Source organism: Zoogloea dura (genome assembly GCF_012927165.1).
In the GTDB taxonomy this organism is placed as follows: domain Bacteria; phylum Pseudomonadota; class Gammaproteobacteria; order Burkholderiales; family Rhodocyclaceae; genus Zoogloea; species Zoogloea dura.
On the sequence record NZ_JABBGA010000021.1, the window covers coordinates 1 to 103,343 of the forward strand.

The window sequence follows — 103,343 nt, forward strand, 5'->3', positions numbered from 1 at the left end:
GCGGGGGTCAGGTCGATCATCAGCACGCCCAGTTCATTGAGCTTGCGGCTGTTCTCGGCGTGCACGTAGGCGCTGGTGGCGTCGAAGGCGATCTGCACGCCGTCGGCCAGCACATGGGGCAAGAGCCCGTCCACGCCCTCGGCGGTGGTCTTGAGGCCCATCTCGCGGGCCCGCTTGAGGCCGTCCGATTCCGGGTCGATGCCCACCATCCACACCGGCTCCAGCACCGGGCTGCGCTGCAGTTTGGCCAGCAGGTCGGTGCCGATGTTGCCCGGGCCGATCAGGGCGCATTTGATCTTTTTCGTCATGGCTCTCTCTGGGTTGTGGGATGCAGGACGCGCGACGAAGCGGGGAGGGAGGGGACCAGGAGAGGATCCCCCGACTTCGTCGCGCGACTGCAATCTTTGTTGGTGTTTTGAGTTGAATTTAGTCTAAAAGTAAATTGACTTTAAATCAAACGAGAAGGAAACTTCAATCGCCAAACGAGCTTTGACTCGGGGCGAGGTCGGCGGAAATGTCCATCTGCAACAGGCTGGACGTGCCGCCTTCCCGGCCGGACAGACCCCTTCCCGGTGAGGCCCAGGGCCGCACCCAACCCGTAACAGGAGAGTGATTGCAGATGGACAATCTGGTCAGCATCAGCGCGTCGGAAGCAGCCCGGCGCATTGCCAAGGGAGCGCTCAGCTCGGTCCGCTATACCGAGGCCCTGCTTGCCCGCATCGCCGAACGCGAAGCCGCCGTCGGTGCCTGGATCCATCTGGATCCGTCGGCCGCCCTGGCCCAGGCGCGCGCCGCGGATGCGCGGCCGCCGGTCGGCCCCCTGCACGGCGTGGCAGTCGGCTTGAAGGACATCATCGACACCGCCGACATGCCCACCGCCTATGGCTCGCCGATCTACGCCGGGCACCGGCCGGGCAAGGACGCACCTTCCGTGGCCCAGCTGCGGGCTGCCGGGGCGGTGATCCTGGGCAAGACGGTGACCGCCGAATTTGCCACCTACCACCCGGGCAAGACCGCCAACCCCCACAACCTGGCCCATACGCCGGGCGGCTCTTCCAGCGGTTCGGCGGCTGCGGTGGCCGACTATCACGTGGCCCTGAGCCTCGGCACCCAGACGGCCGGCTCCATCATCCGGCCAGCCAGCTTCAACGGGATCATCGGCTACAAGCCGACCTTCGACGATTTCAACTATGGCGGCCTGCACGCCCTGGCGCCGTCCCTCGACACCCTGGGCGTGTTCGTGCGCCATTTCGAGGACTTGTCCCTGTCCCGCCAGGTGATGTCGCGCAGCCAGCCGGTCCGGGCACCCTCCGCGCCGATGGCCGCCGCTCCTCGCATCGGGGTGTGCCGCACGCCGATGTGGGACAAGGCCGACGCCGACATGCAGGAGGCCTTCCTGCGCACCGTGGACCGCCTCGGCAAGGCGGGCGCGGCCCTGGTGGAGATCGAGCTGCCCCCGTCCTTCACCGCCCTGATCGAAGCCCAGACCCTGATCTTCATGGCCGAGGGCGCCCGCCACCTGGAGCGGGAATGGCGTGAACAGCCGGCGCTGCTGAGCCCGGAGCTGCGTGCCCTGCTGGAAAAGGGCCGCGCCTGTTCCGACGCCGCGGTGGCCGAAGCCCAGGCCCTGGCCGTGCGTTGCCGCGCCGAGCTGGCCGACATCCTGCGCGAGGTGGATGCCCTGATCGCGCCGGCGGCCATCGGTGAGGCTCCCCAGGGGCTGGCCGCCACCGGCGACCCCTTGTTCAGCCGTATCTGGACCTTCCTGCACGTGCCCTGCATCAGCTATCCGGTGGGCCGCGGCGACCAGGGCTTGCCCCTCGGTGTGCAGGCCATCGGCGCCCACGCTGACGATGACCGGCTGATCGGCACCGCCTGGTGGATGGCCGAGCAGTCGGCCGAATGGACTCCGGTTTCCTGAGCACCTGACCTCGAAAGGATATGAACATGGCTACCCCCCACAAGGAATTCGACGCCCGGCAGAAGGCCTGGTACGAGGCCGCCTGTGCCCGCATCGACGCGGCCCGCCTGCAGCAGCTCAACATGCAGCTGGTGGACATCCACAGCCCTACCGGCGCAGAGCGCCCGGCCAGCGAATTCATGGCCGACTACATGAGCCGCATGGGGCTCAAGGCGACCTATCAGCCGGTCAATCCGATCACCGGCAATGCCTACGGCCGGCTGGCCGGCGACGGCAGCGGCCCGGCCCTGATGCTCTACGCGCCCATCGACACCCACATCGAGGCCATCCCCGAGCACGACATCCCCTGGGTCGGCCCCGAACTGCGCGACGACATGCTGCCCAAGGCCCAGGCCCGCGGCGAGACCGTGATCGGCCTCGGCGCCTCCAACCCGAAGGGGATGGTCGCCGCCCTCACCGAGGCCGTGCACGCGGTGCGCGACGCCGGCATTCCCCTCAAGGGTGACCTGGTGCTGGCCTTTGCCGGCGGCGGCATGCCGGTGGTGGTGCCCGAGCGCAGCCACTACGGGCTGTCCAGCGGCGTCAGCCACATGATGATGAACGGCGTCACCGCCGACTTCGGGATCATCCTCAAGCCGTGGAACGAGGTCTACTACGAGCACCCGGGCATGTGCTGGTTCAAGGTCACGGTGAAGGGTTCGCTGGGCTATTCCGGCATTCCACGCGGTACCCCGGGCTTCCGCAGCTCCATCGTGCCGGCCGCCCGCTTGATCCTCGAGCTGGAGGCCTGGCTGCCCGAATACACCCGTCGCCACACTTCCGACCAGATCGCTCCGGAAGGCTGGATCGCCGCCGTGCGTTCGGGCTGGCCGGAGCGTCCGGCCTTTCCGTCGGCGGCCACCGAGATCTACCTGGACATGCGCACCAACCCCCAGCAGAGCACCGCTTCGGTGGAGGCGGAGTTTGGTGCCGTGATGCGCGACATCATCAGCCGCTACCCGGAGATCGACGCCGAGTGGGAGATGACCGCCGCCGTGCCGGGCTCCCGCACCGATCCTTCCAACTGGATCATCCGCAGCGCGGAGCGGGCCTGGAGCGAGACCCACGGCGGCCAGCCCTACCCGGGCGCGCCCAAGCTCTCCGGCCAGACCGACGCCGCTGCCATCTGCAAGCTCGGCCTGCCCCTGGTGCGGGTCGGCTACCCGTGGATCGGCGACAAGGACATGCCGGAGGAGTTCACCGACGGCCTGGGCGGCATGGGCGTCAGCCACATCCCCGACCTGATCGAGCCGATCAAGGCCTTGATCTATTCCATCATCGACACCTGCACCCGCAGCCGGGAGGAGGTGGGCCTGGGCTGAGGCTCCGCGCCTAGCGCTCCGCCACCACCATCAGGTTGCGGGGCGTCAGGCTGCGTTCGCAGAAGGTGCCGAGGCGGGCCTGGAAGCCGGCTTCTTCCAGGCCCAGCGCCACGTCCAGGGCGAGCCAGATCTCCAGCGGGCGGCGGAAGGCGTGGCGGACCAGTTCCAGGCGGCGGACTTCGCCACGGCGCTGTTCGCCGGTGGCGAGCCAGTGGGCTCCGTCGATCCCGGCGCCCACTGCCAGCCCTTCGCGCTCGGCCAGGCGCAGGCAGTATTGCGTGAAATCGCCCGACAGCCAGCTGGCGGGCACCGGCTTGAAGGGGCGGATGGCCTCGCCCAGCATGGCGTTGCGCAGGGCCACGAAGCCGAGCTTCCAGGCCTGGTCGCGGGCCAGCCGTTCACGGATTCGGCGCACGGCGGTAACGGTTTCGGTGACGGCCAGGCGCAGGGTATTGCCGTCGAGTGACAGATCGGCGTCCCGGTTGAGGGGGCGGTAGCCGTCCTGGGCGCCACGGTAATAGCAGCAGGGGGCGAGGCGGTAGGCGTGGGCTTCGTCCTCGGCGGCGTTGCGCACCAGGGTCCGGTGCAGTTCGCCACAGGCGTGCAGGGCCAGCACGCTGCGGCCCCGCAGCAGCGGGCGGGAGGCGGGGGCCAGGGCGTCGGCGCACACCACGGCCTGCTCGATGCCGGCCCGCCGGGCCAGGTGGAGTGCATCCTCGCAGAGGGTCGCGTCGATTTCCAGAGAGCTCACCGCTTGCTGGTCGCTGAAGGCCAGGCGCCGGCCCAGGTGCCCCTTGCCGGCACACCATTCCAGCAGCGGCGCCGACGAGGCTGGGGCGTGCCTGGCGAAGGCCTCGATCTGCAGGCGTTTGCGCTGGGGGATGCCCCAGTCGAACTGCGCGCAGGTGGGGGCCAGTTCGCGGGCGGGCAGGGCCGGCAACTTGCACAGCGCGGCGAGCCGCGCGGCATCCGGGAAATGGCGGGCCAGCCAGTCATACAGGGCTTCCGGGCTGTCGGCGAGGCTGGCCAGCGTGGCGTCGTCCAGCTGCAGGGCTGCTTCGGCCAGGCCCGGCCACTGCTCGCACCAGGCCGGCCGGCGCAGGTAGAAGGGGGAGGCCTGCCAGAGGTCCTGGTGAGTCTGCAGGCAGTCCTGCAGGTCGAGAAAGTGTTCGCGCAGAGTCATGGCCGTCGCCCCAGGGCGGGGTCGTCAGGGTTGATGTCGGCGAGGCGGCGCAGGGTCGTCTCGGCCGCGGTGGTGTCGCCGGCCTGGCGCTGGTAGCCGGCGAGCGCCAGCAGCAGATCCCGTTCGCCGCGCTCGCGGGCGGCGTTCTCGAGGACCTGGATGGCTTCGTTCCGGCGTCCTGCATCGGCCAGCAGCGCGGCATGCAGATAGGCCGTGCGGCCGCTGGCCGACGGCAGGGGGGCGGCCCTGGTCAGCAGGGCCAGGGCGTCGGCCTTGCGTTGCTGGCGGATCAGGCCGAGGGCCAGAGCCTCGTGCAGGGCGGCCTCCTGGGGGAGGCGTTTGAGACCGTCGCGGAGCAAGGCTTCGGCGTCGCTCTCCCGCCCCTGGCGGCGCAGCAGATCGGCCAGGTTGATGATGCCGGCCAGGTAGGCCGGATCGAGCCGGAGGGCCTGGCGCAGGGCCTGTTCGGCGCCACCGATGTCGCCCGTGGCTTCCAGCAGGGGCGCCAGGCCCAGCCAGGATTGCGGGAAGTCGGCGTTCTCCCGGGCTGCAGCCTCGGCCTCCCGGCGGGCCGCCAGCCAGGCTTCGCGCCGGGCCGGGGCCAGCTGGGGAAGGGCCGGGGCGAGGGCGCGGGCGGCTTCGATGCGCACGGCGCGCAGCGGGTCGGCGAGCAGTGGCTGCACCTCGCGCAGCGCCTCCCGCGGGGCGAGGGCCGCCACCGCGTGGATCGCGGCGATGCGCAGCCTGCCATCCGGGTCGGCCAGGGCGGCAAGCGCCAGGCGGGCCGCAGCGGGGCCGGGGTAGGCGGCCAGTTCTTCCAGGGCTTCGGCCCTCACGATGGGCGGCTGGGCGGCGTCGCCGGCGATCCGCTGCAGCCCGGCCGCGGCGCCGGGGCGCATGCCGCGGGCGGCGGCGAAGGCCTGGCCGTAGTGGTATTCGGCGCGGCGGCCGTCGCCATACCAGCGCGCCACCGCCGCCGCGGCCCAGGCCGGGTCCTTGTCGGTGTGGCACAGGTTGCAGGCGTTGGGCGAGGCGGTCTCGGCCGACAGATCCGGGCGGGGGATGCGGAAGGCGTGGTCGAGCCGCGGGTCGACGCCCATGTAGCTGCGCTTGGGGGCGTGGCAGTCGACGCAGCTCACCGGCGTGTCGTGATGGTGGTGGGCCGGGCTGTCGTAGTCCTTGCGCTGCAGGCCGCGGGTGTCCACGTGGGGGCCGGCGGCGGGGCCGACCGGGTTGTGGCAGCCGGTGCACAGGGCGTTGCCGGCGGCCCGGGTCTTGCCCGAGTGGGCGTCGTGGCAGTCGGTACACACCAGCCCCCTGGCGTGCATGCGGCTCTGCTGCCAGGAGCCGAGGTTGAAGACTTCGTCGCGCTGCTGGCCATCATTGAAATAGCGCCCGGCGGGCAGCCCGACCGGCAGGGCGTGGTCGAGCAGGGGCTGGCCGACCGGGTAGGCGGAGGTCAGGGTGGCGCGCAGCACGTGGCAGTAGCCGCAGGCCTCGGTCTGGACCTGCCCGTTGCCGGCCCGCAGGTCGGCGGCGAAGCCCTTGTGGGGCGGGGCTTCGCCGCTGCGGCGGCCGCGGGCCCAGGCCAGGTGCCCGCCGGCGGGGCCGTGGCAGGCCTGGCAGGTCACGCCCTGGGCGGCGTAGGTGGTGGCGTAGCGGCCGCTGACCGGGTCGTAGTTCTTGCGCAGCCCGGTGCTGTGGCAGGCGGCGCACATGGCGTTCCAGTTCTGGGGCGGGCGGCTCCAGTGCAGCACGTCCCGGTAGTCGATGCGCTCGTCCGGGTGCAGGCTGTACCAGCGTTTGCCCTTGACGTCCCAGGCCGTGGTGAGGGCCTGCAGGCGTCCGCCGGGCAGGGCCACCAGGTATTGCTGCAGGGGTTCCAGGCCGAAGGTGTGGTGAACCTCGAAATCACGCCGGCGGCCGTCCGGTCCGTCGGTGTTAACAAAGAAGCGGCCGCCACGTCGGAAGAAGCGGGTGAGCTGGCCGTCCTGGCGGAAGCTGCCGCCATCGAACAAGCCCTTCACCGTGGCCGCCGTGGCGCTCTGCATGGCGCGGGCATGCTGGGAGCCGGCGTGGCTGCGCTGCTGGGCGGCGTGGCAGGCGGCGCAGCCGGCCTCATCCACCAGGCTGTGCTGCGCGGCGGGGGCCGGCACGGCGGACAGGATGTTCACGAACAGCGCGATGAGCAGGATGGCAAGAAAACGGCAGGCGGGCATGGCTTCGATCCGGGAGCGTGCCGCGCATCCTACATGCGGCCACGCGGCAAGGGCAGGGGGCTTGCCGCCCGGGGGCGATCGGCATGGGCGGATCGGCGTCGGTGGGGGCGGCAGGGTGTCCGGATGTCCTATTCGTAATGCGTAAAAGTCGGTGGCCGGGTGCCGTCGGGGATGTGCATTTGGGTTAAAATCGGTTAAATAAAATAACAGTCATGTCGTTATGGTTATTTCGCACTCTTGCAGGAAAGGCGGAGATCGCTGAAATGAGCAGGGTGTCCGCGAAATTGGCCGTTGTGCTGGGCGTTGCCGCCGCCGTGGTGCTCGCCTGCCTGTGGTGGCTGGCCGGGAGCGGCCCGGGCCGCCAGGGGCCCGGTGCGCCGGTCGAGCGCGCCGCGGCGCCTGTGCCGGTGGCCGAAGCGCGGCAGCTGCGGCTGGGGCTCAACATCGCGGCCGGGAGCGCCCTGCATGCCGCGGCGGAGCTCTTCGCCGAGCGCGTGGCCGAGCGCAGCAATGGCCGCCTGAAGATCACCGTGCACCCCGACCAGCAGCTCGGCAGTGACGACCAGATGCTGGAGATGGCGCGCAACGGCAGCCTCGACCTGGTGCTGACGCCGACGGCCAAGCTCAGTTCGGCCGTGCCGGCGATGCAGTACGCCGATCTGCCCTTCTACTTCTCCAGCCGTGAAGAGCTCTACGCCATGCTGGATGGCGAGCCCGGCGAGCTGCTGCTGTCCAAGCTCGGCCGTATCGACCTGGTGGGCCTGACCTTCTGGGAGAACGGCTTCAAGCAGTTCACCGCCAATATGCCGATCCGCCGCCCGGAGGACTTCGCCCGGCTGCGCATCCGCACCATGAAGAGCCCACTGATCGCCGACCAGTTCGCGTCCCTGGGGGCCACGCCCATCCCGATCGACTTCCACGCCACCTACCAGGCCCTCAAGGACGGTGCGGTGGATGGCCAGGAGAACCCGCTGGTGGCCATCGTGGGCATGCGCTTCCACGAGGTCCAGAAGCACCTCACCCTGTCCAACCACGCCTATCTGGCCTATGTCTTCTCGGTGAGCCGCAAGGTTTACGAGACCCTGTCGCCGGAAATGCGCGAGCTGATCCGCCAGACGGCGCGTGAACTGACCCTCTGGGAGCGGCAGGAGACCGCCCGGCGGGAGGCCGACTTCATTGCCCGGATCCGTGAGGCCGGTGTCGAGATCCACACCCTCTCGGTGGACGAGCGGCGGCGCTTTGCCCAGGTCATGGCGCCGGTCGCCGACAAGTTCGGCTTCGAGGTGGGCTACGACCTGCTCGCCAAGACCGAGGAGCTGCGCTTCGCCCTGGCGGCCCGCGGCGGCGAGGCGAAAGGCCGGCAGCCCTGGGTGCTGGCTCTCGACGCCGACCTGTCGGCGCGCGGTGCGCAGGCAGGCGGGGCGATCTACCGGGGCGCCCAGATGGCCATCGACGACATCAACCGCAAGGGCGGCCTGCTCGGCGCGCCGCTGCGCCTGCTGGCCCGCGACCATGCCGCCAACCCCATGGCGGGGCGGCACAACCTCGAGCTCTTTGCGGCCATTCCGTCCGTGCTGGCGGTGATGGGGGGCATGCACAGCACCGTGGTGACCGAGGAACTCGACGACATCCACCGCCTGAAGATGCCTTATCTCGTGCCGTGGGCGGCGGCCCAGGGCATCACGCTGCATGAGCTTCGGCCGAGCTACACCTTCCGGGTCTCCATCAACGATACGCAGGTGGCGCCCTTCCTGCTGGAGCGGGCGCTGCGCAAGCACTCGCGGCTAGCCGTGCTCATCGAACAGTCGCCGTGGGGGCGCAGCAACGAAGCCGCGCTGCGGCCGCTCATCGAACGCCTGCCGGCTGGCAGCGTGGAGCTGGTGTGGTTCCAGGACGGCGACACGGGGGTCGATGCCATCGTGGACGGGCTGGTCCGGGCCGGCCGCCAGGCCATCGTGTTCGTCGGCAACGGCATCGAGGCCGGCGTTGTCGTGCGGGCTCTGGCCCGCCAGGACAAGCCGATCCCGATGTTCGCCCACTGGGCCCTGGTCGGCGGCGATTTCTGGGGCGCCAACCAGGCCCGTCTCGAGAAGGTGGATCTGCGCTTCATCCAGTCGGTGGTGGAGGACGACGCGGCGCGGAACCGCGCCTTCGCCGCCTTCCTCGCCAGCTACCGGCAGCGCTACGGCCTGGGCGCCGGTGCGCCGGTGCCCTCGCTGATGGGCAGCGCCCATGCCTACGACGCGGTGCACCTGCTGGCCCAGGCGGTGCGGCGCGCCAACTCGCCAGACCGTGGGGCGATCCGCAGTGCGCTGGAGTCGGGACTCAGCCATGCCGGCGTGATGCGGGACTACCGCCCGGCCTTCACCCCGCAGCGCCATGACGCGCTGGATCGCAGCCAGCTGAGGCTGGCCCGTTTCGACGGGCGGGGCCGCATCGTGCCGGCGGACTGAAGCATGTTCCGGCTCGACTACTTCACCCACAGCCTGAAGCGCCGCATCACCTGGGTGTTCGGGGGCTTCGTGGCGATCGCCATGCTCACCGTGGCCAGCACGGTGGCGCTGCGCCTGCATGCCACCATCACCGACAACCTCACCGGCGAGCTCGAACAGCGCGGCCGCCAGGGGAGCGAGATGTTCCTGCAGCGCATCGAGTACCTCCTCGAGAGCGCCACGGTGCTGGTCAAGAACCCCCTGGTGATCAACGGCCTGAACGACGCCCAGGGGCGTCTCACCTACCTGCCCGAGCTGGTCAAGAACTTCAGCGAAGGGCGGGACGTGCGCGCCGTGGCCCTGCTGGGCTTCGACGGCAAGCCGGTCTATTCCAGCCTCGAGACCCTGCCCACCTACCTCGATTCGGCCGCCCTGCGCAGCACCCTGGCCAACGCGGTGGTGAGCTACATGATCGATCCGCAGCGCAGGCAATGGGTGGTCTTCGTGCCGGTGGTGTATTACCAGACCACCCAGGGCGCGCTGGTGGTGGTCTTCGACCTGAACGCCGTGACCCAGCGCGTGCTGCCCCGCGATGGACTGCTCGGTTACCGCCTGCGCAGTGGCGGCACCACCCTCTACGAGCAGGCGCCCGGCAGCGCCGGCGACACCCTGGTGGCGACCCGGCCGATCGCCCGCGACGGGGCCGGCTTCTTCTCCGACATCGGCCTCGAGCTGGACGTGATAGCGCCGCGGGAGCACTACCTGCAGCCGGCCAACAAGGCGGTCCGCGACGTGGCCCTGGTCGGCCTGCTGTTCACCCTGGCGGCGATCGCCATCGCCTACTGGATCAGCGCCAGCGTGTCGCGCCCCATCCTGCTGCTGCGCCAGCGGGTCAAGGAGGCGGACGGGAGCGCCGAGCGGCAGTGCGCGCCGCTGGGCACCAACGATGAGCTCGAAGAGCTGGCTCAGAACTTCGACCAGCGCACCCGCGCCCTGCGCGACATCCAGCTCCACCTGGAGGATCTGGTCAGCCAGCGCACCAGTGAGCTGGCGGTGGCCAAGGAGGTGGCCGAGGAGGCCAGCCGCTCCAAGAGCACCTTCCTGGCCAACATGAGCCACGAGATCCGCACCCCGATGAACGCCATCATCGGGCTGACCCACCTGCTGCGCCGCGACGTGGCCGACGTGCAGAGTGTGCAGCGCCTCGACAAGGTGGCCCAGGCGGCGCAGCACCTGCTGGGCATCATCAACGACATCCTCGACTTCTCGAAGATCGAGGCCGGCAAGCTCTCCATCGAGGTCGACGATTTCGACCTGGAGCGCGTCTTCCGCAGCCTCAATGACCTGATCGCCGCGCGGGCCGTGGAGAAGGGGCTGGAGCTCATCAACTGCATCGATCCGGCGTTGCCGCCCGTGCTGCGCGGGGACCGGATGCGGCTCTACCAGGTGCTGCTCAATTTCGCCAGCAATGCCCTCAAGTTCACCGACGAGGGGAGCGTGATCGTGCGTGCGCTGCTGCGGGATCGCGAGGGCGAGCGGTTGCGGGTGCGTTTCGAGGTGATCGACAGCGGCATCGGGCTTAGTGACGAGCAGCAGCAGCGGCTGTTCCAGGCCTTCGAGCAGGCCGACGTGTCCACCTCCCGGCGTTTCGGCGGCACCGGTCTGGGGCTCGCCATCAGCGAGCGGCTGGTGCACCTGATGGGCGGCGAGCTCGGCGTGTCCAGCCGTCTCGGCGAGGGCAGCACCTTCTGGTTCGAGCTGCCGCTGGAGTTGGGGCAGCGGGCCGATCCTGTGCTGCGGCCGATGCCCCTGCCTGCCGGTACGCGGATCCTCGTGGTGGATGACATCGCCGATGCGCGCGAGGCGCTGGGCGGCATGCTGGAAGCCTTCGTGTCAAGGGTGGGCGAGGCTGCCTCGGGGCAGGAGGCGGTCACCGAGGTCGCCCTCGCGGCAGCCCGCGGCGAACCCTACGACCTGGTCCTGATGGACTGGGCCATGCCGGAGATGGACGGCCTTGAGGCCAGCCGGCGGATCCAGATGCTGGGCTGCCGGCCGGCCCCGCGCATCGTGCTGGTGTCGGCCTTCGGCAGGGACTGGCCGGCCAGCCTGCTGCAGGAACACGCCATCAGCGGCCGCCTCTACAAGCCGGTGACACCGTCGACACTCCACGATGCATTGCTGGAGACCCTTTCTGCCGGCTGTCGTCCACCGCAGCAGAGCAAACCGCCTGAGGCGCCAGGCGTCGATCTGGCACTCCTGCGTGGCCGGCGCGTGCTGATCGCCGAGGACAACCCGATCAACCAGGAAGTGGCCCTGGATCTGCTCAGGGAGGCCGGCCTGCAGGTGGATGTGGCCAACGACGGCATCCAGGCCCTGACCAAGGCCACCACCCAGGATTACGACCTTATCCTGATGGATGTGCAGATGCCCAACATGGACGGCCTCGCCGCCACCCGGGCGATCCGCCGGCTGCCCGAGCGCAATGCCGTGCCCATTCTGGCGATGACCGCCAATGCCTTCGAGGAAGACCGGCAGGCCTGCCTGGCGGCGGGCATGAACGACCACGTGGCCAAGCCGGTCGACCCCGACCGGCTGTATGCCACGCTGCTCCGCTGGATCTCCGGCGCCGCGTCGCCGGGAGAGGCCGGGCCGCTGCAGGGGCCGGCCGAGGCCGCGCTGGAGTTGCCCGAGCGCTGATCTTTCGGATCTGTGTCTATCGGATATCCGACAGCCTGAATCTGTTTCCATATGTGCCCCGGTGTTCTACTCCATGCCAGGAGGAACACCGCGATGAACGCACCTGCACCCGTCAATAAAGTCCGCGAAGCCAAGCTCGAGCTCTACCGCAAGAAAGGCAAGATCCACGCCCGGGAGGTGCGTGGCCGCTTCAACACCCTGCGCTGGGCCGTGGTGTGGGTCACCCAACTGATCTTCTTCGGCAGCTGCTGGCTGCAATGGAACGGCCAACAGGCGGTGCATTTCGACATCGCCCACGAAAAGCTCCGCCTCTTCGGGCTGGTGCTGTGGCCGCAGGATGCGCTGCTGCTGGCGATCGCCCTGATCCTGGCGGCCACCGGGCTGTTTCTCGTCACCGCGGTGGCGGGGCGGCTGTTCTGCGGGTTTGCCTGTCCGCAGACGGTCTATACCTCGATCTTCATGTGGATCGAGACCCGCGTCGAGGGCGACCACCTGGCCCGCCTCAAGCTCGACCAGTCTCCCGCCTCGCCGCGCAAGCTGCTCCTGCGCGGCACCAAGCACCTGCTGTGGGGGCTCTTCGCGGTGTGGACGGCGATCACCTTCGTCGGCTACTTCACCCCGGTGCGCGAGCTGCTGCCCGCCGTCGCCGGCTTGGAGCTGGGCCCCTGGGAGATCTTCTGGCTGATCTTCTACGCCGTGTTCACCTATGTGCAGGCCGGCCTGGCCCGCGAGGCGGTGTGTCAGCACATGTGTCCGTATTCGCGCTTCCAGGGGGTGATGTTCGACAGCAACACCCGTACCGTGAGCTACGACGTGCAGCGCGGGGAACCCCGCAGCCGCCAGGCCAGGGCCGCCGCCACCGCCGCGAATGGCGCGAACGCGGTCAAGGGCGACTGCGTCGATTGCAGCATCTGCGTGCAGGTCTGTCCCACCGGCATCGACATCCGCGACGGCCTGCAATACCAGTGCATCAACTGCGGCCTGTGCGTGGATGCCTGTGACGACGTGATGACCCGCGTCGGCAAGCCGGTCGGCCTGATCCGCTTCGCCTCCGAGCAGGAGCTGGCCGGCAAGCCGGCCCGCGGCGGCAGGCCGCGCCTGGCCGTGTATGGCGGCCTGATCGCGGTCTTCGTCGCCCTGGGGGCCTGGACCGCCACCCAGCGCTCCCTGCTGCTGGTGGACATCCTGCGCGACCGGGGCAGCCTGGCCCGGGAAGCCGCCGATGGCCGCATCGAGAACGCCTACACCCTGAAGCTGATGAATCTGGTCGAGGAGGCCCGCGACTTCGAGGTGTCGGTGAACGGCCTGCCCGGCATCGAGCTGGTCGGGGCCAGCCGCTTCGCCGGCGTGCCCGGCGGCATCCGCGAAGTGCATGCGACGGTGGCGGTGCCCGCCGATGCCGGCCCCGCCGGGGCCCACCGCATCAACTTCGAGATCCGCGCCGTGCAGGACCCGGCCACCCGCATCAGCGAGAAGAGCACCTTCGTGCTGCCCTGATCGACCGCGACAGAACCCCTCGGAGAGAACCCCTATGTACCGCTACAACGAGACCGACCAGCGGCTGGTGGACGAACGCGTCCTGCAGTTCCGCGACCAGATGCGGCGCTTTCTCGACGGCAGCCTGGGAGAGGACGAGTTCCGCCCCCTGCGCCTGCAGAACGGCCTCTACATCCAGCGCCACGCTCCCATGCTGCGGGTCGCCATCCCCTACGGCACCCTGGCCAGCCACCAGCTGCGCAAGCTCGCTGACATCGCCCGCCGCTACGATCGGGGTTACGGCCATTTCACCACCCGCTGCAACATCCAGTACAACTGGGTGCGCCTGGAGGAGGCGCCGGACATCCTCGCCGAGCTGGCCGGCGTACAGATGCATGCCATCCAGACCTCCGGCAACTGCGTGCGCAACATCACCACTGACCCCTTCGCCGGCGTCGCCGCCGACGAGGTGCTGGACTCACGCCCCTACTGCGAGATCCTGCGCCAGTGGTCCACCCTGGCCCCGGAATTCCTCTACCTGCCGCGCAAGTTCAAGATCGCCCTGTCGGGGGGCGGCGAAGACCGGGCCGCCGTGCGCTTCCATGACATCGGCGCGGTGGCGCGGCATGGCGAGGATGGCCGCATCGGCTTCCAGGTGCTGGTGGGCGGCGGCCTCGGCCGCACCCCCATGGTCGGCAAGGTGTTGTGCGACTTCCTGCCCCGCGAGGAGCTCCTCAACTACTTCGACGCCATCCTGCGGGTCTATAACCGCCACGGCCGGCGCGACAACAAGTACAAGGCGCGCATCAAGATCCTGGTGAAGGACCTGGGCCTCGAGGCCTTCGCCCGCGAGGTGGATGACGAATGGGCGTGGAGCCGGGGTGGCCCGGGCTGCATTGCCGACTCGGCCTTCCGCGAGATGGAGGCCTTCTTCACCCGTGACAGCGCGGCGCTCCCCGATGATGGCGTGGCTGCCCTGGGTGCCCTGGTCGATAGCAACAAGCCCTTCGCCCGCTGGGTGGAACGCAACGTGGCGCCGCACCGGGTGCCCGGACGGGCCATCGTCACCGTCTCCCTGAAGAAGACCGGCGTGCCCCCCGGCGACGCCACCGCCGAGCAGATGGACGGCATCGCCGACCTGGCCGAGCGCTTCAGCGCCGGCGAGATCCGGGTCAGCCACGAGCAGAACCTGGTCCTGCCCCACGTGGCCCGCCGCGATCTCTTCGCCCTGTGGGAAGGACTGCGTGCCCTCGGCCTCGCCACCCCCAACATCGGCCTCATCAGCGACCTGGTGTGCTGCCCCGGCGGCGATTTCTGCTCCCTCGCCAATGCCCGATCCATCCCGGTGGCGGAGGCGATCCAGCGGCATTTCGACGATCTCGACTACCAGTTCGACCTGGGGCCACTGGAGCTCAACATGTCTGGCTGCGTCAACGCCTGCGGCCACCACCACATCGGCCACATCGGCATCCTCGGCGTGGATAAGAACAACGAGGAGTGGTACCAGGTCACCCTCGGCGGCCGCGAAGGCAACCGCGCCGCGCTGGGCCGGGTGATCGGCCCGTCCTTTGCCGCGCAGCAGATCCCCGGGGTCATCCAGCGCCTGCTGGAGGTGTACGTGGCGCTGCGCCATGAAGGCGAGATCTTCATCGACGCCGTCGAACGGCTCGGCCTCGAGCCCTTCAAGGCCCGTGTTTACGGAGGTGTGACGGCATGAGCGTACTGATCAGGGATGGACGGGTTGTCGACAACCTGTGGCCCCTGCTGCCGGAGGAGGAGGGTGCCGCGGCGCCCCTGCCGGCCGCAGGACGCATCCTGCTGCACCTCCCGCGCTGGCTCGAGGAAAGCCGAAATCCGCAGCGGGCCGCCTGCGGCGTGTGGCTGCAGCCCCATGAAGACCCGGAGCTGCTCGTGCCGGATCTGCCGACGCTGCCGGTGATCGCCTTGAGCTTTCCGGTGTTCACCGACGGCCGGGCCTATTCCCAGGCCCGCCTGCTGCGCCAGCGCCACGGCTTCCAGGGCGAGCTGCGGGCAGTGGGCGATGTGTTGCGCGACCAGCTATCCGCCATGGCGCGCTGCGGTTTCGACGCCTTCCTGCTGCGCGCTGATCAGTCGCCCGAGGCGGCCTTGGCCGCGTTGGGCGGAGGGCCCCGTCCGCCGTGGCCCCGCTGGCCTTGATCAGGATGGCTAGGAAGCCTGCAGGGTGGTGTCGCTGCTGACAACCCGGTTGCGGCCGCTGCTCTTGGCGGCATAGAGGCGCTCGTCGGCCCGCGAGATCACACCGTGGATGGTCGGGTCGCCCGGCAGGCATTGCTCCACCCCGAAGCTGGCCGTGATGTGCAGCTCGCCGCCTTCCGGCAGGGGGATGCGCATGGCCTCGATGTGGCGGCGCAGGCGGTCTGCCTGCAGCGCGCCGTCCTCGAGGGTGCAGTAGGGCATCAGCACCAGGAACTCCTCGCCGCCATAGCGGGCCACCACGTCGCCGCTGCGCGAGTGCTGGCAGCACAGGGCCGCCACCTCGACCAGAACGCTGTCGCCGACGGTGTGGCCGTGGGTGTCGTTGATCTGCTTGAAGTGGTCGAGGTCGAAGATGGCCAGCGTCACCGGGTGGCCGTGGCGATGCATGGTGGTCAGGTCGTGCTCGGCCAGCTCGAAGAAGCCGCGCCGGTTGGGCAGCCCGGTGAGGAAGTCGGTGTTCGACTGGTCGCGCAGCTGGTCGACGAGGCGCTGCCGCTCCTCCTCCAGCACCAGGCGCGCCTCGCTGTGCTGGCGCAGCACGGCAATGGCTTCGAGCACCTCTGCCAGCTCGTCGCGGTATTTGGGCCGGGGCACGTCGAGGTCCAGCCGGCCCTGGGCGATGGCGGAGATGAGCTGGGCGGTGCGGCCGAGGGGGCGTACCACGCGGCGGTGGATCATCCACAGGGTGAGGGCCAGCAGGGCGATGGTGGCCAGCCCGCCGCCGGCCATCCAGCGCGCCTTGGTGTGGATCTTGTCCAGGCCGGCCTGGGCGTCGACCAGGGCCTCGTTGATCAGCACGTCGCGCAGGCTGACGATGGCGTCCATGTCGGGCACGTAGCGGGCGGCGAAGCCGGCGGTGTCCACGTCGTAGTGGCCGCTGTGCAGGCCCGTGGCCGTCTGCGCCTCGACAAAGGGGATGGCGGAGGCGAAGTAGTGGTCCTGCATGCTGGCCATGGCGGCCTGCACCGCCGCCCGGTCGCTGTTGGTGGCGGTGCGCTCGAGCAGCTGTTTGCGCAGTAGCTCGACCCGTCCGCGCAGTCGCTCGATGGCCACCCTCTCGGCCGCGCCCAGGGGCTGGCGGGTCGTCAGCGCCACGGTGAATTGCGATCCGAGCTGGCCGGCGTATTCGCGCAGGTCGGCGGCCAGGCGGGCCGCGATCAGGGCGTTTGCGGCGCTCGGGTAGGTGGTCTGGGCTTCGTTGGTGAGGGTGATGATGGCCGGGCCCAGGGTGTCGATCACCCCGAACATCTGCGACACCGCGCCGCGAATCTCGTCGGCGCCGCGAGCGCTGCGTGGCCGGCTGGCGGTCAGGTCGATGGCGGCCCGCGCGCGGATCAGCTGGGCCAGGGCCTGGCTCACCGGGCGGCTGGCACCCGGCTGCGGCATCGAGGCGCGATCCAGCGCGCCCTGCAGGGTGGAAAAGGCCTTGTCGGTGCGGTCGCGCGCCGTCTTGAGGCGGGCCCGCTTGGCCGGATCGCCCGGCAGGTCGTCGCCCAGCACGCCATTGGCCGGCCCGCGTTCACGCGAGGCCATCTCGGCCGCCACCAGCAGCACCTGGAGATGCTCGATCGCCTCGAGGCTGCCCCGCGCCTTGCTGACGTCGTCCCAGGCACCCCGCACGCTGCCCGCCGTCATGGATATCACGGTAAGCGACAGCAGCAGGCTGATGAGGAAAAAAAGGTGTTGGAGTCGCACGTGCCCACGTATCCCGAGAGTGCAGCCGCACCGGGCATGCCCGGCGAGCGCCATCGAACCGGCGACTTCCCCTTTTGTCACCGCTCCCGCCGTGAAATCGCCCTGGGCCGAGTATACCGATGCGGGCCGTGCCCGCCATGCGGTCTACCACAGGAGCTGCAAACCTTATCGATCCGTGCGGGTGGTTCGGGGGGGCGTTGGGAGAGGCGGATGATGCGGGGGAGGGAAGGCCGGAGCCGGCCGGTGCGCCATCGGGTAACATCGCCCCATGCTGAAGCCTGAACACATCAAAGCCATCTCGCTTGACCTGGACGACACCCTGTGGCCCGTCTGGCCTACCATCGATCGCGCCGAGCGGCTCCTACACGACTGGTTTGCCACCCACGCCCCGCGCACCGCCGCCCTCTACCCGGGCCCGCAGGCCCTGCGCGGGATCCGCGATGCGGTGGAGCGGCAGCGGCCCGATCTGGCCCATGACATGAGCGCGCTGCGCCGCGAGTCGATCCGCCTGGCCTTGTCCCACGCCGGGGATGATCCGCAACTGGCCGGCCCGGCCTTCGACGTCTTCCTCGCCGAGCGCCACAACGTGAGCTTCTTTCCCGACGCCCTTCCGGCCCTCGAAGCCCTGGCCAGCCGCTACCCGCTGGTGAGCCTGAGCAACGGCAACGCCGAGATCTCCCGGGTCGGCCTCGCCCCCTACTTCGTCGGCAGCGTCGCGGCGCTCCAGGCCGGCTTCTCCAAGCCCGACCCCCGCATCTTCCAGCTCGCCGCCGACGCCGCCGGCGTACAGCCCCACGAAGTGCTGCACGTGGGTGACGACGCCCACCTCGACGCCCTCGCCGCCCTCCAGGCCGGTATGCAGGCGGCCTGGGTCAATCGCACCCAGGCCGCGTGGCCCCATGCCGAGCGGCCGCAGCTTGAAGTGGCGCATCTGGGGGAGCTGGTGGAAATCCTCTCTGCCTGATGCTCGCCATGAGCCGTGCGCAGAACAAGCCCTGAATAGTCGGCGTAAGCTGTTATTGAATGCTAGGCTGGCTGATCGGATGCGGGAGGCAGAAGATAGATTGACTTTGCGCGCCTGATGCCGGGAACGTGGAGGCGTGATGAAAAACCCATCCTTGAAATGGATCCTGCCAGCCCTGTTCACGCTCCTGCTGGCCGGACTTGCATTCATTCAAGGCACGTCATGGCGCAGCAGCAGCGATGTGCATGCACTCCTGGAGCTGTCGTCCTCGCTGGTCGCCGTCACTGCGGGCGTGATGGTCCTGGTCCACTTCTTCACGACAGGGCGCTGGTTTTATTTGCTGGTGTCGATCGGCTTCATCCAGGTCGGGGCCGAGGAGCTGATCCACTCGGTCTTTTCGTTCGACCGGATCTGGGACGTTGTGTCCCAGCAGAACCGCTGGGCCATTTCATCCACCTGGCTGGCTGGCAGGGCCACGCTGGTGACCTGTGTGCTGGTCGGAGTCTTGTTCCGCGACAGGGTCATCACGCCTGAACGCCGGATCAGCAAGGCATTCACGCTGAATGCCGCGGGCTTCCTGACCTCCGCCACCCTCGCCCTCGCGATCTTTTCATCCGACACGCTGCCGGGCTTCGTGCGAGTCGGCACGACCAGCAAGCAGCTGATCGAAATAGGCCTCGGATCACTCTACCTGCTGGCTGCCTGGCTGATCTTCAGGATCCACCGGAGGGCCGGTGGCGGGCCGCTCTTGCTGAGCCTGCTGCTCTGCTTCATCAGCGAGGCCTTTGTCCATTTCTATGTCTTCAATGCCGCGTATTTCTACGATGCACACTGGGATGCGGCACATCTCCTGAAGCTGATCGGCTACTTCTTCCCGATATTCGGCGTGTGGGGAGAGACCATAAAGATATACAGGAAATCCCGGCGGCAGCTTGTGACCGTTGAAAACGAGGTGGCGCAGCGGATAAGGATGGAGTCCGAGCTGAAGAGGCACAGGGAGATCCTGGAAGAGGCCATAACGAAGAGAACGCAACAGTTGGCGGACGCCCGTGATCAAGCCAATAGTGCCAACGCTGCAAAGGGTGAATTCCTGGCAAACATGAGCCACGAAATCAGAACACCCATGAATGCGATCATCGGGATGACGGATCTGGCGCTGCGTGGAGAGCTCGCCCCCAAGCAAAGGGCCTATCTGGAAAAGAGCAGTACGGCGGCCAGGGGCCTGCTCGTGATCATCAACGATATCCTGGACTTCTCGAGGATAGATGCGGGCAAGCTGAACCTGGAGAGCAGCGAGTTCTCCCTCGAGGAGGTGCTCAAGGATGTCGCCGACCTGTGCCTCATGCGGACCCAGGAAAAATGTCTTGAATTGCTGTTCGATATGGATCCCGAGATTTCAAGACTGGTCCTGCGGGGCGATCGTGTCAGGCTCGGCCAGGTCATCCTGAATCTGGTCTATAACGCGATCAAGTTCACCGATCGGGGGGAGGTCTATCTGGGGATATCCCGGGCTGCGTCCCAGGGGAGCGAGATCACCCTTCAGTTCGAGGTGCGTGACACGGGCATCGGAATGACGGCGGACCAATGCCGCCAGGTCTTCCTGGCCTTCACCCAGGCCGACACATCGACAACCCGGCGCTTTGGTGGAAGCGGATTGGGGCTGGCGATCTCGACCCGCCTGGTCGAGCTCATGGGCGGCAAGATCTGGGTTCAAAGTGCCCCTGGCCTGGGAAGCCAGTTCTTCTTCACCGCCCGCTTCGGCGTTCAGGGAGTGGGGGGGCGCATCAAGCCGGACCCCGTTGTGCTGCCGGATCCGCTCCGCGTGCTGGCGGTCGATGATAACCACACGGCTCTCGAGATCATCAAGGAGTCCCTCCACGGCATGCAGTGTGAGGTATCCACTGCCCTGGATGTGCCATCTGCCATCGACATGCTGGTGTCCGCACAGATCAGGGGCCAGGCCTTTCATGTAGTCCTGATGGACTGGCAGATGCCCGGGACGAGCGGCCTGGATGGATTGCGGGAGATCAGGGGGAACAGCAATATTTCAAAGACCCTGCTGCTCGTGATGATGACGGGGTACAGCCGGGATGCCCTGAAGGAGGCGGCAAAGGATGTCATGTACGACGGCATCGTCGAGAAGCCCATCCTGCCATCAAGCCTCCACGGCGCAATCGTCCAGCTGTTCGGAGAGGCCGGAAAGGCCTTCGACCCCATTGCGAAGAGGAATGATCGCGGGGAGGCCGGGTTGAAGTGGGAGGGGGTCAGGGTGCTCCTTGTGGAAGACAACTTCTTCAACCAGGAACTGGCGAAGGAGCTACTCCAGGAGGCCGGAATCCAGGTCACCTTGGCCGGTGACGGACGGGCTGCCATTGAAAAGCTCGATCAGGAGGAGTTCGATCTTGTCCTGATGGACTGGCAGATGCCCGTGATGGATGGCTTTGAAGCCACGAGACGCATCCGTGAGGAGCCACGCTTCCGCAACCTGCCCATTCTGGCCATGACGGCGAACGCCATGATCGGCGATCGGGAGAAATGCCTCGCCGCAGGCATGAACGATCACATCCCCAAGCCTATCGATGGGCATCACCTATTGAAAATGCTGGAGAAGTACCTGGGGCCCCGTGTGCCCATATAGGGGCGGCTTCACAGGCCTGTGAGAAGGATTGCAGGTGCTGTGGGAAGGATTCAAAGCCCTGCGCGAAGCATCCGCAGCCCTGTGTGAAACGCTGCGCCGGGGTGATGGGATGGCTTGATTGCTGCGGCGCACAAAGGCATCATCGCGATCCCTCCCCTAGCGAACGATCGGAGTGGGCGCCTATAAGCCTGCCCGGTGTTCTCCCTGTAAAAACATGAACATGCACCACGCCCTGATCGCCGAGTTGGGCGATGAACTGTTGGCGGCCCTGCAGGAAGGCCGCAGTATTGCGCCGCTCACCGAGCGCCACCCCGAGCTGGGTGTTGACGACGCCTACCGTATCTCCCGCTATGTGATGGCCCGGCGCGAGGCGCTGGGCGAGAAGGTGGTGGGCAAGAAGGTGGGGGCCACCAGCGCGGTCGTGCAGCAGATGCTCGACGTGCATGCGCCGGACTTCGGTTTTCTCACCGATGCCATGCAGCACCCCGACGATGCGGCCATCTCCCTGTCCCGCTGCGGGCTGATCCAGCCGCGGGTCGAGGGCGAGATCGTCTTCAAGCTCAAGGCCGACCTGGTCGGCCCCGGGGTGACCCGCGAGGCGGTGATGGCGGCCACCGAGTGGGTGGCGCCGGGCTTTGAGATCGTCGATTCGCGCATCGACGACTGGCAGATCCGGATGGCCGATACGGTGGCCGACAACGCGTCCTGTGGCCTCTTCATCGTGGGGCAGCGCCAGACCCGGCCCGATGACCTGGACCTGGCGTCGCTGCGCATGGAGCTGTGCCGCAACGGCGAGCCGGCCGGCAGCGGCCTCGGAGCGGCCATCCAGGGCCACCCGGCCGAGGCGGTGGCCTGGCTGGCCAATACCCTGGCTGGTCTGGGTATTCCGCTGCGGGCGGGGGAGCTGGTGTTGTCCGGTTCGATGGGCCACCTCACACCGGTGCGGGTCGGTGACCGGCTGGCGCTGGAGATCGACATCCTGGGCGGCTGTTCGGTGCGCTTCGTGCGCTGAGCCTGGGCGGGTGGCGGGCTCAGCCGTGGCGGCTGGCGAGGTCTTTCTCGAAGGCCGCGATCACCGCTTCGTCGCGGCTGGCGTAGGACTCGCCGGGATGTTGCTGCCAGTTCTGGTCGGTCAGTGGGGCGAGGTCGGCCTCATCGGCGAAAGCGTGGATGAAGCGCTCGCCGGGCGTCTTGTAAACCGTGAACAAGGCGTTGGAATAGACCACCGGCAGGGGCATGCTGAGGGCCCCGATCTCCACATCGTAGAGTTCGCAGGCAGCGTTCAGCGCGTTGTCGTAGCTGTCTTCAAACGGGCAGTCGTGGTAGTTGTCGGCGTTGATCTCGACGCCGGCCGCCTCGTATACGTAGCCATTGGCCTGGGGCACGTGCCAGATGGCGAAGTCGATGTGCTCGAATACCTTGGTGACGCTGTCGTTCATTGTTCTTCCTTGAAGTCTGGCCGCCATTGTAATGGCCTTTTGTAATGGCCTCTTGCGCGTGCCCCGGCGGGGGCATGGCGTGGTACAGGTGCCCTGATTTGAAACACTGTGCCGTGGCGGGTGGCCTGCAGTTGTCCACCCTCGTGACATGGTGCAACACGGCATGAACCGCCATGCCCGCGGCGCGGCGCGGCCTATCCCGCGCCGGGCCCCGCCGCGGGCCTGCCTGCACGCCGCTGGCATGGGGCTTGCCCATCTCTCCGCCATCCCCGCTGCCCTGGCGGGGGCGCTTTTCCTGTGCTAGATGGGAGGTGGGAGATGGGTATGGCAGACGCAATGGGCTTGTGGCGGCAGTTGCTGCAGATCCAGGAGCCGTGGACGGTGCGCGAGTGCCGCGCCGACGAGTTCAACCGCTGCATGGAGATCTGTGTCGGGGTGGAGGCGCCGCGCGGCTGGTTCCGCCTGGGGCGGGCGACAGCCGCCGGCGAGGAGTTCGTGTGGCGGCATACCGGCTTTGGTGACTGGCGGGTGCGCCTGCGCGTCATCGTGCCGCAGGGCAGCGAGCCGCCGCGCCATGCCTGGGCCGGCGAGGCCGGCATGCCCTTCACCCGTGCCCTGGATCGCCAGGTGCTGGCGCTGCTGGGCGAGGGCGTGGGCATGACCGGGGTGTGTTCCCTGCTGGACATCCCCATGTCGGAGCTGTGGCGCTACCGCCATGCCCTCGACAGCGGCAAGCACGGGGTGTCGGTGGACGCTTACGCGGCGAGCACGGCGGTGCCGGCGCCGGCCGCCAACGAGCCGGCCGGCAATATCTCGTCGCGGGTCCCCGACGCGGCCGACCCGGTGTGGCAGCGCCTGGTGGATGGCAGCCTGGACATTGATGTGCGGGTGCTCGGCCTGCAGATGCTGCTGTCGCGCCTGCGCAGCCAGGCCGCCCTGATCGCCGACGAGCAGGTGCTGGCGGTCAAGCTGCGCGAGCTGCACCGCTACTTTGTGCGGCATGAACGCATGCTGGCCCACGAACTGGGCCAGATGTGCCTGGCGGAGGCGGCATGAGCGCCGCCCGGCCGCCCGAAGGCGCTCGCACCGCAGCCCGCCTGGGCGTAGGTAAGCTTATGAGCGCCGCCCGGCCGCCCGAAGGCGCTCGCATCGCAGCCCGAAGGACGGAGGTAATCTTATGAGTAGAGGAACGATGATCAACCGCCTGATGACGCCGGACGAGGCCGCCGGCCTGATCCGTGAAGGGCGCCTTCTGATGCTGGCCGGTGACGAGGCGGCCCTGCGCCGGTTGCCGGCAGGCAACTGGATAGGCGGCACCATCCCGTACTTCATGGACGACACGGGTGGGGTGAGCAGCCGCGAGCGCCTCTTCGTGACCGAGGTGCCGGTGACGGCCGGTGCGCCGCAGCTGCGCTTCTACGATGTGGCAGGGCTCGACCAGCTGTGCGTGGACGGGCCGGACAATGGCTACAGCTTGATCATCATTCCGGCCTTCTCGGCGGTGCATTCCCTGTATGCGCGGCGTGCGCCGGCCTTCGAGGACATGTTCATCAAGCCGGTCGCCGGCTGGGTGGCGGGCTGCCACCTGGACGATCTGGGGCGGGCCACGCCGCAGGTGGTGCTGGGCAGCGGCCCGCACTTCGACTCCGAGCGGGCGGTGGTGATGCACGTGCCCCTGCCTGACGAGGCCTATGCCCGTATCGACATCCTCAATGCCATGACGCAGGGCGGCGAGGACAGCCTGCGCTTTGCCGAGACGGGGTTTTCGGCGTCGGCCTGCACGGTGAATGGCGAGCCGCGCAACCTGGCGGAGTACCTGCTGGCCCGTGGGGCGGACACGCGCCTGCCGCTGGTGGCGGACTACGGCGGCGCGTCGGTGAATGTGTCGATCAAGGCGATCGACGGGGCTGCCGGCCGGGTGGATTTCTATGCCCCGGTGTTCGATGACGTGGAATATCGCCTGGCTGCGCCGGTGGACTTCTCGGTTCCGCCGGTGGAGGAGGGGATGGAGCCGGCCTTGTGGTCGTGCAACTGCATCCTCAACTATGCCTACTGGGGCCTGGAGGGGCGCAGCACCGGCACGCCGCCCGGGCCGATGAGCTTTGGCGAGATCGCCTACCTACTGCTCAACCAGACCCAGGTGTGTCTGCGTATTGGCCGAGACTGAGGTACGGAACTGAGGGGCGGGACTGAGCGGGCAGGGCCGGGGCGCGACCCCGGCCTTCAGTGGATGCGCGGGGCGGGGACGCCCAGGTGGAAGCCCTGGGCGTAGTCCACCCCCATCTCCCGCAGGGAGGTGAGGATCTCTTCGGATTCGACGAACTCGGCGATGGTGAGGATGCCGAGCTCCTGGCACAGGCGGGTGAGGTTGCGTACCAGGATGGTGTCCACCTTGGAGCGCACGATGTTCTTCACGAAGGCGCCGTCGATCTTCACATAGTCGAAACTCAGCTCGCGTAGGTAGTGGAAGGAGTTGTAGCCGCTGCCGAAGTCGTCCAGCGCAAACAGGAAGCCCTTCTTGCGCAGGTCGCTGAGGAATTTGCGCATGTGGGTCATGTCGCCGATGGCGTCCCGCTCGAGGATCTCGAAGACGATGACGCTGGGCGGAATGCTCAGCTCGGTGCACAGCTGCTCGGCGTAGCCGAGGATGCCGCGGCCCTGGATCTCCTGCGCCGACAGGTTGATGAAGAGGCGGAAGGGGGCCTGGCCGGAGTCGAGCCGGGCGCGGGCGGCGCGCAGGGCCTGCTCGATGATGGTGCGGTCGAGATCCCGCCCGAGGCCGTATTTCTCGATGGTCTCGATGAACATGCCGGCCGACAGGGTGCGCCCGTCGGGCTCGATGATGCGGGCCAGGGTTTCGCAGGCGATGGGCTCGCCGGTGCGCACGTCGATGATGCGCTGGTAGAAGGGGACCACGCGGCCTTCGCGCAAGGACAGGCGCAGCTTCTCGGCGTAGTCGCGGGTGAGGCGGCTGGCCTGGATGCGGTCTTCCACCGACTCCAGGGTGCCGATGCCGTCCTTGCCCAGCTCCTTGGCGCGGTACAGGCCGAGGTCCACCCCGGCCATCAGGTCGGAGAGGCTGCGGGCGTCGTTGGGATAGGTCACCACGCCGATCGAGGTGGTGACGTGGAAGCGCCGCCCTTCCTCGCTCTCGAAGGTCATCTGGCGCAGCTCGGTGCGCAGTTTTTCGGCCACGATCATGGCGCCGTCGGCGCCGGTCTCCACCAGGATGATGGCGAACTCGTCGCCGCCGATGCGGGTGGCCAGGTCGCCGTTGCGCATGATCGAGCGCATGCGCTCGGCCACCTGCTGCAGGACCCGGTCGCCGCAGGGGTGGCCGTAGGTGTCGTTGACGTCCTTGAAGTCGTCGAGGTCAAGCATCAGGATCGAGAACTGGTGCTTGTGGCGCTCCGAGCGGCCGACTTCGTAGCCGAGGATCTCGTTGAAGTAGCGCCGGTTGTGCAGGCCGGTGAGGGGGTCGTGGGTGGAGTAGTACTCGAGCTCCGAGAGGGTCCGGTTGAGGGCCTTGGAGGAGCCCACCACCATTACCATGACCGCCAGGATGGAGTGGATGACGCTGCTCTCCTGGGGCGTCAGCTCGTCCATGGAGGCGTAGGCGATGCCGAGCAGGCCGGCCAGGTTGGAAGCTTCGATGTCCTGCACCGGCACGGTGATCATGCGGATGTTGTCGATGCTGCCGACGTCCCGCCCTTTGCGCCCGGGCACCTGGAACTCCTCGATGTCCAGGGCCACGTCGGGCGGCAGCTTGAGGTGGGACACCATGTCGCGCGACAGGTTGTTGCGGGCGGCGTCCTTCACCTCCTGCGGAAACGTCCCCATGTAGTAGATGTACAGCGACAGGGCGTTCTCTTCCGCGAAGGCGATGAAGAACAGGTCGAAGGGGAAGTAGTCGTGGAAGCCCAGCAGCACCTCCTGCACGAAGGCCTTCCACTGGGTGACCTTCTCGTGCGACAGCACGATGGTCTCGAGGACCTGGCTCTGGCGCTCCAGGAGGTCCTTCTCCAGCAGGGTGCCGGCCAGGCTGCGCGAGGTGCGGTCGAACTCGAGCATCGCCTGCTGCAGGTCGAGGGCGTTCTGCTGCCATTTGCGCCGGCGCTCGTCGAGGAGCAGGTTGAGGGTGCGGTCCAGGCGCTCGCAGCGAGCCACCGAGCGGGCCAGCCCGGAGGTGATGGCGGCGCGTTCCTCCGCATCGAGGTTGAGCTTGCCGATCTGGTCGATGGCGGTGCGCAACCCCTCCAACAGCTCGATGTGGGTGCTCTGCGTCATTTCGGTGACGCTGGAGGCGAAGCGGCGGTTGCGGGTCTGGTTCTCGAAGAGGGCCGCGAAGTTCTCGAGGACGCGCTGGCGCATCGCCTCCTGGCCTTCGGGCAGTAGCGGGACGATGGAACTCATGCGTTGTCGATCCCCCGGAAGCGGCCGGCCGCTTCCATCAGGTCCACACCGCATTCGAGGTGCTGGAACCACTCCAGGAAGGCCGGCACCGCGGCGCCGCGGTAAACGGGGCCGTGCTGCGGCGCGATCATGTCGATGGGCAGCTTCGACACCATGTCCACCCACAGGCGGGTCGCCCGGTTGGACGCCATGTAGCGGCGGTGGAAGCCTTCGATGTACGGCAGGTGGGCCTGGAAGTCGTCCACATAGGGCGTGTCCACCCCGTCGGGCATCATGGCGGCGCCGATGTCGCCGGTGAAGAGGATGCGCGAAACCGGGTCGTACACGTTGATCTGCCCTTCCGAATGCAGGAAGTGGGCAGGCAGCAGGTCCAGGTGGAAACCGGGCGTGATCTCGCAGTGCATGCCCTCGTCGGGCACCCCGACGAAGCGCTCCATGGAGGGCAGGCCGTAGTGCGGCAGGAAGCGCAGCCAGATGCGCGACACATACACCGGGGCATTGCTGATCTCCAGCCAGGTGCCAAGGCCGCCGACGATGTCCGGGTCCTGGTGGGAGAGCATGATGGCCTTGAGCGCATCGGGGCCGATGTAGCGCAGCATTTCCGACAGGACGCGCGGCATCACGCCGAAGCCGCCCGGGTCGAGGAGCACGCCGTGCTCCCCGTTGACGATCAGGTACTGGTTGGAGCGGATGCCGTCTTCTTCACCGGGTTCGCTTTCGTTCAGCAGGATGAAGCGGTGGTTCTCCGTGCTGAACAGGGGGATGTTGCGCATGCAGTTGTTTCCTAAAATATTACACTTCTGTTAATCAGTGTATCGTGAATCCTTCGATCAGGGCTTTGAGGCGGCCTGAAGTGTGAAGGAGTTCCTGGGCGGCCCGGGTGGCGCAGCGCGCGGCTTCCTGGTTGTCCTCGATACGCTGGGTGATGCGTTCCATGCTGCGCGCCACGTCCTCGCTGGCCTGGGTCTGTTCCACCGTGGCGCTGGAGATCTGGCGCGACCTCTCGGTCACTTCGTCGGCCGCGCCGGTGACGTTGCCCAGGTCGCCGGCGCCTTGCTGCAGGTGGCTGATGGTGGCCTCCACTTCGCGCCGGGCCGATTCCATGGCCTCCACCGCCAGCCCCGACATGGCCTGGATCTGGTCCACCGTGGTGGTGATCTCGCGGGTGCTCGAGGCGGTGCGTTCGGCCAGGGTGCGCACTTCGTCGGCCACCACCGCGAAGCCGCGCCCCTGCTCGCCGGCACGGGCGGCCTCGATGGCGGCATTGAGGGCCAGCAGGTTGGTCTGGCTGGCCAGCGCCGAGATGACGCCGGTGATGTTGCCGATCTGCTGGATTGCTTCGGAGAGGGCGGTCACGGTGGCGCCGGACTGGGCCATGGCATCGACCACCTGACGGGTCATCGACATGGTCTGGCCGATGCGCTGGTTGCCGGTCTCGATCAGGGACTGGACCCGGTTGGCCGCGTCGGAGGTGTCGGTGGCATTGCTGGCCACCTCGCGCACCGACACGCTCAGCTGTTCGGTGGCGGCGGTGACGCTCTGGGCATCGTCGAACTGGTGCGCGGACTGTTCGCTGACCTGGGCGATCTGCTGCTCCAGGTCGCGGCTGCGGGCTTCGATGGTGTCGGCCGTCGTGGCGATGTCGTCGAGCATGGCCAGCAGGTTCACCTGCATGCCGGCAAGCTGGCAGAACAGCAGGCCGGTTTCGTCCCGGCTGGTGACGTCCACCTCGTTGGTCAGCTTGCCCTCGGCGACCCGGTTGAAGAAGTCGACGGCGCGGCTCAGCGGGCGGTCGATCTTGATCGTGAAGTAGATGCCGATGGTGATGGCAGCGAGGCTGTTGAGCAGGGCCGCGGCACCCACCACCGGCAGCATGTCGGCATTGAGCAGGCCGGCCAGGGCCGGCACGGCGAGGCCTGCGGAGAGCAGGGAGATCCCCCCCATGATGGCCCACAGGCGGGTGCTGAAGGACAGGCGGCCGAGCAGGCCGGGGCGCACCACCGGAAAGTCGGCGCGCTTCTCGCGCACCTGCTGGTACAGCGCCTCGGCCTGGCGCACCTGCTCGCGGCCGGGTTCGGTGCGCACCGACATGTAGCCGACGACCTGCCCGTCCTTGCGGATCGGCACCACCGCCGCCTTGACCCAGTAGAAGTCACCGTTCTTGCAGCGGTTCTTGACCAGGCCATGCCAGGGCAGGCCGCTCTTCAGGGTGCCCCACAGATCAGCAAAGGCGGCGGGTGGCATGTCGGGGTGACGGACCACGTTGTGGTGCTGCCCGATCAACTCCGCCCGGCTGAATCCGCTGATCTCGATGAAGGCCTCGTTGGCATAGGTGATCACGCCCCGGGTATCGGTCTTGGACACCAGGTAGCGCCCCGGAGGGAAGGAGATTTCGCGCTGGCTGACAGGCTGGTTGATCTTCATGGGGGTCCCTCTCTGGCGTGGGGGGCCGACTCGAATGAAGTCGGACTAGGTGTTGATCCGGGGCGCGCTACACACAATGGGTCAATCTACTTGTCTCGTTCAAACGATATCAGTCCGGGGGACAGCTGTATGTCAGGATTTCCTGAATCGAGAGAGGGGTAATGCAAGGCGGGGGTAGGGGGCGTGTAGGGGCGGCTGAAGCCGCCCCTACACATAACTACACACCTACATGCCCCTGCCCGATCCGCTCAGTCGCCTGTCAGGCCGTGGCGGATGGCGTAGCGGAGCAGGTCGGCGTTGTTGTCGATGCCGAGCTTTTCCATCAGGCGCATCTTGTGGGTGCTGACCGTCTTGGGGCTGAGATGCAGGCGCTCGGCGATGTCGCCGAGGGCCTGCCCGGCGGCGATGCCCGCCAGGACCTGGTTCTCCCTGTCGGACAGAGCCAGGTGCGGCGCCGCGCCAGGCTCCGCGTGTGCCACGGCGTGGGGCCGGCACTGCAGGGCCGGGTCCACGAAGCGCCGTCCCCCGGCCACCAGGCGGATACCGTCGAGCAGCACCTCGGGCTCGCTGCCCTTGGTGACATAGCCGTTGGCGCCGGCCCTGAGGGCGCGGTCGATGATCTGCCCTTCGTTGTGCATGGACAGGACCAGGATGGGCAGGGTGATGCCGCCATCGCGCAGGCTGCGGATCAGGGCTACGCCGGAGAGGCCGGGCATGGCCATGTCGAGTAGCAGGACGTCGGCCGACACGGCCTTGAGCTGGCCTGCGATCTCCTCGCCCCGGGTGGCTTCGCCGGCCACCGTGATGTCGAGGGTGGTGGCGATGATCTGCGTCAGCCCACTGCGGACGATGGCGTGATCATCGGCGATCAGGACCCGGATCATGTCGGAGCCGCGTCCAGCAGGGGGATGAAGATCGACAGGCTGACGCCTGCGCCCGGGGCGCTGTCCAGGCGCAGGTTGCCCCCCAGGGCGCGAACCCGCTCTTCCATGCTGAGCAGGCCGAAGCCGCGCGACGGGGAGGGGGTCTTGGGGTTGAAGCCGCGGCCGTTGTCCTGGATGTGCAAGCTGAGGTGCGTCTCCGCGCTGCGCAGGGCGATCTCCACCTCGCTGGCCTCGGCGTGACGGACCACGTTGGTGAGGGATTCCTGCACCACCCGGAACACGACGGTGGCCCGGTCTTCGTCGAGCTCGATGTCTTCGTTGCCGATGTCGAGACGGCAGCAGATGCCGGAGCGGAGCTCCAGGTCTTCGGCCAGCCACTCGAGGGCGGCCGCCAGGCCCAGGTCGAGGGCCGCGGGGCGCAGGTTGCTGGAGATGCGCCGCACCGTCTCCATGGTGTCGTCGAGCAGCCCGCCCATGCTTTCGGCCAGGCGCAGCAGCTCCGGGTTGTGGCCGAAGCCCAGGCGCAGCAGCGAGATGTCCAGCTTGAGGGCGGTCAGGCGCTGGCCCAGGTCGTCGTGGATCTCCCGGGCGATGTGCGTCCGTTCGTCTTCGATGAGTTTCTTCTGGTGGGCAGAGAGGGTGCGCAGGTCGTGTTCGACCCGCTTCTGGTAGTCGATGTTGAGCATCTGTCCCAGGGTGCTGGTGACCCGGCCGTCCTTGTCCAGTACCGGGCTGACCACCATCAGCGCCCACACCACCTGCCCGTCCTTGCGGATGTAGCGCTTCTCTTGCTGGAAGCGGTGCTCGTCCTGCCCCAGCACGCGGGCCCGGCCGCGCAGGTTCTCGTCGAGGTCGTCCGGGTGGGTGATGTCCTGGTAGCAGCGCTTGAGCAGCTCTGCCTCGCTGTAGCCGGTGAAGTCGCACATCGCCTGGTTGACCCGGATGTAGCGGCCCGCCGGGTCAGCCACGGCCATGCCGATCGAGGCACCGTCGAAGGTCTCGCGCAGCAGCTCCCGGTCGGCGTGCCAGGCGGCGCGGGTGCGCAGCAGCAGGGCCAGCAGGGCCGTGGCGGCGAGGCTGGCGAGGAGGGCGAAGGCGAGGGGCGCGGAGGGGTTCATGGGGGCTGATGTGATTTTCGGCGCATTCTGCTGTGAAGAAGGGTTCCGCGGGAATAAATCGAGGGCCGACCCGTGCGTTCGTCACGCTCCCGGCGGGGGCGTGCCTGCATCATCCGTGCCGAACCCGACCCCTGCATGAAGCCGCCCCTTGAACATATCCTCCATGTCCCAGTTGCTTTCCTCCTGCCTGCGCCGCCTGTCCCTTGCCGCGACCCTGGCGCTTGCCGCCGCGGGCAGCCAGGCCGGCATGCGTGATGCGGGCGTGGGCGAGGCTCCGGAGTGGAGCGACGAGCCGCCGGCCCTGGCGCGCCTGCTGGAGAACGGCTTCCGTGCCGAGCTGAACCGGCAGCCCGGCCAGGCCGCGGCCAGCTACTGCGCCGCGGCCCGGGACGGTAGCGTGGAGGGGCAGTACCGCCTGGGGCGGATGTACCTGAATGGCCAGGGCGTGGCCCGCGATGTACAGATCGGCGCAACCCTGATGTCCATCGCGGCCCAGCGTGGCCATGAGAAGGCCCAGACCGAGGCGACGCCGCTGGCCTCCGCCGAGAAGCTGCCGGACTGCCTGATCACCGGCAAGGCGCCGGAGGTGATGCTGGCCGACAACGGTGAGCCGGTGCCCCATGAGGTGGTGGAGCGTTTCGTCAAGGCCCTGCCGGCCGACAAACGCCGCAACGCCCAGCTGGTGCAGAAGCTGGCCGTGCGCTTCAACGTGGATCCGCGCCTGGCCCTGGCCATCGTGCGGACCGAGTCCAACTTCGACGCGGGTGCCCGCTCGCCGAAGAACGCCATGGGCCTGATGCAGCTGATCCCCGACACCGCCGAGCGCTTCGGTGTGCGTGATGCGCTGGACCCCGAGCAGAACGTGCGCGGCGGCCTGGCCTACCTGCGCTGGTTGCTGCAGCAGTTCAAGGGCGACGTGGCCCTGGCTGCGGCCGCCTACAACGCAGGGGAAGGCAATGTGGCGCGTTACAAGGGCGTGCCGCCCTTCGCCGAGACCCAGGAGTACGTGCGCCGCGTCCTCGCCTTCTATCGTTCGCCGCGCCACCCCGAGGTGCTGCGCGGCTGATTTCTGCCGGGCCCCTTCACCGGGCCTGTGCCTTTCCTGTACTTTCTCTCCGCATCCATAACAACAGGGTACGGAGAACATGCACCTTCAACAGTTTTACATTGGCGGCCAATGGGTCGCCCCGAGCGGCACTGCGCGCCTCGACGTGATCAACCCGGCCACCGAAGAGGCCGTGGCGAGCATCGCCGCAGGTGGCCCGACCGATGTGGAGCGCGCCGTGGCAGCTGCCCGCGCGGCCTTCCCGGCCTATGCCGCCACCTCGCGGGAAGAGCGCCTGGCACTCTTCGAACGCATCGCCGTAGCCTACAAAAAGCGCTTCGACGACATGGCCAAGGCCATCTCGGCCGAGATGGGCGCGCCATACAAGCATCTGGCCAGCAGCGCCCAGAGCGGCTCCGGCCTGAACCACTTCAAGGCGGCCGCCCGCGCCCTGGCGGAATTCGAGTTCGAGTACAGCCAGGGTGACACCCGCATCCTGCGCGAGGCCGCCGGCGTGTGCGCGCTCATCACCCCGTGGAACTGGCCGGCCAACCAGATGGCCTGCAAGGTCGCCCCGGCCCTGGCGGCGGGCTGCACCATGGTGCTCAAGCCCTCCGAGCTGGCGCCCCTGTCGGCCATCGTGCTGGCCGAGATCCTCGACGATGCCGGCGTGCCGGCCGGCGTGTTCAACCTGGTCAATGGCGACGGCGCCGGCGTGGGCGCCGTCCTGTCGGCCCATCCGGACGTGGACATGGTGTCCTTCACCGGCTCGACCCGGGCCGGGCGCGCGGTGATGAAGGCCGCCGCCGATACCATCAAGAAGGTCTCCCTCGAGCTGGGCGGCAAGTCGGCCAACATCCTGCTCGACGACGCGGACTTTCCGCGGGCGGTGAAGCAGGGCGTGCTGACCCTGATGACCAACAGCGGCCAGAACTGCAACGCACCCTCGCGCATGCTGGTCCCGCGCGAGCGCCTGGCCGAGGTGGAAGCCCTGGCCGCGGCGGCTGCCGCCAAGGTGGTGGTGGGGGATCCGCAGGTGGAGACGACGACCATGGGGCCGGTGGCCAACCGGGCCCAGTTCGAGCGGGTCCAGGCCTTCATCTCCGGTGCCGTCGCGGAAGGTGCGCGGCTGGTGACCGGCGGCCCCGGGCTGCCGGAGGGGCTGGAGAAGGGCTTCTTCGTGCGCCCGACGATCTTCAGCGGCGTGACGCCGGCGATGACCATCGCCCGGGAGGAGGTCTTCGGGCCAGTGCTGGCCATCCTGCCCTACGCCGACGAGGAGGAGGCCGTGCGCATCGCCAACGACACGGTATATGGCCTGTCGGGCTATGTGTCCTCCGGTGACCCGGCCCGCGCCCGCGCGGTGGCGCGCCGCCTGCGTACCGGCAACGTCCATCTCAACGGCGCGCCGCTGGACAGCAACGGCCCCTTCGGCGGCTACAAGCAGTCCGGCCTGGGCCGCGAGTGGGGGGGCTGGGGGCTCGAGGAGTTCCTCGAGGTCAAGGCCATCCTCGGCTTCGGCGAGGCTTGAGGCCGCTCGCCCATGCTGCTGGTCGCCCTTGTCTGCCTCGGCCTGCTGGTGCTCACCACGGTGATCCACTACGAGGTCCTGCGTGGCTTGTCGAATGTGCTGCCGGGGCTCGAGATCCGGCCGCGGGCCAAGCTGATCGTGGTGATCGTGGCGGCCTTCGTGGCCCATGTCATCGAGATCGTCCTGTATGCGGCGGCGATCTGGATCTTGGTGCGCTTTCCGGCGCTGGGTTCCCTGGGCGATTCGGCCCGTTTCGGCTTTGACGTCTCCCTGTATTTCTCGGCGGAGACCTTCACCTCCCTGGGCTACGGCGATGTGGTGCCGGGAGGTGACCTGCGACTGCTGGCGGGGGCCGAGGCCCTCAATGGACTGCTCCTGATCGGTTGGTCGGCGTCTTATGCTTACATCGCCATGGAGCGCTTCTGGAACGGTGGCCCGGCTGTCGGGCCGGAGCGCTGAAAGGGGAACTGCAGCATGCGTCTGCAGGTGGTGGAGGACGACCTGGTCAGGGGCGACACTGCATCGACTGATGTGACAAAAAAACCCGCCGTGCTTGCGCAGGGCGGGTTTTTTTCGCTTGTCCGGGTGACGCCCGGGGGGCGTCACCGGCAAGAAGGGTTTGCCTGATCAGGCAGCCTTCTTGGTGGACTTGGCGGGGGTGGAGGCGCTGACGGCCTTGACGGTGGCGCTGGTGGCAGCGGCAACGTTGGCTTCGGCGATCTCGGCGACTTGCTTGGCGGCCTTGGTCACGCTGTCGTAGGCGGAGTTGGCGGCGGCGATGGCGGACTTCACGGCAGCCACGGCAACGTCGGAACCGGCGGGAGCGGACTTGGCGGCCTTGTCCAGAGCGGCGGCGAAGGTCTTGTTGGCTTCAGCCACTTGAGCTTCGAACAGCTTGGAGACTTCTTCCTGGGTCTGGGAGGCGATTTCGTAGATGCTGCGGGAGTAGGCAACAGCCTTCTCGACCACCGGCTGGGCCAGGGCGGTTTGCAGGGACACGAACTCTTGCACGTCCTTGGCGCCGAGCAGGGCCTTGGCGGAGGCAACGCTGTCTTCGAGGACGGCGCGGGCGGTGTTCAGGTTCAGGGCGGCGATGCGCTCGGCGCTGGCGAAGGCGGTGTTGGCCAGGGTCAGCAGGGTTTCAACATTGGCCTTGTTGGCGGCGACGATTTGCTCGGGGGTGGTGGTCATGACAATCTCCTTGAGTGAATGGGCGAATTACAGTCCAGGTTTGCAATGCCCCGGTTTGGTGCGCTGCAACATGGTGTTCATTATATGCACACAAGAAGGGCTGTCAACATCTTTTTGTTGCGACGCACAAAAGCTTTTTCTGCTCTTAATATGCTTGAAAACAAAAAGCTTTTTCGTTTTTTTTCGATCGGCCGGAGCATGCGGTGGAGATCAAGGCTGCATGCGGGTTTCCAGCCGGTCGAGGGGGGCTGGCCGGTGCTCAGGGGGTGCTGTCGCCTTCCTTTTTCTTCGGCTGGATGGTGACCTGGACGCGACCTTGCTGGCTGGGCACGGTGGTGGCGTTGGGGCCGTTGGTGACCACGTAGGTTTCGGTGACGCCGTTGAACTGGATGTACTGGCCGCGGACTTCGTCGGTGCCGCTCTTGACGTGGGCGCGCTGGAAGAACTGGGAGAGTTCGCTGCGGGCGTCGTGCTCGATGCGCTCGCCTTCGCCTTCGACCCATTCGTTCTTGCCTTCGCGCTTCTGGCGGAAGCGGGCCAGGCCGCCTTCGCCGCCGGTGGCGACGCCGCGCTGGTAGCCCTCGACGTCCTGGGTGACGACCAGCTTGTCGCTGCGGATGGTGAGGGTGCCCTGGGTGAGGACGACGTGACCCGTGAAGATGTGGATCTTGTTCTTGTCGTCCACCGTGACCTTGTCGGCTTCGATGCCGACCGGCTTGGAGCGGTCGGCCTTCTCGGCGTGGGCGGAGAAGGGGACGGCCGCGAGGAGGGCGAGGAGGGCGATCTGCCGGAGTGCTGTTTTCATGGTTTCGGCACGAGAAGGTTTCGGTAGAGGATGCCGCGCACCTTGCCCTGGAGGCGAACCTCGCCGACGAGGTTGTCGCTTTCCATGCGTTCGGCGTCGATCACGGTGGTGCCCTGGGTGAGGGTGACGGGCGCTTCGGTGCGCATCTTTTCGTCGTCGGGCCACACGGTCATGCGCTGGGTGCGCAGCGTGGATTCGGGTTTGCCGGGCGTCGCGGCGCGTCGCAGGAAGACCTTGTCGGTCATGACGACCGTTTCGCCGTCCTTGCTGACGGTGGCGAACTCGGATTCCATGCGTACCGGCTCGGGCCGGTTGAGGTAGTCGAGGCGCGGACGGACGAGTTCGGTGCTTTCGTCGTCGCCATAGTGGACCATGCGGTCGGCGACGAGTACGTACTGGGTCTTGCCGTGGATGTCGAAGCGCCGCACGGTGAGCTTGTCGGCGGTGAAGTCGGGCTCATGGCGGGTCTTGTCGGTTTTGACGACGGGTTCCTGCTGGGTGACCCGGTCGAGCCACACGCTGACCCCGGCCAGCAAGGTCAGGACGAGGACGGGAAAGAGGCTGAGGCCGCGGTTGGTCATGGGCTGGGCTCAGATTACCTTGGCGCGCATCAGGTCGTGGTGGTTGAGGGCGCCGACCAGCTTGCCGTCGGGCCCGGCGACGAGCAGCTCGCTGATGCGCAGGCGTTCCATCATCTCGGCGGCTTCCACTGCCAGGGCGCCGGCGTGGATGGTCTTGGGCTTGCGGCTCATTACGTCGGCGATTCGGGCGGTGCTGAAGTTGCAGCCGCTGGCCAGGGAGCGGCGCAGGTCGCCGTCGGTGTAGATGCCGACGATGTGTTCGTGGGCGTCGACGATGGCGGTCATGCCGAGCCCGGCGCGGGTCATCTCCATGAGGGCGTCGGCGAGCAGGGCTTCTTCGGCCACCCGGGGGACGTCACCGCCGCTGCGCATGACGTCGGAGACGTGGGTGAGCAGGCGCCGGCCAAGGGCGCCGCCCGGGTGCGAGCGGGCGAAGTCGTCGGGACCGAAGCCGCGGGCGTCGAGCAGGGCCACGGCAAGGGCGTCGCTGAGGGCGAGGGCGGCCGTGGTGCTGGCGGTGGGTGCCAGGTTGAGCGGACAGGCCTCTTCGCGGACGGCGCCGTTGAGGTGCACGTCGGCCTCGCGCGCCAGCGGGGAGTCGGGGTTGCCGGTGAGGGCGATGAGGTGGGCGCCCTGGCGCTTGACCAGGGGCACGATCTTGAGCAGCTCTTCGCTGCTGCCGGAATACGAGATGGCCACCAGCACGTCGTCGGCGGTGATCATGCCGAGGTCGCCGTGGGCGGCTTCGGCGGCGTGCACGAAGTAGGCGGGGGTGCCGGTGCTGGCCAGGGTGGCGGCGAACTTGCGGCCGATGTGGCCGGTTTTACCGATGCCGGACACGATGACCCGGCCGGGGGAGGCGAGGATCAGGTCGACGGCGCGGGTGAAGGTTTCGTCCAGTTGCCCGGCCAGGGCCTGCACGGCCTCGGCTTCGATGCTGAGGACGCGGCGGGCGAGGTCGAGCACGCGGGCATGCGCAGCGGCGAGAGGGGCTGAGCTCATGGGCGACGTGGGTATAATCGGGCGAAGAAGTATATCAGAACGACTATTCGGCCCGACCCGGGGCCCTTCCCTGCCTATGCATACGTTTGAGCTGGTGCTCGCCCTGCTCGCCGGCTCCGTGCTGGTGGTGGGGATCTTTCGTTCCCTGAATCTGCCGCCGGTGCTCGGCTATCTGATGGTGGGAGCGGCCGTAGGGCCCCACGCCATGAACCTGATGCCGGATACGGGCGGCGCGCGTGCGCTGGCGGAGTTCGGGGTGGTGTTCCTGATGTTCACCATCGGGCTGGAGTTCTCGCTGCCGCGCCTCTACAGCATGAAACGCATCGTGTTCGGCCTGGGCGCCATGCAGGTGGTGGCCTGCATGGTGGTGGTGATGCTGGCGGGGGCGGTGCTGGGCCTGGGCTGGGGGGCGAGCTTCGCGCTGGGCGGGACGCTGGCAATGTCGTCCACCGCCATCCTGTCCAAGCTGCTGTCCGACCGGCTGGAGCTGGATTCAAAGCACGGGCGCGAGGCGATCGGGGTGCTGCTGTTCCAGGATCTGGCGGTGGTGCCTCTGCTGATCCTGATCCCGGCCTTGTCGCGGCCGGCGGATCAGTTGATGACTACCCTCGCGCTGGCTACCGTGAAGGCAGTGGTGATGCTGTCGCTGGTGCTGTTCCTGGGCCAGAAGCTGATGCGCCGGTGGTTCTTCCTGGTGGCGCGGCGGCGCTCGGCCGAGCTGTTCATGCTGAATGTGCTGTTCATCACCCTGGGGTTGGCATGGCTGACGGAAATCGTGGGCCTGTCGATGGCGCTGGGGGCCTTTCTGGCCGGCATGCTGATTTCCGAGACCGAGTACCGCTACCACGTGGAGGAGGACATCAAGCCTTTCCGTGATGTGCTGCTGGGTCTGTTCTTTGTGACGGTGGGGATGTTCCTGGATGTGGGGCAGATCATCGTCAGCCTGCCGGCGGTGCTGGCCATGCTGGCGGCACTGCTGCTGGTGAAGTTCATGGTGGCCGGCGGCGCCTCGCGCCTGATGGGCAGCCCCCAGGGCACGGCGGCGCGTACCGGCTTGTGGTTGTGCGCGGGCGGTGAGTTCGGTTTCGTGCTGCTGAGCCAGATCGACGAGGCCCGGCTGTTGCCGCCGGCCTTGTCCCAGGTGGTGGTGGCGGCCCTGGTGCTGTCCATGCTGCTGGCGCCGCTGGTGGTGCAGTACAGCGAGAAGATCGTGCTGCGCCTGGTACCGTCGGAGTGGATGAGCCGCTCGCTGCAACTGACCAATATTGCGACCCAGTCGATGTTCGTGGACAAGCACGCCATCCTGTGCGGCTTTGGCCGTAACGGGCAATACCTTGGCCGCCTGCTGGAGCAGGAGGGGATCACCTATATCGCGCTGGACCTCGACCCGGAGCGGGTGCGGGAGGCGGCTGCGGCGGGCGAGACGGTGGTGTTTGGCGATGCGGCCAAGCGCGAGACGCTGGTGGCCGCGGGGATCTCGCGGGCTTCGGTGGTGGTGGTGACCTATGCCGACACCGATGCGGCCCTGCGTGCCATGGCCCAGATCCGCGCAGTGCGGCCGGATGTGCCGGTGGTGGTGCGCACGGCCGACGAGGTGGACCTGGAGAAGCTCAGGCTTGCAGGTGCCGCCGAGGTGGTGCCGGAGGCGGTGGAGTCGTCGTTGATGCTGGCCTCCCACGCGCTGGCCCTGCTGGGGGTGCCGTTGCCGCGCATCCTCAAGCGCATCCGGGAGATCCGCGCCGAGCGCTACCACCTGCTGCGGGGGATCTACAGGGGCGGCGAGCATCTCCACGAGGAGGCCCTGGAGGAGCGCCAGCAGAACCGCCTGCATTCGGTGGTGATGGCGGCGGGGGCCCATGCCATCGGCCATTCACTGGCCGAACTGCACCTGGGAGAGACCGGGGTGGAAGTCAGCGCCGTGCGCCGCCAGCGGGTACGCATGGTGGACCCGCTCCCCGAAACCCGCCTGGAACTGGACGACGTGCTGGTGCTCCTCGGCACCCCGTCCCAACTGGCCCTCGCCGAAGCCAGGCTGTTCAAGGGCATGTAGGTGCAGGGGCGGCTTCAGCCGCCCGCGGACTTCGTTCAACGGCCTGCGCTTGATCTGCGCACGGCGGGCGGCTGAAGCCGCCCCTACATGCCCCCTGCATCAAAACGATGTACACACCGTGTATTGCGCGCTGTCCGTCAGTTCTGCCGGGAGCACCGCATTGCCGCTGGCGACGCTGCCGGCGAGCAGGCGGACGCTGCCGCTGTTGGGCTGACCGTCGTCCATGGTGGTGTCGATCTGGCGGGCGAAGTTGCCGTTGAGGTTGTCCTGGCAGACGAAGAAGCTGCCGGCCCAGCCGCTGATCGGAGTCTGGCCGGTGATGCCGATGCGGCCGCCCATGGCATTGCGGGGCAGCCAGTCGAGCAGGACGATGCCTTCGGCGGCGGGGTTGCGGCTGTCACCGGTGGCCAGGTTGGCCAGGCGGACGTGCTGCCAGAACAGAACCGCCTCGTCGCTGGCGACGCTGGAGTTCCAGGGGCCGTCGATGCGCCCGTTGCCGACGCTGCCACCGGTGCTGGCCTTGATGGCGCCGCCGAGCCGGTTGGTCACCCCGGGGTCGTCGCCCGGCATGGCCCGGAAGCGGTCCTGGTAGGCATAGACGTGGGTGGCGGTGGAGCGGAAGTCGCTGACCATGCTCTTGACCTTGGCACTGTTGATCAGCTCCTGGCCCTTCAGGACGCCACCCAGCAGCAGCCCGATGATGACCAGTACGACGGCGATTTCGACCAGCGTGAAGCCCGCATTTGTCCTGTGCATGGTGTCTCCCCTTTTTTCCTTGCCGGCCGGATGGCCAGGCAGGTGTTGGTTTGGACTGCCATGTTAATGCCATTGGAATTATTTGGCGCGGGCTGTTGGGTGGCGTTATGAAGAGTTAACAGAGTTTTTGAATATGGAGGCCGGGTTCAGGGTGCAGGGAGCTTGCCGGCGCTGCTCAGGTGGTAGGCGATCAGATTGGGTGAGAGCCAGGTGAGGCGGTCGTCGAAGGCGCCGCCGGGCGCGTCGGGGTTTTCGGAGAGGGGCCGGCTGTAGAAGCGCTTGCCATCGGTGGCGGCATTGCGGGCTTCGTCGCTGTTCGTGATGGGGGGCGACAGCACGCTGCCATCGGCGTGGGTGGCGCCGAGGCCGTTGGCCCCGTGGGACAGAATGACGGCGGGCGACTGGCCGGTGGTGGTGGTGAGGCTCAGCTCGGCGCCGTCGAGGTTGCGGGTGAAGACTTCGAGCTTGCCGTCTTCGAGTTTGGTCAGGGGTTTGTCGGCGTAGGTCGGGGTGACGACGTAGCGCAGGCGCCGGGACCAGCCGTCCTCACCGCGGATGCCAAGGGTGGCCCAGGGCAGCAGGCCGTTGTACTGGGTGCACAGCGTGCCGCTGAGGGCCTCCGCGCCGTCGGCAGGCCCTTTGGCCGGGCAGGGCAAGCGGTTGTAGCGGACAAGGTGGCCGAGCAGGGCGTCCCGGGCTTCGGCCAGCGCTTCGTCGGTGCGTTGTTCGGCCTGGCGGGCGATGCGGGCGGTGAGCCCGGCGGTAAGGGGGCCGGCGAGCAGGGCCAGGATGAGCAGCACGACGGCCAGCTCGACGAGGGTGAAGCCGGCGGGGTGGCGGGCGGAGTGTTGGGGCATGGGTTCAGGCGGGGTCAGGGCAGGCAGAGTGCGACGTCTGTGGAGGCCGGGCTGAGGCGGGCGCTGAAGGGCAGGTTGATGCGATCGCTCAGCGGGGCGAGGGTGCCGGCGCCAAGGGCGGCCAGGGTGGTGTCTTCCAGGTAGGCGCCCGGGTAGGCCGGGTCGGTGGGGGGGAGGCGCGGCTGGCTGGCCAGGCGCTCACCGCCGAAGATGAGGGCGCCCCGGCAGCGGGTGAGCAGGCGTCCGGCCAGGCAGTCGCTGCCGTCAGCGCAGCGGGCATAGCGCATGAGGCCGGCCCAGTTGGCCACCGGGTCGCGCAGGGTGTCGCCGCGGCACGGGCCGCTCAGCCCGTTGAGGGCGGGCAGTCGGCCGATCCGGACAGGGCCCAGGAGCTGGTTGCCGGCCGGAGCCGGCAGGCCGCTATGGAGCAGGCAGTCGGCCGTTGCCTGGAGGACGCCCTGGAGGTAGCCGGCATAGTTGCCGCGGCTCTTGAGGGGCAGGTAAAGGTCGGTGATGGTGATGACGGCGATGCGGTCGTTGCTGTCAGGGGAGGCGGCCTGCAGATCTGTGGTGCCGCTGGCGGCCGGTGTGCCAATGGCTTCGACATAGGCGCTGAGCTTGGCCGCGTCCGGGTCGCCGCCGCAGCGGCCGGGCCCGGCCTGGCGTTGTTGTGAGGGAAGCGGCGGGCCGGGGGCGATGATGACGGCGGCGGCCAGACCGAGCGGGTCGCCGGGCAGCGCAACGGTGCCGCCGGATTGATCGACGAGGCGGAAGCTGCCGGTGCTGTCCCAATTGAGGGCGGTGGGCTTGGGATTGTTCTTGACGTTGCCGGAGACGGCGTACCACAGGCATTCGCCGGCGCCGTCGCGGAGGTCGGGCAGGTTGAGGGTGAGCCAGGGCAGGCGACCGATGACGGCCCGGCCCTGGTTGCCGCAGGTCTCGGCGGAGCCGTCGCCGTCGAGGTCGGGGCAGGGCAGGTAGCCGTAGTCGGCGTTGGGGTGACCTTGTTCGCGGTAGGTGGCGGCGAATCCGATGAGGGCCTGGCGGGCGCTGGCGAGGGCGCGGGTGCTGCGGATCTCGGCGGCGAGCCGGCGGGCGGCTTGGTCGGCGGGCGTGTTGTGGTGGGCCAGCAGCCAGCCCAGACCACCAAGACCGAGCAGGACGATCAGGGCCGGCAGGATCATGCCGCGCTGGGGGCTGGCTGCGCCGGGCATCAGGGAGGGCTGGCCGGCGGGGTGCCGACGCGCAGGCGGTGCGTGCGTCCGTCGGCGGTGGTGATGAGGGCGCTGCTGTCGCGCAGGCGGATCCGGGATGCCTCGCCGGGCGTGGCCTTGCCGTCGAGGAAGAGGGTGGGCGGCCCTTCGCTGCGGGTGATGATGCCGTCCAGGCGGGGCGGCGGCGAGGGGGGCTCGGCCCTGCTGAGGGGCTGCTCCATGCGGGCGCGCTCGGCCGGGGTGAAGAAGAGGCGCCCAAGAGGTTCTGCCCGCACGCCGGGGCCGGCGACGAGAAGGGTGATGGGCAGGAGTATGCGTATCGATGTGTATGGCATGTCGATACGAATTTAGCATAAAGCCGGCGCGGGGCCGGCTTTTTGCTCTGTACTGCCGGCCCGGGTGGGCACCCGATGCTGTCAGGGGGCGGAGATGACCCGGTTCTTGCCGGAGCGCTTGGCGATGTACATGGCCTTGTCGGCCCGGTCGATGGCGGATTCGGGGGTTTCCTCGGGGCGCATCTGGACGACCCCGGCGCTGAAGGTGATCAGCAGCTTCTGCTGGCGGGCCAGGAAGAAGCGCTTGGTGAGGGCGCGCTGCAGGCGGACCAGGGTGCTCACCGCGCTGTCGAGCTGGGTGTCGGGCAGCAGGATGACGAATTCCTCGCCGCCGTAGCGGGCAACGGAGTCCTGTGGGCGGACGTTTTCGCGGACGACTTCGGCGAGGTGCTGGAGGGCCTCGTCGCCGGTCTGGTGGCCGTGCTGGTCGTTGATGAGCTTGAAGTTGTCCACGTCGAGCAGGCCGATGCACAGCGCCGAGCCGCGGCGCTGGGCCAGGGCGGTCTCGCGGGCCAGAGCTTCATCAAGGCCCTTGCGGTTGAGCACGCCGGTGAGGGGGTCGTGACGGATCAGCTCGCTGGTTTGTTCGAGTTCGATCTGCAGGCGGGTTATTTCGCCATTGGCGTGGTTGACGCGGGAGCGCAACTCATCGAGTTCCTGGCGGGAGCGGCGGGTGGATTCCTGCACCGTCCGGGTTTCGCGCATGACCTCGTCGATGACGTCGGTGAGCTCGCTGATGTCGGCGGCCCCGGCAATGCGCTCGGCGCACTTTTCGATCTTGTCGTGGTAGTCGCCGGTGGATTCGGAGAAGTCGCTGAGGCGATCGACAAAGCGGGCCAGCATCTCCTTGAGCCGGGCCTGGGCTTCGCTGAGCTCGTTCTTGAGGGCGCCCTGGCGGTTGATGACATCACGCAGGCGGGTTTCGAGTTCGCCGAGGATGCGGATGTCCAGCGGGTGGTCGAACATTTCGCCCATCAGGGCGAGCTGGCCCTGCAGCCAGCGATCGTCCACGACCAGCTGGCTGATGTTGTCGAGGATGAGGTGGAGGACGCGTTGCAGGGCGTCGCGCAGGGCGTGCTGGTCTTCGGCGGTCCAGTCCAGGCTGGCGCGCAGGCGGTCGAGGCGCTCGCGCAGGGATTGGGGGGCGGAGGTGCCGCGGATGGCGCTGGAGAGTGCTTCGGCCTCGCTGGCCAGGTCGGGGTCGGCTGGGCGGACCTGGCTGGCCAGGCTGGCCAGCAGGGTGGCCAGCATGTCGGCAAAGGCCTGATCGCTGCCGCCAGCCGGGGGCGTCGGGGCGAGTTCCATGACCGGAGCCGTCGCCGGTGCTGCGGCCGGGGCCGTGGCAGCAGGGGCGGCGGCGGTTGCATTGCCGTTGCCGGGGAGTTCTTCATCGCCATTGCGGGACCACGAGCGCAGCAGGCCTTGCAGGCGTTCGTGGAGTTTTTCGGGGTTGTTGCCGGAGGCATTGAGCACCCGGTCGAGCATTTCGCGCTTGCGGGCCTGGGTCAGGCCGGCCTGGCGGCGGTCCCATTCGGCGATGAGGTCGCGCAGCAGGCTGCCCCAGTTGAGGTCGAGCTGCTCGCTGCGGGTGAAGCCCTCGATGAGCACGCTGCGCATGGCGGCCCAGTCGGACTGGGCGACCGAGGCTTCAAATTCGCGCACCAGGCGCAGGGATTCGTGGTTGTTGCGGGGCAGGGCTGCGGCAATGAGCTTGAGGGCGCGCTCCGGGAAGACATCCTCGGCGATCGAGCCGGCGATCTCGTGGTACAGCGAGCGGTAGTTGTCCGGAGTCGGGGCGATGCGCCGCAGGGCGAGCTGGCGCAGGGTTTCACGGGCAACGTCAGACGGCTGACTGGTGTCGGTCATTTTGGCTCGGCGAGGGAAGGAGGGGCGTTGGTTCATCCTGCGGCCTGCGGGTTTGCCATGCCATTCGTATGGCATGGGGCTGGGTCGCTAATCTTATCGGATAACGGCTCATCCCCAGCGGCCTTGAGGACAGGAATCGAAGATCCTGAGCTGTCGGGATGCCAGGAGTGTCGTTTTTTTTACTCCGCCAGACCGTGCTTGAGGCCGTAGTGGGTGAGCTCGGCGTTGTTGCGGAGGTTCATCTTCTCGAGCAGACGGGCGCGGTACACGCTGACGGTCTTGACGCTGAGGTTGAGGGCTTCGGCGATCTCGGTGGGGGTCTTGCCAGAGGCGATCATGCAGAGGGTCTGGTATTCCCGGTCGGACAGCTTTTCGTGGGCGGGCCGGTCTGAGTCCTCGCCGATGGCGTTGGCCAGCTCTTCGGCCAGGGAGGGGCTGACGTATTTCTTGCCGCTGGCCACCTGGCGGATGGCGGTGACCAGCAGGTCGGGGGCGCTCTGCTTGGTGAGGTAGCCGGCCGCGCCGGCCTTGAGGGCACGGATGGCGTATTGCTCCTCCGGGTACATGCTGAGGATGAGGATGGGCAGGCGGGGGAATTCCTTCTTGATGAGCTTGAGCGCATCGATGCCGTTGCGGTCGGGCATGGAGACGTCCATCAGGATCACGTCCCATTCGCCGCTGCGCACCATCTGAACCGCCTGGACGCCGTTCTCGGCTTCGCCGGTGACGGTGAGGTCGGGCGTGTCGGAGAGGATCTGGCGCAGGCCCTGGCGGACGATGGCGTGGTCGTCGGCGATCAGGACTCGGATGGGCTTGCTCATGCTGGGGTGCTCCGGGTGGTGGGCTGGGTTTCCTCGGGGGGGCCGGGCCGCAGCGGGGCGCGCAGGACGAGGCGCGTGCCGTGAGGCTGGACGGGGCTGAGCCCGAGGGTGCCGCCCAGGCTGCTCATGCGCTCGCGGATTCCGCGCAGGCCGAAGGAGCGGGGTTTCTGGAGGTCGGTGGCGGCGAGGCCGCAACCATCGTCGGTGATCTCGAGGACGGCTTCGTCTCCTTCCTGCATGAGCCGGATGTCCACCTGGGTGCCGCGGGCGTGCTTGCTGACGTTGGTGAGCGCCTCCTGGAAAATGCGGAAGAAGGCCAGGGCGGTATCGTAGTCCGGGTCGAGGTCGTGGTCGGTACAGAGAATGTTACAAGTGATGCCGGTGCGCTGGGCAAAGTCTTCGCCCTGGGATTCGATGGCCGCGGCGAGGCCGAAATCCTGGAGGATGCCGGGACGCAGCTCGCGGGTGACGCGGCCGACGGTGGCGATGGCGTCGTCCACCATGCGACCGACGTTGCGCGCACGTTCGCGAGCCTGGGCCGGTTGTGCCTCGAGCTTGGCTTCGAGCAGGGACATCTCGAACTTCATGGCGACCAGGGTGCCGCCCAGCACGTCATGCACGTCCCGCGCGATCCGCTCCCGCTCGTCTTCCTTGATGCGTTGCAGGTGGTTGGACAGGGCGGCGAGCTGGCTGCGGGATTCCCGCAGGTCAGCCTCGACGTGCTTGCTGTGGGTGATGTTCCACATCACACCCTCCCACACCACCTCGCCGGAGTCCGAGAGCCGGGGCGAGCTGCGCAGGTTGATCCATTTCTGTTCGCCGGACGGGAGCTGGATGCGGCCTTCCCAGTTGAGGGTGGCCAGGCTGGTCGCCGAATCGGCTGCCGCCTTGACGAAGCGCGGCAGGTCTTCGTCGAGCAGCCAGGTCATCCAGCCGCCGGAGCCGCCGATCAGCTCTTCGGCGGGGGCGCCGAAGAGCATCGCCGCGGCCTCGCTGAGATACTGGAAGCCGAGGGTGCCGTTGGCGGAGTAGCCCATCTGGAAGACCACCCCCGGGATGTTGTCGGTGAGTGCCCGCAGGCGCGCTTCGCTGCGCCGCAGGGTGAGTTCTGCCAGCCGCTTCTCGTGCCGGTTGGCGACTTCCCGCAGTTCCCGCTCGACGGCGGGGATGAGACGGTCGAGCTTGTTCTTGCTGAGGTAGTCGTGGGCGCCGGCGCGCATCGCGGCGATGGCCTCGTCCTCCTGCATGACGCCGGAGACAATGATGAAGGGCACGTCGAGGGCCAGCTTCTGGGTCAGCCACAGGGCCCCCCGCGCGCTGAAGCCGGGCAGGTTGTGGTCGCACAGGATCAGGTCCCAGCGCTCGTCGCGGAGGGCTTCGCGCATCTCGTTCTCGGAGGTGACCTGGCAGTAGACCGGGTTGTAGCCCGCCTTGCGGAAATGGTGCAGCAGGAGCAGGACGTCGTTCTCCGAATCCTCGATGAACATCAGGCGGAGCGTCTTGCGGGACGGGGCTTCCAGGGGGTTGGAAGGGACGTCAACCTTGGTGGCGGTGGGCATGCGTGAGTCTGGCGGCTGCGTGAATGAGGCGGTTTGTTTATAATCCGGCCCTCGACAGGGTCTGAGCCTCCTCGAAGCATAGTGCAGCCCGGCCTTTTCCGTCCATGTGCGCGCCTTGCCGGAGGGTGTCACCGGCCTCGTCAGAGCCCCCTTAGTTAAGTGGTATAACAGTTGACTTGTAATCATCAGTTGGCGGTTCGATTCCGTCAGGGGGCACCAGAATAATCAGGCACTTGGGCCGATCCGCGAGGGTCGGCCCTTGTTCTTTGCGGGGCCGGCGGGCACCCGGTGGCCATACTGTGCCACCAGGGCTTCCGCCTTGCCTTGCGATGCGACAGGATGGAGTGGCGATGAGGACAAATCTGCAGGTTCCGTTTGCGGAGAAGGATGAAGCCAAGGCGCTGGGGGCCCGCTGGGATCCGGGTCGGCGTACCTGGTATGTGCAGAACGTGGCCGATCTGGCCCCGTTTGCCCGCTGGATGTCGGCCGGGGCGGAAGCGGCCGCGGCGCCGTCCGGCGCTGTGCCGGCGCGCAAGATGTCCCAGGCATCGGTGGTCAAGACCGGGGCTGCGTTCATCGAGCTGGCCTGCGACTGCCTGCCGTGGGAGGGATGTGCCCGGTGCCGCGAGCTTCTGCTGGCGCGGGGCTGGCTGGTGCGCTGAGCTGCCTGCCCGGGATTCGCGGTTATTTTTGCTTCACTGCAAAAAAAAGCTTGGTGTTTTTGATTCGGGGGCTTACTATTCGCCCCCTCCAGACGCGGGGTGGAGCAGTCTGGCAGCTCGTCGGGCTCATAACCCGAAGGTCGCAGGTTCAAATCCTGCCCCCGCAACCAGATTCAAGCAAAACGGCCCGATCATTCATTTGATCGGGCCGTTTTGTTTTCTGGGGCCGGATCCGGCCCTGGTGCGATGCTCAGCGCGGGCGGCGCCCCGGGCCTTGACCGGGTTGCTGCGGAGCCTCGGCTTCCCGGTTGCGCAGGCGGCTGCGCTGTTCGGGGGTCAGCACTGCCGACACTTCACGCACGGTCGCGGCGCGTTCGCGGAGCAGGGCAGCATAGGCTTCGGCTTCGCGGGCGATGAGTTCGTCGCCCTTTGCGGCGTCGTAGTTGTCGGAGAGCTGCAGGGTTTCACGTTCGGCCCGCAGTCTGGCGAGTGCCCGGCCGGCTTTCCATTGGGCCGGTGCGTGGGCGTGGCGGATCTTGAAGATGGATTCCCGCTGCTCTTCGCTGAGGGACGGATCCCGCAGCAGGGGAGGGCCGCCCATCTCGTGGTCGAAGTGGTGATGGCCGGGGAAGCGTCCCGCTTCGCAGGCCTGGGGCTTGTCGCCGCCATGGCGCGGTGCCGCGAAGGACGGGGACGACAGGGCGATGCCTGCCGTGACGATGCTGGCCAGCAGGGTGGGGCCGAGTAGTTTCATGTTTGTCTCCAGTGTCGGGAAGTCGGATCGGGCGGTCAGGCGGACGGTATTGCCGTTCCTGATGGGAGGATGATCCCGCGCCCCGGCGTTAAGAGGCGTTACCCGTCGGTAAATTCCAGTTAAGCGGCAGGCCGCCGGCGCAGCGTAAAGCTGGGTAAATGGCGGCGGAGAGGCTCCCGCCGGGGGCGCCCCAGGCCGTAAGATCTTCCACTGGATGGATTGGGGGTGACCCGGAATGAGCAAGGTATTGCTGGTGGACGACGATGTGGAACTGTCGTCCATGCTGAAGGAATATTTGGTCCAGGAGGGCTTCGAGGCGGACACCGTGCATGACGGTGAAGCTGGCATTGCCGCCGCGCTGTCGGGTGAATATGCCCTCGTGGTGCTGGACGTGATGATGCCGAAGGTGGGCGGGATCGAGGCCCTCGGCCGCATCCGCGCGCGCAGCAGCATCCCGGTGCTGATGCTGACGGCGCGGGGCGACGACGTGGACCGGATCGTCGGCCTCGAGCTCGGTGCCGACGATTATGTGCCCAAGCCGTGTACGCCCCGTGAGCTGGTGGCGCGGATCAGGGCCATTCTCCGGCGTGTCCCAGAGGGCGGGATGCCGGATGCCCAGGCAATCAGTCCGGGCAGTCCATTGCTGGTGGGGCAGTTGTCCATCTGGCCGTCGATGCGGCGCGCCCAGTGGAAGGGCGGGCCCCTCGAGCTGACGAGCACCGAATTCAATCTGCTGGAGATCCTGGCCCGTTGTGCCGGGCGGGTGGTCAGCAAGGCGGAGTTGTCCGAGCAGGGCCTTGGCCGGCCATTGGCCCGCTTTGACCGGAGCATCGATGTGCATCTTTCCAGCATCCGCCACAAGCTGGGTTTGCGCCCTGATGGTCGTTCCTGGATCGAGACCGTGCGTGGGCTCGGTTATCAGCTGGTTTGCGAATGAGGCCGGGGCGTCTTTTCTGGAAGTTCTTCTTTGCCTTCTGGCTGGCCTTGCTGGTGGCGAGTGCCGCCGTCGGCACGGCTGTCTGGCTGCATCGCGAGGCCCTTGAGCGGGAGCGTGCGGATGTCGGGCGCCTGCTGGGCGTGGCGGAAGGGCCGCGGGCCGACATGGCGGTGGCTGCGGCGGCGTCGGTGCTGGCCCATGGCGGTGAAGAAGCCCTGCGCCGCCTGCTGGCCGAATGGTCGGGCGAGCGTGCCCCCCGTGTGCTGGTGGTGGATGACGCCGGGCATGATCTGCTCGGTCGCGAGGTGGCCTCCGCGGCGCTTGCCGAGGCGCGTGCCTGGCGCGATGACGACGGGCATCGCCAGCCGGTCAGGCAGGTGAGCGGGCTGGATGGTCGCCACTGGGTCTTGTTCATCCCCGCCAGGGCGGAAGACGGGGCCTGGGAGCGGCATCTCCGCCCCGGAGGCGGTCGACCGCCGCCGCCTCCGGGGCGGCATGGTCCGACTCCGCCCAATCCCTGGATTCCGATTGGTAGTGGTCTGCTGGCCAGCGTGCTGTTCAGCGCGCTGCTGGCCTGGCATCTGTCCAAGCCGATACGCAGTCTGCGCTGGGCATTGGGCTCGGTGGCGGCGGGCAATCTGGAAACCCGCGTGCGTCCCCTGATGGGGGCCCGCCGGGACGAGATCGCCGATCTGGGTGAGGATTTCGATCGGATGGCGCGCCAGCTGCAGAGCCTCATCGTGTCCCAGCGTCGCCTGCTCCACGATGTGTCTCACGAACTGCGCTCTCCCCTGGCGCGCCTGCAGGCGGCCATCGGTCTGCTGCGCCAGGACCCGGCGCGGCTGGCTGCCTCGATCGAGCGGATCGAGCGGGAGGCGGGGCGGCTGGATGATCTGGTCGGGCAGTTGCTGACCATGGCGCGCCTGGAGGCCGGTGTGCGCGATGCACCAAAGGCACGGATCGAATTGTTCGATCTGGCCGCGTCGATTGCTGAAGATGCGCGTTTCGAGGCGCAAAGCCTGGGGCGCGACCTGCTGTTCCACGGGGACGGCGAGGCCGAGGCCACACTGCGCGTCGAGTTGATCCAGCGGGCCTTCGAGAACGTGATGCGCAATGCGGTGAAATACACGGCGGAGGGGAGTTGCGTTCAGGTTGCGGCGGTGCAGGAGGGGGATGTCTTCGTGCTGCGCGTCGATGATGCCGGCCCTGGCGTGCCGGCGGCCGATCTGGAGGCCATCTTCGAGCCCTTCTATCGTTGCGGTGCAGGGCAAGGGGCCGACGGCTTCGGCCTGGGCCTGGCGATCGCGCGTCGCGCGGTGGATCTTCATGGAGGTAGGCTGCGCGCGGAAAACCGGCCAGAAGGGGGGCTTCGGATTGAGATTCGGCTGCCTCTTGGTGGCACCGCACAAAAGGAATAGGCGCGGCCGGGTTCAAGCTGCTAGAATGCCGGCCGTGGCGGGTCTCCCCGCATTGCAGCGCGGTGAACCTGGTCAGGGCCGGAAGGCAGCAGCCACAGCCGTTCCCTGCAAGTGCCGGGGGTCAGGCTCGCCACCCCGAATTCATCGAGAAAGGCGTCCCCAGGGGCGCCTTTCTCATTTTCAGCCGCGTCAGGCTGAAAACCCGACCCCTCGGGGGGGCAGCGACCCGCGCAGCGGCGGGGCTGTTAGAATCCCGCCCATGGCTTACCAAGTACTTGCCCGCAAGTGGCGCCCCCGCAGCTTTGAGACACTCGTCGGGCAGGAGCACGTGGTCCGTGCGCTGACCCATGCCCTGCAGACCGGGCGCCTGCATCACGCCTATCTGTTCACTGGTACCCGGGGGGTCGGCAAGACCACCATCTCGCGGATTCTGGCCAAGGCCCTCAACTGCGAAACCGGGGTGACGGCCACGCCGTGCAACCAGTGCGCGGCCTGCACGGCCATCGATGCCGACCGTTTTCCCGACTACGTGGAGATGGACGCCGCCTCCAACCGGGGCGTGGACGACATGGCCGCGCTGCTCGACCAGGCGGTGTATGCGCCGGTGCAGGGGCGCTACAAGGTCTACATGATCGACGAAGTCCACATGCTCACCGGGCATGCCTTCAATGCGATGCTGAAGACCCTCGAGGAGCCGCCCGAGCACGTCAAGTTCATCATCGCCACCACCGATCCGCAGAAGATCCCGGTCACGGTGCTGTCCCGCTGCCTGCAGTTCAACCTCAAGCAGATGCCGCCCGGCCATATCGTCGGGCATCTGACCCGCCTGCTCGAAGCCGAGGCCGTGCCCTTCGAGCCTGGTGCCCTGCGCCATATCGCCAAGGCCGCCAGCGGTTCCATGCGCGACTCCCTGTCCCTGCTCGACCAGGCCATTGCCCACGGTGCCGGCAAAGTGGAGGAGCAGGCCGTCCAGGACATGCTGGGCACGGTGGGGGACGACCACCTGCACGTGCTGCTCGGCGCCTTGGCTGCCGGTGATGTGCAGGCCCTGCTGGGTGCCGTCGACGCGATGGAGGCGCGCAGCCTCTCCTTCGATTCCGCCCTGCAGTCCCTGGCCAGCCTGTTGCACCGCATCGCCCTGGCCCAGATGGCGCCGGCGGCCATCACCGACGAGTTCGAGGCGGCCCGCCTGCGTCCCTATGTCGAGGCCTTCGACCCGGAATTCCTGCAACTGGCCTACCAGATCGCCATTCACGGCCGGGACGAACTGGCCCTGGCGCCGGATGAGACCACCGGTTTCTCGATGAGCCTGCTGCGCCTGTTTGCCTTCCGGCCGGAACAGCCCGCCGGCCTGGGCGGCGTGCTGGCGTCGGGGGGCGGCCAGGGGCAGGCGCGGAGCCTGCCTGCCGGTGTGCCGCCGGGCACCGCTCCATCCGGTGCGGCGCCGACCGCTGCTCCGCGGCCGCAAGCCGCCGCGGCCCCGGTCGTGTCCGCTCCGGCGGTGGGGGCGGTCGCGCCGCGTGCCGCCGAAGCAGCGCCTGTGCCGCCGATGCCGGCCGCACAGCCCGTGGCTCCGGAGCCGCTGCACCAGCCTGAGCCTGTGGCTGTCGCACCCGTGGCGCCGCCGGCGCCTGCCGTCGCGGTGGTGCCGGCTGTACCTGTTCCGCCGCCTGCGCCGGCTGTGCGCGGCGAACCGGGTCATGGCAGCAGCGTGCCCCCCTGGGAAGATCTGCCGCCCGAGGCGGATGCCTATTTTCAGGCGCCGCCTGCCCCGGCGATGGCGGCTCCGACCGTCGTGCAGCGGGAGGTGCCGCCGGCGCCCGCCGTGCAGGCCGTGGCCGAGCCCCGGCCGGTGCCGGCAGCCGCGCTCGTCGAGCCTGTCGCAGTCGCAGTCGTTGAGGCCCCCGGCGCTCCCGCGATCGCCCCCTCCGGCGCCCCTGCAGGCGAGCCCTCCGCGGCCCCGGCGCAGCCCGCCGGCCCGCTGCCCGGCAACATCGACTGGCATGCCCTGCAGGATGGCCTGGGGCTTGGTGGCTTGAATTTGCAGCTGGCCCAGCACAGTGAGCTGATCGAGGTCGCCAACGACCTCTTCCGGCTGCGCCTGGCCAGCGACCAGAAGCACCTGCTGCAGATCAACCGCAGTGGCGTGGAGCGCCTGCAGGAGGCCTTGACCACCCATTTCGGCCGGCCGCTGAAGGTGCATGTGGAAGTGGGTGATATCGCCACCGAGACGCCCGCCCAGCGCAACCAGGCAGAAAAGGCCGAGCGTCACGCCGCGGCCGTGGCGGCGCTGCAGCAGGATCCGTTTGTCCGCGAATTGATTGAGCGTTTTGGTGCCACGCTGGAAACCGCGTCGGTCAAACCGCTTTGAATCCGTTCGCCCCCGTTGGTCTCTTTTGTCCCTTTTATCCCTTTTGTTTCTTTGACCCCTTGAACCCCCTTCGGAGAATCCCATCATGATGAAAGGCGGCATCGCCGGCCTGATGAAGCAGGCCCAGCAAATGCAGGACAACATGAAGAAAATGCAGGACAGCCTCGGCGGCATTGAAGTCGAAGGCCAGTCCGGCGCCGGCATGGTGAAGATCACCATGACCTGCAAGTACGACGTCCGCCGGGTCAACATTGATCCGTCCGTGATGGACGACAAGGAAATGCTCGAGGACCTGATCGCCGCGGCGGTGAATGATGCGGTGCGCCGTGTCGAGTCCACCACCCAGGAGAAGATGTCCGGCTTCACCGCCGGCCTCAACTTGCCTCCCGGCTTCAAGCTGCCTTTCTGAGCGGCGGCTGACCTCGACCCGTGAGCGCGCCCTCCAGTCTCGACATCCTGATCGAAGCCCTGCGTTGCCTGCCGGGGGTGGGCCCCAAGTCCGCCCAGCGGATGGCCTTCCATCTGCTGCAGCGGGATCAGCGGGGGGCCGCCAAGCTGGCCACCGCCCTGGGGCATGCCCTCGAGGTGCTGCGTCACTGCGCCCGCTGCAACACCTTCTGCGAGGACGAGATCTGCTCCCGCTGCGCCAACCCGCAGCGCGACGGCTCCCAGCTGTGCGTGGTGGAGATGCCGGCCGACCTGGCCATGCTCGAGCAGACGCACAGCTACCACGGTCTGTATTACGTGCTGATGGGGCGCTTGTCCCCCCTCGACGGCATCGGCCCGCGGGAGCTGGGGCTGGAGAAGCTGTTGGCCCGGGCCGGCGACGGCGTGGTCCAGGAGGTCATCCTGGCCACCAATTTCACCAACGAGGGCGAAGCCACCGCCCACATGGTGGCCGAGTTGCTGCGCAATCGCGGCATCCGCGTCAGCCGCATCGCCCGGGGCATTCCGGTGGGTGGCGAGCTGGAACACACGGATTCCGGCACCATCGCCCAGGCCTTGGTGGAGCGTCGGGCGCTTTGATCGTGCTGCCCCGGCGTGCTTGGCCGGTGGTGGTCCCGCGACTTTCGACTGCATGAGTCTATCCGGATGGAATCGACAGGCATGAAGCCCCTGCAAGGGGTCAAGGTGCTCGAGCTGGGCACCCTGATCGCCGGACCTTTCTGTACCCGCATCCTCGCCGAGTTCGGCGCCGAGGTGATCAAGATCGAGTCGCCGCAGGGCGGGGACCCGCTGCGCCAGTGGCGCAAGCTGCACCAGGGCACGTCCTTGTGGTGGTCGGTGCAGGCCCGCAACAAGAAGTCGGTGACGATCAATCTGAAGCATCCCGAGGGGCTCGAGATCGTCCGCCGGCTGGCGGCGGAGGCGGACATCGTGGTCGAGAACTTCCGCCCCGGCGTGCTTGAAAAGCTCGGCCTGGGTTGGGATGTGCTGTCGGCCGCCAATCCCGGCCTGGTGATGGTCCGCCTGTCGGGTTTCGGGCAGACCGGCCCCTATAAGGATCGGCCGGGCTTCGGGGCGATCGGCGAGTCGATGGGCGGGCTGCGCTACATCACCGGCTTTGCCGACCGTCCGCCGGTGCGTACCGGCATTTCCATCGGCGATTCGATTGCGGCCCTGTGGGCGGCCATCGGCGCCCTGATGGCCCTGCGCCACCGGGAGGTGAATGGTGGCGCCGGCCAGGTCGTCGATGTGGCGCTCTACGAGGCGGTATTCGCGATGATGGAGAGCATGGTCCCGGAGTTCGATGTGGCCGGCTTCATCCGCGAACGCACGGGCAACATCATGCCCGGCATCACTCCGTCCAACACCCACACCACCCGCGACGGGCGGCACATCATCGTCGGCGGCAACGGAGATGCGATCTTCCGGCGCCTGATGCTCGCGCTCGGGCGTCCCGACCTGGCGGATGACCCGGAGCTGGCCAGCAATGCCGGGCGGGATCGGCGGGCGGTGGAGATCTACGGGGTCATCGACGCCTGGGTCGCGGCACGGGATGGCGACGCGGTGCTGGCGGCGATGGAGGCGGCCGAAGTCCCCGCGAGCCCGGTGTTTTCGGTGGAGGACATGTTCCGCGATGCACAGTTCGCCGCCCGCGGCATGATCGAGGAGGCAACCCTGGCCGACGGTACGTCCATCCGAATTCCCGGCGTGGTGCCCCGTCTGGCGGATACGCCTGGCTCCACCGAATGGCTGGGGCCTGGGCTGGGCGAGCACACTGATGCGATTCTCACCAGCCTGGGTTATGCGGCCGATCAGATCACGCGCCTGCGGGCCGACGGAGCGATCTGACCCGGCTTGTCCCGGGGATGTCGCGCAGTCGCGTTATCATCGGGCTTATTCCTTTTTCATCCGGAAGTGTCATGTCCACCATTCTCGTGACCGGCGGTGCCGGCTACATCGGTTCCCACACCTGCGTCGAATTGCTGGCGGCAGGCTACGACGTTGTCGTCGTGGACAATTTCTGCAACAGCAAGCCCGAGGCCCTGCGCCGTGTCGAGGCCATTGCCGGGCGGCGTCTGGCTGCCGTCATCAATGCCGACATCCGTGACAAGGCGGCCCTGCGTGTCGTGTTTGCCGGGCACCGCATTGACGCGGTGATCCACTTCGCGGCCCTCAAGGCGGTCGGCGAGTCGGTGGCCAAGCCGCTGATGTACTACGACAACAACATCGCCGGTACGGTGGCGCTGGCCGAGGTGATGGCCGAGGCGGGCGTCAAGTCGCTGGTCTTCAGCTCTTCCGCCACCGTGTATGGCGACCCGGCCAGCGTGCCGATCCGCGAGGATTTCCCGACCGGGCCGACCAATCCCTATGGTCGTACCAAGTGGATGATGGAGTACGTGCTTTCCGACCTGGCGGCGGCGGATCCTGAGTGGCGGGTGGCGCTGCTGCGCTACTTCAACCCGGTGGGGGCTCACGCCAGCGGGCGTATCGGCGAGGATCCGAACGGCCTGCCCAACAACCTGATGCCCTTCGTGAGCCAGGTGGCGGTGGGGCGCTTGCCGCAGCTCCGTGTGTTTGGCGGCGACTATGCGACGCCGGACGGCACGGGGGTGCGTGATTACATCCATGTGGTGGATCTGGCTGTCGGCCATGTGGCGGCGGTGCGTCGCCTGGCGGAACGTCCGGGTGTGCTGACGGTCAACCTTGGCACGGGGCGTGGCTACAGCGTGCTCGAAGTCATCAAGGCCTTCGAGGTGGCGAGCGGCCGCAAGGTCCCCTACGAAATCGTCGCGCGACGTCCGGGTGATGTGGCCCAGTGCTATGCCGAGCCTGGGCTGGCCGAGGCCGAGCTGGGCTGGCGGGCGAGCCGCGGTATTGACGAGATGTGCGCCGATTCCTGGCGCTGGCAGAGTTCCAATCCCCAGGGGTATCCCGATTGAGCACTGAAGACCTGCCTGTAAGCGACGCCCTCAACGTGCTGGGAGGGCAGTTGCTGGCCTGTAGTTATGCGCCATTGACCGGCTGGATGCGCACCGGCTGCTGTGAGGCCGATCCGGACGATCTGGGGCGCCACCATGTGTGCGTTAAGGTGAACGAGGAGTTCCTGGCCTTCAGCGCCATGCGCGGCAACGATTTGTCCACGCCGCGCCCCGAATTCCGCTTCGCGGGCCTGCGGCCGGGCGATCGCTGGTGCCTCTGCGCCCTGCGTTGGCGGGAGGCCTGGGAGGCCGGGGTGCCACCCCCGGTGGTGCTGGCGGCCACCCACATGGCCGCCCTCGAGGTGATTCCCCTTGAGGCGCTCAAGCGTTACGCCGTGGATCGCTGAACGAGCCCGATCGTCACAGGCCTGCTACCCACTCCAGCAGGGCGTCCTGAACCTCGCGCCCGGCGCCGGCATTGGGGTGGTTGATCAGCAGGACCACGATGTAGCGATGTCCGCTGGCGCCCTGCACATAGCCGGCCAGGCTGCGCACGCCATCCAGCGTGCCGGTCTTGATGTGGGCTGAGCCAGCGGCGGGACTGTTGGCGACCCGCCGCCGGGCGGTGCCGTCCCGGCCGGCGATCGGCAGCGAGGCGATCAGCTCCGGCATGCTGCGGCTGCGCCAGGCGGCCATCAGGAGGCGGCCCACGGTGTCGGCGCTGACCCGCTCGCTGCGGGACAGGCCGGCACCGTTTTCGATCACCAGTTTGTCGGTGGGAATGCCTGCTGCGGCGAGTGCGCGTTCCACTACCCGGCTGCCTGCCGCGGCCGAGTCGCGGCCAGGCTCGCTTTCTGCGCCGAGGGTGGCGAGCAGGTGGCGGGCAATCACGTTGTTCGACCACTTGTTCATGTCGCGGAGCACCTCCGGCAGTGTCGGTGAGGTGCTCTCCGCCAATGGTCGGGCGTTGGCCGGGGCCGGGCCGTTGACGAAGCGGCCGTCGATTTCACCACCGAGTTCCCGCCACAAGGTCCGGAACTGCCCTTCGAACAGCCGGGTAGGCGTCAGCGGGGCGAGGTTCCAGTCGAAGGCCGGGGGGCATGCAGGAGGCAGGCTGCCCTCCAGGGTCAGCACGCTGTTGCCGTTCGAGTCCTCCCGGCTGTCGGCGGTGAGCAGGGCAGACGGATCGTTGCACGGCCCTGTTCCGGCACGACGTATCCGGTTGTCCAGGCCGAGCCCGGCGGGGAGCGGGTCGATGCTCACCTCGGCCCCTGTCGCGCTTGGCACGAGCCGCAGGGGCAGGGCGCCGTAGTCGATGTTGAGGGCGTCGGCAGGGGCGTTGTAGGGGCGCAGCGGGCGCTGGTCGAAGGCGCCCGGGTCGTGGGGAGGGAGCTGGAAGAAGCGTCTGTCGGTGACCACGTTCCCTTCGATGTGGCGAATGTCGCGGCTGCGCAGTTCCCGCAGCAGCAACCACAGCCGTTCCCGTGACAGGCGCGGGTCGCCACCGCCGATCACGTACAGGTCACCCTGGAGGACGCCGTTGCGGATGGGGGCCTCGGTCACGATGCGGGTTTTCCAGGTGTAGGTCGGGCCGAGCTGGTCGAGGGCCGCATAGGTGGTCACCAGCTTCATGACGGAGGCCGGGTTCATCGCCTCGCCAGTCCGATGGGCCAGGAGAGGCGTGGCTGCGTCCACATCCTGGACCAGTACGGCGATGGCCGTGCGAGGGATCGCGGTGCGTGCCAGGCTGCTCTCCAGGGCAGGAGGCCAGGCCGGGGCCGCAGGGGCCGCCGGTGCCAGCGCGACGAGGCTCAGCAGTGTGGCCAGGTGGATCGACGGAGGGGCGGAGAAGGGGGGCGGCATGGCGTACACGTAGGGAGTATTCGGGGCAGAACGACGGAACAATTATGCCCTTACGCTGCGTGAAGTCGCTGCTGCGCCGCACAAAGCAAGCGGATTATTACGCCATCGGGGAGTGTCCGGAAGGGTCTCTGGATGCTGTTGATTGCCATAATTCCCAATGCTGGCGCGGGTTTAGCGCTATAGCCCTTTTTTTGGGTACGGGTTTTCGCTATACTCCGCAAGTTTTCCGTATTGCGATCTTCGAAGTCTCTTTTATTGAGGTTAGTGGGCCATGAGCGTGGATCAGAAAGTGGATGCGGGTCGGCGCCAGCTGTTGCTGGTGACGTCGGCGGCAGGGGGCGTGGGCGCAGTCGCCGCGGCCGTGCCGTTCGTCGCGAGCCTGACGCCGTCGGAGCGTGCAAAGGCAGCCGGTGCGCCGGTTGAAGTGGATATCAGCAAGCTGGGCCCGGGTCAGATGATGACCGTCGAGTGGCGCGGCAAGCCGGTCTGGATCATCAATCGCACCAAGGAAATGCTGGAGTCGCTCAAGAAGACCGATGGTGAGGTCAGCGATCCCAATTCCGACAAGCCGATGCAGCCGGAGTACGCCAAGAACGAAACCCGTTCCATCAAGCCGGAAATCCTGGTGGCGGTGGGTATCTGCACCCACTTGGGCTGTTCTCCGTCCGACAAGTTCAAGACGGGTGCCGAAAGCGGTGTGAGCCCCGACTGGGCCGGTGGTTTCCTGTGCCCCTGTCACGGTTCCACCTTCGACCTGGCTGGCCGCGTCTACAAGAGCAAGCCCGCGCCGGACAATCTTGAAATTCCGCCGCACAAGTACCTGGCCGACACCAAGATCCTGATCGGCGAAGACGGAAAGGCCTAAACGATGACGACGAAATCTCAAGCTGTTCTCGACTGGATCGACGCGCGCTTCCCGCTGACGTCGACCATCAAAGGGCACCTCACCGAGTATTACGCTCCCAAGAACTTCAACTTCTGGTACTTCTTCGGTTCCCTGGCGCTGCTGGTGCTGGTGATCCAGATCGTCACCGGCATCTTCCTGGTGATGCACTACAAGCCCGATGCGTCCCTCAACGCGTCCGGCGTGCCGGTGGCTTTCGCCTCCGTCGAATACATCATGCGTGACGTGCCGGGTGGCTGGATCATCCGCTACATGCACTCCACCGGTGCTTCGGCGTTCTTCATCGTCGTTTACCTGCACATGTTCCGCGGCCTGCTCTACGGTTCCTACCGCAAGCCCCGCGAACTGATCTGGATCTTCGGCACCCTGATTTTCCTGGCGCTGATGGCCGAGGCCTTCATGGGCTACCTGCTGCCCTGGGGCCAGATGTCGTTCTGGGGCGCACAGGTGATCGTGAACCTGTTCTCCGCGATTCCCGTGATCGGTCCGGACCTGTCCGTGGTCATCCGTGGTGACTTCGTGGTGTCCGACGCGACCCTCAACCGCTTCTTCTCCTTCCACGTCATCGCCGTGCCGCTGATCCTCATCGGCCTGGTTGCCGCCCACATCGTCGCCCTGCACGAAGTCGGCTCCAACAACCCGGATGGTGTCGAGATCAAGAAGAAGAAGGGCGCCGACGGTCATCCGCTGGACGGCATCCCCTTCCATCCCTACTACACCGTCAAGGACATCGTGGGCGTGGTGGGCTTCCTGATCGTCTTCTCCTTCATCGTGTTCTTCGCACCCGAAGGTGGCGGCTACTTCCTGGAGTTCAACAACTTCATCCCGGCCGACCCGCTGAAGACCCCGCCGCACATTGCGCCGGTGTGGTACTTCACCCCGTTCTACTCGATCCTGCGTGCGGTGACCTATCCGCTGCTGGGCATCGACGCGAAGTTCTGGGGTGTGGTGGCCATGGGCGCAGCCGTGGTGATCATTGCCTTCCTGCCCTGGCTGGACCGCAGCCCGGTGAAGTCGATCCGCTACAAGGGCGGTCTGTTCAAGGCCATCCTGGCTGTTTTCGTCGTTTGCTTCTTCATCCTCGGCTATCTCGGCGTGCTGCCTCCCACTCCGGGTCGCACCCTGGTGTCGCAGATCTGCTCGGTGATCTATTTCGGCTTCTTCCTGCTGATGCCCTGGTACTCGAAGATCGACAAGTGCAAGCCCGAACCTGATCGGGTGACCGGTTAATAGAGAATGAAAGCCATGAAAAAACTTTTGTCAGCTCTCTTGTTCGCACCGCTGCTTGCGCTTGCCAGCGGTCCCGAACTGCACCTCGACAAGGCGCCGGTATCCACCGATCCGGCTGCCCTGCAGAATGGCGCCAAGATCTTCGTCAATTACTGCCTGAACTGCCACGGCGCCAGCTACATGCGCTACAACCGGCTGCAGGAAATCGGTCTGTCCGAGCAGATGATCAAGGACAACCTGATGTTCACTGCCGACAAGATCGGCGAGCCGATGCGCATCGCCATGCAGCGTGACGAGGCCAAGGTCTTCTTCGGTGCCGCGCCTCCGGACCTGACCGTGATCTCCCGTTCCCGTGCCTCCGAGTTCGGTAGCGGCGCCGACTGGCTGTACACCTACCTGCGCAGCTTCTACCGTGACGAAAGCCGTCCGACCGGCTGGAACAACGTGATCTTCGAAAACGTCGGCATGCCGCACGTTCTCTACGAGCTCCAGGGCCAGCAGGTTGCCAAGGTCGAGCAGAAGGACGATGGTCACGGTAACAAGGTCAAGGAGATCTCCCTTGAGCCGGGCACGCCGGGCAAGCTGTCCAAGGAGGAGTACGACAAGGCGACCGCCGACCTCGTCTCCTACCTGGTGTGGATGGGTGAGCCGATGGCCGAGAAGCGCAAGAGCATCGGTACCGGGGTGATCGCTTTCCTGGGCCTGCTGTTCGTCCTGTCCTACCTGCTCAAGAAGAACTTCTGGAAGGACATCCACTAATACTCGGCGGCGGGTTTGCCGATGCAGTCCCTTGCTGTCGCCGAGCAAGACGCACCGCGCGCCATCCGGCGCGTGGTGCGTGATTCAGAGTATCCGTGGGGTAACACAACGATGATGAATTTGTATTCCGGAACGACAGATCCTTTCAGTCACCGGTGCCGTATCGTGCTCTTTGAAAAGGGCATGGATTTCCAGGTGATTGATGTCGATCTCTTCAACAAGCCGGAAGACATCGCCGTCATCAACCCGTACAACCGGGTTCCTGTGCTGGTTGATCGTGACCTCGTGCTCTACGAGTCCAACATCATCAACGAGTACATCGACGAGCGTTTCCCGCATCCCCAGCTGATGCCGCCCGACCCGATCATGCGTGCCCGGGCCCGGCAGCTGCTGCACACCTTCGAGCTGGAGCTGTTCTCCCATATCGATGCCCTGGAGAAGAATCCCAAGGGCGCCGACAAGGAGCGTGCCCATGTTCGTGACCAGCTGACCCAGCTGGCGCCCATGTTCACCAAGCAGAAATTCCTGCTGGGTGACGAGTTCTCCATGCTCGACGTGGCCATTGCGCCGCTGTTGTGGCGTCTGGACCACTACGGCATCGAACTGCCCCGTTCGGCCGCACCGCTGATGAAGTACGCCGAGCGGATCTTCAGCCGCCAGGGTTTCATCGATGCCATGACCCCGTCCGAAAAGGTCATGCGCCGCTGATGCATTCCGGGGCTGCGTTCCGACGCAGCCCCGTTTCCTTTCCTTTTCCTGTTTCTGCGGCCTGTTCCGGGCCCGCACGCCGGAGGCCACCCGGTCATGAGTGAAGTTTCCACCAAGCCCTACCTGATCCGCGCCATTCATGAGTGGTGTGTGGATCAGGGGCTGACGCCCTACCTCGCGGTTGCTGTCGATCGCCGTACCCTGGTGCCACGCAGTTTCGTGCAGGATGGCCAGATCGTCCTGAACATCAGCCCCGATGCGACCCAGAGCCTGGTGATGGGCAATGAGATGATCGCCTTCCAGGCGCGTTTCGGCGGAGTGGCCCAGAACATTTCCGTTCCTGTCGAGAATGTTTCGGCGATCTATGCCAGGGAGAACGGGCATGGCATGGCCTTTGAGCCGGCAAGCCTGGCTGATGGCGAGTCGTCCGTCGACGAGGCTGAGCTGGCCGAGGAGCCGATGGATGCACTGGCCGAGGACATCACGCCCCCGGAGCCACCCAAGGGTGGTGGCCTGCGTGCCCATCTGAAGCTGGTCAAGTAAGCCCTCTTTTTGAGCCAGGGTCTGTGCGATTGATCTGGCTCAGGGTGTGCCCGGGTGTCTGGGCGCTAGAGTAGCAAGCATCTTCTTTTTTCGAGGTTTCCCGACATGGCAGCGATGGAATGGACTGAAAAGCTCACCTTGGGCCTGGGCGTGATGGATCAGACCCACCAGGAGTTCGTCGAGGCCTACAACCGCATGCTCGCGGCTGAGGGTGATGCACTGCTGGTTGAGATGGATGCCTTCCTGGCGCATACGATCGAGCATTTCGACCAGGAGAATCGCTGGATGGAGAAGATCGGCTTTCCGGGTTGTCACAAGGCCGAGCACGACCGCGTGATCGCCGTCTGTCGCGATGTGCGCAAGCGTGTCGAACGTGGCGACGCGGCCCTTGGGCGCCAGCTTCTCCAGGAATTGCCGATCTGGTTCGACAACCATGTGGAATCCATGGACGCGGCCTTGGCCGCCTATATCGAATCCATCGGCTTTGATACCGAAACCGGAGAAATCCGCAATCCGCCCAGCCAGGATTGCGAGGACGGTTCCCCGGCCTGTTGTACGCCGCCGGCCGCAGTGCCTGCTGTCGAGCAGCAGCCGGCCTGATCTGCTCCCATTTCACCGCGGTGCCGCGGTGACGGGGCTGCTCGGCCGGCGTGCCGGCGAGCGCTCCATGGCCGGCCTTGAGCCGGTTTTTTCTTTTCTTCCAAAGTCTTTCCGGCGGTCGCCTCCCGCCCTGGCGGCCTGAGTTCGAATGCTCGAGCTAAAGTCGTCGCCTGCCGTGACGATATGCCTTCCAATCAGGTTTCGACGGGTGGGGAAGATGTCTTTTGTGCGGATCAGCAATGGCGAGGTTGAGGTCGGGCGTCCCGTGCTCTGGCCTCTTTACGACGACAAGAAGCAGCTCCTGCTTGCCCGCGGTGTGGTCGTCGAAACCGAATCCCAGAAAAAGGCCCTGATGGAGCGTGGCCTCTTCCGCAAGCTGCAGGTCAGTGAAACCCGTGCCAATCCTGAGAGCGGGGAGAAGCCTGCGGGTGACAACTGCAGCTTCGACGAGATCAAGCTGGATATTGGCGACACCCTCCAGCTGCAGACCCAGAGTGATACTGGCCAGGCGCGTTATTACGTCAAGCTGATCGGCTATCTCAAGGGCAAGAGCGTGCTGGTGACCACGCCGACCCAGGATGGCAAGGTTCTGTTGATGCGCGAGGGGCAGGCTTTCGTTGTCCGCCTGTTTTCGGGGAAGAGCGTGTTTGCCTTCGGCGCGACCATCCATAAAGTTGCGAACGTGCCCTTTCCCCATCTTCACCTGACTTATCCGTCCCAGGTCCGTGGGCTGGTTGTGCGGCGCGGGGCGCGGGCGCGGGTCAACCTGATTGCTGCTGTCTCGTCTCCGGATGGGCGCTCCCATGCGGCGACGATCGTGGATCTGAGCACAGGTGGTGCGATGCTGGTTGCCAAATCGCCGATGGGCATCAAGGACGACCGGATCTCCATCAAGTTCCGGGTGGTCGTGAGTGAGGTGGAGCAGTACCTCACGATCCCGGCGGTGTTGCGGTCGGTGCATGCCACCACGGCTCAGGATGGCGAGCCTCCGCAGGTGCACCATGGTGTCCAGTTTGACGATCTGCCCCATGCAGAGCAGGTCGTTTTGTCGGCCTTTGTCTATCGCATCCTCTTCGAGGAAACCGCCGAGGGTTGATCAGCCCCTGCGGAAAGGAAAATCCGGCTCCGGTCGTCTGTCTTCGAGGATGTCGGTGATCGCTTTTGCCGAGCCGCAGGCGAGGGTCCAGCCCAGAGTGCCATGTCCGGTGTTTACATAGAGATTGTCGATCAGGGTGCGGCCGATCTGCGGCAGGTTACTCGGAGTGGCCGGGCGCAGGCCACACCAGTGTTCTGCCTGGCTCAGGTCGGCTGCCCCTGGCAGATGGCTCTCCAGCCACCTGACGATGGCGGCGCTGCGTGCCGGGTTTGGTGACAGATCAAAACCGTTCAGCTCCGCGGTCCCGGCTACTCTAAGACGGTCACCCAGGCGCGAGCAGACGATCCGCCGGGACTCGTCGGTAAGGCTGTGGCGCGGGGCCAGCGATTCATCGATGATCGGGACGGTCACAGAGTAGCCCTTCACCGGATAGATCGGCAGCTTCACGCCAAAGCGTTTGAGCAGGCCCGGACTGTAGCTGCCCGCGGCCACGACGACCGCGTCGGCCTTGAACACGCCGGCGCGGAGATCGCCGTCCAGCACCCGGGCGCCGCGGATCCTGCCTTTCACGATGTCGAATTCGTACAGCCTGCTGTCGAAGGAGAAGCGGACCCCGGCCGCTGCGGCCTTGGCTGCCAGGGCCTGGCAGAACAGGTGGGCGTCGCCGCTTTCGTCATCCAGGCCGTGCAGTGCCCCCGCCAGTTGCGGGCGCACTTTTTTCAGGGCGGGCTCGAGGTCGACCGCTTCGTCCGCACTCAGCAGCCGGGTATGGATGCCCAGGGATTCGAGTTCCTGCTGGCGTGCCGGAATGCCGCTGAATTCACGCCGGTTCTGGAACAGGTGCAGGATGCCGGCTTCGCTCGCGTCGTATTCAAGGCCCAGGCTTTCGCGCAGGGATTTGAGCTCGCTCCGGCTGTAGAGCGCCAGGTTGGCGATGGCGCGGGTGTTGTAGGCTGTCCGGCCGGGCAGGCACTCCCGCAGGAAGGCTGCGGCCCAGCGCCATTGGGCCGGATCGGCGCGCAGCCGGAACAGGAGGGGCGCATCCTTGCGGCCCAGCCAGCGCAGGATGGTGGCCGGCGCTGTGGGGTTGGCCCAGGGTTCGGGATGGCTGACCGAGATCTGTCCGCCGTTGGCGAAGCTCGTTTCCATCCCCGGGCCGGGCCGGCGATCGACGACGGTGACGGAATGACCTGCCTGGTTGAGATACCAGGCGCTCGTGACGCCGGCTAGGCCGGCGCCGATGATCAGAACTTCCATGATGCCTTGTGAGGAGAGTGCTTCGGGAGGGGGCGGGCTGCCCCTTGCGAAATTCAGTGCCTAATCATAAACGACGGATGGGGCCGATCCGGGCGATAATCCGCACTTTTAGCGCTTATCCCGGAGAAACGAGCCATGCGGCGAGTCACGCTTACCCAATTTCTGATCGAACAGCAGCGTAAAGGCCTGATGAGTGCCGATCTACGCCTGCTTATGGAGGTGGTGGCCCGGGCGGTCAAAGCCATCGCCGTGAATGTCTCCAAGGGCGCCCTGGCCGGCGTGCTGGGTGAAGCCGGCAGCGACAACGTGCAGGGCGAAGCCCAGAAGAAGCTGGATGTGATCGCCAATGACATCCTGATCCAGGCCAACGAATGGGGTGGCCACCTGGCCGCGATGGCCTCCGAAGAGGTCGAGGAGATCCGCCCGATTCCCGGTGAATACCCGAAGGGTGCTTACCTGCTGTTGTTCGATCCGCTGGATGGCTCTTCCAATATCGATGTGAACATTTCCGTCGGCACCATCTTCTCGGTGCTGCGCTGCCCTGAAGGCGTCAGCACGCCGACCGAGGCCGACTTCATGCAGCCCGGCACTGCCCAAGTGGCGGCCGGCTATTCGGTGTATGGCCCCTCCACCCAGCTGATCCTGACCGTGGGCAGCGGTGTGCATGGCTTTACCCTCGACCGGGAAATGGGCAGCTTCATCTACACCCACCCGGACATGACGATCCCGGCTGATACCAAGGAGTACGCCATCAACGGGTCCAACGAGCGCTTCTGGGAAGCGCCGGTGCAGCGTTACATCAGTGAGCTCCAGGCCGGCGCCGAAGGTCCGCGGGGGCGCGATTTCAACACCCGCTGGGTGGCCTCGATGGTCGCCGATGTGCATCGCATCCTGACCCGTGGCGGCATTTTCATGTACCCGCTGGACAGCAAGATGAAGGACAAGGGCGGCAAGCTGCGCCTGATGTACGAAGCCAACCCGATGGCGATGATCGTCGAAGCGGCAGGCGGCGCGGCTTCCACCGGGCGCGAGCGCATCCTCGATGTCAAGCCGGTGAAGTTGCACCAGCGGGTGCCGGTCATCCTCGGTTCGCGCAATGAGGTGGAGCGCGTCGTCTCCTATCACCAGGAGTCCTGAGCACGCCTGAGCGGTTCAGCCGGATGGCAGCTGCATCCGGTTGAATCGTTTGCAGTTGTGATGGTCGAATTGGACATCGGCGACAGCCAGACCCAGCCAGGTGATGTCGTATGTCCAATCCGTCCGCATCCGCAGCCCGCGATCCCGTCCGCTCGCAAGACCCGGTAGCCTCACGGCTTGCCGAATTGCGGCAGGCCGTGGTGGCCACGACCCGGCTTCCCGAGGCGGAGTGCATCCTCCCGCTGATTGAGCAGGCGCGGCCGGCCGAGGGGCAGGGGCCCCTGATCCACCAGCTGGCCCTGGATCTGGCCACCGAGGTCCGCCAGCGGCGACGGCGTGCGGGTGGTGTCGATGCGCTGATGAATGAGTTCGCCCTCGACAGCAGCGAGGGCGTCGCCCTGATGTGCCTCGCCGAGGCCTTGTTGCGCATTCCCGACAGGGAAGGGCGCTTGCGCCTGATCCGGGACAAACTCCTGGCCCGCGACTGGTTCGGTCACCTCGGCCACAGTCCTTCACTCTTCGTCAATGCCGCCGCCTGGAGTCTGTCGCTCACCGGGCGTCTGCTCGAGCCGCGGGATGCCGCGCGTCTGCCTGGCGTGCTGTCCCGGATGGCCAATCGGGGAGGGGAGTTGCTGGTCCGCGAGGCGATGGATTTCGCCATGCGCCTGGTGGGGCATCAGTTCATCCTCGGCGAGACGATGGAGGAAGCGCTGGAGCGTGCCTCGGGCGGCCCCTGGACGGACTATCTCTACTCTTTCGACATGCTGGGTGAGGCGGCCCTCACGTCCGAGGAGGCGGCCCACTACCTGTCTGCCTATGCGTCGGCGATCCGCCTGATCGGGGCTGCCGACAGGGGGCGTGGCGTCGTCGCCGGCAATGGCATCTCGATCAAGCTGTCGGCGCTGCATCCCCGCTACACGTGGTTGCAGCGCCGGCGGGTCATGGGCGAACTGGTGCCGCGAGTGCGGCAGTTGTGCTTGCTGGCCCGCCGGTACGACATCGGGCTGACCATCGACGCGGAGGAGTCCGAGCGGCTCGAGTTGTCGCTGGAGGTGCTGGAGGTGCTGGTACGCGACCCCATGCTTGCCGGCTGGAATGGGCTCGGCTTCGTTGTCCAGGCCTACCAGAAGCGCGCGCCTGCGGTGATCGAGTGGATGATTGAGCTGGCCCGCCAGCATCGTCGACGCCTGATGGTGCGCCTGGTCAAGGGCGCCTACTGGGATGCGGAGATCAAGCGGGCCCAGCAGGAGGGCCTCTCCGACTATCCCGTTTACACCCGCAAGCAGCATACGGATGTGGCCTACCTGGCCTGCGCCCGCCGCCTGCTGGCGGCGCCGGATGCGATCTTCCCGCTGTTCGCTACGCATAACGCGCATACCGTGGCGGCCCTGATTCATGAGGGAGGCGTGTTCCGCCATGGTGACTACGAATTCCAGTGTCTCCACGGCATGGGCGACAGCCTGTTCCGGCAGATCGTGGCTGCGGACGATCCCGCCCTGCGGCGCCCCGTCCGGGTGTATGCCCCGGTAGGGCCCCATCGCTCGCTGCTGGCCTACCTAGTGAGGAGGTTGCTGGAGAACGGTGCGAATTCGAGCTTCGTCAATCGCATTGTGGACGCCAGGGTGGCGCTGTCCGATCTGCTCCGGGACCCGGCGGATGCGGCGGCTGCCCTTGGAGGGCGGCCTCATCCCGCCATTCCGCTGCCTGTGGACCTGTATGCAGGGCGGCCCAACAGCCGGGGCTTTGACCTTGCCTCGCCCGCCGTGCGGCGGGCCTTTGCGGCGGCCCTGGCAAGCAGCCGGGAGGTGCAGGTCCACGTCTTCCCCAGAGTGCCCGGGGTGGAGGAGGGGGAGGGGAAGGACGTTGACGGCCTGCTTCCAGTCCGCAATCCGGCCCGGCCGGAGGAGGTGGTTGGGTGGGCGCGCTTCGCCACGCCGGACGAACTCGAGACAGCCCTGCAGCTGGCCGGCGAGGCGGCGCCGCAGTGGGGGGCGACATCCCCCGCGGAACGGGCCTTGTGCCTGGAGCGGACCGCCCAGGCCCTGGAGGCGCGCACCCACGCCCTGGTGGCGCTGCTGGTCCGGGAGGCCGGCAAGACGATCGCCGCGGGCCTGGGTGAAGTCCGGGAGGCGGCCGACTTCTGCCGTTACTACGCGGAGCGGCTGCGCGCGGGTGATCTGGAGGGGGCCCGGCCGCTGGGGCCGGTGCTGGCCATCAGCCCCTGGAATTTCCCCTTGGCGATCTTTGTCGGGCAGATCGCTGCCGCCCTGGCCGCCGGCAATCCGGTGCTGGCAAAACCAGCAGAGCAAACGCCCCTGGTGGCCGATCAGGCGGTGGCCTTGTTCCATGCCGCAGGTGTTCCCCGGCGCGTCCTGCAGTGTCTGCCGGGGCCCGGTGAGACGATCGGGCGCCGCTTGGTGGCCGATGAGCGCATCTGCGGCGTGTTGTTCACCGGCTCGACACAGGTCGCCCGGAGCATCCACCAGACCCTGGCGGCCCGGGGAGATGTGCCCTTGGTGGCGGAGACCGGCGGAATCAACGCGATGATCGTGGATTCGACGGCCTTGCCCGAGCAGGTCGTCGCCGATGTCATGGTGTCGGCCTTCGACTCCGCGGGGCAGCGCTGTTCGGCCCTGCGCCTGCTGTGCGTGCAGGAGGAGATCGCCGAGCGGGTCCTGTCCCTGCTCGACGGGGCCCTGGCTGAATTGCGCCTGGGGCCGCCCGACGATTTCTCGACCGACGTAGGGCCGTTGATCGACAGCGACGCCCGTCTGCGTATCCAGGCTTACGTGGACGCCCGGCGGGCCGATCGCTGCCCGGTGCTATGGCGCAGCCTGCCCGACGCCTGCGATACCGGTTATTTCATGGCCCCGACCCTGGTCGAACTGGCTTCGCCGGAGGCGCTGCGCCAGGAGGTGTTCGGGCCGGTGCTGCATGTGCTGCGCTATGCGGCCCGGGATCTCGACGACCTGCTCGGGGTGATCCAGGCCACCGGCTACGGGCTGACCCTCGGTATCCAGTCGCGGCTTGATGGCTGTGTCCGGCGTATTGTCGGACAGGCCAGGGTGGGCAATATCTATGTCAATCGCAGCATGATCGGCGCGGTGGTCGGTGTGCAGCCCTTTGGTGGCGAGGGGCTGTCGGGAACCGGCCCGAAGGCCGGGGGGCCTTTGAGCCTGCGGCGGCTGGTCCGCGGGGCGCCAGACCCGCTTCCGACGCTGGCCCGGCCCGCATGCCCGGACCTTGGGCTGCTGATCGACTGGCTGCGTGGCCATGTTTTTGCGGACGAGGCCCTGCGGGAGCGGCTGCTGCAGGCGGCCGCACATTACGGCGGCGTATCGCTGGCGGGCCTTTCCCTGGTGCTGCCCGGGCCGACCGGCGAGAGCAACACCCTGGGCTTCCATCCGCGGGGCGCGGTGCTGGGGCTGGCGGACAGTGAGGGGGGCTGGCTACATCAGCTGGCTGCCGTGCTCGCAACCGGAAATCGCTTGCTCCTGCCTGCGGGCGGAGCCGGTGAGGCGTGGTGCCGAAGCCTGCCGGAGACTCTGCAAGGACGGGTCTCCGTTGATCCCCAGGGCCTGGCAGCGCCCTTTGCCGCCGCACTCCTCGACTTGCCGGAGGCGGCCCGCTGGCGCGACATGCTGGCCCGTCGGGAAGGCGCCATCCTCCCCTGCCTCGAGCCTATGCCCTACTACCCGGTGGAATGGCTGGTGGTGGAGCGTTGCGTGACGGTCAACACCGCGGCCACCGGTGGCAACACCGCGCTGATGGGACTTTCAGGCGACTGCTAGAATGCGCGCGTGCCGCGCCATTCCATTGTGCTTCGCCTGCTGATCCTTGCCCTTGCCCTGTGTGGGGCGGTGGCTGCCCATGCCGTGGAGAGGGTCCGCCTGGAGCTTGCCGACGATGCCTTGCGCGCACTCCTCGACAAGTACCTCGACTTCCCCGAGGCGGCGCCAGGAGAGTCGCAGCAGGGCGATGAGGTTGTGCTGATGCGCCGTGCCCGCAAGGAGATCGGTGACATTCTGGCCACCGAGGGCTATTTCAGTCCGGCCATCGAACGGCAGGACAAGGGTGATGGCGTGCTCCACATCCTGGTGCAGCCTGGGCGGCGCACCCTGGTTTCGCGTGTCGAACTGCGCTTCTCCGGTGCGCTGACGGAGCCCGGGCAGGCCGAGAGGCTCGCCGTACTGCGGGGGAACTGGGCCCTGCCCGAGGGGAATGCGTTCAGGCAGGCCGCCTGGGACGAGGCCAAGCAGCGCTTGCTGGATGCGCTGACCGCCCGGGATTTTGCCGCGGCGGCAATCACCGACAGCCGGGCCGTGATCGATCCTGAAAGTGCCACGGCCACCCTCGAAGTGGAGGTCGATAGCGGGGCCGCCTTTCGCTTCGGCCCGCTCGAGGTGAGCGGCCTCTCCGACTACGACGAGGGCCTGATCCGGCGCTACCGCCCGCCCGAGCCTGGCGAGGCCTACTCGCAGGAGCGCCTGCTGCGCTTCCAGACAGCGCTGCAGAACACCAGCTATTTTGCTTCCGTGCTGGTGGATATCGATCGTGGTGCGGCCACGCCCGACGCGGCGCCGGTGCGGGTCCAGCTCGTGGAAGCCCAGCCGCGGCGCATCGGCTTCGGCGGGGGTGTCAGCAGCAATACGGGCTACCGGGTCGAGGCGAGTTACCGGGACGCGCATTTCCTTGGCCAACCCTGGAATCTGGTCAGCGGTGTCCGGATGGAGCAGCGCCGGCAGCTGGGCTATGCAGACGTCTTCCTGCCGCCATCACTCGACGCCCATCTGGATAGCGTCGGTGTGCTGGCCGAACGTACCGACATTTCGGGTCTGAAGACGCAGCGCCAGTCGGTGGGGGTGGTGCGCACCATTCCCCGCGGCAACACCGAGAACCGGATTGCCATCAACTACCAGCACGAAATCCTCACCCCCGACGGGAGTGTGCGTTCCGCCCGCTCGGCCTTGGCGGCGAACTGGTCATGGACCTATCGGGCGGTGGACAGCATCCTCGACCCGCATCGTGGCTATGTGCTCAATCTGCAGGTCGGCGGTGCGTCCCGGGCCCTGCTGTCAGACCGCAACTTCGTGCGGATGTATGGCCGCTACCAGCTCTTTGTGCCGGTTGCTGAGCGGGATGTGCTGATCCTGCGGGCCGAAGGCGGCATGACGGTCGCCGCGTCCAGCGATGGAGTACCGCAGGATTTCCTGTTCCGCACCGGTGGTGCGCAGACGGTCCGCGGCTATGCCTACCAGAGCCTCGGGGTTACCGAGGGCAGCGCCACGGTGGGTGGCCGCTACATGGCGGTGACCAGTGCCGAATACGTGCATTGGTATAAGGGCAGTGACTGGGGCGTAGCCACCTTCATCGACGCGGGCAATGCCAACGATGAGCGGAAGCTGTTCAAAATGAACCTGGGGTATGGCTTCGGCCCCCGCTGGCGCAGTCCGGCGGGGCCCATTGCGGTGGATCTCGCCTATGGCCAGAGCGATCACCGGGTGCGTCTGCAGTTCGCTGTCGCGATCGCCTTCTGAGGCTCAGTGGCGGAGCCGGTCGACCCTCGGGTCAACGGGAAGTGCGGCCCTTGCGTTGAACCGCTGCGTCGTCATGTCGCGTGACCGCTCCTTCGGAGCACTACCGCGAGAATTGGCAAAGCAGCCGGGGAAGTTTAGACTGCCTCGACATTTTTCCAGTCACACAAACCAAGAGGACCACAATGAAGAAGCTCGTTGCTGTCGCCGCCATCGCCGGCCTGATGGGTTCCACCGCAGCCTTTGCCGATGCGGGCGCTGATCTGGCCAAGGCCAAGAACTGTCTTGCCTGCCATGCAGTGGACAAGAAGCTTGTCGGTCCGGCTTACAAGGAAGTCGCTGCCAAGTACAAGGGTGACAAGACTGCCGAAGCCAAGCTGATCGAGAAAGTTCAGAAGGGTGGCGTGGGTGCTTGGGGCCAGATCCCGATGCCCCCCAATCCGCAAGTCAGCCCTGCCGAGGCCAAGACCTTGGTCGCCTGGGTGCTGTCCCAGAAGTAAGCGCCATCTTTACGGTTCGGAGGCCAGCCAGTCGGGCTGGCCTTTGTTTTTGGGGCGCGCTTGCAGTTGTAATGAAGAACTGCTTGGCGCCTGTTGCGAACTTGCAACACTCCGCCCCTTCCTCGCGTCCAAAAAACAACGCTGTCCTTGCTTAGGCCTTTGCCTCGCACCCACAATGCAGGCCAACTTCTCGTTAGAGAGGTGAAATTGGTCGGCGCCGCTGCAAAGCGGAACGTGCCAGTCTTCAATCAAGAGGAGAAACATATGCAAAAGAAACTGATCGCTCTGGCCGTCGCCGGCCTGGCTTCCACCGGTGCCTTCGCTCAAGCCAACGTGACCGTTTACGGCGTGGCTGACGCTTCCTTCGACGTCGTCAAGATCGCTGGCGATGCCAACAACGAACTCGGCAACACCACCCGCGTTTCCACCAACTCCTCCCTGATCGGTTTCAAGGGTGCCGAGTCCCTGGGCAACGGCCTGACCGCCGTGTTCCAGTTTGAAAGCGGCGTTGGCTTCGACAACACCGGCGGCCTGGGCGCCACCCGTGACAGTTTCGTCGGCCTGGCCGGCGGCTTCGGTACCGTGGTTCTGGGTAACCTGACCGGCCCGACCCGCGCTCTGGGCGGTGCTATTGACGTCAATGCCGGCGCTACCGGCATCGGCTCCAACTCCGGCATCCTCGGCAAGCTGGGCAACAACCTGCTGGGCACCACCGACACCAGCGGCAACTACGGCGGCGGCACCACCTGCGGCCGCAGCACCGTTTGTACTTCCATCTTCGATACCCGTTGGAAGAACGCCATTGCCTACGTGTCCCCGAGCTTCGCTGGCCTGAACGCCACCGTCGCCTACGTGGCCAACGAGAACAAGTCCCTGCACGGTCTGACCTCTGCCAACACCACCGGCTACGACATCGGTCTGAAGTACGCCAATGGCCCCGCCATGGCTGCCGTGACCTACAATGCCGTGTCCACCGGCAACGCTGCTGATCTGAAGATCTCTGACTTCCGTGTTGGTGGTTCCTACGCCTTCGGCCCGGCTTCCGTTCGCGCCATCTTCGATCTGGCCCGTGCTGACAACTTCGGCGGCAACAAGGTCACCCAAGCTGTCTACGGTCTGGGCGCCACCTTCAACGTGACCCCGGCTTCCAAGCTGCTGGGCCAGGTTTACGTTGCTCGTGACCTGAAGGTCAACGGCTCCAGCGCTGACGACACCGGTGCCAAGCTGTTCGAACTGGGCGTCGAGCACAGCCTCTCCAAGCGCACCATGCTGAAGGCTGTCTACGCCATGATGAACAACGACAAGGGCGCGACCTACGACTTCGGCATCAACGCCGCTGGCGTGAACGCCGGTGCTCTGCCGGGTGGCGCGAGCACTGTTGGTGCGACCGTCCAGGGTATCTCCCTCGGCCTGCGTCACACCTTCTAATTCAGACTTCGTCTGAATCAGGAATTGACGGGCACCTTCGGGTGCCCGTTTTTCATGGGGGCTCCCTTTGTTGCAGATGTTTGATTAGGTGTTGAGTGAATGTGTATTGGAAAAATGCATTCCCCAAATGAAACTGGCCACCCGAAGGTGGCCAGTTTCATTTGGGGAGCAGGGTTTCAGCCAATCCGGACCAGATTGTCCCGATGAATCAGTTCGGGCTCCTCGATGAAGCCCAGGACTGCTTCGATCTCACTGGAGGGGCGGCGCAGGATGCGACGGGTGTCGTTGCTGGCGTAGTTCACCAGCCCCCGGGCGATCTCTCTGCCGTCAGGTGTACGGCAGGCCACGACTGCGCCACGGGCAAAATCACCTTCCACCGCGGTGACGCCGATTGGCAGCAGGCTCTTGTCTGCGCGGAGTGCCTCGATCGCACCTTCGTCCAGGGTCAGGCTGCCGGCCAGCAGCAGGTGGTCGGCCAGCCATTGCTTGCGAGCGGCGAGCGGTGTGCTGGTGGCGTAAAGAAGGGTGCCGATATCGTTGCCGCCTGCCACTCGAAGGAGGGCGTCCTGTTCGCGACCGCTGGCTATGCAGGTATGGGCGCCGCTACGGGCTGCGCGCTGGGCGGCGCGTACCTTGGTGATCATGCCGCCCCTGCTGATGCCGCTGCCGGCACCGCCTGCCATGGCCTCCAGCGCGGTGTTCTCGGCGCGCTCCTCCCCGATCAGGGTTGCAGACGGATCCTTGCGAGGGTCGGCGGTGTAGAGGCCTTGCTGGTCCGTCAGGATGATCAGGGCGTCCGCGTCGATCAGGTTGGCAACCAGGGCCCCCAGGGTGTCGTTGTCGCCGAACTTGATCTCGTCGGTGACGACCGTGTCGTTCTCGTTGATGATCGGTACGACACCCAGCTCCAGCAGCGTGACGAGGGTGGATCGGGCGTTCAGGTAGCGCGTGCGGTCGGCCAGGTCGGCGTGGGTCAACAGGATCTGGGCGGTGTGCAGGCTGTTGCGCGCAAAGACGCTCTCATAGGCTTGGGCGAGGCCCATCTGGCCCACGGCTGCCGCGGCCTGCAGCTGGTGCATCTCCTGGGGGCGGCTGGTCCAGCCGAGGCGCTGCATGCCGGCGGCGATGGCGCCGGACGAGACGAGCACCACCTCGCGGCCTTCGGCGCGCAGTGCGGCGATCTGGCGGGCCCAGTCGGCAAGCGCGTCGACGGCAAGGCCTTCGCCGTTGTTGGTGACCAGGGCGCTGCCGACCTTGACGACCAGCCGGCGGGCGTTACGGATTGCTGTTCTCATCGTCGTCTTCGTCTTCGTCTTCTTCGTCGTAGTCTTGCTCAGCGTCGAGGTCTTCGGCGCTGTCTTCGGGCCTGGATGCGGCGGCCAGGGCGGCGGCGGCATCTGCAGCAGCCTGTGCCGCTGCCTTTTCCTCGTCAAGGATGTCCTGGATGGCAAAAACCACTTCCTGGCAGCCGGTGCGGCTGATAGCTGAGATCTGGAAGTGTCGTTCCGCCGGACCGTAGGCTTCGAGGAAGGCGGTAATGCGTTCCTGGCGCTCGTCTTCGTCCGGGATCAGGTCGAGTTTGTTGAGGACCAGCCAGCGGCGCTTGTTGACCAGTTCCTCGTCGTACTTGCGCAGCTCTTCGACAATGGCGTGGGCATCGCGGACCGGGTCGGCCTCGGGGTCGAAGGGGGCGATGTCGACGATGTGCAGCAGGATGTGGGTGCGCTGCAGGTGGCGCAGGAACTGGTGGCCCAGTCCGGCGCCGTCGGCGGCGCCCTCGATCAGGCCGGGGATGTCGGCGATCACGAAACTGCGGTTCTCGGAGGTGCGCACCACGCCCAGGTTGGGGGCGAGGGTGGTGAAGGGGTAGTCGGCCACCTTCGGCTTGGCGGATGAAACGGCCCGGATGAAGGTGGATTTGCCGGCATTGGGCATGCCCAGCAGGCCAACGTCGGCGAGGACCTTGAGCTCCAGGTTGAGGCTCTTGCGCTCGCCTTCCTGGCCCATGGTCTTCTTGCGCGGGGCGCGGTTTGTGCTGGTCTTGAAGTGCAGGTTGCCCAGGCCGCCGCGGCCGCCACGGGCGATCATCACACGCTTGCCGTCATGGTCCAGGTCGGCGATGACCTCGCCGGTTTCTTGCAGCGAGATGATGGTGCCGACCGGCATGCGCAGCTCGACGTCATCGCCGCCCTTGCCATAGCAGTCGGCGCCGCGTCCGTTTTCCCCGCGCTCTGCAAGGAAGGTGCGCTTGAAGCGGAAATCGATCAGGGTGTTGAGGTTGCGGTCGGCAATGGCATAGACGTCGCCGCCCTTGCCGCCGTCACCACCATCCGGGCCGCCCATGGGGATGTATTTTTCGCGGCGGAAAGTGGCGGCGCCGTTACCGCCGTCCCCGGCGATGACTTCAATACGGGCTTCGTCGAAAAATTTCATGGGTGCTTCCGGTTGTGACCTTCGCTCCGTTAATGGGGCGGAGTGTCGGGGGGTGAAGAGAGCGTGGCGAGCGGTTCGAGTCTGCGGCGAAGCGCGCAGCTGTACTTTTGAGTACAGCGAGCACTGCAGTTGCGGAATCGGGCCGCGCAGTAGCCTTATTCGCCCCCCCGAAATGAAAAAAAGCCCTATCTGGGATAGGGCTTTGAATGCTTGCCGGCTGAACTTATTCAGCGGCGGGCACGATGCTCACGGTGCGACGCTTGTTGGCGCCCTTGACGGTGAATTGCACGGTGCCTTCGGTCAGCGCGAACAGGGTGTGATCCTTGCCGATGCCGACGTTTTCGCCCGGGTGGTATTCGGTGCCGCGCTGGCGAACGATGATGTTGCCGGCGAGGACGAACTGGCCGCCGTAGCGCTTGACGCCAAGGCGTTTACTTTCTGAGTCGCGACCGTTACGGGAACTGCCGCCAGCCTTTTTGTGTGCCATGTCGGTTTCTCCTTGCGCTTAGGCCGAAATCGCTTCGATGCGAAGCTCGGTGTAGTTCTGACGGTGACCTTGATGCTTCTGGTAGTGCTTGCGGCGACGCATCTTGAAGATCTTGACCTTGTCGTGACGGCCGTGGGAAACCACGGTGGCCGTGACAGTGGCGCCGGCCACCACGGGGGTGCCGATCTTGACCGACTCGCCTTCGCCGACCATGAAGACCTGGTCGATGGTGATTTGCGAGTCCACGTCAGCCGGTATCTGTTCTACTTTGAGTTTTTCGCCGACGGTGACACGGTACTGCTTGCCGCCGGTTTTTATGACCGCGTACATGGATGTACTCCGATTAAGGGTTTGCAGGAAACCGTCAATGATATGTGGAGAACGCGCCCGTGTCAAACGCGGGGCGCGCTTCCCTTGGGCGGCCCCGTGCCTGGGGCAGGGATGGCTTGCTCGAGGTCTTACTGGCCTATGCGTTCGGCGACGATCAGCCAGCGCTGTTCGTTACGCACGAGATCGAGTGTCTTGATCTCGGAGAGGCGTTGCCCGCCACCGGAGTAGTTCTGGACGAAGCGGGCGCTGGCGCGTTCGCCCTTGATCTTGATCTCGGGGCTGGAAATCCTGATCGAGATGTCGCCGGGGCGTCCGAGGCGTTCCTTGCGTTGTTGCAGCCAGGTGTTGTAGCCCAGCTGGTTGGCCGGTCGGAAGTCCGGGGCGTAGTGGGCCAGATAGGCGCTGACGTCCTTGCTTTCCCAGTCGCGGACCCAGCCTTCGATGTTGCGTGCAACTTCTTCGGCCATGCCGCTGGCGTGCTCTGCGGACTGCGGGGAGGGTGCGGCGGGCGAAGGATTGGACGGGGTTGCCGCCCGGTTGGTCGAGTCTTCCTTCGAGAGCTGGGCGATATCGGCAGGCAGGACGCTTTCGGCGCCTGCTACGAAGTTGGCCTTGGCTTCCGGGCGCAGGGTGTCCGCAGTCACCTCGACCGCCGCCACCTCCGTGCTGCTCGCGGGGACGGGGGGGGCGACCGGGGGCTGGTTTGCCTTCTGGGTCGTGATGTCCGATGAGCTGGGGGTGAGATTGGCAGAGCGCTTCTGGAGGAATGGCAGCCGGCCTTCCGAGCCGAGCTTGGCCACGAAGAGAAGCGAGATCACCAGGAACATCAGCATGACGCCGCCGACGATCCACATGAGTGTTTGTCCCGTGGTGAGGGAGGAGCTTGGATGGTAGTTCTGGGATTGAGTCAGGGATTTCATTGCTGGGCCGCGGCGCATTAGCGATAGCTGCAGATTCTAGGACTCCTAAATGAATGCAAATGCAACTATTCCCGGAACTAACGGAAATTTGCATTGATTCGGCAATTTTCCGCGAAATTGGAGATTTCAGGGGAGTCGAAGCAGGATCCTTAGGCCCGTCGTGGTGTCACTGCGCTCCAGGTAGCCGATGATGTTGGGCGTGTCGGCGAGCCACTGGCGGGCTTCGGCCACACTGCCTGCTTCCTTGGGAGGGCTGGCGCGGCCGGTGAACACAATGCGGGACCAGTAGGCCTGGATCTGGGTTGGATTCTTGCCGGTCAGCTTGGCGTAGAACTCGTCCCGGGTGCTGCCATTGGGCAGGTCGACCAGATTGACCGGCGTTCCGTCGCCGAGGGTCGTGCTGCGGCCGAGGTAGAGCTTCTCGGCCTGCTCGCGGCTGAGTTCGATGGGGCCGCTGCGCATGCTGGTGACCACCACGACTTCAGCCTGTGCTGCGCTGCTGCAGGCCAGGAGGGTGCCGATCAGGAGAACGTGGAGAGCGCGCATTGGCTTAGAAGACGAAGTCGGCCGTGAGGCTGAGGACGTGAACCGGGCCGCCCGGGTTGAGGTTGTCCATGACTGAATTGGACACGAAGATGCCCAGGCCGTCCGGGCCGGGCTGGATGCGTTCGAGCTGGGCCTTGAGCGCCAGGTTGCGTCGCGCATCCCAGCGCATGCCGGCGGCGACACTGGTCTGCGCTTTGTTGCGGACTGCATTGAGCAGTCTCAGGGTGGCATCCAGGGAGGCATTGCCGGTGTTGGCGGCGTTGTCGGTGGCGACCTGGTGCTGGCGTGCGAAGGTGACGAAAGGGGTGACCGGACCAAAGCGGTAGCCGCTGGTCAGGTACCAGCCGATGGCGCTGCTGTTGTAGCGGTCCACCGTGCGCGCGGCATATTCGCCGATCAGCAGGAGGCGGTCGTTGTCGTACTGGAAGCTGGTGGAGAAGAAGGTGGTGGGGCTGCCGGAGCCGGCGATCTGGTCGACGATGTGCCCGTTGCCGGTGGCGATCAACTGGTGGGCGAGGGCTGCATAGATGGGGCCGTTCCAGTATAGGGCCAGGTTGGCTTTGGCGAAGTTGGCTTGCAGGGTCAGCCTGGAGGCGCTGAGCGAGGCCTTGATGCCGCGGATGCTGGTCAGGTTGCCGGTGCTTTCCCTGGCGTCGAGATTGCTCCTGCCGCCGTAGGCGTGCACCTCGAGCTCCATGTCGCTGATCGGCAGGCGGTAGAAGGCGTCCAGTCCATCGAGATCGGCGAAGGGGTTGAGGCTGTAGACCTCGACCGGTGGGCGCACCCAGGGGCTCGCATAGTTGAGATTGAGGGAATCCGAATACATGAAGAACGGTGTCCGCATGCGTCCGGCCCGGATGGTCAGCTCGGGTGTGGCGTGGGCTCGCAGGAAGGCAAAGGTCAGCTTTGGGTCGTAGCTGCCCGAGGAGTCCTTGCGCACGACGGACTGCAGCGTGACATCCAGGGTGTTGCTGAACTTGTAGGAGCCTTGGAGCCCCAGTACCGAGTCCACTGAAAAGTCGAAGTTGGTGCTGGCGCCGCTGTTCTGGGTGATGCTGCTGCGGAACGCGCGGTCGTCCTTGTCGGTACGGACGGTGCCGATCGTGCCGAAGCCCGACAGGCTGAAGGGTGAGGGGGATGTGACCTCCGAGGCCAGGGCGGCGCCTGCGCAGGTCTGGATGGCGATCAGGAGCGTGGCGGCGAGGCGTTTCATGCGAGGCTTCCCTGGGCCGGATTGAGTTGAGCGGCGAGCCATTCCCTGACTTTCTCGGCGGTTTGTGCGGGTGCAAAAAGGTAGCCCTGACCGTAGTCGCAGCCGAGTTCCCGGAGGAGGTCGGCCTGGGCTCTGGTTTCGATGCATTCGGCCACGACGCTCATGCCCAGCTCGTGCGCGAGGTGGATGCTGGTGCCGACGATTGCCCGCAGGCGGGTGTCCTGCTCGATCTCGCGGATGAATGAGCCGTCCAGCTTGATGGTGTCGCAGGGGATGGAGTGCAGGTAGCTGAGGGATGAATAGCCCGTGCCGAAGTCGTCGATGAGGATCTTCAGGCCCTTGGCGCGCAGCTTGCTCAGCTGGCTGGTGGCCAGTTCCTTGCGGGTGACCAGGGTGCCTTCGGTGATCTCGAGCTTCAGCGCGCTGGGTGGCAGGTCGTGGCGTTCGATGCAGTTGACGATCTGGTCTGCCAGGTCGGTCTGGGTGAGCTGGCGGGCGGAGAGATTGACGCTGATCGATACCTGGTTGTCGGCGAGGCCCAGATCCCTCCAGTTGCGGAGTTCCCGGCAGCTCTGCTCGAGCATCTGCATGCCCAGCTCGTGGACCAGGCCCAGGGATTCCGCGAGGGGGATGAAGACATCGGGCCCCACCCGCCGGGCGTTGCCCTGGGGCCAGCGGACCAGCGCCTCGAAGCCGGAGGTGCGCCCCGAGCCGAGGTCGACGATGGGCTGGAAGTGGGCGACCAGCTCGTGCCCCTGCAGCGCTGCGCGGAGCTGGGATTCGAGTTGCAGGTCACGCATGACCTGTTGGTGCATGGCCGACTGGAACACTGTGATGGTGTTCTCGGTACTGCTGCGCGAGCGGTTCATGGCGTTGTCGGCGTCGCGGATGAGGTCCTCGGCATTCTGGAAGCCGCCGCTGCCAAGGGCAACGCCGATGCGGGTCTTCGGATAGAGGTTGTGTCCGTTCAGCTCGGCGTTCTCGGCCAGGCGGGTCTGAAGCTGCTCCGAGAAGCGGATGGCCTCTCCGGTTTCGGCGATGTCGTTGAGCAGCACCGCGAACTGGTCACCGCCGATGCGGCCGACCACGTCGCCGGGCCGGGCCATGGCCTGGATGCGCGCGGCGACCAGGCGCAGCAGATCGTCGCCGGAGGAGTAGCCCAGGCTGTCGTTGACCACGTGGAAGCGCTCGATGTTGATGTGCAGCACGGCAAACAGGCTGCCCGACACCCGGTCGGCATGGCGCAGGGTGTTCTGCAGGTGCTCGACGAAGAGGGCCCGGTTGGCCAGGCCGGTCAGGCCGTCATGGAGGGCGTCGTGGATCAGCTGGTCTTCGGCGCGCTTGCGCAGATGGATGTCGCTGATGGAGCCGGCCATGCGCAGGGCGCGGCCACTGCCGGGGTCGAAGACGGCCATGCCGCAGGTGAGCACCCAGCGGTAGCTGCCGTCGGCGTGGATGATCCGGTGTTCCACCATCAGCTGGGCCGATTCGCGCTTGAGATGGGCGATCAGGCGCAGGCGGAAGGGCTCCCTGTCTTCCGGGTGGAGGTAGTCGATGATGGAGGTCTGGCGCTCCAGCATCTCCTGGGCGGACAGGCCGAGGATCTCGGCAAAGCGCGGTGCGTAGTAGGTCTTGTTGCTGACGATGTCCCAGTCCCACAGGCCGTCATTGGCGGCGCGGGTGGCCAGGGCGTAGCGCTCTTCGCTGAGGGTCAGCTGGCGGGCGGTACTTTCGAGTTCCTGGATGCGCGACTGCAGGGCTTCCGCCATCCGGTTGAAATGCTGGCAGAGCTGGGCCAGTTCGTCCCTGCCCTGGTCGGGGAGGCGATGGGACAGCTGGCCGGCGGCAATCGCCTGGCTGCCGCGCAGCAGGCGGCCCAGGTTGCGGGTCATCAGGTAGCCCACCGCGCCGAGCAGCAGCAGGGTGAGCAGGATCTCCGCGCTGGCGATGGCGATGCCCTGGCTGAGGATGCGCTGGCGGGCCAGGCTGAGGGCCGAGACGGAGACGCCGAACTGGACAAAGCCCACCTGGTTTTTTTCCAGCAGCACCGGGCGCCGGATGTGGATCAGGCTTGGATGCGGGCCGGCCGACAGGTTCAGGGAGGACAGATCGTCGGGCAGCGGAAGGGTGGTCATCTCCGGGAGGCCGGCGCGCACCCGGGTCTTGCCGGTGCTGTCTACGATGCGGACATAGACCAGCCCCTCGTTGGTCTCATTGAGAAGTTCGCCCAGTGCATCCTGAAGATCGGTGTAACGCCCCTGGGGCACGAAGGTGGCGGTCACCACGTTCAGGATGGCCGCGTTCTGTGCGATCAGGGTATTCAGGCTGGCTGTGGTGGCCTCGTTCATCAGCCGGCCGCTGTTGCTGAGCAGCAGTGTCAGCATGACGACCTGGACCACGGTACTGGCCAGCAGGAGGCGGACACGGATCGATAGGTTGCTCAGCATGCAGTGCAATGGCCTGGCGGGGTCTGGGTTGGGTCGGATTGATCCCGCATTCATGCAGGAGAAATCGAACAACGAACGGTTCAGCCATTTGTAATCGGCAAAACCTCCCAAAGCTTAAGCTATCAGGCCATTTCATTGGCATGTGCCGATGCGGTGGCGATCCGGCCACCTGTCATTTTACGGCCCCGCCATCCGGATGATGGCGGGGCCGGGTGGCTTGACGGCCACCCCGGCTGCTTATTTTTTCCAGGCGTCCCGCAGGGTCACTGTGCGGTTGAAAACCGGCGCACCGTCGCGGGTGTCGATGCGGTCGGCCACAAAATAGCCGTGGCGTTCAAACTGGAAGCGGGCCTCGGGCCGAGCCGCGCGCAGGGCCGGTTCCAGCTGGGCGGTGATGACGCGCAGGCTGTCCGGATTGATGTCCTCCACGAAATCCCGCTCCAGGCCTTCAGGGTCGCCCTCGCGGCGGTTGCCCGGGTAGGCGTGGGCAAAGAGGCGGTCGTAGAGGCGCACTTCGGCGGTGTAGGCGTGGGCGACGGAGACCCAGTGGAGGTTGCCCTTGACCTTGTAGGTGTCGGCCCCCGGGGTGCCCGACTTGGAGTCGGGCAGGTATTCGCACAGCACGGCGGTGATGTTGCCGTCGGCATCCTTCTCGCAGCCGGTGCACTTCACCACGAAGCCATAGCGCAGGCGCGCCATGTTGCCCGGGTAGAGGCGGTGATAACCCTTCACCGGGGTTTCCATGAAGTCTTCGCGCTCGATCCACAATTCGCGGCTGAAGGGCATCTCGCGCTTGCCCAGCTCGGGGTGCAGCGGGTGGTTGGGGGCGTGGCAGCGCTCGGTGTGGCCCTCGGGGTAGTTGGTGATGATCAGCTTGAGGGGGTCGAGCACGGCCACCCGGCGCTCGGCTGCTTCGTTGAGGTGCTCGCGCATGCAGTCTTCGAGCACGCTCATGTCGATCCACGAGTCGGCCTTGGAAACGCCGATGCGCTCGGCGAACATGCGGAAGCCCTCGCGCGTGAAGCCCCGGCGGCGGGCACCGATGAGGGTGGGCAGGCGCGGGTCGTCCCAGCCCTCGACGTGTTTTTCCTCGACCAGCTGGATCAGCTTGCGCTTGGAGAGCACCACGTAGGTGAGGTTGAGGCGGGCAAATTCGATCTGGCGCGGCACCGGGCGCTGGAAGAAGCCGCCGTCGGCGAGGGATTCCAGCAGCCATTCGTAGAAGGGGCGCTGGTCTTCGAATTCGAGGGTGCAGATGGAGTGGGTCACGTCCTCCAGCGCATCCTCGATGGGATGGGCGAAGGTGTACATCGGATAGACGCACCAGCGGTCACCGGTGCGGTGGTGGGTAGCGTGGCGGATGCGGTAGATCGCCGGGTCGCGCAGGTTGATGTTGGGCGAGGCCATGTCGATCCGGGCGCGCAGGATGTGCGTGCCGTCGGGGAATTCGCCCGCCTTCATGCGCTGGAACAGTTCCAGGTTCTCGGTCACGCTGCGGTTGCGGTAGGGGCTGTCCTTGCCCGGCGCCGACAGGGTGCCGCGGTAGGCACGCATCTCCTCGGCGGAGAGGGAGTCCACGTAAGCCTTGCCGACGGTGATCAGGTGTTCCGCCATGGCGTACATCTTGTCGAAGTAATCCGACGCGAAGTAGAGGTGCTGCTGCCAGTCGAAACCCAGCCACTGCACCGCCTCGATGATGGCGTCGACGTATTCCTGCTCTTCCTTGGTCGGGTTGGTATCGTCGAAGCGCATGTGGCAGGCGCCACCGTAGGCCTCGGCGAGCCCGAAGTTAAGGCAGATGCTCTTGGCGTGGCCGTAGTGCAGGTAGCCGTTCGGCTCGGGCGGGAAGCGGGTTTCGACGCGGCCGCTCCATTTGCCGAGGCGGCGGTCTTCGTCGATGAGGTTGCGGATGAAGTTGCTGGGGGTCGCTTCTTCAGCGGCGGGTTTGGGAGCGGTCATCTGGGTCCTACCTTGACGGGCGCGGGCGGAGTGGCGCCGGGTACGAAATGCGAAAGCCTGCAATTGTAGCCGATGGTGGCGGTGCCCGAACCCGGCCCGGCGGGAAATGCCTGGTCGGGCGGGAGGCGGTGAAGCAGAGGGCCGCGTGCTGGTGAGAAATGTGGCGTCCGTGCTGTGCTTTGCGTCGCATATCCATGACAATCCGACATCAAGAGCAGGCAGTCGGGGATGGCATGCCTGCCTGTTACCGCAATGCATAGAGAGTTCCAATGAAGAACCGAGTCCAAGCCAGTCTCCTGGTGTCCCTCGTCTTGGGGTGTTCGGCGGCACAGGGTGGGGAGGCGCCGCTGGTTGATCTGACCCTCGAAGAGCTGGCCCGTCTCGACGTGGCGACGGTGTCCCGCAAGGCGCAGAAACTCTCCGATACGCCGGCGGCAGTCACCGTGCTGTCCGCCGAGGAGATCCGCCGCAGCGGCGCGCGCAGTGTTCCGGAGGCCCTGCGTGACGTGCCCGGGGTGACCGTGTCGCAGATCGGCTCGGGGCGCTGGGCGGTGGGGGTGCGTGGCACCGATGGCCGCTTCTCCAACAAGCTGCTGGTCCAGATCGACGGGCGCAGCGTGTACAGCCCGCTGTTTTCCGGTGTGTTCTGGGAGGCGCTGGATGTCATGCTCGAGGACGTCGAGCGCATCGAGGTCATCCGCGGAGCAGGGGCGTCCCTGTGGGGCGCCAACGCGGTCAATGGCGTCATCAACATCGTGACGCGCAAGGCGACCGCCACCCAGGGCGGGCTGGTCTCCGCCGGTATCGACGACCAGGGGCAGCCCACGCTGGCGGCCCGCCAGGGCATCGACCTGGGGGACGCCGGGGCCGGGCGGGTCTTCATCAAGGGGAGTGAGCTGTCGCGCTCGCGTACCGCCAATGGCCGCGAGGACTCCGACAGCAACCGGGGCTGGAGTGGCGGTTTTCGTCTCGATGGTGCCGGCTCGGGGGCGGATGCCTGGTCGGTGATGGGGAATGCCTATCACCGCAACAGCCGCGAGAACATCGTCAGCTCTTCGGTGGCGGGCTTCCAGGGGCTCTACCCCATCGACTTCGAGTTCGAGGGGAGCAGCCTGCAGGGGCGGCGCAACTGGGGCTGGCTGGGGGGCGAGGCGTCCCTGCAGGCCTACGTGGACCACCAGTTTGCCAATGTGGGCTCCTATGGGCGTGGCACGGTTGATACCGTCGATGCCGACTTCCAGCACCGCCTGGCGGCGGAGGGGGCCCATGAGTTGATGTGGGGGCTGGGGGCCCGCTATGTCAGGACCGAGATCATCGCGGTCACCAGCATCCTCGGCCTCGATCCGGCGCGTCGCCATTCACGGGTCCTGAGCGCCTTTGTGCAGGACGAGATCACCCTGGTGCCGAAGACCTGGAAGCTGACCGTCGGCGGCCGCTTCGAGTATTCCAGCCTGAGCCGCTTCGAGCCGCAGCCGACGGTACGCCTGATGTGGACGCCGAGCATGGATGACAGCCTGTGGACCAGCTGGTCGCGGGCCGCCCGGACGCCCTCCATCGGGGAGAGCGATGCCACCATCCTTTACGGCTTCCGCGCGGCGCCGCCCCAGGCACCGTTCCCGGCGGTGGCGACGATCTCCAGCCCCTGGCCGGACTGGAATCGTCGTGCCGAGCGGCTCGACGCTTTCGAGTTCGGCTACCGCCGCAACCTGGGCCGGGCCAGCCTGGAGGCGGTGGCCTTCTACAACGATTACCGCCGTCTGATCGGGACCCACATGGATCCGAACGGCCTCGTCTTTCCGGGCCTGCCCATTCCGATCCCACCGTATTACGCGCCCAGTCAGTCGCTCTACCGAGGCAATTTCGGTGCTGCGCGGAGCCATGGCCTCGAGCTGGGGCTTGATCTACCGGTCACCTCCAGCCTGCGCCTGCAGGCCAGCTACACGGTGATGGACACCCGGGCGAAGTCGAGCAGCGATCCGGCCCTCGAGGCCTATGGCCGCAGCATCGAAACCACCTCGCCTCACCACTGGGCCAGTCTGCGGGCCATGATGAATGCCGGGCGGGGCCACGAGTTTGATCTGGTCCTGCGCCGCATCGGCGCCATCGGCGAGGCCAGCGTGCCGGCCTACACCACGGTTGACCTGCGCTATGGCTGGCGGGTGGGGCCGCTCTTCGACCTGTCCCTCGGCATCCAGAATCTCTTCGACCCGCTGCACCTCGAGTACGTGTCGAACTTCTTCCCGGGTCAGCCCGCCTACCAGCCCCGCCGGGGCTACCTGCAGGGTGTCTGGCGGTACTGAGGATGCAGCCGTGAAACGGGGCCTTTTCCTCATCCCGCTGTTGCGCGCCACGGTTTTTCTCGTGGCGCTGCCGGCGCTCGCCGGACCGCCCTCGGGGGAATACCAGATCAAGGCGGCCTACCTGCTCAACTTCGCGCGCTATGTCGAATGGCCGGCCGGGCGTCTGCCGGCGGGCGCGCCGCTGCGCATCTGCGTGCTGGGGCGCGACCCGTTCGGCGGGGCTCTCGAGGGGCTGGAGGGGCGCCAGGTCCAGGGGCATGAGGTGCGTGTGCGCCAGGTCGACAACCTGGACCAGGCGGGCGACTGCCACCTCGTCTTCATCTCCGGCTCCGAGGAGCGGCGCATGGGGCCGATCCTGCGCGGGCTGGCCGATCGCGCGGTGCTGACCGTCAGCGACATCGACGGTTTCGTCGAGGCGGGCGGAGGGATAGGGCTGGTCATCGAGGATGAGCGGGTGCGCTTCGACATCAACCAGGGGCCGCTGCTGCGCGACAGCCTGCGCGCCAGCTCCCAGCTGCTGCGGCTCGGCCGTCAGGTGTTCGGGGCGGAAAGGGGGGGGCGATGAGAGCCCTGCGGGAACTGCCCATCGGTGCCAAGCTCGGCCTGGTGGTCCGCTTCAGTGTGCTGATCGCCCTGGGAGTGGCGCTGCTGACCATCTTCATCCTCGAGGTACGCGGGGAGTTGCGGCGTGCCGACGAGGATGCCCAGACCCTCTCGGCGATCGTTGCCGACGGGGCGATCTCGCCGCTGCGCTTTGACGATCCGCGGGTCGCCGACTCCCTGCTGGCTTCCCTGCGCTACCACGAGCGGGTGTCGGCCGCCATGTTGCTGCGTCCCGACGGCAAGGTCTTCTCCACCTATCCCGTGGCCCTGCGCGGGCAGGTGGAGCGCATCGAGCGCCTGAAGGCGATCGGGGCCGACAAGACTTCGCGCTGGAGCATGCTCAGCCTGGTTGTGAGCCAGCGGCTGGTCGGCGATGGAGAAGAGCTCGGCTGCCTGCTGCTCGAATTCGATCTGCAACCCATCCTGGGGCGCCTCGCCCTGTGGATCGGCTTCGCCTGCATCGGATTGCTGGTGGCGCTGCTGGCGGCTGCGCTGTTTGTCCGCCGGGTCCAGGGGATGATCGTCGACCCGATCCAGCAGCTGGCCCAGGTGGTCCGCGAGGTGGGCGCCCACAGACGCTATGACCTGCGGGCGCCAGCCGGCTATGCGGACGAGGTGGGCGAGCTCATCGCCGGCTTCAACGGCATGCTCGGCGAGATTGCCAACCGCGACCGGGAGCTGACCCTGCATCGGGAGCACCTGGCCTCGGAGGTGGCCGCGCGCACCGCCGAGCTGCAGGCCGCCAAGGAGCAGGCCGAAGCCGCCAGCCGTGCCAAGTCGCAGTTCCTGGCCAACATGAGCCACGAGATCCGCACCCCCATGAACGGCGTGCTGGGCATGATCGGGCTGCTGCGCCAGACCCCGCTGGCCGGGCGCCAGGCGCGCTTTGTCGACATGCTGGGCGATTCCGCCCACTCGCTGATGGAGATCATCAACGACGTGCTCGATGTGTCGAAGATCGAGGCCGGCCGCCTCGAGCTGGAGGCCTTGCCCTTCTCCCTCCGGGATACCGTCGACCAGGTGGCCACCCTGTTCGCAGTGTCGACCCACGAACGGGGCCTGCGCCTGCGCCTGCACGTGGACCGGCAAGTCCCGGAGAGCGCTGTCGGCGACGGGCTGCGGGTGCGCCAGGTGCTGAACAACCTGCTCTCCAACGCCCAGAAGTTCACCGAGAAGGGCGAGATCGCCATCCGCTTGTTCCCCGTTGCGGGAGCACCTGCGGGGCGCATGCGCCTGCGCGCCGAAGTGCGGGATACCGGCATCGGCGTCCCGCGGGAGGCGGGCGCGCGGCTGTTCCAGTCCTTCTCCCAGGCCGACAACTCCATGGCGCGCCGCTTTGGCGGCACTGGGCTGGGCCTCTCCATCGCCAAGCAGCTGATCGAATTGATGGACGGCAGCATCGGCTACCTCACCGAGCCGGGGCAGGGGTCGTGCTTCTGGGCCGAATTCGAGGTCGGTACCGGCCCGGCCGGCGGCAAGCTCGAGCAGCCCCTGACCGGCACCGCGGCCCTGCTGGCGCTCGGCGACTCCCGCCTGCGTGATGCGCTGGTCGAGCAGCTGGTCTTCCTGGGCTGCCGTACCGAACTGGCCTTCGACATACCGGCGGTGGACGAGATGCTGGGGGTGGATACCGGCTTCGACTGGGTCATCGTCGATGCGGCCTTCGACGGTGGCCAGGGCGTCGCGTGCCTGCGTGCCCTCAACGGGCGTCCCGGCTGCCCGGCCCGGGTCGGGATCTGCGACGCCGGTCGCGACGATGCGCCGGTGCTCGAGGCGGCCGGCGCCACCCACCTGCTGGCCCAGCCCTTCACCGGCCTCGATGTGCGCCGCGTCCTGGGACGCGAGCCCGGGCCCGGGGACAACCCCGGGCTGACCGTCCAGCGAGCGCTGGCGGCCCATGTGCTGGTCGTCGAGGACCACCCGGTCAACCGCGAGGTGGTGACCGCCGTGCTCGAATCCCTGGGCTGCCGGGTCTCGGTCGCCGAGAATGGCCGCAAGGCCCTCGACGCCTGCTGTGCGGCCCGCTTCGACCTGGTCCTGATGGATATCCAGATGCCCGAGATGGACGGCCGCCAGGCCACCCTGGGAATCCGCGCCCACGAGGCGGCCCGGGGCCTGCCGCGCATGCCGGTGGTGGCCCTCACCGCCAACGCCCTCAAGGAAGACCGGGATGCCTGCCTGGCGGCCGGCATGGATGACTACCTGGTCAAGCCGGTGTCTCGCGAGCAACTCTGGGCCGTGTTGAGTCGCTGGCTGAGGGAGGCTCTGCCGTCCGACCCGGACACCTCCTTCCCGCGGATCGTCCCCGATCCGCCGGTGCAGACGGAGCGCGATGCCGAGACGGCGATGGATGTGGAGCTGCTGATGTCCCTGCCAGGGGTCAATGGCAACCGCGCCTCGCCGATGCTGCAGCGCCTCCTGCCGCTTTTCGTGGGTGAAACCGAGCGTAATGTGGCAGGCTTGCGGGCAGCCCTTGCCGAAGGCGATGCCAGGACGGTAAGGACCCTGGCCCACAAGATGAAGTCAGGTTGCCTGGCCGTCGGTGCGGTCAGGCTGGCGGCCCGCGCGCGCAGCCTGGACGAGCGGATCAAGGACGGGCAGGCGCCCACCGCCGCCGACGTGGAGAGGCTGGCCGATGCCTGGGAGGCCTGCAAGGATGTGCTTCTCCGCGAACAACTGGTCAGCATGGAATTACTGGACCGGGCGAGGAGCCCGATGGAATGATGACGCCAAGCGAACATGCTCAAGTCCTGGTCGTGGATGACGACCCCCTGACCCGCATGATGGCCACCGAGGCGCTGCGGGAAGGCGGCTTTGCAACCATCGAGGCGGCGGATGGCTATCAGGCGCTGAGCGCCTTCGACAGCAAGCTGCCGGATCTCGTCCTGCTCGATGTGATGATGCCGGGCCTCAGCGGCTTCGAGGTCTGCCAGCAGTTGCGGGCCCGTCAGAGCGGAGCGCTGGTGCCGATCATCATGCTCACCGGGCTGGACGATAGCGAGTCGGTGCAGCGGGCCTTCGACGCCGGGGCGACCGACTTCATCTCCAAGCCCATCAACTGGACCCTGCTGCGCTTCCGCATCCGCTACGTGCTGCGGTCCGCCCAGGTCATGAAGGAGCTGACCCGCAACAAGGAGAGCCTTTCCAACGCTCAGCGGATTGCCCGGCTGGGCAGCTGGGAGTGGTTCGTTGGTGAAGACCGGGTCCAGCGTTCGGACCAGTATTACCGGCTCTTCGGCCAGTCGCCGCAGGCCTTCGGGGATGGCATGGAAGCGGTGCTCGGGCATGTCTATGCCAGCGACCGGGCGGCGGTGACATCGGCCGTCGAAGGCGCCCGCAGGGGCGTCGGCTACCAGCTCACCTACCGGGTCGTGTGGCCCGACGGCAGCGTGCGCACGGTGCTCGAAACCGCCGAGCCCGGCGACGTGCGCGACGGCCGTGGCCAGCTGGTCATGGAGGGCAGCGCCCAGGACATCAGCGACCACGTGGATGCCCAGCGGCGCATCCGCCAGCTGGCCTATTTCGACCATCTCACCGGCCTGCCCAACCGGGAGTTCTTCCGCGAGAGTCTGCTCGGCGCGGTGGCCCGCGGCCTCCGCAACGACAGCCGCTGCGCCGTGATGGTGGTGGATCTCGACCGCTTCGCCCGCATCAACGACAGCCTCGGGCCTGAGCGGGGCGACCAGGTCTTGCAGGTGATCGGCCACCGCCTGCGCGAATGCATGGGCGACCGGGCGCCGGCCGAGCCCGCCGGGGGGGGCTCCCTGCCACGCCTCCGGGTGGCCCGCCTGGCGGCCGACGAATTCGGTGTGCTGCTCAGCGATGCCGGCAGTCAGGAAGACATCATCGCGGTGGCCGAGACCCTGCTGCAGGCGGTGCGGTCGCCGATCCGGGTGCCCGGCCAGGAGATCACCCTGTCGGCCAGGATAGGCCTGGCCGTGATGCCCGATCACGCGACCGACGCGGATGCCCTGCTCAAGGCGGCGGAGACGGCGCTCAACCGCGCCAAGCGGGTCACCGGCGAGCAGGTCGCCCTGTTCTCCGAGGAGATGAAGGTGGCGGCCTTCCTGCGCTTCACCCTCGAAGGCGATCTGCGCCGTGCGATCGGCGACGACGCGCTGCGGGTGGTCTACCAGCCCATCGTCGACCTGCACCGGCGGGCCGTGGTCAAGGCCGAGGCCCTGGTGCGCTGGCCCCATCTGGCGCGGGGGGCGATCCCGCCGCCGGAGTTCATCTCCCTGGCCGAGGAGACCGGCATGATCGTGCCGCTCAGCCGTTCGGTGATCGAGCGGGTGTGCGCCGACATCGCGGTGATGGAGCCTTACCTGCCGGCTGACTTCCGCTTCTGCATCAACCTGTCCGGCGTCAATTTCATGGACACCCAGCTCATCCCCACGGTCAGTGCGGTGCTGGCCGCCGCTGGCGTGCCGCCCGGGCGGATCGAGTTCGAGCTGACCGAAACCGTGCTGATGCGTGACCTGGACTACGCCACGGTCATCCTCGGCCAGTTGCGCGAGATGGGCGTGCGGGTGGCGGTGGACGATTTCGGCACCGGCTACTCGTCCCTGGCCTACCTGCGCCGGCTGGCCGTGGATACGCTCAAGATCGACCGCTCCTTCGTCAACGAGCTGGACGACGGGCAGGGCATTGCGATCGTCGAGGCGGTGATCGGCCTGGCCCACAGCCTGGGGCTGGAGGTGGTGGCCGAGGGCGTCGAGACGCCGTCGCAGTTGTGCGCGCTGTCGGCCCGCGGCTGCCACCTGATCCAAGGCTACCTGTTTGCCCGGCCGATGCCTGCCGAGTCCCTGCTCGAGGTGCTGGGCCGCGAGGTGTCGATGCCCGGCATGCTGGCCGGCAACACCTCCGTGCGCTGAGCGGGGGGGCCGCCCTCAGGCGGGCTTGTCGGGGCGGATGGCGATAGACAGGCGGATGCCCTCCGAGGCCTCCAGCTCCCGCAACTGGCGGATCAGGCTCTCGTCGAGCACGAAGTCGGCCGCCAGCAGCATGACCCCGTCGCGGGTCACCAGATCCCGCGCCAGCACCATGCCCGGCTTGAGGGACGACGGGTTCAGGTCGTGGCCGCCCTGGCCGGCCGTCTCGGCCGCACCCAGCACTTCGGTCAGGGCGTCCACTGCCTGGGGGCAATAGCGCTTGCCCCGGTTCTGCTGGATGAAGGCGATGGCTTCGTCCGGCTTCATCTTGCGCGGCGACAGGCTGCCGATCTGCAGGCTGTCGAAGTCGTTGGCGACGGCCAGCACCCGCGCGCCGTAGGGAATCGCCAGGCCGGACAGGCGGTCGGGGTAGCCCTGGCCGTCCCAGCGCTCGTGGTGGCCGCGGATGAAGGTGCCCGCCTTGCGCAGGTTGTCGATGCCCATCAGGGCGGCCTGGCCGGTGACGGGGTGCTTGCGCAGCAGGCCCAGCTCGTCGCCGCTCATGTGGGATACCGGCTTGGACAGCAGCTCGTCCGGCAGGCCGATCTTGCCGACATCGTGGAGCAGGCCGGAGAGCATCACGTCCTGCACCTCGGCGGACGGGAAGTTGAGCTTAATGGCGATCTTGCGCGCCAGGTCGGCGACGCGCCGGGAGTGGCCGGAGATCACGCCTTCACGCAGCTCGATGAGGTTCGAGAAGACGCGGATCGAGGTCAGGAACTGCTGCTTCAGCTTCTCATGGGCGGCCTTCAGCTCGGCGGTGCGTGCCTCGACCTTGTCTTCGAGGCTGGCGTTGAGGGCCTTCAGCTCGGCGTTCTGGGCCAGCGTGAGGGCCTCCAGGCGGTTCTTCTCCCGTTCCAGCGCCTTGCGCTCCAGCGCCTCGCGGACGGTCAGCAGCACGTCCTGGTCGTTCCAGGGCTTGGCGATGTAGCGGGCGATCTGGCCGGCGTTGATGGCGGCGATGGTCGAGTCCATGTCGGCGTAGCCGGTCAGCAGCAGGCGCACGGTGTCCGGGTGGCGCTGGCGTGCTTCGGCCAGGAAGGCCGCGCCGTCCATGCCGGGCATGCGCATGTCCGAGATGATCAGGTCCACCGGTTGCTTGTCGAGGATCTCCAGCCCTTCGGCGCCGCCGGTGGCGATCAGCACCGTGTAGCCGTGGGGCCGGAACAGGCGGCGCAGGGAAGACAGGATGTTGGCCTCATCGTCCACGCACAGCAGCGTGAAGGTGGCGTTGTCGGGGGAGGGGGTCATTGCGGGGCTCCGCTGGAGGCCGGGTGGTGAATGGGCAGGGTGATGCGGAAGGTGGTGCCGACGTCGGGCGTGCTGCTCACGCTGATCTTGCCGTGGTGCTTCTGGATGATGCCGTAGGACAGGGACAGGCCCAGCCCGGTGCCCTTGCCGACCGGCTTGGTGGTGAAGAAGGGGTCGAAGATGCGGGCGATGACCTCCGGCGGAATGCCCTTGCCGTCATCGCCCACCTCGATCCACACCTGCCCGCCGGCCACGCCCGTGCGGATCGTGATGAGGCCGCGGCGATCGTCCGGCATGGCCTGGGCCGCATTCACGAAGAGGTTCATGAAGACCTGGTTGAGCTGGGACGGCAGGCACTCGACGAGGGGCAGCTCGCCGTACTCCCGGTGCACATCGGCCCGGTACTTGATCTCGTTGCTGGCGATGTTGAGGGTGCTGTCGAGGCCGTGGTGGAGGTCGGAGGCCTGCCAGTCCTGGCGCGCATCGGAGCGGGAGAAGTCGCGCAGATCCTGGACGATCTTGCGGACCCGCTCGGTGCCTTCCTCCGATTCCCGCAGCAGCTCGTTGATGTCATCCCGGATGTAGTCGAAGTCCGCCGCCTTGCGGATCTGCTGCAGGGTGGCGGCCTCGTCGGGCGGCAGGGCGCTCTCCCGCGCGGCGTAGGCATCGACGACGTTCAGCAACTGATCGATGTAGCCCTTGAGGCTGCGGATGTTGGAATTCACATAGCCGATGGGGTTATTGATCTCGTGGGCCACCCCGGCGGCGAGCTGGCCGATGGAGGCCATCTTCTCGGACTGCACCAGCTGCTCCTGGGCCTCGTGCAGGCGGCAGTTGAGCTCGGTCAGCTCGGTGTAGCGCTTGAGGAGCTCCTCTTCCGCCCTCTCGCGACGCTCGATGTCCTCTTCGAGCCGGGCCTTGGCCTGCTGCAGCTGCTCCGTGCGGATGGCGACCGTGGCCTCCAGGTCGGCCTGCAGCCTGAGCAGCCCGGCCTCGGCGTTCTTGCGTTCGGTGACGTCCTGCAGGGTTTCGATGGCGCCGATGATCTCGCCGAGGGCATTGCGCAGCGGGGCGGCGGTGAAATGCAGCCAGCGGCCCTGGTCGCCCATGTGGGGAAAGAAGTCCTCCGCCTCGTAGGCCCCCTCGATCACCGGCGAACGGCGCAGGTTCTTGGTGCCGTAATGGTCGACGATGGCGTCCATCTCACCCGAGACGATCAGGTCGGCCATGATCGGCCGCTCCGACCGGTAGAACGCCGACCACTGCCGCCGGGTGCCGACCATGCTGCGGGCGGAGATGCCGATGACCTGCTCGCAGGCGTGGTTCCAGTGGGTGACCACATGGCGCGCGTTGATGACCAGGGTGGGCACGGGGTCGCCGTCGATGATCTGGGTCATCAGCTGCTGAGTCTGCTTCTGGGCGGTCTCGGCGTGCTTGCGCTCGGTGATGTCGATGAAGCTGCAGACGAAGGTGTCTTCCCCCTGGATCGATTCGATGGCGATCGACAGCTCGACCCAGCGCTCGTCTCCCGCCGCGGTGAGGATCAGGGTCTCATAGCGGGCCGCATGGCTTTCCCCTGCCAGCCGGGCACGGCCCTGGTCGCGCACCTGCGCCGGAAACAGATCCCAGAAGTCGCGGTCGGCAAGCTCCTGCGGGGTCAGGCCGGTGAGGCGCGACATGGCCGGGTTGGCGAACAGCACGGGGCCGCCGCGATGCAGCAGGATGCCGGTGCCGAAAGACTCGGCCAGCGGAAACAGTCGGCCGGGGATGCGGTAGGGCGAGGCCGGTGGGAGAGGGCGCGGAGTATCGGGTGGCATGGATTCAACCCAGCATCAGACGACAGCTTTCGAAGCGGCTCGCGGTGTCTTCGAGCACGCCGTTCAGTTGTTCCCAGCTCACCCCGAGCCCATCGATGGTGGCCTGGTCGAGGTGAGGCACCTGCCCGTCGGGCTCGCCGTCCAGTTCGAGCGCCCGGGCGATCGCATCGGCGTAGTGGATGATGCCGGCCAGGCTGCCGGGCGGGCATTCGCCCGGCGTGTGGTGCCGGCCGATGGCATCAGCGATGGCGGGGGGAAAGTTCCACAGCGTGGCCAGGCTGGCACCGGCCTCGGCGTGATCGAAGCCGAAGTGGCCGGCTTCCAGCAGGCTCGGCGGCAGGTCTTCCCGGACGGCCTGGTCCTGCATGGCCGCATAGGGCTCCGGATAGAGCGACACCATCGCCAGACGGCCGATGTCGTGGAGCAGGCCGGCAATGAACACCGGCTCGGCGGGACGCTGCAGCACCCGGGCCAGGGCCTGGGCCGCCAGCGCGGTGCCCAGCCCATGCCGCCAGAAGGCGTCCCGGCTGAATCCGCGGGCGCTGCCGCCGGGCAGACAGGTCAGCATCGAGGCGGCCAGGACCAGCGAGCGGACCGCTGCGAGACCCAGCACGACGATGGCGTCGTGGATCGACGCCACCCGCTTCTGCAGCCCGTAGAAGGGGGAGTTGGCCACCCGCAGGACCCGCGCAGCGATGGCCTGGTCCTGGGCGATGCGGCGCGCCAGGCCTTCCACATCCACGTCGCTGTGTTGCAGTGAGCGGATCACCTCGAGGGCGATCAGGGGCATCGCCGGCAATTGCCTGATCTGCCCGGTCAGTTCGGCGAGGGACGGGCGGCTCATCGGCATTGCTCCTGGCGAAACCTGATCACCGCATGCAGCAGGGCATCCGAGCCCGGCTCGCCGGCCGTGTGGCGGAACAGCCGCATGACCCGCTGATGCACCGCCTCGTGCTGGCGGGCAAGCCCGTCGGGAGCGGCCGGGGACGACTCCACGGGGGCTTCCGGGCTGGGCGGGTCGAGGGGGCGGGGCTCACTCATGGTGTGCCTGACAGCCGCTGAAGCTCAGCAGGCAGCTCCGGGGGGCGGTGGCGCCGGGCAGCGGGCGGACGTCCACGTGGAAGCGGCGCGTGCCCAGCTCGACATCGGTGCTGCCCTCGCTCCCCGCTCCACCCTGCGCGATGAGGGTGAGCAGCGCCGCGGGCAGGATGTCGTGGGCGTACTGGCCGAGCAGGGGGGACTGGCCGGCCATCAACTGCTCGGCGGCCAGGTTGCTCAGCGCGATCATGCCGTCGGGGGCCACCCCCAGCACCGCCATCGGCAGCGCGGCGAGGGCGTCCTGGGCCAGGCTGAGGGCGCGCTCGTCGAGGCTCAGGCGCCGCTCCCGCTCGATCACGGTGTCGCGCAGGCGTTCGTTGATGTGCGCCAGCTCCAGGTTGGCGCGCTGCAGTTCGGCCGACAGGCGCAGGTTCTCGTCGGACAAGGCCTTGCGGCGGAAGGCCTCTTCGATGTTGGCCCGCAGCATCGCGTCGTCCCAGGGCTTGGTCAGGAACTTGTAGATGGCTCCTTCGTTGATGGCGTCGGTGACCGACTGCAGGTCGGTGTAGCCCGACAGCACCAGGCGCACGCTCTCCGGGTGCATGTCCTTGGCCTTGCGCAGGAACTCCACGCCGGTCATGCCCGGCATGCGCTGGTCCGAGACGATCACGTCCACCAGGTTGGCAGCCAGGACTTCGAGACCTTCCTGGCCGCTGGCGGCGCTCAGGATGGTGTAGCCATCACGGCGCAGCAGGCGGCGCAGGGACGCCAGGATGTTCTGCTCGTCATCCACCAGCAGCAGGGTCCGCCCGGCGGTCACCGCCTGCTCCAGGCCCCGGCCGGCCGGGCGCGCTTCCGCGAGGCGGGCGGCGAAGTCCTCCAGGCTGCAGGCCTCGCCGGGCTGGGAGCCCTGCAGCGAGTCGCAGCCGCAGGCCTTCATGACGGACTGCACATGGGGCGTGCGCACGCCCTTGGCGTTGACCGTCAGCTTCATGTTGTGGGCCCGGGTGATCAGGGCCCGGATGATGGCCACGCCTTCCGGGGCCGCCGTCACGTCCTGGACCAGGCGGGCCGGCACTTCCAGGCCGTCGAGGGGCATCCGGCGGATCCACGCCTGGTGGGCGCTGATCGGGCTGGCCGCGCTGGTGACGAAGCGGATGCCGCTCTGCCGCAGGTGCTGCAGGGCGGCCAGCTCGGTGTCGGAGATCTCGCCGCGGCCCATCACGATGTTCAGCTCCAGGCAGCAGGGCTCCAGGCGGGTGTCGAGCAGCAGCGCGCCCAGCCGCCCGGGAAAGTCGGCCGTGCACAGAAGCTCCAGCCTGGCGTTGAGGGCCAGCGTCAGGCGCTGGCCGGTGCGGTTCCAGGCGCCCACCCGGGTGCACGCTGCGCGCAGGGCGGCGGATTCGAGCCCGGCGAGGTCACCGAGGGTCACGCTTTGGCTGGTGGCGCCGCGGCAGGCATACAGCTGCGCCGCGACCAGCCCGCCGCTGCGGCAGTCGAAGCGGGGCTGGAGCAGGGGCAGATCCTGCCCTGGTGCAGGGTGGGGAGGGGGGGAGGCGTCGGGACGGTCCATCAGGGTTCCGGTCGATGTTGCCTGTGCTGGCAGGACACTCCGCCGCATCATTAAGGTCGCCCGGGGTATCGGCGCTTGCGTCTCCAGCTTGAGTAATTAAGTCACAGCCGGGCGCCCGCCGCTGGAGCGGATTACCCGTTTTGATGCGCAAACCCGGCGCGCCGGTCCGGGCAGGGTAAAATCCGCGCCAGCTCCGTGCATCCGCGTGCCCGTGTTCTGCCCTGTTTCCAGCCCTGTGTGCATCCCTGTTTCCATCTTTTTCCGCTGCGTTCCCGATGGCCTCTCCGCAAGACCGGCAAGATCCATACTCCCTTCTCGAACAGTGCCTGTCCGTCGACCGGCCGGCCCTGCGCCGTGACCTGCGTCGCCTGCCCAAGCGGCCGCGCAGCCTGGACGAGCTGCCCGAGGCCCTGCGCCTGCGCCTTGCCGACTCGGCGGCCAGGCTGATCGCCCGCGCCAACGCGCTGCCCAAGCCCGACTTCCCGCCCGACCTGCCGGTCAACCAGCGCAAGGACGAGATTGCCGCCGCCATCCGCGACCACCAGGTGGTCATCGTCTGCGGCGAGACCGGCTCCGGCAAAACCACCCAGCTGCCCAAGATCTGCCTGGAGCTGGGGCGGGGCGTCGCCGGCCTGATCGGCCACACCCAGCCGCGGCGGATCGCCGCCCGTGCCACCGCCAGCCGGATCGCCCAGGAACTCAAGAGCGAACTGGGCAGCACGGTGGGCTACAAGATCCGTTTCACCGACCGCATCGGCCCGCAGAGCTACATCAAGCTGATGACCGACGGCATCCTGCTCGCCGAGACCCAGGGCGACCCGCTGCTGTCGGCCTACGACACCTTGATCATAGACGAGGCCCACGAGCGCAGCCTCAACATCGACTTCCTGCTCGGCTACCTGCGCCAGCTGCTGCAGAAGCGGCCGGACATGAAAGTGATCGTCACCTCCGCAACCCTCGACGCCGAACGCTTCGCCCGCCACTTCGGCAAGGGCGACAGGCCGGCGCCGGTGATCGAGGTGTCGGGCCGCCTGTACCCCATCGAGATGCGTTACCGCCCGGTGGAGCGGGACGAGCCCAAACCGGCGCGCCCCGGCGAGCCCGCGCCGCGCCAGGACAGCCGCGGCCCCGACCGGGATCTTTACGATGCCCTGGTGGACGCGGTGGACGAGGCCCACCGCAGCGGCCCCGGCGACGTGCTGGTCTTCCTGCCCGGCGAGCGGGAGATCCGCGAGGCCGCCGAGGCCCTGCGCAAGGCCCACCACGCCGCCGGCACCGAGGTGCTGCCGCTGTTCGCCCGCCAGTCCGCCCAAGAGCAGGCGCGGGTCTTCGCCCCCTCGAAGGGGCGCCGGGTGGTGCTGGCCACCAACGTGGCCGAGACCTCCCTCACCGTGCCGGGCATCCGCTACGTGGTGGATACCGGCCTGGCCCGGGTCAAGCGCTATTCCCACCGCAACAAGGTGGAGCAGCTGCAGATCGAGAAGATCGCCCAGTCGGCGGCACGCCAGCGGGCCGGGCGTTGCGGCCGGGTCAGCGACGGCGTGTGCTTCCGTCTCTACGACGAGGACGACTTCGAGAAGCGCCCGGCCCATACCGATCCGGAGATCCTGCGCTCCTCCCTGGCCGGGGTGATCCTGCGCATGAAGTCGCTGAAGCTCGGCGAAGTGTCCGACTTCCCCTTCATCGACGCGCCCCTGCCGCGCATGGTGGCCGACGGCTACCAGCTGCTGGCCGAGCTGGGTGCGGTGGAGGAGAAGGACGGTGAGGCGGTCATGCACCTCACCCCGATCGGCCGCGAACTCGCCAAGCTGCCGCTGGACCCGAAGATCGGCCGCATGATCCTGGCCGCCCGCGACCGGGGCAGCCTGGCCGAGGTGCTGGTGATCGCCGCGGCCCTGTCCACCCAGGACGTGCGCGAGCGTCCGCCCGAGCGCCAGGCCGCCGCCGACCAGGCCCACGCCCGCTTCCGCGGGCCGGAGCAGGAACAGAAGTCCGAATTCCTGTGGTACTGGAACCTCTGGAAGGCGTGGGAGGAGGTGCAGCGCCACGAGAGCTCCAGCAAGCAGAAGGCCTGGTGCAAGACCCATTTCCTGTCCTGGCTGCGCCTGCGCGAATGGCGCGACGTGTTCACCCAGCTGCACACCCTGTGCACCGAGCACGGCTGGAAGGAGAACGACAAGCCGGCCGGCTTCGAGGCCATCCACAAGGCCCTGCTCAGCGGTCTGCTGGGCCACGTGGGCTGCAAGATCGAAGATGCCTCGGGCCCTGCCGCCGGCAGCTACCTGGGCGCCCGCGGCATCAAGTTCTGGCCGCATCCGGGCTCTGCCATCGCCAAAAAGGCGGGCAAGTGGATCATGGGTGCCGAGCTGGTGGACACCTCGCGCCTGTTCGCCCGCTGCCTGGCCCGCATCGAACCCGAATGGCTGGAAGAAGTCGGCGGCCACCTGCTCAAGCGCCAGGTGTCAGAGCCCCACTGGTCCAAGGCCAGCGGCGCCGTGCGGGCCTGGGAGCGGGGCACCCTGTACGGGCTCACCGTGTATCCCCGGCGCGGCGTGAGCTACCGGGAGATCGACCCGGCCCTGTGCCGCGAGCTGTTCATCCGTGAAGGCCTGGTGCAGGGCGAGATGGCCGAAGGGCCGGCCCGCGGCATGGCCTTCCTGGCCCACAACCGCCGCCTGATGGCCGAGATCGAGCGCCTCGAACACAAGTCCCGGCGGCCCGACGTGCTGGTGGACGAGGAGCTGATCTACGCCTTCTACGACGCCAAGCTGCCGCCGGATGTGCTCGACCTGGCCAGCTTCGAGGCCTGGCGCAAGGACGCCGAGCGCAAGGCCCCCAAGCTGCTGCAGCTGACCCGCGACCAGCTGATGCGCCATGACGCGGAAGGCATCACCACCGACCGCTTCCCCTCCAACCTCGAGGTGCTGGGCCAGAAGCTCAAGCTCGCCTACCTGCACGAGCCCGGCGGGGCCGACGACGGTGTGACCCTGCTGGTGCCGCTGGCCATGCTCAACCAGGTGCCCGCCAACCGCTGCGAGTGGTTGGTGCCCGGCCTGCTCGAAGAAAAGGTGACGGCCCTGCTCAAGACCGTGCCGCAGAAGCACCGCCACCGCTTGCAGCCGATGGCCGACAGCGCCGCGGCCTTCATGGAGCGCTACGAGGCGGGCGAGTTCGACCTGGACGACCCCCTCATCAAGGCCTTGCAGCGCTTCGTCGAGGAGCGGGTGTCCCTCAAGCTGCCGATGGAGAGCTTCCGCCCCGAGAACCTCAACCCCCACTGTTTCATGAACTTCCGGGTGCAGGACGAACATGGCCGGGTGCTCGGCCAGTCCCGCAACCTGGCCGAGCTGCGCACCCGCTTCAAGGACCAGGTGGCGGCGCGCTTCCAGTCGGCGCGCATCGTCCCGGCGGCGGACGCCCCGGCGCCCAAGAAGGGCGAGCCGGTGGCCCCGGCCGCTAGCGCCACCATGGCCACCAAGGCCACCGCCGCGGCCCCCGCCCCGGCCGCCGGGCAGGCCCTGGCCGGCTTCACCGGGTGGACCTTCGGCCCGCTGCCGGAGCTGCTGGAGATCAAGGTGGCCGGCCGCGAGATCGTCGGCTTCCCGGCCCTCCACGATGACGGCGGCAGCGTGTCGCTGCGCCCCTACGACACCCCCGAGGAGGCTGCCAGGGTCCATCGCGGCGGCCTGGCGCGCCTGTTCGCGCTGGAGCTGTCGGCCCAGGTCAAGGCCATCGAAAAGCTCCCGGGCGTGCGCGACCTGGCCCTGCAGTTCATCCCCTATGGCACCGAAGCCGAGCTCAAGGCCCAGCTGGTCACCGCCACCCTGGAGCGCTGCTGCCTGCTCGAGCCGCTGCCCGCCGATGCGGACAGCTTCGCCCGGCGCTGCCAGGAGGCCAAGCCGCGCATCACCCTGGTGGCCCAGGAACTGATGCGCCTGACCGGCCAGCTGATCGTCGAGCACGCCACCCTCACCAAGCGCCTGGCCGGCCTCAAGACCTTCCCCGAGGTGGTGGCTGACATCACCGCCCAGGTCGCCAAGCTGATGCCCAAGAACTTCCTGGTGGCGCTGCCCTACGAGCGCATCGCCCAGGTGCCGCGTTACCTCAAGGGCGCCACCGTGCGCATCGACAAGCTGCGCAACAACACGGCCCGCGACGCCCAGTTCATGGCCGAATGGAAGAGCCTGGCCCAGCCCTGCGAGCGCGAATGGCTGGCCAAGGCCAAGGCCGGTGTCACCGACCCGCAACTGGAGGATTTCCGCTGGATGCTGGAAGAGCTGCGCGTCGGCCTGTTCGCCCAGGAGCTCAAGACCCCCATGCCGGTGTCGGTCAAGCGCCTGCAGAAGATCTGGGACAGCCGGCCGCGCTGAGGGCGGCGCCACACGAGGGGCTTGAATCCTGGCGCGGGAAGCCCGATTCTCCCCATATCAACTTCACCCCCTGCCTGCCATGAGCCACGATTTCGCCCTCGACATCATCGAATCCGAGTTTGATTCCAAGGTCCTCGCCCTGTCCCGCCGGGTGCCTGTGCTGGTGGATTTCTGGGCGCCCTGGTGCGGCCCCTGCAAGACCCTCAAGCCGCTGCTCGAGAAGCTGGCGCGGGAATACGGCGGGCGCTTCGTGCTGGTCAAGATCAACTCCGACGAGGCCCAGGCGGTGGCGGCCCGCTACGCGGTGCGCAGCATCCCGGCGGTGAAGCTGTTCATCGGCGGCGAGGTGGTGGACGAATTCATGGGCGCCCTGCCGGAAGGGCAGGTGCGGGCCTTCCTGGATGCCCACCTGCCCGACGAGGCGGAGCGCCTGCGCCATGCCGCCGCGGCCCAGGCCGAGCCGCTGGCGCGGGTGGAGCTGCTGCGCCAGGCGGCTGAGCTGTCGGGCCGCCGCCTGGCCATCGTGCTGGACCTGGTGGCCGCGCTGATCGACGCCGGCCTGCCTGACGAGGCCCTGGTCGGCCTGGAGTCGGTGGCGGTGCGCGAGCGGGACGACCGCTGGCTCAGGCTCAAGGCCCGCCTCGACCTGGCCGGCGAAGGCGGGATGGAGGATGAAGCCGTCCTGCTGGGGCGGCTGGAGGCCGACCCCAGGGACTTTGAGGCCCGCTTCGGCCTGGCCACCCTGCTGGCCCAGCGCAATGACTGGTCTGCCGCCTTCGGGCAACTGCTCGAGGTGGTGCTGCGCGACAAGGCCGAAGCCCGCGACCGCGCCCGCAGCCGCCTGCTCGAATGGTTCCCCCTGTGCCCCGATATGCGCGCCGTGATGATGGCCCGCCGTGATCTGTCGATGTATTTGAATTAGGGGGGCGGCTTCAGCCGGCTGTGGAGAGCCTTTGCGGGTCGGCTTTCCTTTTTTCCGCGTTGGATTGGCCGGGAATTCGCCCCGGCGGGCGACTCACTTCTTTGCTTCGCCAAAGAAGTAAGCAAGAAAGGCGACCCGCCTCCCCGGTCGTTCGCGTTGCGAACGACTCCCCTGCGCTGCTCGCATCGGGCGGCCGGCGCGGAACTCGTCGGCTACGCCTCCTCAGACAGCCGCGCCGGAAGGCCCCGCCCGCTGCTGCGCTGCTCGGCGGGTCAGAACGGGCTTTTCGCAAACACCGCGCGTTTGCTGAAGCAGGGCGCGATGATCAACGAAAGAGCAAAACCCCAGCGCCTCGCACCCACCGGCCTTTCCGTAGAGGCTCGGTGCCCGGTAAAAGCCCGTTCCGACCCGCCGAGCAGCGC

General features: G+C 67.2%; 83 protein-coding genes, 2 tRNA genes, 1 other RNA gene and 1 pseudogene. 49 read left to right on the forward strand and 38 right to left on the reverse strand.

The window, feature by feature from the left end; all coding sequences use genetic code 11:
• Nucleotides 1-308: pseudogene (locus HHL15_RS19795) on the reverse strand (acetaldehyde dehydrogenase (acetylating)); the annotation flags it as partial.
• 311 nt (nucleotides 309-619) lie between these two features.
• Here HHL15_RS19795 and HHL15_RS19800 point away from each other — a divergent pair.
• Together HHL15_RS19800 and HHL15_RS19805 are read left to right on the forward strand one after the other, a co-directional pair.
• Nucleotides 620-1,921: an amidase gene (locus HHL15_RS19800; protein ID WP_169147543.1), complete on the forward strand. Its 1,302-nt coding sequence runs from the start codon at nucleotides 620-622 to the stop codon at nucleotides 1,919-1,921.
• 26 nt (nucleotides 1,922-1,947) lie between these two features.
• A complete protein-coding gene (locus tag HHL15_RS19805; RefSeq protein ID WP_235943538.1) occupies nucleotides 1,948-3,282 on the forward strand; it encodes a M20 family metallopeptidase in 1,335 nt (444 codons plus the stop codon).
• 10 nt (nucleotides 3,283-3,292) lie between these two features.
• Here HHL15_RS19805 and HHL15_RS19810 read toward each other — a convergent pair whose 3' ends face one another.
• Nucleotides 3,293-4,465 (reverse strand): methyltransferase, encoded by a 1,173-nt coding sequence (locus tag HHL15_RS19810; RefSeq protein WP_169147545.1) that lies wholly within the window; start codon nucleotides 4,463-4,465, stop codon nucleotides 3,293-3,295.
• On the reverse strand, nucleotides 4,462-6,684 hold the full coding sequence (locus tag HHL15_RS19815) for a tetratricopeptide repeat protein (RefSeq protein WP_169147546.1): 2,223 nt from the start codon (nucleotides 6,682-6,684) through the stop codon (nucleotides 4,462-4,464). Before HHL15_RS19815 ends, HHL15_RS19810 begins: the two co-directional genes overlap by 4 nt.
• Before the next feature lie 263 nt (nucleotides 6,685-6,947).
• On the opposite strand from HHL15_RS19815, the gene HHL15_RS19820 reads away from it, so the two are divergent.
• The 5 genes from HHL15_RS19820 to HHL15_RS19840 all read left to right on the forward strand — a co-directional run bounded on the left by HHL15_RS19820 (nucleotide 6,948) and on the right by HHL15_RS19840 (nucleotide 15,467).
• Entirely contained in the window at nucleotides 6,948-9,137 is a 2,190-nt protein-coding gene (locus tag HHL15_RS19820) for a DctP family TRAP transporter solute-binding subunit (RefSeq protein ID WP_169147547.1), read from the forward strand.
• A gap of 3 nt (nucleotides 9,138-9,140) precedes the next feature.
• Nucleotides 9,141-11,813 carry a response regulator gene (locus HHL15_RS19825; RefSeq protein WP_169147548.1) on the forward strand — a complete coding sequence of 891 codons (2,673 nt, stop codon included), beginning with the start codon at nucleotides 9,141-9,143 and terminating at the stop codon, nucleotides 11,811-11,813.
• 93 nt (nucleotides 11,814-11,906) lie between these two features.
• Nucleotides 11,907-13,310, forward strand: coding sequence for a cytochrome c oxidase accessory protein CcoG (gene ccoG / locus HHL15_RS19830; protein WP_169147549.1), 1,404 nt, complete (start codon nucleotides 11,907-11,909; stop codon nucleotides 13,308-13,310).
• A gap of 34 nt (nucleotides 13,311-13,344) precedes the next feature.
• The gene (locus tag HHL15_RS19835) at nucleotides 13,345-15,006 is read left to right on the forward strand and encodes a nitrite/sulfite reductase (RefSeq protein ID WP_169147550.1); all 1,662 of its coding nucleotides are present in this window, start codon (nucleotides 13,345-13,347) and stop codon (nucleotides 15,004-15,006) included.
• On the forward strand, nucleotides 15,003-15,467 hold the full coding sequence (locus HHL15_RS19840; protein WP_169147551.1) for a DUF934 domain-containing protein: 465 nt from the start codon (nucleotides 15,003-15,005) through the stop codon (nucleotides 15,465-15,467). The genes HHL15_RS19835 and HHL15_RS19840 overlap by 4 nt, the downstream gene beginning before the upstream one ends.
• 9 nt (nucleotides 15,468-15,476) lie before the next feature.
• On the opposite strand, the gene HHL15_RS27040 is transcribed toward HHL15_RS19840, so the two are convergent.
• A complete protein-coding gene (locus tag HHL15_RS27040; RefSeq protein WP_408065734.1) occupies nucleotides 15,477-16,481 on the reverse strand; it encodes a GGDEF domain-containing protein in 1,005 nt (334 codons plus the stop codon).
• Nucleotides 16,482-16,628: 147 nt separating this feature from the next.
• Between HHL15_RS27040 and HHL15_RS27045 the strand changes: the two genes are divergently transcribed.
• The 4 genes from HHL15_RS27045 to HHL15_RS19860 all read left to right on the forward strand — a co-directional run bounded on the left by HHL15_RS27045 (nucleotide 16,629) and on the right by HHL15_RS19860 (nucleotide 21,836).
• Nucleotides 16,629-17,504: a histidine phosphotransferase family protein gene (locus tag HHL15_RS27045; RefSeq protein ID WP_408065735.1), complete on the forward strand. Its 876-nt coding sequence runs from the start codon at nucleotides 16,629-16,631 to the stop codon at nucleotides 17,502-17,504.
• Complete coding sequence (locus HHL15_RS19850) at nucleotides 17,491-18,186, forward strand: HAD family hydrolase (RefSeq protein ID WP_169147553.1); 696 nt, start codon at nucleotides 17,491-17,493, stop codon at nucleotides 18,184-18,186. Before HHL15_RS27045 ends, HHL15_RS19850 begins: the two co-directional genes overlap by 14 nt.
• Before the next feature lie 139 nt (nucleotides 18,187-18,325).
• Nucleotides 18,326-20,824, forward strand: a complete 2,499-nt coding sequence (locus HHL15_RS19855) for a hybrid sensor histidine kinase/response regulator (protein WP_169147554.1) — start codon at nucleotides 18,326-18,328, stop codon at nucleotides 20,822-20,824.
• Between the two features lie 220 nt (nucleotides 20,825-21,044).
• Nucleotides 21,045-21,836, forward strand: coding sequence for a 2-keto-4-pentenoate hydratase (locus tag HHL15_RS19860; protein ID WP_169147622.1), 792 nt, complete (start codon nucleotides 21,045-21,047; stop codon nucleotides 21,834-21,836).
• Nucleotides 21,837-21,855: 19 nt separating this feature from the next.
• On the opposite strand, the gene HHL15_RS19865 is transcribed toward HHL15_RS19860, so the two are convergent.
• On the reverse strand, nucleotides 21,856-22,263 hold the full coding sequence (locus HHL15_RS19865) for a hypothetical protein (RefSeq protein ID WP_169147555.1): 408 nt from the start codon (nucleotides 22,261-22,263) through the stop codon (nucleotides 21,856-21,858).
• Between the two features lie 163 nt (nucleotides 22,264-22,426).
• On the opposite strand from HHL15_RS19865, the gene HHL15_RS19870 reads away from it, so the two are divergent.
• The 3 genes from HHL15_RS19870 (at nucleotide 22,427) to HHL15_RS19880 (ending at nucleotide 24,430) form a co-directional block, all read left to right on the forward strand.
• A complete protein-coding gene (locus HHL15_RS19870) occupies nucleotides 22,427-22,567 on the forward strand; it encodes a hypothetical protein (protein WP_169147556.1) in 141 nt (46 codons plus the stop codon).
• Nucleotides 22,568-22,587: 20 nt separating this feature from the next.
• Nucleotides 22,588-23,319 carry a hypothetical protein gene (locus tag HHL15_RS19875; protein WP_169147557.1) on the forward strand — a complete coding sequence of 244 codons (732 nt, stop codon included), beginning with the start codon at nucleotides 22,588-22,590 and terminating at the stop codon, nucleotides 23,317-23,319.
• A 121-nt stretch (nucleotides 23,320-23,440) separates the two neighbouring features.
• Nucleotides 23,441-24,430, forward strand: coding sequence for a DUF6976 family protein (locus HHL15_RS19880; protein ID WP_169147558.1), 990 nt, complete (start codon nucleotides 23,441-23,443; stop codon nucleotides 24,428-24,430).
• Between the two features lie 56 nt (nucleotides 24,431-24,486).
• Here HHL15_RS19880 and HHL15_RS19885 read toward each other — a convergent pair whose 3' ends face one another.
• The 5 genes from HHL15_RS19885 to HHL15_RS19905 form a co-directional block, all read right to left on the reverse strand.
• Complete coding sequence (locus HHL15_RS19885) at nucleotides 24,487-26,676, reverse strand: putative bifunctional diguanylate cyclase/phosphodiesterase (RefSeq protein WP_169147559.1); 2,190 nt, start codon at nucleotides 26,674-26,676, stop codon at nucleotides 24,487-24,489.
• On the reverse strand, nucleotides 26,673-27,449 hold the full coding sequence (locus tag HHL15_RS19890; RefSeq protein WP_169147560.1) for an oxygen-binding di-iron domain-containing protein: 777 nt from the start codon (nucleotides 27,447-27,449) through the stop codon (nucleotides 26,673-26,675). Before HHL15_RS19890 ends, HHL15_RS19885 begins: the two co-directional genes overlap by 4 nt.
• Before the next feature lie 34 nt (nucleotides 27,450-27,483).
• Nucleotides 27,484-29,100 (reverse strand): methyl-accepting chemotaxis protein, encoded by a 1,617-nt coding sequence (locus HHL15_RS19895; RefSeq protein WP_169147561.1) that lies wholly within the window; start codon nucleotides 29,098-29,100, stop codon nucleotides 27,484-27,486.
• Nucleotides 29,101-29,348: 248 nt separating this feature from the next.
• On the reverse strand, nucleotides 29,349-29,984 hold the full coding sequence (locus HHL15_RS19900) for a response regulator (protein ID WP_169147562.1): 636 nt from the start codon (nucleotides 29,982-29,984) through the stop codon (nucleotides 29,349-29,351).
• Nucleotides 29,981-31,102: a sensor histidine kinase gene (locus tag HHL15_RS19905; RefSeq protein WP_169147563.1), complete on the reverse strand. Its 1,122-nt coding sequence runs from the start codon at nucleotides 31,100-31,102 to the stop codon at nucleotides 29,981-29,983. The genes HHL15_RS19900 and HHL15_RS19905 overlap by 4 nt, the downstream gene beginning before the upstream one ends.
• A gap of 163 nt (nucleotides 31,103-31,265) precedes the next feature.
• Between HHL15_RS19905 and HHL15_RS19910 the strand changes: the two genes are divergently transcribed.
• The 4 genes from HHL15_RS19910 (at nucleotide 31,266) to HHL15_RS19925 (ending at nucleotide 34,305) form a co-directional block, all read left to right on the forward strand.
• Nucleotides 31,266-32,168, forward strand: coding sequence for a lytic transglycosylase domain-containing protein (locus tag HHL15_RS19910; RefSeq protein ID WP_206198878.1), 903 nt, complete (start codon nucleotides 31,266-31,268; stop codon nucleotides 32,166-32,168).
• A 79-nt stretch (nucleotides 32,169-32,247) separates the two neighbouring features.
• Complete coding sequence (locus HHL15_RS19915; RefSeq protein ID WP_169147564.1) at nucleotides 32,248-33,678, forward strand: aldehyde dehydrogenase family protein; 1,431 nt, start codon at nucleotides 32,248-32,250, stop codon at nucleotides 33,676-33,678.
• Between the two features lie 12 nt (nucleotides 33,679-33,690).
• Entirely contained in the window at nucleotides 33,691-34,137 is a 447-nt protein-coding gene (locus tag HHL15_RS19920; RefSeq protein WP_169147565.1) for a potassium channel family protein, read from the forward strand.
• A 15-nt stretch (nucleotides 34,138-34,152) separates the two neighbouring features.
• Nucleotides 34,153-34,305, forward strand: coding sequence for a hypothetical protein (locus HHL15_RS19925; RefSeq protein ID WP_169147566.1), 153 nt, complete (start codon nucleotides 34,153-34,155; stop codon nucleotides 34,303-34,305).
• Here the strand turns inward: HHL15_RS19925 and phaP are convergent, their stop codons facing one another.
• The 4 genes from phaP to HHL15_RS19945 all read right to left on the reverse strand — a co-directional run bounded on the left by phaP (nucleotide 34,306) and on the right by HHL15_RS19945 (nucleotide 37,257).
• Complete coding sequence (gene phaP, locus HHL15_RS19930) at nucleotides 34,306-34,869, reverse strand: phasin family protein (RefSeq protein ID WP_169147567.1); 564 nt, start codon at nucleotides 34,867-34,869, stop codon at nucleotides 34,306-34,308.
• Between the two features lie 259 nt (nucleotides 34,870-35,128).
• Nucleotides 35,129-35,674 (reverse strand): lipopolysaccharide transport periplasmic protein LptA, encoded by a 546-nt coding sequence (lptA, locus tag HHL15_RS19935; RefSeq protein WP_169147568.1) that lies wholly within the window; start codon nucleotides 35,672-35,674, stop codon nucleotides 35,129-35,131.
• A complete protein-coding gene (gene lptC, locus HHL15_RS19940) occupies nucleotides 35,671-36,255 on the reverse strand; it encodes an LPS export ABC transporter periplasmic protein LptC (RefSeq protein ID WP_169147569.1) in 585 nt (194 codons plus the stop codon). Before lptC ends, lptA begins: the two co-directional genes overlap by 4 nt.
• Before the next feature lie 9 nt (nucleotides 36,256-36,264).
• The gene (locus tag HHL15_RS19945; RefSeq protein WP_169147570.1) at nucleotides 36,265-37,257 is read right to left on the reverse strand and encodes a KpsF/GutQ family sugar-phosphate isomerase; all 993 of its coding nucleotides are present in this window, start codon (nucleotides 37,255-37,257) and stop codon (nucleotides 36,265-36,267) included.
• A gap of 76 nt (nucleotides 37,258-37,333) precedes the next feature.
• Here HHL15_RS19945 and HHL15_RS19950 point away from each other — a divergent pair, with 76 nt between their 5' ends.
• Nucleotides 37,334-39,307: a monovalent cation:proton antiporter-2 (CPA2) family protein gene (locus tag HHL15_RS19950; protein ID WP_169147571.1), complete on the forward strand. Its 1,974-nt coding sequence runs from the start codon at nucleotides 37,334-37,336 to the stop codon at nucleotides 39,305-39,307.
• Nucleotides 39,308-39,406: 99 nt separating this feature from the next.
• Here the strand turns inward: HHL15_RS19950 and HHL15_RS19955 are convergent, their stop codons facing one another.
• From HHL15_RS19955 to HHL15_RS19985, 7 genes are all read right to left on the reverse strand, one after another.
• Nucleotides 39,407-40,063 carry a prepilin-type N-terminal cleavage/methylation domain-containing protein gene (locus HHL15_RS19955; RefSeq protein WP_169147572.1) on the reverse strand — a complete coding sequence of 219 codons (657 nt, stop codon included), beginning with the start codon at nucleotides 40,061-40,063 and terminating at the stop codon, nucleotides 39,407-39,409.
• A 146-nt stretch (nucleotides 40,064-40,209) separates the two neighbouring features.
• A complete protein-coding gene (locus HHL15_RS19960) occupies nucleotides 40,210-40,920 on the reverse strand; it encodes a prepilin-type N-terminal cleavage/methylation domain-containing protein (RefSeq protein WP_169147573.1) in 711 nt (236 codons plus the stop codon).
• 14 nt (nucleotides 40,921-40,934) lie between these two features.
• Entirely contained in the window at nucleotides 40,935-42,134 is a 1,200-nt protein-coding gene (locus tag HHL15_RS19965; protein ID WP_169147574.1) for a hypothetical protein, read from the reverse strand.
• A complete protein-coding gene (locus HHL15_RS19970) occupies nucleotides 42,134-42,469 on the reverse strand; it encodes a hypothetical protein (protein WP_169147575.1) in 336 nt (111 codons plus the stop codon). The genes HHL15_RS19965 and HHL15_RS19970 overlap by 1 nt, the downstream gene beginning before the upstream one ends.
• A gap of 81 nt (nucleotides 42,470-42,550) precedes the next feature.
• On the reverse strand, nucleotides 42,551-44,335 hold the full coding sequence (locus HHL15_RS19975; RefSeq protein ID WP_169147576.1) for a GGDEF domain-containing protein: 1,785 nt from the start codon (nucleotides 44,333-44,335) through the stop codon (nucleotides 42,551-42,553).
• Nucleotides 44,336-44,514: 179 nt separating this feature from the next.
• Nucleotides 44,515-45,156 (reverse strand): response regulator, encoded by a 642-nt coding sequence (locus HHL15_RS19980; protein ID WP_169147577.1) that lies wholly within the window; start codon nucleotides 45,154-45,156, stop codon nucleotides 44,515-44,517.
• A complete protein-coding gene (locus HHL15_RS19985; protein ID WP_169147578.1) occupies nucleotides 45,153-46,715 on the reverse strand; it encodes a hybrid sensor histidine kinase/response regulator in 1,563 nt (520 codons plus the stop codon). The genes HHL15_RS19980 and HHL15_RS19985 overlap by 4 nt, the downstream gene beginning before the upstream one ends.
• Nucleotides 46,716-46,860: 145 nt before the next feature.
• On the opposite strand from HHL15_RS19985, the gene HHL15_RS19990 reads away from it, so the two are divergent.
• The 3 genes from HHL15_RS19990 to HHL15_RS20000 all read left to right on the forward strand — a co-directional run bounded on the left by HHL15_RS19990 (nucleotide 46,861) and on the right by HHL15_RS20000 (nucleotide 47,547).
• A tRNA-Thr gene (locus tag HHL15_RS19990) sits at nucleotides 46,861-46,934 on the forward strand.
• Nucleotides 46,935-47,065: 131 nt separating this feature from the next.
• Nucleotides 47,066-47,377 carry a DUF5710 domain-containing protein gene (locus HHL15_RS19995; RefSeq protein ID WP_169147579.1) on the forward strand — a complete coding sequence of 104 codons (312 nt, stop codon included), beginning with the start codon at nucleotides 47,066-47,068 and terminating at the stop codon, nucleotides 47,375-47,377.
• Nucleotides 47,378-47,470: 93 nt separating this feature from the next.
• Nucleotides 47,471-47,547: transfer RNA gene (locus HHL15_RS20000), tRNA-Met, on the forward strand.
• Nucleotides 47,548-47,627: 80 nt separating this feature from the next.
• Here the strand turns inward: HHL15_RS20000 and HHL15_RS20005 are convergent.
• Nucleotides 47,628-48,131 carry a Spy/CpxP family protein refolding chaperone gene (locus HHL15_RS20005; RefSeq protein WP_169147580.1) on the reverse strand — a complete coding sequence of 168 codons (504 nt, stop codon included), beginning with the start codon at nucleotides 48,129-48,131 and terminating at the stop codon, nucleotides 47,628-47,630.
• 235 nt (nucleotides 48,132-48,366) lie between these two features.
• On the opposite strand from HHL15_RS20005, the gene HHL15_RS20010 reads away from it, so the two are divergent.
• From HHL15_RS20010 to HHL15_RS20050, 9 genes are all read left to right on the forward strand, one after another.
• Nucleotides 48,367-49,068, forward strand: a complete 702-nt coding sequence (locus HHL15_RS20010) for a response regulator (RefSeq protein ID WP_169147581.1) — start codon at nucleotides 48,367-48,369, stop codon at nucleotides 49,066-49,068.
• Nucleotides 49,065-50,486, forward strand: coding sequence for a sensor histidine kinase (locus HHL15_RS20015; protein ID WP_169147582.1), 1,422 nt, complete (start codon nucleotides 49,065-49,067; stop codon nucleotides 50,484-50,486). Before HHL15_RS20010 ends, HHL15_RS20015 begins: the two co-directional genes overlap by 4 nt.
• Nucleotides 50,487-50,522: 36 nt before the next feature.
• Nucleotides 50,523-50,621, forward strand: an RNA gene (ffs, locus tag HHL15_RS20020) — signal recognition particle sRNA small type.
• Between the two features lie 124 nt (nucleotides 50,622-50,745).
• On the forward strand, nucleotides 50,746-52,857 hold the full coding sequence (gene dnaX, locus HHL15_RS20025; RefSeq protein WP_169147583.1) for a DNA polymerase III subunit gamma/tau: 2,112 nt from the start codon (nucleotides 50,746-50,748) through the stop codon (nucleotides 52,855-52,857).
• Between the two features lie 85 nt (nucleotides 52,858-52,942).
• A complete protein-coding gene (locus tag HHL15_RS20030) occupies nucleotides 52,943-53,266 on the forward strand; it encodes a YbaB/EbfC family nucleoid-associated protein (protein WP_169147584.1) in 324 nt (107 codons plus the stop codon).
• A 20-nt stretch (nucleotides 53,267-53,286) separates the two neighbouring features.
• Nucleotides 53,287-53,883: a recombination mediator RecR gene (recR, locus tag HHL15_RS20035; protein ID WP_169147585.1), complete on the forward strand. Its 597-nt coding sequence runs from the start codon at nucleotides 53,287-53,289 to the stop codon at nucleotides 53,881-53,883.
• Nucleotides 53,884-53,964: 81 nt separating this feature from the next.
• Nucleotides 53,965-55,152 (forward strand): CaiB/BaiF CoA transferase family protein, encoded by a 1,188-nt coding sequence (locus HHL15_RS20040; protein WP_206198879.1) that lies wholly within the window; start codon nucleotides 53,965-53,967, stop codon nucleotides 55,150-55,152.
• A gap of 71 nt (nucleotides 55,153-55,223) precedes the next feature.
• Nucleotides 55,224-56,243, forward strand: coding sequence for a UDP-glucose 4-epimerase GalE (galE, locus tag HHL15_RS20045; RefSeq protein ID WP_169147587.1), 1,020 nt, complete (start codon nucleotides 55,224-55,226; stop codon nucleotides 56,241-56,243).
• On the forward strand, nucleotides 56,240-56,629 hold the full coding sequence (locus HHL15_RS20050; RefSeq protein WP_235943540.1) for a DUF2237 family protein: 390 nt from the start codon (nucleotides 56,240-56,242) through the stop codon (nucleotides 56,627-56,629). The genes galE and HHL15_RS20050 overlap by 4 nt, the downstream gene beginning before the upstream one ends.
• A 13-nt stretch (nucleotides 56,630-56,642) precedes the next feature.
• On the opposite strand, the gene dacB is transcribed toward HHL15_RS20050, so the two are convergent.
• Nucleotides 56,643-58,085 (reverse strand): D-alanyl-D-alanine carboxypeptidase/D-alanyl-D-alanine endopeptidase, encoded by a 1,443-nt coding sequence (gene dacB / locus HHL15_RS20055; protein ID WP_169147588.1) that lies wholly within the window; start codon nucleotides 58,083-58,085, stop codon nucleotides 56,643-56,645.
• 271 nt (nucleotides 58,086-58,356) lie between these two features.
• On the opposite strand from dacB, the gene petA reads away from it, so the two are divergent.
• The 7 genes from petA (at nucleotide 58,357) to HHL15_RS20090 (ending at nucleotide 63,925) form a co-directional block, all read left to right on the forward strand.
• Nucleotides 58,357-58,950: a ubiquinol-cytochrome c reductase iron-sulfur subunit gene (gene petA, locus HHL15_RS20060; RefSeq protein ID WP_169147589.1), complete on the forward strand. Its 594-nt coding sequence runs from the start codon at nucleotides 58,357-58,359 to the stop codon at nucleotides 58,948-58,950.
• 3 nt (nucleotides 58,951-58,953) lie between these two features.
• On the forward strand, nucleotides 58,954-60,219 hold the full coding sequence (locus HHL15_RS20065; RefSeq protein ID WP_169147590.1) for a cytochrome b: 1,266 nt from the start codon (nucleotides 58,954-58,956) through the stop codon (nucleotides 60,217-60,219).
• A gap of 15 nt (nucleotides 60,220-60,234) precedes the next feature.
• Nucleotides 60,235-60,978 carry a cytochrome c1 gene (locus HHL15_RS20070; protein WP_408065733.1) on the forward strand — a complete coding sequence of 248 codons (744 nt, stop codon included), beginning with the start codon at nucleotides 60,235-60,237 and terminating at the stop codon, nucleotides 60,976-60,978.
• Nucleotides 60,979-61,089: 111 nt separating this feature from the next.
• Nucleotides 61,090-61,686: a glutathione S-transferase N-terminal domain-containing protein gene (locus HHL15_RS20075; RefSeq protein WP_169147592.1), complete on the forward strand. Its 597-nt coding sequence runs from the start codon at nucleotides 61,090-61,092 to the stop codon at nucleotides 61,684-61,686.
• Between the two features lie 96 nt (nucleotides 61,687-61,782).
• On the forward strand, nucleotides 61,783-62,229 hold the full coding sequence (locus tag HHL15_RS20080; RefSeq protein WP_169147593.1) for a ClpXP protease specificity-enhancing factor: 447 nt from the start codon (nucleotides 61,783-61,785) through the stop codon (nucleotides 62,227-62,229).
• Nucleotides 62,230-62,343: 114 nt separating this feature from the next.
• Nucleotides 62,344-62,829: a hemerythrin domain-containing protein gene (locus HHL15_RS20085; protein ID WP_235943542.1), complete on the forward strand. Its 486-nt coding sequence runs from the start codon at nucleotides 62,344-62,346 to the stop codon at nucleotides 62,827-62,829.
• 217 nt (nucleotides 62,830-63,046) lie between these two features.
• Complete coding sequence (locus tag HHL15_RS20090) at nucleotides 63,047-63,925, forward strand: flagellar brake protein (protein WP_169147595.1); 879 nt, start codon at nucleotides 63,047-63,049, stop codon at nucleotides 63,923-63,925.
• Here HHL15_RS20090 and HHL15_RS20095 read toward each other — a convergent pair whose 3' ends face one another.
• Entirely contained in the window at nucleotides 63,926-65,182 is a 1,257-nt protein-coding gene (locus HHL15_RS20095; protein WP_169147596.1) for a D-amino acid dehydrogenase, read from the reverse strand.
• 135 nt (nucleotides 65,183-65,317) lie between these two features.
• Between HHL15_RS20095 and HHL15_RS20100 the strand changes: the two genes are divergently transcribed.
• The 5 genes from HHL15_RS20100 (at nucleotide 65,318) to HHL15_RS20120 (ending at nucleotide 73,781) form a co-directional block, all read left to right on the forward strand.
• Nucleotides 65,318-66,319 carry a class 1 fructose-bisphosphatase gene (locus HHL15_RS20100; protein WP_169147597.1) on the forward strand — a complete coding sequence of 334 codons (1,002 nt, stop codon included), beginning with the start codon at nucleotides 65,318-65,320 and terminating at the stop codon, nucleotides 66,317-66,319.
• A gap of 110 nt (nucleotides 66,320-66,429) precedes the next feature.
• Nucleotides 66,430-70,110, forward strand: a complete 3,681-nt coding sequence (gene putA, locus HHL15_RS20105; RefSeq protein ID WP_169147598.1) for a bifunctional proline dehydrogenase/L-glutamate gamma-semialdehyde dehydrogenase PutA — start codon at nucleotides 66,430-66,432, stop codon at nucleotides 70,108-70,110.
• Nucleotides 70,111-70,119: 9 nt separating this feature from the next.
• Nucleotides 70,120-71,856, forward strand: coding sequence for an autotransporter assembly complex protein TamA (locus HHL15_RS20110; RefSeq protein ID WP_169147599.1), 1,737 nt, complete (start codon nucleotides 70,120-70,122; stop codon nucleotides 71,854-71,856).
• Between the two features lie 182 nt (nucleotides 71,857-72,038).
• A complete protein-coding gene (locus HHL15_RS20115; protein ID WP_169147600.1) occupies nucleotides 72,039-72,353 on the forward strand; it encodes a c-type cytochrome in 315 nt (104 codons plus the stop codon).
• 264 nt (nucleotides 72,354-72,617) lie between these two features.
• On the forward strand, nucleotides 72,618-73,781 hold the full coding sequence (locus tag HHL15_RS20120) for a porin (RefSeq protein ID WP_169147601.1): 1,164 nt from the start codon (nucleotides 72,618-72,620) through the stop codon (nucleotides 73,779-73,781).
• A 176-nt stretch (nucleotides 73,782-73,957) separates the two neighbouring features.
• On the opposite strand, the gene proB is transcribed toward HHL15_RS20120, so the two are convergent.
• The 9 genes from proB to HHL15_RS20165 form a co-directional block, all read right to left on the reverse strand.
• Complete coding sequence (proB, locus tag HHL15_RS20125; protein WP_169147602.1) at nucleotides 73,958-75,076, reverse strand: glutamate 5-kinase; 1,119 nt, start codon at nucleotides 75,074-75,076, stop codon at nucleotides 73,958-73,960.
• Complete coding sequence (gene obgE / locus HHL15_RS20130; RefSeq protein ID WP_169147603.1) at nucleotides 75,057-76,214, reverse strand: GTPase ObgE; 1,158 nt, start codon at nucleotides 76,212-76,214, stop codon at nucleotides 75,057-75,059. The genes proB and obgE overlap by 20 nt, the downstream gene beginning before the upstream one ends.
• 223 nt (nucleotides 76,215-76,437) lie before the next feature.
• Nucleotides 76,438-76,701 carry a 50S ribosomal protein L27 gene (rpmA, locus tag HHL15_RS20135; protein WP_169147604.1) on the reverse strand — a complete coding sequence of 88 codons (264 nt, stop codon included), beginning with the start codon at nucleotides 76,699-76,701 and terminating at the stop codon, nucleotides 76,438-76,440.
• Nucleotides 76,702-76,719: 18 nt separating this feature from the next.
• Nucleotides 76,720-77,031 (reverse strand): 50S ribosomal protein L21, encoded by a 312-nt coding sequence (gene rplU / locus HHL15_RS20140; protein ID WP_169147605.1) that lies wholly within the window; start codon nucleotides 77,029-77,031, stop codon nucleotides 76,720-76,722.
• A 128-nt stretch (nucleotides 77,032-77,159) separates the two neighbouring features.
• Nucleotides 77,160-77,951, reverse strand: coding sequence for a L,D-transpeptidase Cds6 family protein (locus tag HHL15_RS20145; RefSeq protein ID WP_169147606.1), 792 nt, complete (start codon nucleotides 77,949-77,951; stop codon nucleotides 77,160-77,162).
• Between the two features lie 126 nt (nucleotides 77,952-78,077).
• Nucleotides 78,078-78,497, reverse strand: coding sequence for a hypothetical protein (locus HHL15_RS20150; RefSeq protein WP_169147607.1), 420 nt, complete (start codon nucleotides 78,495-78,497; stop codon nucleotides 78,078-78,080).
• Nucleotides 78,498-78,501: 4 nt separating this feature from the next.
• A complete protein-coding gene (locus tag HHL15_RS20155; RefSeq protein WP_169147608.1) occupies nucleotides 78,502-79,710 on the reverse strand; it encodes a hypothetical protein in 1,209 nt (402 codons plus the stop codon).
• Entirely contained in the window at nucleotides 79,707-82,157 is a 2,451-nt protein-coding gene (locus HHL15_RS20160) for an EAL domain-containing protein (protein ID WP_169147609.1), read from the reverse strand. The genes HHL15_RS20155 and HHL15_RS20160 overlap by 4 nt, the downstream gene beginning before the upstream one ends.
• 237 nt (nucleotides 82,158-82,394) lie before the next feature.
• The gene (locus HHL15_RS20165; protein ID WP_169147610.1) at nucleotides 82,395-84,116 is read right to left on the reverse strand and encodes a glutamine--tRNA ligase/YqeY domain fusion protein; all 1,722 of its coding nucleotides are present in this window, start codon (nucleotides 84,114-84,116) and stop codon (nucleotides 82,395-82,397) included.
• A gap of 269 nt (nucleotides 84,117-84,385) precedes the next feature.
• Here HHL15_RS20165 and HHL15_RS20170 point away from each other — a divergent pair, with 269 nt between their 5' ends.
• The 4 genes from HHL15_RS20170 to HHL15_RS20185 are packed head-to-tail and all read left to right on the forward strand — an operon-like array spanning nucleotide 84,386 to nucleotide 91,893.
• Nucleotides 84,386-86,416 carry a TonB-dependent receptor plug domain-containing protein gene (locus HHL15_RS20170; RefSeq protein WP_169147611.1) on the forward strand — a complete coding sequence of 677 codons (2,031 nt, stop codon included), beginning with the start codon at nucleotides 84,386-84,388 and terminating at the stop codon, nucleotides 86,414-86,416.
• Nucleotides 86,417-86,426: 10 nt separating this feature from the next.
• Nucleotides 86,427-86,981: a YfiR family protein gene (locus HHL15_RS20175; RefSeq protein ID WP_169147612.1), complete on the forward strand. Its 555-nt coding sequence runs from the start codon at nucleotides 86,427-86,429 to the stop codon at nucleotides 86,979-86,981.
• The gene (locus HHL15_RS20180; RefSeq protein ID WP_169147613.1) at nucleotides 86,978-89,743 is read left to right on the forward strand and encodes a hybrid sensor histidine kinase/response regulator; all 2,766 of its coding nucleotides are present in this window, start codon (nucleotides 86,978-86,980) and stop codon (nucleotides 89,741-89,743) included. The genes HHL15_RS20175 and HHL15_RS20180 overlap by 4 nt, the downstream gene beginning before the upstream one ends.
• Nucleotides 89,740-91,893 carry a two-component system response regulator gene (locus HHL15_RS20185; RefSeq protein WP_169147614.1) on the forward strand — a complete coding sequence of 718 codons (2,154 nt, stop codon included), beginning with the start codon at nucleotides 89,740-89,742 and terminating at the stop codon, nucleotides 91,891-91,893. The genes HHL15_RS20180 and HHL15_RS20185 overlap by 4 nt, the downstream gene beginning before the upstream one ends.
• A gap of 15 nt (nucleotides 91,894-91,908) precedes the next feature.
• Here HHL15_RS20185 and HHL15_RS20190 read toward each other — a convergent pair whose 3' ends face one another.
• From HHL15_RS20190 to HHL15_RS20210, 5 genes are read right to left on the reverse strand one after another with little or no spacing between them, the layout of a single operon-like run.
• Nucleotides 91,909-93,201, reverse strand: a complete 1,293-nt coding sequence (locus HHL15_RS20190; protein ID WP_169147615.1) for an HD domain-containing phosphohydrolase — start codon at nucleotides 93,199-93,201, stop codon at nucleotides 91,909-91,911.
• Nucleotides 93,198-95,018, reverse strand: coding sequence for an ATP-binding protein (locus tag HHL15_RS20195; protein ID WP_169147616.1), 1,821 nt, complete (start codon nucleotides 95,016-95,018; stop codon nucleotides 93,198-93,200). The genes HHL15_RS20190 and HHL15_RS20195 overlap by 4 nt, the downstream gene beginning before the upstream one ends.
• 4 nt (nucleotides 95,019-95,022) lie before the next feature.
• Complete coding sequence (locus tag HHL15_RS20200) at nucleotides 95,023-95,862, reverse strand: HDOD domain-containing protein (protein WP_169147617.1); 840 nt, start codon at nucleotides 95,860-95,862, stop codon at nucleotides 95,023-95,025.
• On the reverse strand, nucleotides 95,859-96,059 hold the full coding sequence (locus HHL15_RS20205) for a hypothetical protein (protein ID WP_169147618.1): 201 nt from the start codon (nucleotides 96,057-96,059) through the stop codon (nucleotides 95,859-95,861). Before HHL15_RS20205 ends, HHL15_RS20200 begins: the two co-directional genes overlap by 4 nt.
• Nucleotides 96,052-97,629, reverse strand: coding sequence for a response regulator (locus HHL15_RS20210; RefSeq protein WP_169147619.1), 1,578 nt, complete (start codon nucleotides 97,627-97,629; stop codon nucleotides 96,052-96,054). The genes HHL15_RS20205 and HHL15_RS20210 overlap by 8 nt, the downstream gene beginning before the upstream one ends.
• 275 nt (nucleotides 97,630-97,904) lie before the next feature.
• Here HHL15_RS20210 and hrpA point away from each other — a divergent pair, with 275 nt between their 5' ends.
• On the forward strand, nucleotides 97,905-101,999 hold the full coding sequence (hrpA, locus tag HHL15_RS20215; RefSeq protein WP_169147620.1) for an ATP-dependent RNA helicase HrpA: 4,095 nt from the start codon (nucleotides 97,905-97,907) through the stop codon (nucleotides 101,997-101,999).
• 79 nt (nucleotides 102,000-102,078) lie between these two features.
• Nucleotides 102,079-102,921: a tetratricopeptide repeat protein gene (locus tag HHL15_RS20220; protein WP_169147621.1), complete on the forward strand. Its 843-nt coding sequence runs from the start codon at nucleotides 102,079-102,081 to the stop codon at nucleotides 102,919-102,921.
• The last annotated feature ends 422 nt before the right edge of the window (nucleotides 102,922-103,343 follow it).

Coding starts and splice junctions, on each gene's coding strand:
- HHL15_RS19800 (WP_169147543.1), top strand. CDS start 620: ATGGACAATCTGGTCAGCATCAGCGCGTCGGAAGCAGCCCGGCGCATT.
- HHL15_RS19805 (WP_235943538.1), top strand. CDS start 1,948: ATGGCTACCCCCCACAAGGAATTCGACGCCCGGCAGAAGGCCTGGTAC.
- HHL15_RS19810 (WP_169147545.1), bottom strand. CDS start 4,465: ATGACTCTGCGCGAACACTTTCTCGACCTGCAGGACTGCCTGCAGACT.
- HHL15_RS19815 (WP_169147546.1), bottom strand. CDS start 6,684: ATGCCCGCCTGCCGTTTTCTTGCCATCCTGCTCATCGCGCTGTTCGTG.
- HHL15_RS19820 (WP_169147547.1), top strand. CDS start 6,948: ATGAGCAGGGTGTCCGCGAAATTGGCCGTTGTGCTGGGCGTTGCCGCC.
- HHL15_RS19825 (WP_169147548.1), top strand. CDS start 9,141: ATGTTCCGGCTCGACTACTTCACCCACAGCCTGAAGCGCCGCATCACC.
- ccoG (WP_169147549.1), top strand. CDS start 11,907: ATGAACGCACCTGCACCCGTCAATAAAGTCCGCGAAGCCAAGCTCGAG.
- HHL15_RS19835 (WP_169147550.1), top strand. CDS start 13,345: ATGTACCGCTACAACGAGACCGACCAGCGGCTGGTGGACGAACGCGTC.
- HHL15_RS19840 (WP_169147551.1), top strand. CDS start 15,003: ATGAGCGTACTGATCAGGGATGGACGGGTTGTCGACAACCTGTGGCCC.
- HHL15_RS27040 (WP_408065734.1), bottom strand. CDS start 16,481: ATGGCCAGCATGCAGGACCACTACTTCGCCTCCGCCATCCCCTTTGTC.
- HHL15_RS19850 (WP_169147553.1), top strand. CDS start 17,491: ATGCTGAAGCCTGAACACATCAAAGCCATCTCGCTTGACCTGGACGAC.
- HHL15_RS19855 (WP_169147554.1), top strand. CDS start 18,326: ATGAAAAACCCATCCTTGAAATGGATCCTGCCAGCCCTGTTCACGCTC.
- HHL15_RS19860 (WP_169147622.1), top strand. CDS start 21,045: ATGCACCACGCCCTGATCGCCGAGTTGGGCGATGAACTGTTGGCGGCC.
- HHL15_RS19865 (WP_169147555.1), bottom strand. CDS start 22,263: ATGAACGACAGCGTCACCAAGGTATTCGAGCACATCGACTTCGCCATC.
- HHL15_RS19870 (WP_169147556.1), top strand. CDS start 22,427: ATGAACCGCCATGCCCGCGGCGCGGCGCGGCCTATCCCGCGCCGGGCC.
- HHL15_RS19875 (WP_169147557.1), top strand. CDS start 22,588: ATGGCAGACGCAATGGGCTTGTGGCGGCAGTTGCTGCAGATCCAGGAG.
- HHL15_RS19880 (WP_169147558.1), top strand. CDS start 23,441: ATGAGTAGAGGAACGATGATCAACCGCCTGATGACGCCGGACGAGGCC.
- HHL15_RS19885 (WP_169147559.1), bottom strand. CDS start 26,676: ATGAGTTCCATCGTCCCGCTACTGCCCGAAGGCCAGGAGGCGATGCGC.
- HHL15_RS19890 (WP_169147560.1), bottom strand. CDS start 27,449: ATGCGCAACATCCCCCTGTTCAGCACGGAGAACCACCGCTTCATCCTG.
- HHL15_RS19895 (WP_169147561.1), bottom strand. CDS start 29,100: ATGAAGATCAACCAGCCTGTCAGCCAGCGCGAAATCTCCTTCCCTCCG.
- HHL15_RS19900 (WP_169147562.1), bottom strand. CDS start 29,984: ATGATCCGGGTCCTGATCGCCGATGATCACGCCATCGTCCGCAGTGGG.
- HHL15_RS19905 (WP_169147563.1), bottom strand. CDS start 31,102: ATGAACCCCTCCGCGCCCCTCGCCTTCGCCCTCCTCGCCAGCCTCGCC.
- HHL15_RS19910 (WP_206198878.1), top strand. CDS start 31,266: ATGTCCCAGTTGCTTTCCTCCTGCCTGCGCCGCCTGTCCCTTGCCGCG.
- HHL15_RS19915 (WP_169147564.1), top strand. CDS start 32,248: ATGCACCTTCAACAGTTTTACATTGGCGGCCAATGGGTCGCCCCGAGC.
- HHL15_RS19920 (WP_169147565.1), top strand. CDS start 33,691: ATGCTGCTGGTCGCCCTTGTCTGCCTCGGCCTGCTGGTGCTCACCACG.
- HHL15_RS19925 (WP_169147566.1), top strand. CDS start 34,153: ATGCGTCTGCAGGTGGTGGAGGACGACCTGGTCAGGGGCGACACTGCA.
- phaP (WP_169147567.1), bottom strand. CDS start 34,869: ATGACCACCACCCCCGAGCAAATCGTCGCCGCCAACAAGGCCAATGTT.
- lptA (WP_169147568.1), bottom strand. CDS start 35,674: ATGAAAACAGCACTCCGGCAGATCGCCCTCCTCGCCCTCCTCGCGGCC.
- lptC (WP_169147569.1), bottom strand. CDS start 36,255: ATGACCAACCGCGGCCTCAGCCTCTTTCCCGTCCTCGTCCTGACCTTG.
- HHL15_RS19945 (WP_169147570.1), bottom strand. CDS start 37,257: ATGAGCTCAGCCCCTCTCGCCGCTGCGCATGCCCGCGTGCTCGACCTC.
- HHL15_RS19950 (WP_169147571.1), top strand. CDS start 37,334: ATGCATACGTTTGAGCTGGTGCTCGCCCTGCTCGCCGGCTCCGTGCTG.
- HHL15_RS19955 (WP_169147572.1), bottom strand. CDS start 40,063: ATGCACAGGACAAATGCGGGCTTCACGCTGGTCGAAATCGCCGTCGTA.
- HHL15_RS19960 (WP_169147573.1), bottom strand. CDS start 40,920: ATGCCCCAACACTCCGCCCGCCACCCCGCCGGCTTCACCCTCGTCGAG.
- HHL15_RS19965 (WP_169147574.1), bottom strand. CDS start 42,134: ATGCCCGGCGCAGCCAGCCCCCAGCGCGGCATGATCCTGCCGGCCCTG.
- HHL15_RS19970 (WP_169147575.1), bottom strand. CDS start 42,469: ATGCCATACACATCGATACGCATACTCCTGCCCATCACCCTTCTCGTC.
- HHL15_RS19975 (WP_169147576.1), bottom strand. CDS start 44,335: ATGACCGACACCAGTCAGCCGTCTGACGTTGCCCGTGAAACCCTGCGC.
- HHL15_RS19980 (WP_169147577.1), bottom strand. CDS start 45,156: ATGAGCAAGCCCATCCGAGTCCTGATCGCCGACGACCACGCCATCGTC.
- HHL15_RS19985 (WP_169147578.1), bottom strand. CDS start 46,715: ATGCCCACCGCCACCAAGGTTGACGTCCCTTCCAACCCCCTGGAAGCC.
- HHL15_RS19995 (WP_169147579.1), top strand. CDS start 47,066: ATGAGGACAAATCTGCAGGTTCCGTTTGCGGAGAAGGATGAAGCCAAG.
- HHL15_RS20005 (WP_169147580.1), bottom strand. CDS start 48,131: ATGAAACTACTCGGCCCCACCCTGCTGGCCAGCATCGTCACGGCAGGC.
- HHL15_RS20010 (WP_169147581.1), top strand. CDS start 48,367: ATGAGCAAGGTATTGCTGGTGGACGACGATGTGGAACTGTCGTCCATG.
- HHL15_RS20015 (WP_169147582.1), top strand. CDS start 49,065: ATGAGGCCGGGGCGTCTTTTCTGGAAGTTCTTCTTTGCCTTCTGGCTG.
- dnaX (WP_169147583.1), top strand. CDS start 50,746: ATGGCTTACCAAGTACTTGCCCGCAAGTGGCGCCCCCGCAGCTTTGAG.
- HHL15_RS20030 (WP_169147584.1), top strand. CDS start 52,943: ATGATGAAAGGCGGCATCGCCGGCCTGATGAAGCAGGCCCAGCAAATG.
- HHL15_RS20040 (WP_206198879.1), top strand. CDS start 53,965: ATGAAGCCCCTGCAAGGGGTCAAGGTGCTCGAGCTGGGCACCCTGATC.
- galE (WP_169147587.1), top strand. CDS start 55,224: ATGTCCACCATTCTCGTGACCGGCGGTGCCGGCTACATCGGTTCCCAC.
- dacB (WP_169147588.1), bottom strand. CDS start 58,085: ATGCCGCCCCCCTTCTCCGCCCCTCCGTCGATCCACCTGGCCACACTG.
- petA (WP_169147589.1), top strand. CDS start 58,357: ATGAGCGTGGATCAGAAAGTGGATGCGGGTCGGCGCCAGCTGTTGCTG.
- HHL15_RS20065 (WP_169147590.1), top strand. CDS start 58,954: ATGACGACGAAATCTCAAGCTGTTCTCGACTGGATCGACGCGCGCTTC.
- HHL15_RS20070 (WP_408065733.1), top strand. CDS start 60,235: ATGAAAAAACTTTTGTCAGCTCTCTTGTTCGCACCGCTGCTTGCGCTT.
- HHL15_RS20075 (WP_169147592.1), top strand. CDS start 61,090: ATGATGAATTTGTATTCCGGAACGACAGATCCTTTCAGTCACCGGTGC.
- HHL15_RS20080 (WP_169147593.1), top strand. CDS start 61,783: ATGAGTGAAGTTTCCACCAAGCCCTACCTGATCCGCGCCATTCATGAG.
- HHL15_RS20085 (WP_235943542.1), top strand. CDS start 62,344: ATGGAATGGACTGAAAAGCTCACCTTGGGCCTGGGCGTGATGGATCAG.
- HHL15_RS20090 (WP_169147595.1), top strand. CDS start 63,047: ATGTCTTTTGTGCGGATCAGCAATGGCGAGGTTGAGGTCGGGCGTCCC.
- HHL15_RS20095 (WP_169147596.1), bottom strand. CDS start 65,182: ATGGAAGTTCTGATCATCGGCGCCGGCCTAGCCGGCGTCACGAGCGCC.
- HHL15_RS20100 (WP_169147597.1), top strand. CDS start 65,318: ATGCGGCGAGTCACGCTTACCCAATTTCTGATCGAACAGCAGCGTAAA.
- putA (WP_169147598.1), top strand. CDS start 66,430: ATGTCCAATCCGTCCGCATCCGCAGCCCGCGATCCCGTCCGCTCGCAA.
- HHL15_RS20115 (WP_169147600.1), top strand. CDS start 72,039: ATGAAGAAGCTCGTTGCTGTCGCCGCCATCGCCGGCCTGATGGGTTCC.
- HHL15_RS20120 (WP_169147601.1), top strand. CDS start 72,618: ATGCAAAAGAAACTGATCGCTCTGGCCGTCGCCGGCCTGGCTTCCACC.
- proB (WP_169147602.1), bottom strand. CDS start 75,076: ATGAGAACAGCAATCCGTAACGCCCGCCGGCTGGTCGTCAAGGTCGGC.
- obgE (WP_169147603.1), bottom strand. CDS start 76,214: ATGAAATTTTTCGACGAAGCCCGTATTGAAGTCATCGCCGGGGACGGC.
- rpmA (WP_169147604.1), bottom strand. CDS start 76,701: ATGGCACACAAAAAGGCTGGCGGCAGTTCCCGTAACGGTCGCGACTCA.
- rplU (WP_169147605.1), bottom strand. CDS start 77,031: ATGTACGCGGTCATAAAAACCGGCGGCAAGCAGTACCGTGTCACCGTC.
- HHL15_RS20145 (WP_169147606.1), bottom strand. CDS start 77,951: ATGAAATCCCTGACTCAATCCCAGAACTACCATCCAAGCTCCTCCCTC.
- HHL15_RS20150 (WP_169147607.1), bottom strand. CDS start 78,497: ATGCGCGCTCTCCACGTTCTCCTGATCGGCACCCTCCTGGCCTGCAGC.
- HHL15_RS20155 (WP_169147608.1), bottom strand. CDS start 79,710: ATGAAACGCCTCGCCGCCACGCTCCTGATCGCCATCCAGACCTGCGCA.
- HHL15_RS20160 (WP_169147609.1), bottom strand. CDS start 82,157: ATGCTGAGCAACCTATCGATCCGTGTCCGCCTCCTGCTGGCCAGTACC.
- HHL15_RS20165 (WP_169147610.1), bottom strand. CDS start 84,116: ATGACCGCTCCCAAACCCGCCGCTGAAGAAGCGACCCCCAGCAACTTC.
- HHL15_RS20170 (WP_169147611.1), top strand. CDS start 84,386: ATGAAGAACCGAGTCCAAGCCAGTCTCCTGGTGTCCCTCGTCTTGGGG.
- HHL15_RS20180 (WP_169147613.1), top strand. CDS start 86,978: ATGAGAGCCCTGCGGGAACTGCCCATCGGTGCCAAGCTCGGCCTGGTG.
- HHL15_RS20185 (WP_169147614.1), top strand. CDS start 89,740: ATGATGACGCCAAGCGAACATGCTCAAGTCCTGGTCGTGGATGACGAC.
- HHL15_RS20190 (WP_169147615.1), bottom strand. CDS start 93,201: ATGACCCCCTCCCCCGACAACGCCACCTTCACGCTGCTGTGCGTGGAC.
- HHL15_RS20195 (WP_169147616.1), bottom strand. CDS start 95,018: ATGCCACCCGATACTCCGCGCCCTCTCCCACCGGCCTCGCCCTACCGC.
- HHL15_RS20200 (WP_169147617.1), bottom strand. CDS start 95,862: ATGAGCCGCCCGTCCCTCGCCGAACTGACCGGGCAGATCAGGCAATTG.
- HHL15_RS20205 (WP_169147618.1), bottom strand. CDS start 96,059: ATGAGTGAGCCCCGCCCCCTCGACCCGCCCAGCCCGGAAGCCCCCGTG.
- HHL15_RS20210 (WP_169147619.1), bottom strand. CDS start 97,629: ATGGACCGTCCCGACGCCTCCCCCCCTCCCCACCCTGCACCAGGGCAG.
- hrpA (WP_169147620.1), top strand. CDS start 97,905: ATGGCCTCTCCGCAAGACCGGCAAGATCCATACTCCCTTCTCGAACAG.
- HHL15_RS20220 (WP_169147621.1), top strand. CDS start 102,079: ATGAGCCACGATTTCGCCCTCGACATCATCGAATCCGAGTTTGATTCC.